The sequence below is a fragment of the Paraburkholderia bannensis NBRC 103871 genome (assembly GCF_000685015.1).
Lineage (GTDB): Bacteria > Pseudomonadota > Gammaproteobacteria > Burkholderiales > Burkholderiaceae > Paraburkholderia > Paraburkholderia bannensis.
Genome location: NZ_BAYA01000013.1, coordinates 1 through 115,343 on the forward strand (window position 1 = coordinate 1; position 115,343 = coordinate 115,343).

A 115,343-nucleotide genomic window follows, 5' to 3' on the forward strand; every position below is an offset into this window, starting at 1 on the left:
CCTTCTAGGTAGTGCGGGTACAACGCCTCGATGAGTCCAGTTGCAAATTCGGGGTAGTCGTTTTCGATATGCTGCGATGCCCGCGCGCCAATCAATGCGCACGATTCGAAGAGCCGTTCGACCGACGGATCCTCGCTCACGCATCCGACTCCGCTCGACATCGACAAGCGGCTCGCCACCTTGGGAAAGCGCTCGACGAACGTTCTTGCCGCCTGTCGAAGCAGCGTCAACTCGCGTTCGTAGAAAGGCAGCAAACCATCCATGGACGACTTTACGTAGTGGTAGAGAACGTTGTGCAGGAACTCCGAGGCGATTAAATTTACTACAATCTTACAGGACAGTCCACGCTACGTACGATCAACTGAAATGATGTGGATACGATTGGCGCTCGAACATTTGTGAAGGCAAAGGGTACGCACTTACCAGAATTCGATCCTAAAAAGTCTTAAGTTGCGCTTCGCCAGAACGCACTCAGAAATCCCGCAACAACTCCGCGAACTCGAACGACACGCCGCATCGAGCGATGCTTCCACCGGACCTGGAGTGAACCGCCTCGCTCGCCGTCCGCGTTCCAGTTGCAAAACGCGGCGCCGCTAGTGACCGCTGGGGACAGGAGAGCTGCTGCTCGCTCCAGGTTCAGCCGGACGGTGAAAGTGGGTCGTCTACGGAGGTTCAAGGCCGGATCGCCACTGAGACTCGGGTGGGCGACCTCCTGGTTCCGGGTTCGGCCACAACCTGACGTTCAGCGAGCGGACGGAACTGACGTAGGAACGACTGCACTACTCCGCTAACAGCCATTGCTCGCGTGCAATGACGAACGGCTGCGATGGGTCGACACCGGTTCGCTGGCGCCAGCGGCTCCAATTGCAATACGCTCGCTATCAGCACGGGCTAGGCTCTGCGCCAAATCCGCTTCGCAACGCGTCGATCAAAACCTCTGGCGAACGCCAGTCACAACAAGCAGTTGGTTGCCAACCCCAGCGGCTCCAGCAACTCCTGCGCAGCGGTGTACTGGCGTCCGAACGTCATTGATCCCCAGCCATCATCTAGAACAAATAGGCCGTAACACGGGTCGCAAAGCTTGCATGTTCCAGTTGACATCGGAATCGGTTTCCCTCTCCTGTTGACGTAAAACTTGCCGTTCGCGGCCGCCGTACCTGTGACGGGCCGCCCGTCGGAATCAGCCCTGATCGGCAGAGTTGTAACTCCAGATCACGAGCCCCCAGTTAGTCGACTTGATGTCGGGAAACGTCTCCCCCCTATTGAAATAGCGACGCCCCTGTTCGCTCCCGAGGGCCGGGCTAACCCACCATCCGCTCTGCGGTACCACGTCGCCGGGCTTGCCCTTCAATTTCAACGAGGCGACCTGCTGGGCGGGTGCGCTCGAACCAGGCACAGCGGGACACCATTCGACGGCATGCTGATTTTCCGTACTGCATGCGGCTACTGCTCGGCGGGCCTCCGGCGTATCGTCGAACCGCGTCCGGTATGTCGTCTCACCCTGCAGCACATCACCGAATGTCCCGCCGAGAAAGCGCACCCCCGTCAAATCCGCGCCCCTGAAGTCGACTCCGCTCAAATCACAATTCTCGAACGCGGCATCGATCAACCGCGCGCCATCGAACCGGGTTGCCGTCAGTCTGCACTCGACGAAACGGGCCGCCACGAAATCGCATCGCGTCGTCGTGTTCCAGCGCCATTTATTCCGCTCTGCCAGCAAGCCTGAAAAATTGCACGCAGTCATTTCCGACGAATTCACGTCTCCGTCTGACATCGTTACACCAGAAAAATCGGAGTTACTCAACTGCGCATACCCAATGAATGATTTCCGGAATCGCGCATGGCGGAAATCGGCACCATCGCCATAGACTGGAATCATCTGTGCCAGATAGAACTCGCATCCCCTGAAAAATGTGCCATCAAGGATTGCGTCCTGAAACCCGACCTCATCGAACTGCGTGGCGTCGAACACCCCAAAGCCGAGATGGCTGCCGGCCAGCTCCAGGTTTTTGAGCTTTCCGCCTCGCAGCTCCGCGCCGCGTAGGTCGAGCGTCGGCGATCCATCCACAGGATGAGTCAGGGAGTCGCACAAGGGCACCCATGCGTCGTCAGGCGACGCGTCTTTGATCGCGTCGAGCATGCTCTTGTACTTCCCGGCCCTCCATCGATCGCGCAATTCCCGCACATCGGCGTCGTTCATCTGCATGCGATTTCTCCGAACATATCTGCTATTACCTTGGCAGCTCACGCGCCCTCAATTTCCCTCTGATCATCACCACTTCGTACACCTGCTCCACCTGTTCCGGCTTGATTCTTCCTGGCACTGCGATCTCCACCTCACCGTGCACGGCGTTGCCGCCGAAGCTGCCGTCGGGCTTACGTACGCGCCCCTCAAGTGCAGCATTCACGTCGTAGCCCTTCACGTTCTTCAACTCGATCACAAAACCGTCTTCGTCGGCCCACAAGATCGCTCCGGCCTGACCATCGGGCGTCGCCATCATGACCGTTGTACCGCGAAACGCGCGATCGGATGCACCGCCCGCGTGTTCAACCAGATCAATATTGTCACCCCGTCCGGGCAGACCTTCTGAGTAGATCTTTGCCGCGACCTCCCGGGCCGGCATCTGCGCATCGACGCCGAGCGTGGCTCGGTCGGCCCCGTGATACAACTTGTGGTAGAGCAGCGGCTTGATCTTAGCGCCGTTCACCAGCGCATACTCCTCGCCCGGCGTATGCACCTCCTCTATTTTCACGTTCGGCTGAGCGGAGGGCGGCGGCGGTACGTCCGGCTTGTCCTTTAGAGCCGGCGCGGAACCCGTCCTCGCGGTTCCACCAGTGCGGTCGGCACTATGCGCCGCCGGATCGCGAAGCGTCGCACCGGGCGTGTCGTGGATCTCCTGCTTGAGCGGTGCGACGGGTTGCGGCTTCGTCGCCGTCACCCCTGCGGAAACCACGTGGCTATCCTTTGGGGCCTCCTGCGCCAGCAGCCGGTCGAGGCGCTGCTGCAACTCTGCCACGGCCCTCGGAATCTGCTGGATGCCTTCCTGCTGTACCGCGTAGAACCGCTGCTCCCACACCGATAGCTTCTGGATCAGAGTCTGGACCGACTCCAGATGATCCGCGACCCTGACATCAAACACCCGCGCGCCCAGCAGCTTGCCGCGTACTTCCTGCGCGATGCCGATCAGTTTGCCCGTGGTCTGCTGAAGAATTTCGAGCAGCGACTTTTCATAGTTGGCAAACTTCACACCCTTCAGAAACTCGAGGATGTTACCTTTGATGAATTTGTTGAGAAAGCGGACCATTTCAGCCAGCTTCCCCGACTCATCGATCAGCATCAGCATCACAGCGCGCAGCGCCGCCGCGAGCTCGTCGCCCACGATGCCCGTGACCACCGCGCCGACACCTGCGGCAACCGCACCGGCAGCGGCCATCACCAGCGGCAACGCCAGAGCGATCAGACACGCACACAGCAGAATCCACTCGGACACTTCCTTGCGCCGATCAGGGTGCGTGGAGAGGCGGACGATGACGGCGACCGCATCGCGCGCGCTGGTGACGATGATGACGCCCGGCACGAAGTTCGCGAGCATTTCAGCGACGATCACCGAGAACGGTCGGTCCGGAACGAACTCGCCCAACAGGAAATCCTTCAGCCAGTTGAAGGTGGCGGCCGCGTCGCCGAGCACTTCCCTCCAGATCGCGTCCAACAAGCCGCTGCTTGACGAATCGCTCATGCCGTCGCACCCAGATCAGGATCGTTGCTATTGCCTGCGTCGGCTACGGGCTTGACTGTAACCTTGATCGACTGAAACTGGCTCCAGTCGGAATCGGTCTTGATACCGACCTCCGACCTGGGCGGGTTCTTGTCCGTCAGATATTGGACTTTCGCGCTGGTGCCAGCAGGTACACCACTAATCTTCGCGTAACCATTCGACCCCAACCGTCGCGCCGTATGCACGTAGCCGTTGTGGGGTTGGTACGACTTGTCGGATTGCTGAATCCACAACGTCACGGGCTGTGCGATCAGCGTCTTAAGCTCGATGTCCCCAGAGGTGGAAACCACGTCGACGGTGAACTCGAAGTGACGCCCGAGACGCGAGCGCCCCACCACCCGCTGCGGCACAAGCTTGTTCACGCCTAGTGGCGTGTCGAGTTTTGGCAGGCGGTCACTTTGCGATACGCCGCCGGTGATTGTGCTGACTAAGTCCTGCGTTCCCATGCCGCCCCGCCTTTTCTATTTTGTACCGTACACGCATCCGCGTTAGCGCGGAGATTTTACAAAATAATCCAAAGGGGAATCAATTTAATATCCAATTTAAATAATTAAATCGATGCAAACGCTATCGTGTCGAATAAATATCTTACGCGATCCGGAAAACATTTCTCATTTAGCTGCATTGGCACTGCGCGCATGGCAATATTTGCGCGACCAAAACCGATGGATGACCGCGTTGGGTCACTTATGCCCGTTGCATGTGATGCGGACCGGAGGCGAGCAGGCGTGCTTGGTCGTATGACGTATTGCGGCCGATTCTGTTGAAAAACTCCCCACAACTAGTTGAGCGAGGTTTTCACGGGTCTTCTTACGCCTCATCGATGCTCACGAAAGGCTTGTGGTGCGATCTGTTACGTCGAATTCTCGCGAGGTTGTCCCGCGGCACGTGAGAGTGCGTTTCTCAACAGAATCGGCCAGTTTGGGACATTCAACGCAGGTGCGTAGATCGTTGATAATCGATCCCTGACCGACGGTCACTTTAACAACTCCGGCATCGTCATTCATTTGAATACTGGACACTCGCCTGAAAAATCGTTGAGAGGATTGCACCAATATGCTAAGTGCATGCTCGAATTGCGAAAAAAGGGTGTTAGTGCGCTGCTGATATCAGCTATCTGGCTGATTAATCTGAATGTTTGTAGATCGTACGATAACGGGATGATTCGATCAGTTACCGATAAGAGGCGGCATGGGTACGCAAGATATAATCGGGGCAATAACTGGCGGAGTCGCCCAGAGTGACCGCCTGCTGAAGCTGGATACCTCCATTGACAATAGCACGCTGGTGCCCCAGCGGATTGTTGGTCATTCACGAATTGGCCGTCACTACGAATTCACGGTTGATCTCGTTTCCACATCCGGCACGATTGAGCTCAAGACGCTAATTGCCCAGCCCGTGACACTGTGGATCCAGCAGACCGACAAGTCCTATCACCCTCACCATGGATACGTGCACATCGCTCGTCGCCTCGGATCGGATCGGATCGGATAGCGGACTCACGAGCTACCAGATCGCGTTTGCATCGTGGATGCATTTCTTGCGCTACCGTAAAGACGCGCGAATCTGGCAGGACAAACCCGCCGACGGTATCCTGACAGATGTATTCAACATGCATCCGCAGGCTCAGGGCGCATTTCGCTTTGCATTGACTAAGCCTCTTCCATCGCGCTCGTTCTGCATGCAATACGAGGGCGACTGGAATTTCGTGCACCGGGCCTGTACATCACTTCGTACATGAACTGGCGTCTTGCAGAGCGTCGTGGCGAGAAGGTGCATCGGTTGCCTTTGCGGATCACGACCATTCCGGAGACAGTCTGCGCGGCATTCTGCAAACCAGCGGGCTCTTCAGTCAGGACGGTGATCGACGCAATCAGGCACGTTGATTTTAGGCGTCGCGGTCAGAGTAGTGAACGCGCGGGATGATCCCGGCCCTCCCTTCTTTGTGGAATGACCACTCGCCACCGGATAACGGCCACACCAAGCATCATGCACCGATCGACTGCTCCGGGTCGAGTCGCGCCGGTCAGCTAAACCACTCGCGTGCGCATCGATGCAAACCGCATGCGTCCGTGCCCGGCCACAACCCGCCGTCCAGCGAGCGGACGAACCTGCCGTTGGAGCGACGGCACAACTCCGCTAACGGCCATTGCTCGTGTGCGGCAACGAAGGGCTGGATGGGTCGCACTCGGCCGGTCGCGTCGCTACAAAGCTCGCCCCAGATCCATGCAAAACGCGTAAGTCTGTGGCCACCCAGAAGGGGACAATCGAAGTTCAGGCCAAAATCGCAGGCAATTGAGATCGTGTATCGGCGTCATATGGAGCGCTTGCAGGTGTGTTTTCTGACTGCCATGCACGGTTGCGATAGCAGCAATGGATGCGGCCGGCTGGGATTTAAGTTTGTTCTTTCTGGGACTGGATGATAGGCCAATAACCTGCCCTCTTGAATTCGATGAAATCAATCAAAGTAGTAACCCAATTCAAAGAGCAGACGTCATGAACCAGCCCACCATCCTCATCACCAGCGCACTCCCTGGAATCGGCCGCGCCAACGCCTGGCATTCGCCCGCATCGCGGTCAGCGGACGCCGCGAAGAAAAAGGTCACGCCCTCTCCGCCGAACTCCGCAACCTGGACGCGGAAGCGGAAATCATCCGCGCTGATGCCCGCTACGAAACTGATGTTCGCCACCTCGTCGAGCAGACGATTCAGCGCTTCGGGCGCTTGGCGTCCAAGCAACCGTGGTCCAGCCGGGCTATTTCCGCACCGACTTTCTGGATGCGTCCTCACAGGCGGCGTCGCCCAACGTGATCGACGATTAGGATAAAACCTCGTACACGGTGCGCTGCCAAGCCGCGCAGATGATTCACAACCAGCCTGGCGATCCGAAGAAAGTCGCCGCCGCCATGAAACGAAGAAAGCCCATGTGACGCAGAAAACGCAGGTGTGGACGCATTGTCGGCGTCGATGGATTGCGGCCGGCGTGCCGATCTGACGCTTCACCAGATCCGTACGGACCTCATGTGCGGAGCCACTGGCTTCGAGGACACTACGGCTTGCACTTCGCCTGATTGCATTTGAAAAAAGCTCTCACGGCGCCCGCAGTCTTGTAAGGAAACGTCGTCTCCTGACCTTCCTGATAACCATCCATCCCTGTCATGACGCCGTTATCAACTACGCTCTTATTTTCGATCAAACGACCCTGCCCATCCGCGACATAGGCATACACCTGGTAGTATTTTCCATATGTCCCAACTCCACGAGAATTCACATCCCAATGGACAATCGTGAAAATATTTTGCCTACCTTCGAGATTCAAGAAGAAGACCGAATCAACGTTTGGCGCACCACCTTCAATTGTGTATTTGGCGAAGATTGTTTTCTCGCATCCATCTGAATTTGATCTATATATAGAAAGATTGATCGTTTGATCCGCGTCGTTCTTTTCGATTGAAACTACAGAATTCTTGTAGATTTTATCCGCGGAATAAACTCCTGCCGAGTGAGAAGCTGCGGGGCAGGCAGTAGCATCGCTCGCACTTGCATAGGCAAGCGAGGCCGAGGAAAGCAAAACCCAGCAGGCAAGACATTCGAATAAGCACTTAGGTCGATTCTTGCGGAAGCCCAAGAAGTGCTGCAACTCTGTTGTAAGCAATAAGTCTTTCAGCATGTCCATTTTGTCCTCCGTTGATCGCCTGCGTTCCAGCTTGAACATCACCCGTATCGGCCGCTGGATTCACATTGCGCGTGACGACCCAATAGACGAATGCAGATTCCACTCCATACTCAAGATCCAAGAGAAGAAGGTCTGGGCTATCCACGAAATTCTTTGGATCGTCAGGAAAGCGGCGATTGTGCTCCCTGTTGAATACCTCATAGTTTGCCTTGAATGTCGTCTGGATCAGGCCACGTCCGCGATATTTATAGCCATCTCCACTCGCATCGGAACCATTGTGATATTTGCCCGCGCAAACGAAATTAGCGAGATTCTCAGGGTTGTGCGCTTCAAGATCGCGTGACTCCACACCACCGCAATACTGCTTAGTTAGGTTAGCGGCCACAAATGACCTCATTCAGCGGACTGTTCCGGCAGCCCCATCCGTTGTCGGATAGTACGAATCTGCTCCTTGATCGCCGCGCGCGCGGCGATCACCTTAGGCGTCGTGTGCAGTTGCACCCACCACCCGTTGATCTGGTCTTCGGGCACATCGAAGCGACGCAGCCAGTTTTCGGTGGCGACCTTGGTATTCAGCAACGGCGCGGTGCTGTCCAGCGTTCCATCCTGAAGCGGATCGAGCGCGTCGATCACGATTGGACGCAGCGCCTTGTTGAGCACCACGTAGGCGGCGGCTGGCGCAGGCGGCTTGCCGGGCCCCATCGAAATTCCGGCCTCCGGCGCCGCGCCCGCCTGGATTAGCAGCCCGCCATCACCAAGCGGCTGCTTGATGAACCAGTCGGGCGGCAGGCCCAGCGCCGCCGCGCCGCCAAGATCCTGAACAAGTTCAGCATCCAGCACGTTGAGCCAGTCCACCGTCTTGATCTTCGTGCGCAGCTTCAGGACGTTGGCGCGCATCGGGTCACCAACATCGAAGCCCGGCCCGAACCGGCGCGAGTAGAAAAACTCGCTCGCCTCATTCGGGCAGCGGCCCATCGGCGGCACGTTGACGGCCAGCCCCCCGTGGCCATGCACCGTGGGCAATGCTTCGGCGAACACGTTGAACAGGGCCTCGAAGACGGCGGCCCGCTGAACAAGGAACGCACGCGGTACCGTGAACGAGATTGCGTCGAGTCGCCCCCGGAGTTCCGCGTTGCGCTCGCTCTGGGTGAACACGCTGAAGTCGTAAAACCCGGTTGCGAGTTTGTGGTCGGCGCTGGTCACCGCGACCGACAGCGACTCATCGGCCGACACTGACTGTGCCATCTTGCTGAAGGCCCGCGTCGATGTGTAGGGGGCCGGTTCCTCTCCGTCAGCATAAAACCAGCGTAGTGGCCCTTCCGTGGTCAGCTTCTCGCCACTGGCCACTTCCAGTGCGTGGTGGTATTCCTCGATCGCCAGGAAGTACTGCTCAAAGCAGCGCACGAGAGCCTGGCGGACCTCGGGCGTCGCGCCGTGACGGAAGTAAATGACACCCCGGATCACCAGCGCGGCGCCGGTGATGCCCTTGCGGTGCGGAACTTCGTACAGTCCGTAGGGCATGGTGTCCGCGCGGCGAGGATCCTTCGCCCACGCTTCAATCTGATCGTTCGTCATGGCTTCGCTTAGGGAATTACTGGAATCGGCGGCAGGGGCATAGGCGCCATCGACGGCGTGCCCATCCCGGAACCGCTGCCGCCGTAAAGATCGTCGAGGCCGGTTTGTGGCGCAGCCTGCTTCGCCGAAGAGGTTTTGCTTTCCTTCTTCGGGTCAGGACACCCGCAGTCGGCCAGGCCTAGCGTGACAAACTTGGAGACGTCACCGCCGGCGATGTCGATGTAGGCCAGCTCCTGCGTCCGGTTTATCCGATCCGGCGGAAACTTCATTTCGACGACCGTCTTGTTGTTCGATTGTACGGGCGGCTGCGACGGATCGTTGACGATCACGACGTCGGGCCGACGAACCTCGCAAGACTTGTACTTTGTCGGTTTATCCTTCCAGATCTCCCGGATCCACTGGCGGATGTCCGAGTGTCTCAGCTTCGGCGGGCGGGATATATCCGAGGGGTTCCATCAACCAATGATGATTGAACCAGGCCATCAACCGTTCGACCGTGCAGCGCGCCACCGCGATATGCTCCCGGTTCAGCTGCTTCCAGACTTCATCTGCACCGTAGACCTGCATGTTGGTCTGCCACACACGCTTGATCTCCAGCCGCAGACGTTCATCGCGGATTGCGCGAACCGAGCGCCGCGACGGATCACGAAGCTGCGCGGCATGGCGTCGGTAGCCCGACGGGGCAATCCGTAAGACCTTGCAGATCGGCTCGACCCCGAAGGTGTCGCGATACTGATCAATGAAGGCCTTCAGGACTTGAAACGGCGGTCGAGCTCCGCCTGGGCGAAAAAACGCGCTCGCGGCCTTGAGAAATACGGGCTGAAGCGTAGTGGCACCTGAAAAGCGCTCCAGCGGAACTCAATCTGGCAGCTTCGCCGTCAAGCCGCACCGATCGTCGCGATATAGCTATCGCACACTATTTTTAGCAGTCTGTATCGAGCTTTTACCATTGCATTGCTAGAACGACTCGCGAAGCAAGCTTCCGAGACAATTCGCGTCGCCACCCTCTATTTAGTGGCTATCGTGCATTCCCCGACGAACAACTCTGATCCGGCCAGCCGGATCGCACCATTTTCTTTCACGAAGTCGACGGACAAACTCTGCAGCTTCTGTCCTCGCACGCAGGATCCCGGTGTATTGTTGTAGTAAATCTCTTGTACGCACCCGTGATCAGGAAATCTCGAGGACTCCCGCATGTTATCTACGGAAACAGCACCGTGAATGTACATATAAGTCACCGGGGCAAAGCGAAAACCACGAAAGAGTTCGATATGCTCGTCGACAAACCTTGCTATCCATGCGCTCTTTTCCGGGTTTATGCCAGTCTGCGTCTTGAGCGAGATTCCCTCAGGCACGTTAGTCGAAATGCGAAGATCTTCTGCTCCTGCATAGCGTGTCATTGCTGCAGCGTTTGGAAACTGGTTGACAACGTCTTGCTCTACACGCTTCACGTCGTCACGTGTGAAACATTCGCCGCCATTCACGCCTCCAGCTACCGCTCCACCATGAAAGAGGGCTCCACAAAGCATGACGCACGACACCCCAAGCCGCTTGATACTAACGAGTTCCACTGTCTCTCGGATCCTTAATTTTGTGACGTTTTTCATTTCGCGCCCGTCTGCGTCAGGCAATGTCGCGCCGTGTTGAATTTCCGACTCAGCGAAGTCCAGATAGCTCGCTGCAACATAATATCTGTGAATCCCCATTAGGGCCGCTGCGCAGTCCCGCGCGTTGACCCCAGACTGAACTCCGGGACTTGCCGCGCTATTTGGTCAAAAAGGACTTTTTCGTATCCGGTATAACACGTCGTGACCTTTCCGAGCTCGCCAAACTGTAGAGTCAGCATGTCGACGGCGTGACCAATTCCGCTCACTTGCAGTCCAGCGTGGGACTTTACAACTACATTTTCCGATCCCGTAGGATCCACGATCACAATTCCGTCTGGGTTAGCTCAGCCCCGTCAAAGCGCCGACGTCGAACGTCTGCGCAACGCCGGAATTGGATGCGCGCATCGTCGGCTGGGGCGAGCAACGACATGCGCAGAGACCACCATCGAGCGCAACGCGCTTACCCATCAGGTCCCCTGCCAAACGTGGGCCTGTTGGCACAATGTACCCTGTCGTATTGCAGGCTGGGCACGAAACTGTCGCGCCAAGGAAGGCCAGCGGGACGCCATTGTTGAACGTTCCCTGTATGCCCTGCGTGACCACTCCACCCGCTGACGACTTGTCTCCCTGAAGCAAAACGTTTCGACGCATGCAGTTCCCTTTCGATTCGCAATACTTCGTTCATTTCTCTCGTCAAACGTCCCGCTACGTCAACCAGGATCGCGTTGTCGACTTCATCCAGGACTGCTTTACTTCATATCGGGAACGGGTTTGCCACGCGCGCGCAATTGCCCTTCAAGCCAGTACGGCGGAACCTGCGATAGCCGTTTGCTAGCCCAGGTCAACGTGGCCCAGCTTTTCCCGCCGTCCTCCGAGTACACGAGTTCAGGGTCATCCTGAGTTCCCGCAGCGTCATAGTTCGCCGCAAGCCAGATAGAGTCAGGTGCAACGACATACGCGCTAATCAATCCGGTGATCCTGTCTGGGATATGCATCGTCGCCCATTTTCTTCCATCCTCCGAGCGAAGAAGAGTCCCCTCTTTGGAGCCGGTTATCCACCAATGTCCAGCAGGCGTCCAGCCGATTTCAACCAGCAGATCGGGGTTGCCGAGATCAGTCGACTCAACTCGACAGGTATCGGCCGAAATGCGAACTGCCATATAGCGGGTGTCACCAGCCTCTTTGCCGCCCAGAGTTACAAGTCCGACAAGAGGACCATCTGCATCGACGAAGCGAATCACACCTCTCAGGAGGTCACTTGCTCGCCCATCCGCTGGATTAAGTCCTAACTTCTTGAGCCCGACCGTACACTCCCGACCAGCATGCTGGATCCTCACGGATTGGCGAGCATCGTCAGCCGCTACCGTGTAATTAGCTCCCAGCACAAGCGCGTCTTTTTCCTTGTCTACCCCGATCAGGTCACCGCTGCGACTGTCGAGCGACTTCGTACCGATGTAAAAGCGTCCGTGCTCGTCTGTCGCAACCGGCGGCCAAAGAAATCCCGCCGTATCAGACACATCAACGCGGTGGCCGTCGGCCAGCACAAAGTAAAGATACGCCGTGGACTTCTGGTAGATAGTCAAACGACCTATCCGCAGCTTATGCGTTGGATTATCAGCGTCAATCTGTGCCATTCCTGCAGCGTTCGCCACAGACGTTGCAACGAGGAAAGCTGTTGCGAACAGCGCTCGAACCCAATCAGGGTATCGCGTCATACTCATCCTTTCCAACATGTGACAACCAGAATCGTGAGTGTCCAACGACTGTGCCACGTGTGCCTGACCCACCGGCACGGAAATTATCGTAGACATAGTTCGGATTGGGACCATTTGTCATAAACACCTTGACCGCGTCAATGCATTCCTGCAAATCAGAGAACTCGGCCTGTCCCAGCGCCTTGAACTTCGGGTTACCTGAATCGAGAAACTTGGGTTGAGCCGTAGGCTGTACCGATTCAAACTGACTCGCCGCGTTACAAACCATCGAAAATGTCGAGGCAATATAATCGTTCCTCGGATATCCTTTTCGTTTCAAGCGAAAATAAAAGACGTTGAGCATTGCCTCTTTCTCTGCCTTGCCAATGAATCAAGCAGGAAGGCTGATTTGGCGATGCTGTCTTTCATAGGAAAAATACAAACGTGACGACTTCTACCTCATGGACATGAGCAAACACAATATGATGCGTGTTGCCGCGGCAACGGCTCTCCTACTGAATATCTGCGCTGTCGCGCATGCAACACCATCCAAATTACGGTGCTTCGCCGTGAAAAACACTGTACACCACAGCCTTGACGTCAGCGTCGATGGGGAAAAGTTGACAAACTGGAGCTACTTCGCCGCTACGCCGGCTGGCGACTCCTCGTTGACCTGCTCTCTCGACTCCACGGACGGAAAGGAAACAAGTGCCCAAGCTGGCGTACAGACCTACGTGACCGACGCGGGCAACGTCACCGTGACGAAAAAAGGCAAGTCTTTCGTTTTCGACTTTTCCAGGACGCGCATAACCGACGTATGCGGGCAATCCTCCGCCATGGCGAAGCACATCACCATTACCCCAGGTTCAAAGCGCTGCACGGACGTTACTAATGCGACCTGATGGCCAGTGTCAGCACAAGAGGCTGGCGTGAGGTCAGCTGCCGAGACCGTTGGCGCCGACGACCTGTAATCCCTGTTCGAGGGAGCGCCATAGTTCTCGCGCCAGGCTTCTTCGGCGTAGGCGCCAGAAAACGTTGCCAATCCGGTATAGAAAAGATGACTCACGCCGCGCGAGCATGCTGCTGACCAGGGAGACGACCTCGTCCGGGTCCCACATCAGCCATACCGGTGGTGCCGGCGTCGTGGCGATTCCCCCCAGCGCGGGAGCGACCTCCTCGTACAGCACTCTTTTCAGCATGGACAACGGCATATTGGAGCAGTGTCGGACGAGCTGCTCCGCGACATTGCGGTAGTCGACTTCGTTGTCGACGAACATATCCGACATGATGCGCCAGCATTCACGGCACTCCGCGAGGCTTATGGCTTCTGTCACACCAGATTCCGGCTGCTTCCGCCTAACGGACTCGGCTTAAAACTTCGTGCAAAGTCGACGAGATTCTTGGCCGCGGCCGCAGCACTTTGTGCATAGACGAGCGGACTACACATTGCACCCGGCAAACAAAACAACGTCGGGGATCGCGAGTCACCGGTGGCAAGGGGAATTATGCGCATAGTTTGAAAATTCTCAGCCATCAGTCGTGGATAGCCATCGCGTCCATCATCGACCACGACAACACAAAGGGGCACGAGAAATGTACGTGTGCGATCGAGACTTGAAGTAGCTGGAGATATCGAGCGTATGGAAGACGGCCAACGAAGTGAATTCGAGACAAAACTAGCATGTCAAACGAAAGGATAGTTACTTTGGGCCAGCGTCGCTTATGGCAGCCAGTCGATCAACCGTCGCAAGCCAACGGCAGCGGTCGGGATCGTCCGCCTCACGACAGTCGCTCTCTTTTCTACTTACCCAAATCCGCTCCTCCGTGCGCAACGAAGCCTTCGCTTTGGCTGCGTCATTTCCGTCGAAACTAGAAATGGCATACTGATAAGCGAGATTCAGAGCTCGATCATCACGTTGCAGCAGAAAAGCATACGGGCGACCCGGATTGAATGTAGGAGCGTCCGACAGCACAAACTGGGTATCTGGGTTATCCGAATACCAACCGTTCGCAACACCAACGATAAGCTTGACTGAGCGCTGAACAATTGGCAGTGTGCTCTTGGAATCCCATGTCAGAACCGCATAGTCGCTGGCACCCTGCGCATCAAGTACACGGACCTTCACCTTCTCTACTGGGATGCCAGTGTCCCAAAGTTGCACGGCGAAGCAGGAGCCAACAACGAATTGCACGTCGTCCTTGAACATGGGAGAACAACTGCCCGGCGGAGGCAACGACGTGGTGATCCTGCCTGATCCATCTTTGTCTGGACTATTGTCTGTCACCTTCACGAGCAGGGAGACGCGATGTCCATTCACATCTATACTTGCCGCTTCAACGTCCACGTGCAAGGTAGATTCCGCCAATGCGGCAGTAGATGAAAATCCGAATAAAAATGCAAAAAACGAAACAGCAAGATGGATTATTCGCATGGGACGTCTATATTCTTTTCTAACAGCGTTATTTGTCTGAGTTATCAGTCAGCTTTTCTGAGACAACGAACACGTCAACGCTGCCCATCGAACATTCATAGGATGATGCTTCGCTCGAAGTAATGACTTCAATTGCGCGCCCAGACTTCTTAGTGCCGCGAAGGCTGCGAGCATCTTCATTGCACCAACTCCAGCGTGTGATCACCGCTCTCCCACACCTGACGACGGACCATTAGATTCTGGATAACACAACCGTCCGATGCGTCACCGGGCTGTTCGATACTGTCTCCGTGCATCATGAAACCCGAACGGCCAAACGTGTTCGTGCCAGGCTGCGCTGTTAGACGCATCGTATAAACGCCTGCATGTCGGTGCGTAAAGGGTGCCCCGATGGCATACGTACCTCTTGGAATCGGGCCAATGCCTACCTGGTTCTGCGCCGCTGGGTTGTCCTTCCCATCGTCTTTCCCCGCGTAGCCGATTCCGACAAGGCTACCATCGTGATAGATGCGTCCGTTATGCTGACTGTACGTCCACGGCATTCTTCAAATCCTCGCGTTTGTCTGATGCTCACGACAGATCTGCAATGCAATATGGATATTCGGTTGCGTATGCAGATGAAATATCCAATTCGATCTGACGTGCAGCGCGCCGATTCTAACTTCAATCGTAAATAATCATACAAAAAGTGCCCCGCTGCCGTCCTTGTTTAACGCCAACAACACTCTATGTCCTTCCAGCAGCGGCCGAGGATGTGTAAAAACGCGAAGTCCCTCGGTTTTGGGGTGTCGCTTTACCCCTCCCGAGTCGTCAGCAAGCCAGCGGAGCGCGATCTGAGCGGTCAGCTTCCCGGCTGCGGTCGCCTTCTGGCGTTTTTACACGGCCTCGGCCAAGAGCAGATTAAATTCGGCGGAACTTGGTTGACTCCTTGATTTTCTGAGAACGGTCATTCTGCACCAACGGTCGGCATGGGGATCGGTGGTCACACGCGCGATCGTTATTGCGGAATTGCGGGCAATTAGGCGGTCCACTGCGCAACGTGACGCACGGGGCTCGGGTCGCCGTCGCGAGAGCTGCGCTATCAATCAGCTCGCCCGAATCACGGAGCGCTCCAACTGAACGTTTGTGGCCTGGCCTTGCGCGAGGCTTCATCCGGCGGGCTGATCATCATGATTGTCACGTGCTCTGGGTCGCGAAAATTGACGAGTGCATTCGTCTTGCCATCGCCGTAGCCCATCATGGTCGCAAGCGCAATTTGCACAAAAGTTGAACTAATGCCGGTGTCTGCGCCGATGCGGCGTTGCATGTCAAAACCATCTGCCGCATCGTCCAGATCGATCTTCTGCTTGTTGTCGTGCAGCGATTGCAGGAGCAACGTGCGGTTCGCCGTCGACGCGCCCGTGTCGTAGAACATGCGCTCCGGCTGTGTGCCTGATGGAAACGTGGTCAATGCCTGCTGCCAGACTCTGCGCAGTGACTCGATCCTGTCAGCCTGCTTCGCGGGCCCGCTACGACCTTGCGAAAGATCCACCGTTATTGGGCGGTGCAGATATGCAAGCACCGGCCACTGGTCGTATTCTTTTAGCTGCCAGGTTGTCCATGGCACCGGCACCCACGGGTTGGGCTTGAATCCCTTCGGGAAAGTGAGGGTTTCGGTCCTGTAAAACTCAGGCAGCTTTGACTGCCAGTACTCGACGCCAGGATCATCTACATCAGACGCAGGCTTCGGGTAAGCTCGCTGCTCCTTCCAATAGAAGTTCGACAGCTTGACAACATCATATTGGGTTTTGGTCTTGTCGATGATGCCCCGGGTCTTTGTCGTATACGGTCGGATGGTTCGGTCGACACGATCCGTGCGCGTGACCATCAACGCGACAATCGCGTCGGGGCGTGTTGGTACAAAGTTTCCGTTCTCGTTGTTTCCCGGAACCTGACCACCGGGCATACTGGTAAAGGCGCGTGTATTCGCCCCGTCCTGAACAAGGACGAAGATAGCAGGAAGGTCAGGGTGCTCATCGAAAAACTGAAACAGTTTTCCGACGACTTCTGAGCCATCCGAAGTGTTCAGATCGCTCAGGCGGATGTAAAAGCTATTGCCCACGCCTGAGCCGTTATCGGCGTCTCCAAGAAATCCGTCGAGATGTTCAGCATCCTTGTTAGACACATCCATCGGCGGCCCCACGATTACCGTTGGAATAGGCCAGTAATCAACCCAGTCGAGAACGGTATAACTCACCACGTTGTTTGACCGTCTGCCAAATTGAAGCATGCGGGTCATGACGGACCACTCGTAATCTTTGGGGTCGGTCAACAGCATGGCGCCCTTCGGCCCGACCTCGTCAAGCCGCATCAGCAAAGCGCGCTGGCGGAATCGATCCACTACCACACCGACCCGTTGTATCTCCAGCGTGAACTGCGGGTCGCCCGCAGAAGAGATAGTCGTGCTCAATGCCGACGGGCTCGCCGTAAGTGCGTTATCAGGATCATCGCTCGCGGACGCACTGACCGGACGGCCGGATCCGCAGGAAGTTATTGCGCCAACGGCAGCAATGAGAAGCGGAGCGTAACGAAAGAGCAAACGTCGCGGCATAGACAAGGCATCCGTTGAATACAGTCCCCGAAAAATAGCATTCTATGGATAGTCGCCCATCGCTGCTTGCGCGCTCATTAATGCAATACGCATGCGTCGTTAGTTGGCCGGGACGGGCAGCCAACTGGAATACGTTCATTGACGACAATTTTGAATTCTAAGTACGCTAATGGAACGTTTCCCCATCGCCCAGAGCCCGGATATGTTGCCGACCGTTGATGAATTGCTGGCACTCGACTGGCTGACTTTGCGTACTCACACGGAGCAGGCTGGCGATACATTCGACTTTGACGAGCGTCGGGTAAAGTTACAAAATGCCTTAGCGGTCAACGAAGTATGCACTGTGAGACGGGAAAGCAAGCTCGTAGCCTATGCGTTGCTTCGACCAGAAGCAGGGGCGTGCTGGTTCGTTAGCGCATTTGGCATCCATCCTTCGTCCCGGACGTACACCGTCATAAGTGAGTTACTCGCTAAAATCGCGATTCTTTCGCACGATCGCGGGATTGACGGGTTCAGAAGCCACGTCTATAAGACCAACCGTTTGTCTATCGCCTTCCATCGAAAACTTGGATTCCACGTAACACGCGAGAACGAAAAGGGTTTCGAGTTCTTCGTTACAGTGCATGAATTGACCTTGAGGCCCGCCGCTCGACGTGCCGTTACCGAGATTTCCCGCTTTCAGCCCGGGTCACCTGAGTAAGACCAACAGCCAATCGCAACGTAGTGAAGATCGTCCCGGTACCCCGTCCCCAAGACGGTTACGAGCTCATCCACATCGTGAATTCCGCGGCGCGGTTTGATGACTTCGAGCATTAAAAGCTCGGGCGAGCATTGAAGCCGCTCGCAGCGGTGGGAAATTGTGTCGGGTGACCGTATTGCATCCCGAATCGGCTATTAAGGTGCCACGGAATTCTGCAGCCGCTCTGGGTCAAATACACCTAACACCTCCCCCACACCCCCCTCTCATTGCAACCCACTCATGTTCCACAGCCATATCGCTAACATTCATTAGCGATACAGCTGCGTTTTTCGACAAACCTCAATTCCCCGCCCGAGCCTCCGCAACCTGCACGCCCTGCACTGCCACCACCGGCTGCGGCATCAGCGCTTCCTGCGGCAGCGCCCATTCGAGCCAGCGCGCGCGATGCGCGACCACCAGACCGAACGCGACCGCCGCGAGCCCGCCAAAAGTCGCAAATCCCATCTGATAGCTCCCCGTACTTTCCTTAGCAATCCCCATAATCACCGGCAGATAAAACCCACCGATACCGCCAGCCGCACCCACAATGCCCGACATCAGGCCCGTGCGGCCCTGCCAGCGGCGCGGCACGAGCTGGAACGTCGCGCCATTGCCCAACCCGAAGCACACATAAGTCAGCGCCAGGAGCGCCATACCCGCAGCAAACGGCGGCATCCACGCAGCAAACGCGAAGTCGCACAGCGAGATTGCCGCGAGCAGCAGCACGAGCGCACGCACGCCCGAAATCCGGTCGGCAATCAGCCCGCCGACCGGGCGCACCATCGCCCCCGTGAGCGCGAGCAGCGACATGATCACGCCCGCTTCGAGCTTGGGCACCTGGTAGAGCGACACAAGCAGCGTCGTCACATACGACGACATGCCGACAAAGCCGCCGAAGGTAATGCTGTACACAAGCATCACGACCCACGTATCGCCTTCCGCGAGCACGCCGCGATAGTGGCGCGGCAGCACCGCAATCGCCAGCAGCGCGCCCATCACCGGCAGCAGCAGCACGCCGGTCTTGCCCGCGCCGAACACGCCTTCGTGCACGGCCAGCACAAGTGCAAGCAGTCCGGCCAGCGTGATGAAAAATGCGCGCAGTGCCTTCGGTGCGCTACCCGACTTCTGACCGAGATCGCGCGCCCAGAAACACACCGCCAGCGCCGCAATGCCGAGCAGCGGCAGCGCAGCGCCCGTCGCATGCGCCCAGCCGATATTGTTCGCCAGCCCCGGAAACAGGAATCCGTCGAGCACCGCGCCGATATTGCCCGCCGCGGCGAGACCCAGCACCAGGCCCTGCACCTTCGGCGGATAGTTGCTGCCTGCCATCGGCAGCGCCACGGCGAAGCTCGCGCCGCCCACGCCCAGCAGCACGCCCAGCACCAGCAGCAGCGTGTACGACGGCGCGCCCGGCATCACCAGCAGCACGACAGCGGGAATCGCCGAGAGCGTAATACCCATCAACGCGACCTTGCGGCCGTCGCAGGCCTGGTAGAGATTGCCAAGCGTCACGCGCAGAATGGCCGCGCCCAGCACCGGCACGGCCACCAGCAGGCCGAGTTCGGCCGGCGACATGTGGATGTCCTTCTGGATGAACGGCGCGAGCGGGCCGAACATCACCCAGACCGTGAAGCCGGTGTCGAAATACAGGAAACACGCCAGCAGCGCGCGCCAGTTGCCGCTCTTCAGCGAACTCAAAAGGTCTTTCACGAGGCACTCCCCAGGTAATGGACTCGATGGACTTGGGTACGCGACATGACTCGCGCACCTCGTCCGCATCCCGTCCGTTTAACTTCGCACTCCGATTTATTCAGCGAACCTTCATTCGAACCAGACTCTCGTGCCCTTTTGCATGAGCCATAAACCGCGCCGCAAACAAAAAAGCGTCCCGAAGCGCATCCGCATGGAACCTGTTCGCTCCATGGGAAACCCGCTTCGGGACGCCGTTGCCCCGCGCTGCCTGGTTCGATCGCCCCGCTTGCTGCGCGACGACTTCAATTCGTCGAGACCGTCATTGGCCTCGCTGCTGTTTAAGCAATACGTATGCCAATCGTTGTGCGCAGAGCGCCAAGCACGCCGCAGCCCTTTAAATACAGGGCTTGCGCACGCGGCCCCGTTTTTATCGCGTGGGGTGCCGCCAAAAAGAAAGGGCGCATGCCCGTGCATGCGCCCCACCATTCATGTGCGACTCGTGTCAGCGTCTGGTGCACCGCAACGCCGCGCGCACCAGACGTGGTCACTCAAAGCGCGCTCAGAAGCGGTGACGCAAGCCCACGCCCACCACCGTCTGCTGGTCGCCGGAAGCGGCCGACTGTCCGCTGACATCGGCGGTCAGGCCCGATCCATCGGCGGAAATATGCTGCCAGCTGACCTGCGTGTAGACGTCCGTGCGCTTCGACAGGAAGTAATCGGCCTGCACCGATACTTCGTGCCAGCGCGGGTGATGCTCGCCGCTCGCGGTCGACAGCGCGCCCTGGGTGTAGGTGTATTCGCCCAGCACGCTGAACGACGGCGTGAAGTGATACGAGGCGTTCAGTTCGTAGTTCGAGAAGCTCGCGCCCTGGCCGTTCTGCGTGAGGCCCAGGCTGTTCGCGCCGTTGATCGTGTCGAGGCCGCCCAGCTGCGTGCGCGTCCACACGGCGCCAAAGCGCGCGTTGCCCGCCAGCCAGTTCACGCCCGCGCCATAGGTGCGCTGCTGCGAGGCGATGAAGGTGCGCTCGGTGAGCGTGATCGCACCGCTGGTATTGGTGGCGCTGCCGCCGTTGTTCGCCTGGAGGTAGCCCGCCGCGAAAATCAGCGGCCCGGTTTCGTACGACGCGCCCATGCTGTACACGCGGTTATCGTCGAAACCACCCGCTTCGTTCGAGAACGCGTACAGCGCGCCGAACTTCAGGCCCGCGTAGTTCGTGCTCGCGTACTTGACCGCGTTGTTCACGCGGAACGAGTTGTTGAGGTTGTCGTTGTCGTACGGGTGCGCGCTCAGGTTGTTGCCGCCCGGATGGCGGCCCGTGAAGCTCAGCGGCGCGAGGTAGTCGACCACCGAGTCATACTGGCGACCGAGCGTGAGCGTGCCGTAGTCCTTGTTCGTCAGCCCGACCCACGACTGGAAGCCGAACAGGCGGCCGCCCTGGCGCATCGTGCCATTCATCACCGAAAAGCCGTTTTCGAGCTGGAAGATCGCGGCGGTGCCGCCGCCCAGGTCTTCGCGCCCGATGATGCCCCAGTGGCTGCCCGTCACATTGCCGCTGCCGGCCTGGTACGATTTCGCGCCACCGGCGTTGCTATTAAAGGAAAGGCCTGCGTCGATAAGGCCATACAGCGTCACGCTGTTTTGCGCATGCGCCCCGCACGCCCATGCGGCCGCGCACGCGGCGACCAGGAAAGTCTTCTTCATGGTTCCCTGCTTGATTCGTTTCGTTTCGAGTTGTTTTGGCGTCACGCGGACGAGCGCGGTCGCACGGCGCCGCGCGCGAGGCGCGACGTCGTGTTCCCGGCGCAAGGCCGGAGCGTGACGAAGTGAACGGGCGTGGCTGGGACGCGCTACTGGCGGCTGGCTGGGCCCTTCCGATCGGCGAGACCGTCGATCAGAACCTGATGGAGGCCGCGCGAGCATGGCTCGATGCGCGCGCGCACTCCGAATACTTCGGCAAGACTGGCGGGCGTCACGACTTCGGCGGGGATGCCGAAGTGCGCAATGCGCCCGTCGTGCAGCAGCATCGCGCGATCGCAGGCGCGCAGTGCCGCATTGATGTCGTGCAGCACGACGACGGTGGCGATGCCGCGCTCGCGCGTGACCTCGCGCAGCACCGCCATCACCTGGTACTGGTGATTGAGGTCGAGCGCCGAGAGCGGTTCGTCGAGCAGCAGGATCTGCGGCTCGCGCACCAGCGCCTGGGCAATGCCCACGAGCTGCCGCTGGCCGCCCGAGAGTTCGTCGAGCGAGCGATTCGCCAGCGCTCCGATGTCGAGGCGCTCAAGCGCGTCGTGCGCCGCCGCCAGCACCTGCGCGCTCGTGTGCGAACGCAGCGCCGGATCGCGTCCGGCGCGCGCGGCCACCAGCACCGATTCGAGCACCTGCAGACGCACGCCCGCGGGCAGCGCCTGCGGCAGATAAACGACGCTATGCGAGCGTGCACTTGCCACACCCAGCGCGAGCGGCGCGCCGTCAAGCGTGAGCGAACCCGCGCTGGGTTTCGCCAGGCCCGCGAGCGTGCGCAGCAGCGTGGACTTGCCGCTGCCGTTGGGCCCGAGCAGCGCCGTGATTTCGCCGCGCGGCAGCGGGCCCGCGCTCAGGTCGCGCAGCACGTCGCGACGCCCGTAGCGCACGCCCAGGCCGTGAATCGAGAGCCCGCTCATTGCGGGGTTCAGTGCATTGTTCAGCGCCGGGTTCATTGCGCGCTCCCCTGCGAGCGCACCACGATCGCCAGGAACAGCGGAATGCCCACCAGCGCCGTGACGATCCCCACCGGAATCAGCACGCCCGGCACGATCAGCTTCGACGCAATCGACGCCAGCGACAGCATCAGCGCGCCCAGCAGCAGGCTGCCCGGCAGATAGAAGCGATGGTCTTCGCCGAACAGCGTGCGCGCCAGGTGCGGCGCGATCAGCCCGACAAAGCCGATGGTGCCGACGAACGACACCGCCAGCGCCGAGAGCACTGCCACGCGCAGCAGCGTGGTCAGGCGCAGGCGCTTGATGTCGATGCCGAAGCTCGCCGCGCGGTCTTCGCCCAGGCGCAGCGCCGTGAGCGCCCACGCGTTGCGCATCGACAGCGGCAAGGCAACGGCCAGCGCCGCCGCGAGCACGCCGATCTTCGTCCAGTCGGCGCGGGCAAGCGAGCCGAGCGTCCAGAACACGAGGCCCTGGAGCGCGTCGGCGGACGCGATGAACTGCATCAGCTCGGTCAACGCGTGAAACGAGAACACCAGCGCAATGCCCATCAGCACCACGCCCGCTGTGCTCATGCCGCGCCAGCGCGCGACGAGGTCGAGCGTGAGTGCGGACGCGAACGCGAATACGAACGCGTTGGCCGAGACCACCCACGTCTGCGCCACGCCCGGAATCGCCAGGTCGAGCACGATCGCGAGCGACGCGCCAAACGCCGCCGCCGCCGATACCCCGAGCGTGTACGGGCTTGCGAGCGGGTTGTTGAGGATGGTCTGCATCTCCGCGCCCGACAGGCCGAGCGACGCGCCCACCGCAAGCGCCATCACCGCGTAGGGCAAGCGGATCTGCCAGACGATCACGACGTTGGCCGGATCGGCGTGCGCGCGGTCGAACAGCGTATGCAGCAGCGTCGCGAGCGGCAGGCCCGAGGGGCCCGAACTCGCGTCGACCAGCAGCGACCCGGCGATGAGCAGCGCCACCACCACGAGCAGCAGCGCGCGCCGCCGCGTGAGGCGCGCGTAGGCGCGGATCTGCGCCTGCGCCTGTGCGTGCGTGTCGGCTTGCGCATCGACCGCATCGGCCGCGTCGCCTGCGCGCCAGCCGTGCCCGGCTGGCATACGCATGTCGTTCATCGTGCGGCCTCTTTCTGCGCCTGCGGCAGCGGCGCATCGACCCATTCGGCGCCGCTATCCGGCACGGCCAGGAAGCGTCGATACAGCTCGTCCTGGGTCGCCTGCACGTTCAGCGACTTGAACTGCTGCGGGTAGAACCACTTCGCAAAGGCCTCGATCGCGACGATGTTGTACGGCGAGTCGTAGTAGTTATGCGAGATGCCGTGCACGCGGCCATCGTGGATCGCCTTGATGGTGTCGAAGCCCGGGCGCGCGACCAGTTGCGCGAGGCTCGCCTGCGCGTCGTGCTCGCTCGTGAGCGCGCCCACGCGCAGCGACGCGAGGCCCGGCTTGGTGCGGCTGCCGGTGGCGATATAGACGTCCGGCTGCGAAGCGATCACCTGCTCCATGCTGATGTCGCCCAGCACGCCCGGCAGCAGGCCGGCGGCGATGTTGCGCCCGCCCGCCGCGTCGACGAACTCGCCGAAGTTGCCCTTGCCCGCCGTGTGGCAGCAGCCCGCATCCCAGACGCCCGCGAGCATGTCGACGAACACCTTCGGGCGCTGGTTCTGGGGAATCGTCTTGACGACGTTCTCGACCGCCGCGAGATGCTGCTGATAGAACTGGATGTACGCATCGGCCTGCGGCTCGCGGTGCAGCACTTCGCCCAGCAGCTTGATGCTCGGCAGCGTGTTCTGCAGCGGGTGAACGCGGAAGTCGATGAACACCACCGTCGTGCCGGTCGCTTCCAGTTGCTTCACGAGCGCGTTGTAGCGGCTCGGGCCGTGGCCCGCGACGCTAAAGATCGCGACATCGGGCTTGAGCGCGAGGGCTTTCTCGTCGCTGATGCTGTCTTCCGTCGCCTTGCCGATCAGCGGGATCGTGCGGATCTCCGGGAACTTGCGCGCGTAGGCATCGTAGGTCTGCGGATCCATCGTCGGCAGGTCGCCCTGCCAGCCGACGATGCGCGCGAGCGGCTTCTGCCCTTCGAGCAGCGCGACGGCGGACAGCAGGCGGCTCTCGCCCAGCAGGATGCGGCGCGGGTTGGCCGGAATCCGGACGGTGCGGCCCGCGAGGTCGGTCACGGTGAGCGGCGCTGCTGCCGCCGCTGCTGGCGAACTTGTTGCAGAAACGGCGGACGTGGCAACATTCGCGGCGGCAGTCGTCGTGGCAGGCGCGGCGGCATGGGCCGCCATCGAAGCGGCGGCGAAAACGACCGCGCCCGCAACAGCGGCGGCGCGCGAGAGGCGGAACGAGAAGCGAGCCAGCGGCATGATAGAATTCATAAATGAGAACGATTGCTATTTGCAGCCGACACTTTAGCGGCGCGATGTAATGGCAATGTGTTGAGCAGCGGCCCTTTTGTAATGGAATGTGTTGGACGCATTGCCAGGGCCCGCGACGATCTCGAAAGCAACAGCGAACCCACGATGGATCACATCCTCGTCGTCGACGACGACCCGAATATCCGCCAGCTCCTGCGCGACTATCTGCGCGACATGGGCTACGAGGCGAGCGCCGCCAGCAACGGCGCGCAGATGAAGCAGATCCTGCGGCAGGCGCGCATCGACCTGATCGTGCTCGACCTGATGCTCGACGGCGAGGACGGCCTCGACCTCACGCGCGACCTGCGCCGCGAAAACGCCGTGCCGATCATCATGCTATCCGCGCGCGGCGGCCTGCTCGACCGCATCCTGGGCCTGGAAATGGGCGCCGACGACTATCTGCCCAAGCCCTTCGATCCGCGCGAACTCGTCGCCAAGATCAAGGTGGTGCTGCGGCGCACGCGCGCCGTGCCCGACGCCGCGCCGGGCGCACATGGACTCCATGGACTACATGGAACGAACGGCCGCCACGCCGACGCCAGCGCCTTCGTCACCTTCGCGGGCTGGCGCCTCGACACGCGCATGAAGCAGATGCTCTCGCCTGACGGCGTGGTGGTGTCGCTGGGCGGCTCGGACTACCGCACGCTGCGCACCCTGCTCGACCATCCGAACCGGCCGCTGTCGCGCGAATACCTGCTCGATCAGGTGTTCGACAAGGGGCACACGCCGCTCGACCGCTCCATCGACGTGTGCGTGAGCCGGCTGCGCCATCACCTCAAGGATTCGGCGCGCAATGCCGCACTGATCCGCACCGTGCGCAACGAGGGCTACATGCTCGTCGCCGAAGTCGCGTACGAAGCATGATTGCGAAGCTGCGCCGCGTCGTATGGCCCGATACGCTGTTCGGCCGTCTCGTGCTGATCCTCGCGGCGGGCCTGTTCGCGGGCCAGTTGCTCACCAGCACGATCTGGTTCGACACGCACGACAACCGCACGCTGGAGATTCCCGCGCGCCTGTTCGCGAGCCGCCTGGCCGATACCGTGCGGCTGCTCCAGCACGCGCCCGATGCCGCCACGCGCGACGTGATCCGCGACGAGTTGAGCGACGCGCGTTACTCGCTGCGCTGGATCGCGGGCACGCCAACGGTCATCCCCGCGCCCACCACGCCGCAATCGCTGACGTTGCGCGCGACCAGCGGGTTGATCTCCGGCGTGATCCAGAAGCGCCTGGGCGAACCCATCGAGGTGCGCCTGATCGACGCGCAGATCCGCGACGACGCCGGGCGGCATCGCGGCATCCTGAGCCTGTTCGATTCGCGCATGCCCACGGGCGACTTCCATGTACTCCTGAACGTTCCGGGACAAGGCTGGCTTGACGTGCATTCGAACGAAGGCCAGGCGGGCATGCATTCGGAGCGCGGCGAACTCGTGTTCGACTACCTGCTGCGAATCTACCTGCTGCGCTTTGCCGCCGTGTGCGCGATTGCCTTCGTGGCGGTGCGTTTCGCGCTCGCGCCGCTGCGCCAGCTGACGCGCGCGGCCCAGGCGCTGGGCCGCAATATCCATCGCGCGCCGCTGCCCGAAAGCGGCCCGCAGGAAGTGCGCAGCGCGGCGCAGTCCTTCAATGCGATGCAGCAGCAACTGATCGGTCATATGACGGAGCGTTCGCGCTTTCTGGCGGCCGTCTCGCACGACCTGCGCTCGCCCCTCACGCGGCTGCGCCTGCGCGCCGAGATGCTGCCCGACGCGAGCTGGCGCGAACGCCTGCGCGGCGATCTCGACGAGATGGAGGCGATGGTGCGCGCGACGCTCGACGTCGTGCAGGGCGTGGAGATCACGGAGGCGCGCCAGAAGATCGACCTCGATTCGATGCTCGAAGGACTGGCCGAAGATGCGCGCGAAGCGGGTCACGCGGCGCGCGTCACGGGAACGACGCGCGCGCCGATCAATGGTTTCGCGCGCAACCTCAAGCGCTGCCTGCAGAACCTTGTCGACAACGCGATCCGCTACGGCTCAGCCGCGCGCATCGCCGTGCGCGACGATGGCCGCCAGGTGCGCGTATGCGTGAGCGACGACGGCCCCGGCATTGCCGATGCGGCGCTGCGCGAGCGGGTATTCGAGCCGTATTTCCGCATCGCCGCGCATCGCGATGAGGACAAGGGCGGCGGCACCGGCCTGGGACTCACGATTGCGCGCAGCATCGCCGCTTCGCACGGCGGCACGCTGACGCTGACCAACCGCATCGAGGGCGGTCATATCGCCGGACTCGACGCCGAATTGGTTTTGCCGCGCGACGATTGACGCAACGATTGCGGCGCGCCTGCAACGCGTCACTCACACGTCACTCACACGTCACGCGCGCTTCATCAATCGACGGCGTTGAATGAATCGCGGTGCGCGACCCGGTTCCTGAGCGACGCCAGCAACACCGCGAGACGTTGCGCCTCCGGCACGCTGCGGTGCTCGACGAAAGACTCGAACGGCGCAAGCAATGCAGCGGCTTCATCAGCCGCGCCGTCCTGCGCATGCGACGCCGCCAGATCGAGCGCGGCGCGCAGGGCCAGCAAACGCGCGCCCTGTTCGTGCGCAAGCTGCATCGCTTCATGCAACGCCCGCCGTCCCGCTTCGACGTAACGCGCCGCCCCCGCCTTGCCCGCGCGGCTCACATGAGCGAGCCGTTGCGCGCGCACCAGTTCGACCACGCCGCGCACGCGCTGCAGTTCCGCCGCGAAGCCGCTGTCGCCATGCAGGTCGCCGTGACGCCGCGCGGCTTCGAGCATGTTCAAGGCGTCGTCGATGCGGCCTGCTGCGGCCAGCGCCTGCGCACAGGTCGCCTCCAGCGGCGCGACCAGACGCCGGAAGTCGCGCGAAGCCAGTTGCGCGAGACCGGCTTCCAGACGTGCAAGGCCCTGTTCTTCGCGGCCCGTTTGCAGATCGAGTTGCCCCGCCAGGCATTCGCCATACGCCTGCCAGCCGTCGAACCGATGCAAGGCCGCCTGCGAGCGCAGCAGCGCAAGGTGGCGCTTCGCTTCGGCGAGGTCGCCGCACACGAGCTTGAGCGGCACCACCACGACGGCGAGCAGGTGGCAGAGCGTCGGCTCCAGCATGTCGGCGCGCACGTGGTTGAGCGCGCGCTGGGTCAGTTGCAGCGCCAGCACGGGGTCGCCTTCGAGCCACGCAATGCGCGCAAGCGTGCCGGTGCCGAAGATGCGCGGATCGACGGCAAGGTCGCTGTCCAGGCGCTGCGGCGGGCCGTCCGCGTGCAGCGCGTCGATCGCCGCCAACGTGCGTTCGAGCCGCTCGCGCGCCTGCCCATGCTCGCCGAAGCAATGCAGCGACGCGGCCAGCATCGCGCTCGCGCAGAGCTGTTGCCAGGCGGTGCCCGCGCGCGCGGCGCTCACCTCCAGGCGCGTGGCGAAGCGCAGCGACGCATGAATGTCCCCTGCCGTCATCGCCGCGTTCCAGAGGCCCCAGAGCGCGCGCGCAGCGAAGGCTTCGTCGCCGCTCGCCTGGGCGCGCTTGAGCACGGCGCGCCAGTGCAGCGCGGCATCGGCGGCCAGTCCCCCTGTAAGCAGCACCGTGGCCGCGAAGGCCGCGCGCAGGCGCATTTCGCAGAGCGTATCAACGCTTTTCGCGGCCTCGGGCGGCAGGCTGTCGAGCGCGGCAAGCGCGCGCGCCGCGCGTTCGTGGCACTCGTGCACGAGCCCCGCGTCGAGCAAAGTGCCGACGAGCGAACCCGCCAGCGCCACGCCCAGCACGGCGTCGCCTTCGGGAGAAAAGGCCCAGTCCCACGCGCGCCGCGCATCGTCGAGCGAAGGCCGGGTGCGCGCGAGCGTGCGCGTAGGCGCAAGCAGCGCACGATCTTCGATATGCGGCTGCAAATAGCGTAGATGGCGCTCGCCCACGCGGCGCAGCGCGCCTTCTTCGCGCAGCTTGCCCATCGCATAGGCGCGCGTGGATTCGGTGAGGCGATACAGCGCAATCGCCCCGCGAAACTCCACGGCGAGCAGCGACTTGGCGATCAGTTCGCCGAGCGAGGCAATCATCGCCGCAACGGGCTCGTCCGGTTCGGCGGCGACGGCGCACACGGCTTCGAACGTGAACGCCCCCGCGAAGAACGCAAGGTTGCGCAACAGGGCCTGCGCGTTCGCGTCGAGCAGCGCGTAGCTCCAGTCGAAGGTCGCGCGCAAGGTCTGCTGACGCGGCGAGGCGTCGCGCGGGCCGCCGCTGAGCAGGTCGAGGCGGTCGTCCAGGCTGTCGCGCAGGCGCACCGCCACGCCCTCTATGCCCAGCGTCGCCACGCGCGCCGCCGCGAGTTCGATGGCGAGCGGCAGGCCGTCGAGGCGCCGGCAGATATCGGCGACCAGGCGGATGCTCGCCGCGTCGTTGCCGCACGCGGGCGCGTGGCGGCGCGCGCGTTGCAGGAACAGCGCGACCGCGCCGTGCGCGAGCATCGTCGGCGTGCTCGCGTCCTCGGGCGGCACGGCAAGCGGCTCGACGCGAAAGAGCGTCTCCGCGCGGATCGACAGCGGCTCGCGGCTCGTCACCAGCACGCGCAATGCGCTGCTTGCCGCCAGCGTTTCGGCCAGCGCCGCCACGATGTCGATGACGTGCTCGGCGTTGTCGAGCACCAGTAGCGCGCCCTCGGGCGGCACCGCATCGCGGATCGCGGCCAGCACGCGCGCCTCGTCGCCAAGGGCGGCCGGGCCGATCCGCCAGGCCAGCGCAAGCGCCGCGAGCACGGCCTCGCGCGTGGGCGCCGAAGCCAGCTCGACGAAATGCACCGTGCGCGCCGTGGTTTCGCCCACCGCCTGCGCCACGCGCACCGCGAGCGCCGTCTTGCCGACGCCGCCCGCGCCCGCCAGCGTGAGCACCGCCGCCTGCTCCAGTTGGGCGAGCAGGCGTGCGACTTCGTCGTCGCGGCCAATCAGCGGCGTGGCGTAGAAAGGCAGATCGGCGCCCGCTCGCGGCTCACCCTGCTCACTGTGTTCGCTGGGTGCCGCAGCGGCGCGCTTGACGAGCAGGTAGCCGCGCCCCGTGACGGTCTTGATGAGTTCGCGATCCTCGCCGAACGCCTTGCGCAGCGCGGCGATCTGCACCTGGAGGCGGTTTTCCTCGACGACCTGCCGCGGCCAGACCGCGTCGATGATGTCGTCCTTCGAGACAATGGCGCCATTGGCGCGATACAGCACATCGAGGATATCGAAGGCGCGCGCGCTGATGCGCAGCGCGCGACCGTCGCGGCGCAACTCGCGCTGCTCGAAATGGATCCGCAAAGCGCCGATCTTGACCAATGCCCTCTCCAGTAACCGCCGGGGATGCGACGCGGGCACAGTGCCGCGCGCGGGAATGATGGCGAAGCATAGCCTCGCCGCGAACGATGGAGCGAGCGGATTGTAGGCGTTCAGTCGGCGTGCGTCTTGAACGAAAATGCCCTTTCTAGCGGATTCGAGTACATCTTCAAGACCATTCCACGCGATCCCGGCGGGCTCAGGCCAGCACCGTCCCGCTTTGGCGCGTCCTCGTGCAGCGATAAGCGGCGTACACCACGGCGATCCACACGGGCATGGCGAGCGCGGAGGCGCGAATCGCGGGCGTCAACAGCATCACGATCACGATGAAGACCATGAAGGCGAGGCACGCGTAATTCGTGTACGGCGCGAGCGGCGCGCGAAAACGCGCCTGTACGCCGCGCGCGGCACAGGCCCGCCGAAAGCGCAGGTGCGTCACGATGATCGCCACCCAGGTGATGACGAGCGCCGCCACGATCAGCGACATCAGCATTTCGATCACGCGCGCGGGCGCGACGTAATTGATCACGATGCACAGCGCCGTGAGCACGCCCGGATAGACGATGGCGCGCACCGGCACGCCGCGCCGGTTCACGCGCATCAGCGAGCGCGGCGCGTTGCCCTCGGTGGCCATGCCGTACAGCAGGCGGCTGTTGCAATAGACCATGCTGTTGTAGACCGAGAGCGTCGCCGAGAGAATCACGACGTTGAGCACATTGGCCGCCAGGTTTGCGCCAAGGCCCGCGAACACCAGCACGAACGGGCTATGGCTATAGGTGCCGCCGCCGCTTTGCATCTGCGCGAGCAGACGATCCCAGGGCGCGAGTGCGAGCAGCACCGCCATCGACCCGATGTAAAACACCAGCACGCGAAAGATCAGCTGATTGATCGCCTTGGGAATGACGCGGCGCGGCTCGTCGGCTTCGGCTGCGGTAAAGCCCAGCATTTCCACGCCGCCGAACGAGAACATGATGAAGGACATCGCCATCACGAGACCGGATACGCCGTGCGGAAAGAAGCCGCCGTGCACCCACAGGTTGCTCACCGACTGGCCCGGCCGGTCGGCGCTTGCGATCAGCCAGACGCCCGCGCCGATCATCGCCACCACCGCGACGATCTTGACGAGCGCGAACCAGAATTCCACCTCGCCATAGATCTTCACGTTGATGAAATTGACCGCGTTGATGAGGACAAAGCAGACCAGCGCGCTCAACCATGTGGGGATGCCAGGCCACCAGAACTGCACGAACTTGCCGACTGCCGTGAGTTCGAGCATGCCCACCAGCACATAGAGCGCCACGCAGTTCCAGCCCGATAAAAAGCCTGCGAAACGCGAGCCGTAGCGATGGGCGAAGTGGCTGAAGGAACCGGCGATCGGCTCCTCGACCAGCATCTCGCCGAGAAAACGCATGATGAGAAACGCGACGAGACCGCCCACCGCGTAGCCCAGCAGCATCGACGGGCCGGCGAGTTCGAGGACGCCGGCAGAGCCGAGAAACAGTCCCGTGCCGATCGTGCCGCCGAGCGCGATCAACTGGATGTGGCGGTTCTTGAGCTTGCGCTCAAGGCTTCCTTCATTTCCTTCGGTATGCATAACGTTGTGCTCCCGACCTGTCGGTTTATCGATTCGTTGCTTCGTTGCTTCGTTGGCGAATCAGCGCGTCACGAAAAACAGCTTCGCATGCGTGCCAAAATACCTGACCGTCGCGCCGCGCACGATTTCGATGACGTCGCCCGCGCGGCCTTCGATGCGCGTGCCGTCATCCGACTCGACGCCGAACACGCCCTCCAGCACGAGAATCACTTCGTCGTAGTCGAGCGTTTTCGGCTCGCAGACGGCGTCGTGCCAGCGGCCGAATCCGCACGGCAGCGGCGCGCCCTCGTCGGCGCGGATCGCCCACGCGATCTGCGCCACGCCATCGGCCGCGCCGCCTCGCTCCTGGGTGTGAATCGCCTCGCCTTTGATCAAACGGATCGATTGCATCGTGGTGTCTCCTTCCTGTGTCTCTTGATGTAGTGAAGTTGCGATGTCGTGCTGTTCCTGCGCGGCGGACTACACCTCCATGCGACCCGCCGCCCGCTCGCGCCGGATCGACCAGATCACGCCCAGGTCGCGCAGCGGGCGCGGCGGGATATAGCTGGCCGTGCCCTGGATCAGGAAATCGTCGGCCAGTTCGCTGTGCTCGCCGAGCGCCTGCTCTGCGATCAGCCGCCCCGCCGCGGTATGGCGCACGATCCCCGAGCCGTTGCAGCAGGCCGCCGCATACACGTGCTCGCCGACCTTGCCGAACGCAGGCGCATGGTTGTGCGAAATGCCGAGCCAGCCCATCCAGAAGTGCTCGATCTCCAGCTCGCCCAGATGCGCGAAGCGGGCCGCCAGCAGTTGCGCATGCTGGGCGCGGGCGGCGGCGCGGCGCGCATCGTCGGTGCGCAGCGACGGCGAATATTCGAAGCCCTGGCGGATCAGCAGGCGCTTGTCGGGCGTCAGGCGCAGCGTCGATCCGGCCACGCCGTGCGCGGGCGTGATGCCCCAGCTTGCGTCGACGCCGAGCCTGGCCTGCTGCTCGGGCGTGAGCGGCTTCGTCAAGCTCGCGAACAGCAGCATCGGAATCTGGCGGCTCCCGAACACGCCGAACGACTGCGCGAACGGATTGACCGCGAGGATCAGCGTGCCGAAGCGGATCCGGCCGCGCGCGGTGCGCACGTAGGGCGCGTTGCCGCCGGTCTCCATCTCGATGACCGCCGAATGCTCGAAGCGCGCCACCGTGGACGGCAGGCTGTCGGCGAGGCCGCGCACGAGCGCGGCGGGATTCATCAGGCAGGTGCCCGGCGTGTAGATCGCCGAGTGGTAATAACGCGTGCCCAGGCGCTGCCCGAGCGCATCGCGCGTCAGCACTTCGTAGCGCTCGCCCCAGGCGTCGAGATTCGCCTTGTAGCCGCCGAGCGCGCTCGCCGCCACGCCTGGCGTCACCGCCGCGTGATAGCGGCCGCGGCGCTCCCAGCCGCAATCGATGCCGTGTTCTTCGATCTGCGCTTCCAGATCGGCCATCACGAAGCGGTTCACCCGGGTCGCGCGACGGCCCTGCTCCACCGAAGTCGCCGAATCGCCGGGCACGTGCGGCAGGTCGATCGCGAAGCCCGAGTTGCGGCCCGAGGCGTTCTCGCCCACCGCGCCGCTGTCGAGCAGCGCGATCGAATCGTACGGGCGCAGTTCGGCCAGCCGCCGCGCGGCCGCAATGCCCGCGTAGCCCGAGCCGACGATCACCCAGTCGAACGAGTGGTCGCCCTCCAGCACCGGCGCGGGCGGGCGTTGGGGCAGTAAGGCGCTCCAGCCGTTGGTGCGGTCGTCGGCGGGCAGGCGCTTGATGAGGCGAGGCATGGCAGATCCAGGGAATACGGGGTTGAGGCAGCATTAAACGGGGCGCGACCAGGCAGAACGATCACGATGACCAGAAGTCCGCCCGCCGTGCGCCATGACCGGCACTATACAACAACAATAATTTATTATTGTTAGTGTTTTACCTGGCGGGCTGCACGGGCAGGATGCGAAGGGGCTTGTCAGAAAGTGGAAGTATTTATTATTGTTTCCGTATGACAGATCACGCGAACAAACGGCCGACGCCCCCGCACCGCGCGCGCACGCGCGTCCCCCAGACCGAACGCATCGAAGCGACGCAACGCAAGATCATCGAATCGGCGCAACGCCTGCTGCGCGAGGAAGGCTTCAAGAGCGCGACGCTGCAGGCGATTGCACGCGGCGCCAAGGTCTCGCTCGGCGCGCTCCAGCATCATTTCGAGAGCCGCGACGCACTGATGGAGCGGCTCGTCGACGAGGCTTTGGCGCCGCTGGGCGGACGCGACGGCGCAGGCAATGTGTGGCCCGATCCTGCACTGCCGCTGCGCGAACGCGCGCAATTTTTCGTCGAGCAGTCGTGGACGCATATCTACGGCGCGACCAGCTATGTGACCGCGTGGAGCCTGTTCTTCGGCTGCAAGGCGACGCCGTCGATCTTCAACCGCATCGACACCAAACGCACGGTCGAGGACGAACGCTTCTTCGGCATGTTCGTCGATGCGTTTCCCGAGTTGCGCGCCCATCATCCGTATCCGAAGGGCTTTGCGGCCTCGGTGTTCGCGACCTTGCGCGGCGCGGGTGTGTTCGAGCTATTCGATATCTCCGTCGCCGAGCGGCATGATGAATTGCAGGCGCTGGTGGAGACGATCGTGCGCGCGTGTTTGCCGATTGAGGGCGAAAGTCTTCGGGCGTCGGCAGAAAAGGCACCGGCATCGCGGCCACGGCGCAAGGCGGGCGCTGCCGCCTGATCGAACCCGCAGACATGGAATCCGCATGAAAAGTGCGGGTTCCATACTTGATTAAACGCAATCTTCTTCCGCAGCACGAAGCATCTCTCCACACACTGTGATACCGCATTCCGCGTGTGATCCAGCGCCGCGCCTGCAAGCTCAAAAATAAACTTCTCTATATCAACGGCTTACGCTGTTGCATCAAATTCCGCATTAATCGCGGCGCTCGTCGCCATCAGAAAAATCCGATTTTCGCGGCGCCTCTCCCCTGATTGACAACACTGAGAGCGATTCCAATAATCGCCCCCGTTTGTTCTCGCGGCTGCATGCACGCCATGCCTCTTTCGTAGCCTTTGGATCGCCGCGACAGCACTTGTAAAAAATATTTAATCAGGAGACCAGATGAAAAACCCAATAAATCGGAAAACCACACGCTTGACCGAGGCCGCGTCAATCGCGGCACTCGTCTCGCTCCACGTTGCATCGTCGCAAGCCGTCACGATTCCCGCCGGAACCGCCCTCGCGCCAAAGCAGGAAATCACGCGCCAGTTGCTGGCCGAAATCGAATCGCTCGACCCCGCGCGGATCGAATCGACCAATGCGAACCTGGTGGGCCTCGATGTCTTCGAAGGTCTCACGCGCATCGACGCCGCAGGCAGCGTCGTGCCAGGCGTGGCCGCCTCGTGGAAGCGCACTGCGCCCGACACCTGGGTCTTCACGCTGCGACGCGATGCGAAATGGAGCGACGGCCATCCGGTCACCGCAACCGATTTCGTCTACGCCTGGCAACGCGTGGCCGATCCCAAGACCGCCTCGCCGTACACCATCACCGTCGAATTCGTGAAGAACGCCAAGGCCGTGATCGCCGGCAAGCAGCCGGTGACGAACCTGGGCGTACGCGCCATCGACCCCTACACGCTCGAAGTCAAAACCGAAGCGCCCACGCCCTTTTTCACCGAACTCACGGCCAACTCGTCGCTCGCGCCCGTGAATCGCGCGAGCGTGACGAAGTACGGCGCAAGCTGGACGCGCCCCGGCAACCTGGTGAGCAACGGCCCCTACATGCTGGCCGACTGGCGGCCGAACGACCGCATCGTGCTGGTGCGCAACCCGCATTACTGGAACAACGCCCATGTGGCCCTCACACAGGTGACGTGGATGCCCGTCGAAAGCGACGAAACGGCCATGCGCATGTTCCAGTCCGGCCAGCTCGACATGACGTACCAGTTGCCGTCGGGCCAGTATCCGCAGCTCGTGAAGACCTTCGGCGCGGAACTCAGGCCGAGCCTGCAGATTGGCACGTACTACTACGCACTCAACAACACCGACCCCGCATTGCGCGATGCGCGCGTGCGTCAGGCGCTGTCGATGGTGCTCGACCGCGACCTGCTGACGTCGAAAATCACGCAGAACGGCGAGCGCCCCGTCTACGGCCTGATCGTCGAGGGCACCAAGGGCGCGCAGCCGTTCACGCCCGAATGGGCTGGCTGGCCGATGGCGAAACGCGTGGAAACCGCACGCGCCTTGCTGAAGGCCGCGGGCTATTCGGACGCGAAGCCGCTCACCTTCACGATGATCTACAACACCAACGAGCAGCACAAGAAAGTCGCGCTGTTCGCGTCAAGCGAGTGGCGCACGAAGCTGGGCGTCAACGCAAAGATCGAGAACCTCGAATTCAAGGTGCTGCTCAAGCAGCGTCACGACGGCGCGTACCAGATCGCTCGCGACGGCTGGTACGCCGACTACAACGACGCGATGTCGTTCTACGCACTCGTCCAGTGCGGCAGCCCTCAGAACGACCAGCGCTCCTGCAACGGCAAGGTCGACGATCAGGTCGCGCAAGCCAACCTTCAGGCCGACGACGGCAAACGCCGCGAAATGCTCACGCAGGCCTTCGCGACGGCGATGCGCGACTACCCGCTCGTGCCGCTGTATCAGTACTCGGCGGCGCGCCTCGTGAAGTCGTACGTGGGCGGTTATACGCTCACGAACAACATCGACCAGCGCGCGTCGCAGGACATGTACATCCTCAAGCACTGACATGTTCGCCTATACCCTGCGCCGCGTGCTCTGGGCCGTGCCCACCGTGCTCGCCGTCGTGACCGCCTGCTTCCTGCTGCTGCACCTGACGCCAGGCGGCCCCTTCGATACCGAACGGGCGATGTCCGCCGCCGCGCTCGCCAACCTCAATGCGCGCTATCACCTTGACGAGCCGCTGTGGCAGCAGTACCTGCGCTACCTGGGCGCGCTGCTGCAGGGCGACCTGGGCGCATCGTTCCGCTACGCCGACTGGAGCGTCGACGACCTCGTCAACAAGGCGCTGCCGGTGAGCCTGGGCATCGGCGGTGTGTCGATTCCGCTCGCCGTGCTGTTCGGCGTCGCGCTGGGCACGCTTGCCGCCGTGCGCCGCAACAGCCTCGTCGATCATGGCGTGATGCTGCTTGGCAACCTCGGCAACGTGGTGCCGCCGTTCGTGCTGGGCCCGGTGCTCGTGCTGGTGTTCGCCGTGCTGCTCAAGACCCGTGACGGCAGCGGCTGGCTGCCTGCGGGCGGCTGGGGCGAAGGCGACTGGCGCCATCGCGTGCTGCCCGTTGCGCTGCTCGTCGTCATCAACATGGCCGCCATCGCGCGCGTGATGCGCGGCAGCCTGATCGAGGTGCTGGCCAGCAACTTTATCCGCACGGCGCGCGCCAAGGGCCTGCCCGGCCGCACGATCGTGTTGCGCCATGCGCTGCGTCCGGCGCTGATGCCGGTGGTCTCGCTGCTCGGCCCCGTGTGCATCTCCTCGATCACGGCGGCCGTGGTGACCGAATCGGTCTTCGCGCTGCCCGGCCTCGGGCAACTGGTCGTCAACGGCGCGGTCAACCGCGATTACACGCTCGTGCTCGGCCTCGTCGTGCTCACCACCGTCTGCGCCGTGCTGTTCAACCTGCTCGTCGATCTCGCCTATGCATGGCTCGATCCGCGGATCCGCTACTGACGCTCCCTGGCATCCATGAAAATCCTTTCTGCCTTGCCGCAGCCCGCCGCACGGCCACGCCGCGCCTCGCCCGCACTTGTACGCTTCACACGCCATCGCGCGGCGCTTGCGAGTTCCGTGATCCTCGTGCTGATTGCGCTCGCCTGCTTCATCGGCCCGTTCCTGCTGCCGAATTCGCCCATCGACAACGACTGGAGCGCCATCAGCCTCGCGCCCACGCTACAGGGCGGCCACTGGTTCGGCACCGACGAACTGGGCCGCGACCTGCTCGCCCGCACGCTGGTCGGCGGGCGCGTTTCGCTCGAAGTCGGCTTGCTCGGCACGCTGGTGTCCACGCTCGTGGGCGTGGTCTACGGCGCGAGCGCGGGCTACCTGGGCGGGCGCACCGACGCTGTCCTCATGCGCATCGTCGACATGATGTACGCGATCCCCTACATGCTGATCGCGATTCTCATGGTGACGCTGTTCGGCCGCGCATTTTCGCTCGTTGTCCTGACGATTAGCGCGTTCTCGTGGCTCGACATGGCGCGCGTGGTGCGCGGCCAGACGCTTGCGCTGCGCACGCGCGAATTCATCGACGCCGCACGCGCCATCGGCGTGCGTCCCGCCGCGATCATCGCGCGCCATATCGTGCCGAACCTCGCGGGCATCGTCGCCATTTACGCGACCGTCACCGTGCCCGGCATCGTGCTCACCGAATCCGTGCTCTCGTTCCTCGGCCTGGGCGTGCAGGAGCCGATGACGAGCTGGGGCGTGCTGATCCAGGACGGCGCGCAGAAACTCGACGCCATGCCGTGGCTGCTGCTCGGGCCCGCCGTGATGCTGTGCGTGACGCTCTACTGCGTGAACTTCGTCGGCGACGGCCTGCGCGACGCGCTCGATCCCAAGGAGCGATGAGATGGCGCTGCTCGAAGTGGAAAACCTGGGCGTGCGCTTCTCGCGCCGCGACGGCCCGGGCGTCGAGGTGGTGCAGGACGTGTCGTTCTCGCTCGAAGCGGGCGGCACGCTGGGCATCGTCGGCGAATCGGGTTCGGGAAAGAGCCAGACGGTGATGGCGCTGCTTGGGCTGCTGGCGTCGAACGGGCAAGCCTCCGGCCACGCACGGCTGCACGGCGAGGATCTGCTCGCCATGAAGCCCGCCGCGCTCAACCGTATTCGCGGCGACCGTATTGCGATGATCTTCCAGGATCCGATGACCTCGCTCAATCCGTTCCTGACGATCGAACGGCAGATGACCGAGACGCTGCAGCACCATCGTCCCGTCACACGGCGCGAAGCTCGCAGGCGGGCGATCGAGGCGCTGGAGCGCGTGCGCATTCCCGATGCTGCGCGCCGCATCGGCATGTATCCGCACGAGTTCTCGGGCGGCATGCGCCAGCGCGTGCTGATCGCCGCGGCGCTGATGATGGAGCCCGACGTGCTGATCGCCGACGAACCCACCACCGCGCTCGACGTCACCGTGCAGGCGCAGATCCTGGCGTTGCTGCGAGAGATGAACCGCGAGCGCGGCACGGCGATCCTGCTCATCACGCACGACATGGGCGTGGTCGCCGAGCTGTGCGACGACGTCATGGTGATGTACGCGGGCCGCGCAGTCGAAAAGGCCCGTGCTGCCGCGTTATTCGCGCAGCCGCAGCATCCGTACACGGCCGGCTTGCTGGGCGCCCTGCCGCGTCTCGACGCGCCCGTCGGCGCGCCGTTGTGCACGATTCCCGGCAACCCTCCGTTGCCTGGCGGCAGCGCAACAGGCTGTGCGTTCGCGCCGCGCTGCGCCTACGCGTTCGAACGTTGCCACACGCAGGCTCCTTCGCTGCGAGACGACGGCGCACGCGCCCGTGCGTGCCACCTGCCCGCCGATATCGCGCTACAAGCCACGCCGGGAGTCCTTGTATGAGCGAAATCACCATGCCGGCTGCTTGCGATCACACCAATACTTCGCAGGCCGAAACGCTTCTCTCCGTGCGTAACCTCGCCGTCCATTTCCGCGTCTCGCATGGCGCGTGGCCGTGGCAGAAGTCGACGCTGCACGCCGTCAACGGCGTCTCGTTCGACGTGCGGCGCGGCGAGACGCTGGGCCTCGTCGGCGAATCCGGCTGCGGCAAGTCCACGCTCGCACGCGCGCTGATTGGCCTGGCGCCGGTCGCCACGGGCAGCGTGTCGTGGCGCGGCGAGGAAACCGTGGTGGGCGCGGGGCGCAAGCTCGGTACGCTGCGGCGCGACGTGCAGATGATTTTCCAGGATCCGCTGGCCTCGCTCGATCCACGCATGTCGATTGGCGAGATCGTCGCGGAACCGTTGCGCACCCACGCGCCGCATCTGGGCCGCACGGAAGTCGAGCGCCGGGTGGCGACGATGCTTGAGCGCGTTGGACTCAATGCGCAGCACGCGGCACGGCGCGCGCATGAATTCTCGGGAGGCCAGTGCCAGCGCGTAGGCATCGCGCGCGCATTGATCGGCGAACCGGGGCTGGTGATCTGCGATGAACCCGTTTCGGCGCTTGACGTGTCGATTCAGGCGCAGATCGTCAATCTGCTGCGCGACCTGCAACGCGAGCGCTCGCTGTCCCTGCTGTTCGTGGCGCACGACCTTGCCGTGGTGAAGACCATCAGCCATCGCGTGATGGTGATGTACCTCGGGCGCGTCATGGAAATCGGCGATTGCCGCGCGGTTTATGACGGCGCGCGCCATCCCTACACGCGCGCGCTGCTCGATGCGGTGCCCGTGCCCGATCCGGCGCTCGCGCGCCTGCGCCGCAGCGCGCCGTTGAGCGGCGAGATCCCTTCGCCGCTCAATCCGCCGTCTGGCTGTGCGTTCCGCACGCGCTGTCCCTACGCCACGGACAGTTGCGCCGCGCGCACGCCGTCGCTCTTGCGCGCCCACTCCGGCCAGCCGCTGGCCGCCTGCTGGCACCCGCGCGAAAGCGGCGCGCCGCCCACCGACTGATGCCTCACCTCGCCCAACGCGAGGGGCGCACAGGACGCCTGGCAATCCTGATCGATTACCTCATTCCAACGACAACATAAAACGAGACCAACGATGAAGAACAGCCCCATCATGAGCAGACACGCCATGGCGCTCGCCGCCCTGGCGCTTGCCGCGTCGCTGGGCGCGGCGGCCGCGCAGGCCGACGAAGCAGGCCCCATGGCCGCCGCGCCCGCCGTCGCAGCGAGCGCAACGGCTCCCGCCGCCACGAAACACCAACGCAAGAAGAAGTCCAAAGCGGCGCGCAAGCAAAGCGCCCAGGCGCCGTCATCGGCGGCCGTGAACAATATGCAGCCGCGGCCGCCCGCGACCAGCGTAGACCGGCTGATCCAGCCCAACGCGGCTGAGGCGCTTTCCTCGGGCATGCCAGACGCCAGCGCCGACGAAACCGTGCGCGCCGACAATCCGCCGCGTTCGCCTTCGACGCCATCGAACCAGGCCGCCAGCAAAGGGTTGATCGGCGATAGTCATCTCATGCTCAACCTGCGCAACTACGCGGACGTGCAGGACGTCACCGGCGGCCCGCATCGCCACGCGTGGACGCAGGGCGCGATGCTCGATTACACCTCGGGGTTCACGCAGGGGCCCATCGGCTTCGGCGTGGATGCGTCGCTCTATGGCGCGTTCAAGTTCGACGGCGGCCAGGGCGCGGGCAACATGGTGCACGTGAGCAAGGGCGGCGGCGGCCAGAACCAGTTCGCGTGGGCCTATCCCGGCATTTACGACGTGAAGGCGCAAGTGTCCGATACGGTCGTCAAATACGGCCTCCAGATGACCGCCGATAACCCGTTCTTCGAGCCGCACGACAACCGCGCGTTGCCGCCGACCTTCCTCGGCGTGTCGCTCGTGAGCAAGGACATCGCCAATACGGTGCTGCAGGGCGGCAGCTTCACCAAGGTCGATCCGCGCGGCCACACGAACCTGGTCGACCTGTCGACGTCCTATGGCGGCGTGACCTTCAAGCGCTTCAGCTACGTGGGCGGCAGCTGGGACTACAGCCCAAGCGGCAATCTCTCGCTGTTCGCGAACCAGGCCGATAGCGTGTGGCGTCAGTACTATGGCTCGTTGCAGCAGAGCATCGGCGATCCGTCGACGCTCAAGTGGACTGGCTTCGCCAACGTCTATTCGACGCATAGTGTGGGCGGCGGCCTCGAAGGCCCGATCAACAACAATGCCTACAGCCTGTCGCTGGCCGCCCAGCACGGCGCGCATTCGCTGCTGGTGGGATATCAGCAGATTCTCGGCGACCAGTTCTTCGATTATGTGAACGAGACCAACGGCATTTATCTCGTGAACTCGATGGACGTCGATTACAACGCACCGCATGAAAAGTCGTTCCAGGTGCGTTATGGCTTCGACGGCAAATATGCGGGGCTGCCGGGCGCGAAGGCGATGCTCTGGTATGCGCTGGGCTGGGGCGCGGACGGCTCTGCGGGCGCGGCGGCAAACGGCCCCGGCAGCCCGCTTTATGGGCTGTACTGGAAGAACGGCCAGCCCGTGCATGGCTCGCATCACGAGTTCGGCTTCATCCCTTCGTACACGCTGCAGAGCGGGCGCTTCAAGGATACGAAGATCGCCTTCACGGCGATGTGGCACCACGGCTCGAAGTATTACTCCGACCCAACCAATATGGAGTACAGATTATTGGTGTCGATGCCACTGAAGCTGTTTTAAGCGGCCCGGATAGCGGGTGAGCAGACCCTGCGCTCACCCCAGCCACGCCGCTGCCCGCTCCTCCAGGAACGCCACGAAGCTGCGGATCTTCGGCAACGGCTGCCTGTCCTGCCGATACAGCGCATGAACCCGCCGCCCCGCCGGCGTCGCCTCTTCCAGCACGCTCACGAGCCGCCCCGCTGCCAGGTCGTCAGCGACCAGAATCGACGGCTGCAACAGCAGCCCCGCGCCGTGCAGCGCGGCCTGGCGCAACGCAAGGCCATCGTTGCAGAGGAACGTCGTGTCCTCGGGCCAGCGGTTTTCGCCCGCCAGCCGCCAGCCATTGCGCCGATCCCACACCGAATGCCCCAGGCACCGATGCCCGGCCAGCTCCTCCAGCGTGCGCGGCGTGCCATGGCGCGCGAGATAGCCAGGCGACGCACAGATCGCCATTCGATACTGCCCGATCGGCCGCGCGACGAGGTTCAGGTCGGCGTCCAGGTCGCCGATGCGCACCGCCACATCGAAACCCTCATCGACGAGATCGACCACGCTGTTGCTCAGGTCGAGGTCGATGCGCACCTGCGGATACGCATTCTGGTATTCGGCCGCGAGCGGTGCGATCACGCAGGCGCCCAGCGTCGTCGCCGCGGTGATACGCAGGCGTCCGCGCGGCTCGGCGCGCAGGCTTTCCACCGAGGCTTCGGCCAGCGCCAGTTGCTCCAGCACCTTGCGGCTTTCCTCGTAAAAGCGCCGCCCCGCGTCAGTGAGGCTCTGCGCGCGCGTGTTGCGCTGGAGCAGTTGCGCGCCCAGATGCGTTTCCAGTTGCCGCACGTACTTGCCGACCATCACCGGGCTCAGGTCGAGCTCGCGCGCGGCGGCGCTGAAGCTGCCGCGCTCCACGGCGCTCACGAACACTTCCATACTGCGCAGCCGATCCATGATTGCAAACCCAGAGTTCCAAGTGAACGAAATTATCGTCCATTTATTCTTTCTGGTGTCAGGCGGATAGTGGGGGTTTTCGTCAACCGTTCAGGGGAAGTCGCACATGAAGATCATCGTGGTGGGCGCCAGCGGCGCCGTCGGCCGGGCCGTGGTCGAAACGCTCAGCGAAGGCCATACGGTCGTGACCGTGGGCCGCAACAGCGGCGATTTTCGCGCCGACATCACACGCGACGATAGCGTCGAGGCGCTGTTCCGCGAGGTCGGCAACGTGGATGCGATCGTGTCGGCTGCGGGGCAGTTGCACTTCGGCCCGTTTGCGTCGATGACGACCGGCCAGTTCAATATCGGCTTGCAGGACAAGTTGCTGGGACAGGTGCGGCTCGCGCTGATCGGCCAGCACTACCTGAACGACGGCGGCTCGATCACGCTGACGAGCGGCATCGTCGGCGAGGAGCCGATCGCGCAGGGCGTGAACGCCACAACCGTCAATGCGGCGCTGGAAGGCTTCGTGCGCGCCGCCGCGACGGAACTGCGGCGCGACCGCCGCATCAACGTGGTCAGCCCGACCGTGCTGACCGAGTCGCTGGACGCCTACGGCCCGTTTTTCCCCGGCTTCGAGAGCGTGAGCGCGAAGCGCGCCGCGCTAGCGTACAAGCGCAGCGTGGAAGGCGTGCAGACGGGCCGCGTTTTCAAGGTGTATTGAGGAGCGGGGCCCCGCGCGGGTTGCCTGCCCGCGCAAGGTCGTTGCGCAGGCAACGTTAAGCCGAAACCCGCACCTCAGCCTGCGCACGTGCGAGCAGGCTGCTGCAACGCCCCGACAGCTGCACGAACGTGACGTGCTTGCCCGCGCGCGCGTAGCGCGCCTGCACGGCTTCGAGCGCGGCAATAGCCGAGTGATCGGCGACATGCAGGTGCGCGCAATCGAAGCGTACGTCCTGCGGGTCGCGCGCCGGATCGAACAGCGCCTGGAACTGCGCCGCCGAGGCAAAGAACAGCGTGCCGCGCAGCGCATACACGCGCTCGCCCGAAGGCTCGTCGCGCATGTCGCAGCGGAACTCGCGCGCGTGCTGCCACGCGAAATTCAGCGAGGCGATCACGATGCCGCACATCACCGCCGTCGCGAGATCGGTGCAGACGGTGATGACCGTCACGGCGACAATCACGAGCGCATCGTTGCGCGGCACCTTGTGCAGCACGCGCAGCGAACCCCACGCGAACGTCTGCCCCGCCACGATGAACATGACGCCCACCAGCGCCGCGAGCGGAATGCGCTCGATCAGCGGCGAGAGGCACAGGATAAACAGCAGGATCATCACGCCGCTCGTCACGCCCGAGACGCGCCCGCGGCCGCCCGAGCCCAGGTTGATGACGGTCTGGCCGATCATCGCGCAACCGCCCATCGCGCCGAACATCCCCGCCGCGATATTGGCCGCGCCCAGCGCCACGCATTCGCGATTGGGCTGGCCGCGCGAGTTGGTCACGTCGTCGGTGAGGTTGAGCGTGAGCAGCGTCTCCAGCAGGCCGACCAGCGACATCAGCACCGCATAGGGCAGCACGATGCGCAGCGTCTCCAGGTTCATCGGCACGGCGGGCAGGCTGAACGCGGGCAGGCCGCCCGCGATGTGCGCCATGTCGCCGAGCGTGCGCGCGGGCAGATGCAGCAGCGCCGCCGCCGCGCCCACGCCCACGATCGCCACCAGCGCGGGCGGCACGGCTTTAGTCAAACGCGGCATGACGAACACAATCGCCATCGTCAGGGCGACGAGGCCGACCATCAGCGCGAGCGCCGGGCCGTGCATCCATTCCATGCCGTTCGCGCCGGGCGTCTTGAAGTGCTCGAACTGGGCGCGCGCAATGATGATCGCAAGGCCATTGACGAAGCCGAGCATCACCGGATGCGGCACCATGCGGATCAGCTTGCCGAGCCTCAGCGCGCCGAACAGGATCATCAGCAGGCCGCCCAGCACGACCGTCGCGAACAGATACTGCGCGCCGTGCTGCACCACGAGCGCGACGATCACCACCGCCATCGAGCCCGCCGCGCCCGAAATCATGCCCGGCCGGCCGCCAAACAGGGCCGTGATGGTGCAGATGAAAAACGCGCCATAGAGGCCCATCAGCGGATTCAGGTGCGCGACAAGCGCAAAGGCGATGCATTCGGGCACGAGCGCGAACGACGATGTGATGCCGGCGAGCAATTCGCTGCGCAGCGTAGAAAGACGGCTCAGGCCGGAACGGGCGGATTCCATGGTGCGAGTCGGTAGGCAGATAGGGAGTCGATGACGCGGATCGCGCGCAGGGGCAACCGCCGCGGCGCTGGTCTTGCAGGGGGACGAACCGGAAACGACAGGGATGAACGGGATAACAGGCCAACGGGCCAGCAGGCGGCGCGGACGGCATCGGCAATGCGGGCGCGGCCTGGACGGACGAAAGCGCGGATTCTACCGGATTAGCGTTTTTTTCGCCTCGCACCTTACAGGGCCAGATAGCCATCCACAAGCGCGCCGTAAGCGCCCAGTCCACGCAAAGTGGTTACCTCAAATACCGCTGGATTGGTCATTGGGTATAGCCGCATCGGCATCTACCATGGTCTCCATCGCGCCACCCACGGCGCACTCACCGCCCAAAGGAACCATCATGCAACAGCGTCTGGACTTCTACCGCGCCAACCCGCCCGCCATCAAGGCCATGCTCGCACTCGAAGAACGCATCGAGAAAAGCAGCATCGAAAAGCCGCTCGCCGAACTCGTGCGCCTGCGCGCCTCGCAGATCAACGGCTGCGCCTACTGCGTCGACATGCACGTCGCTGATGCGCGCAAGGGCGGCGAAACCGAGCGCCGTCTCGCGACCGTGGTGGTCTGGCGCGAAACGCCGTTCTTCACGGAACGCGAGCGTGCGGCACTGGCCTGGACTGAAGCGCTCACGCTGGTCTCGCATGACCATGTGCCCGACGCCGCCTGGGAAGCCGTGCAGCCGCATTTCAGCGAAGCCGAACTGGTCGACCTCACGCTGCTCATCAATGCGATCAATAGCTGGAACCGCTTTGCGATCGCCTTCCGCAAGCTGCCGGCTTGAGGGGCGCGTCATGACCTTACGCTCGACTCTCGTACGCGCCGCCGCGGCGGCGCTTGGCATGGCCGCGTTGTGCGGCGCGGGTTCGGCATTCGCGCACGATACAAACAGCGCGAACAACGCCGCCGAAGAAAAAATCGCCCCCGTGATGAAGCAGGCGATTCCGGAAGCACCCGGCAAGAACGTGCTGATTGCGACCGTCACGTTCGCACCGGGACAGGATTCGCAGCCGCATATGCACCCGGGCTCGATCTTCGCGTATGTGACGCAAGGGCATATCGAATCGCAGATCGAAGGCTCGCCCGCACGCGTCTATGGCCCCGGCGAGGCGTGGTACGAGCCGCCCGGCGCACATCACGTCATCGCGCGCAACGCCAGCAAGACGGAACCGGCGCAGATTCTCGTGTTCGCCATCGCGGGCGAACACGATCCGATCAAGAAGCCGCTGCCGCATTAAGCGCGCAGGCGCTCAGGGCGCGCGCTTCCTGCAGGCGCTCCGCCTCGAACAGCCGGACGCACATGAAATCGACGAAGGCGCGCAGTCGCGGCGACGGATGGCGGCTGGACGGCCAGACAATCGAGAACTGGCCCACGGTCGTTGTGTACGCATCGAGTACGCTGGCGAGCGTACCCGCCGTCAGCGCGTCGCGCACCAGAAAATCCGGCATGTAACCGATACCGAAGCCCGCGACCACCGACTGCATCAGTGCTTCCATGTTGTTGCAGACAAGCGCGCTGCGCAGTGCGGGCAGCGCCTCGCCGTGCGTCGCGAGTTCCCACGGCTGCAACTTGCCCGTGTCCGGAAACCGGTAGCGCACACATGCATGCGCAGCAAGATCGGCGAGCGTGTGCAGCGCGCCCGCGCGCGCGAGGTAATCGGGCGACGCGCACAGCACATGCCGGAACGGGCCGAGCCGCCGCGCGACGAGGCTCGAATCGCTTAGCGTGCCGCTGCGGATCACGGCGTCGAAGCCGCCTTCGATCACGTCGACCATGCGGTCGTTGTAGTCCAGATCAAGCTCGATCTCGGGATAAAGCGCAGCGAAATCCGCAAGCACCGGCAGCAGAAACCGATAGCCGATGGCGGGCAGGCTGACGCGCAGCCGCCCGCGCGGCGTCTGTGCGGACGCCGCGAGCACGGCCTGCGCGTCGCTCAGCTCCGCGAGAATATGGCTGCATCGCTCGTAAAAGAGCCGCCCTTCGTCGGTGAGCGCGATCTTGCGCGTGGTGCGATGAAAGAGCCGCACGCCGAGCGACGCCTCCAGCTTCGCAATGGCCTTGCCGACCGCCGACGCCGATATGCCCAGCGCGCGCCCCGCCGCCACGAAGCTCAGCGCCTGCGCGACGCGCACGAATGCAACGATTGCGTTGAGATTGTCCATATACGCTATTTTCGCTGTCGATCCGGGAATTCGATTCCGCAATGTACGGAGCGCCGCCCTGTTTTTCGGGCGGCGTATCGGCATTATCGTTCGTCGCTCCAGCGGCACGCTTGCGACGTGCCGCCAGAAACCACTTCAGGAGCAACGATGGCGCGCGATCCCATCCACGATATCGACTCACGACGCCGCTTTGCGATTCTCGCGGCGGTTTGCGTGGCGGCGCTGGCGCTCCCGCTCGCGTTTTCCGGCGGCGCGGTGGCCACGCCCGCCATCGGCCGCGCCTTGTCTTCAACCGGCAGATTCGCCGATCCAACCGCGCTCAACTGGATCACCAACGCCTTCATGCTGAGCTTCGGCAGCCTGTTGATGGCGGCGGGCGCGCTCGCCGATCTGTATGGGCGCAAGCGCGTGTTCCTGTGCGGTCTCGCGGGTTTCGTACTGTGCTCGCTCACGCTCGCCTGCGCGCCCTCGCTGCTCGCCGTCGACCTGCTGCGCGGCGCACAAGGCGCGGCAGCCGCAGCGGCGCTTGCAGGCGGCACCGCCGCGCTCGCGCAGGAATTCGAAGGGCACGCGCGCACGCGGGCCTTCGGCGCGCTTGGCGCGACCTTCGGCCTTGGACTGGCATTCGGGCCGCTGATCGCAGGCGTACTGATCGAGTATGCAAGCTGGCGCGCGATCTTCCTGAGCGGCGGCCTCGCGTGCACGCTGTCGCTGCTGTTCGGCACGCGCTATCTGCGCGAATCGCGCGACCCGCACGCACGCGGCATCGACTGGCCCGGTACGCTCACCTTCACGCTCGCGCTGTCGAGCTTCACCTTCGGCGTGATCGAAGCGCCCGTGCTCGGCTGGAGCAGCGCGCCTGTGCTCGCGTTGCTTGCTGCGAGCGCCATGCTGGCCGGTGCCTTCATCGTGGTGGAAACGCGCAGCGCGCGGCCCATGCTCGATCTTTCGCTGTTCCGCTATCCGCGTTTCGTGGGCGTGCAAGTGCTGCCGGTCGCCACCTGCTATTGCTATATCGTGCTGCTCGTGATCCTGCCGCTGCGCCTGATCGGCGTGGACGGGCTGCGCGAGATCAACGCGGGCTTCCTGATGGTCGCGCTTTCAGCACCGATGCTGGTGGTGCCGTTCATCGCCGCCACGCTCACGCGCTGGTTGTCGATGGGCTTGATTTGCGCTGCGGGCCTGCTGATGGCCGCCGCCGGATTGTTGTGGCTTGCGGCGGCGCTGCGCGCGGGGCCCCACGCGGCGGTCGCACCGCTGGCGCTGATCGGCATAGGCGCGGCGCTGCCCTGGGGATTGATGGACGGCTTGTCGGTCAGCGTGGTGCCCAAGGAACGCGCGGGCATGGCCACGGGCATCTTCAGCACGACGCGCGTGGCAGGCGAAGGCGTGGCGCTCGCGACCGTGAATGCGGTGCTGGCTGCGCTCGCCGCCACGCATCTTGCACGGTTCGCGCCCGCCGATCCGGCATCGGTGCACGAAGCCGCCGCGCGGCTCGCAAGCGGCGACCTCGCGCAGGCAGCGACCTGGCTACCGGTTGCGGACGCAACGAACTTGCAGAATGCCTATGCGCTGGCATTCGGCACCCTGCTCGATGGACTCGCGGCGATTACTGTGTTTTGCGCGGTCGTTGTGCTGGTGTTCCTCGGCGCACGTGCCGATGCGCCTGTGCAGACGGACAAGGCACGAAATGAGGCACAAGGTGAAGCGCTCGCACGCGAGCGCCAGCGCACCTGACCCGCGAACGCTCACGCGGCCTGCGCTTCACGCTCCCGCTCGCGCTCCAGCTCGCGCACGAGCGGGAGCACCTTCTTGCCGAAGTACTCGACTTCCTCGATGAAATGCAGGAAGCCCGCCAGCACGAGATCGACGCCAATCGCCTTGAGCGCGACAATGCGCTGCGCAATCTGCAAGGGCGTGCCGATCAGATTGGTGCGGAAGCCATCGTTGTACTGCACGAGATCCTCGAACGTGGATTTCGCCCAGTTGCCCTCGCCTTCCGGCGAGGCCTTGCCCGCTTCCTTCGCGGCGTGGCCGAAGGCCTGCACGGCCTCCACATGCGCGTTGCGAACGATATCGTCGAGCACGGCGCGCGCCTCTTCCTCGGTATCGCGTGCAATCACGAAGGCATTCACGCCGATGCGCACGCTATGGTTGTTCTGCGCCGCCTTCGCGCGGATATCGTCGATCTGCGCCTTGAGGTTCTCGACCGTATTGCCGTTCGTGAAATACCAGTCGGACACGCTCGCGGCATTGTCGCGTGCGGCGCGCGAGCTGCCTCCCTGGAAAATCTCCGGATGCGGCTTCTGCACCGGCTTCGGGCTCAGCGTGTAGTTGTTGAAGCGATAGAAGTCGCCCTTGAAGGTAAAGTCGTCTTCAGTCCAGATACCGCGAATCGCGCGAATAAATTCATTCGAGCGGCGATAACGCTCGTCGTGTTCGAGCCACGGCTCGCCGATCGACGTGAATTCGTCCTTGAACCAGCCGCTCACCACGTTGATGGCAATGCGTCCATTCGAAATATGGTCGATGGTGGCAAGCTGCTTTGCGACCACCGCCGGATGCCACGGCCCCGGCAGGATCGCCGCAATCACCTTGAGTTTTTCGGTAGCGTGCAGCAATGCCTGGCTGAACGAAACAGATTCGTGCTGGTATTGCGCACCGTAACCGGCCGTGAAGCGGATCTGGCTCAGCGCGTATTCGAAGCCCGCGGCCTCTGCCGTGCGCGCGAGCTTCTGGTTGTATTCGAGGCTCCAGTCCGTGCGCTGCTCGATCTTGCTCACGACGAGTCCGCCGCTCACATTGGGCACCCAATAGGCGAACTTGATGTCGGCGGCGGGGGCTTGCTGGCTCATGGTCGTGTTCCGTGAATGGTGACGATCACGTCATCTTTCGGGATTTACACGCCAGGCTGAACGATTTTGTTCTGCTATCGAAAGTCAGATTGTTGCTATTGAAGCGGAAAGTGGCGCTGCAAATGCAGCGCCACTTGCCTTATTCGCAGCCTTCCGGCTTGGCATTCCAGCGGCGAATCGCACGCGTCTCGCGATCGAAACCCAGAATGCTGATCGACGCCGTGTCGAGATACAGATGCGCCCCCAGCGCCGCCGAATCGCCGATCCAGCAGCCCGCCAGCACGCGCAGAAAATGCGCGTGCGAGAACACGGCGATGCGCCCGCCGTCGCCCAGCATCGTCAGCAAGTTGTCGACCACGCCGCGCGCACGCGCTTCGATCTGCGCGAGGTTTTCGCCTTCGGCAATCGCCGAGTGCCACACGCTCCAGTCGGGCTCGGTCTGGCGAATGTCGGTGGTCTTGCGTCCTTCGTAGACGCCGTAATTCCATTCATGCAGGTCGGCGGAGATATGTGCGCGCTCGCCCAGTCCCGCCAGCTTGCAGGTTTCGAGCGCGCGCGACATGGGGCTTGAGAGCACCGCGTCGAAGTGCTGCGCGGCCAGCGGCTTCGCGAGCGCACGCGCCTGTTCGCGGCCATGTTCCGTGAGCCCGATATCCGTGCGCCCCGTATGCTGTCCGCTGCGGCTCCACTCGGTTTCGCCGTGGCGGATCAACCAGACTTCGCGGGAGGCGGGATGCGTTTTCGATTCTGCGGACATGGGTTCACTCCGTGATGTTGCGTCGCCACGCGAAAGCATGACGTAAGGCCCAAAGACCTCAACAAGGGGCACTTATTCTAAGGCAGCAAGGTTCGTGCTGCGCCTGAGCCAGACAATTTCATCGGACGAAAAAAAACCGGCCATAAAGGCCGGTGCGGATTGGTTCCGGGGCCATGCTGCCGGCGCCCGGAACCCGAGAGAATCGTTGTTGTTCTTGATAGCGTGTGGTTTTTAGCTTTTGAACTACAGGGCAACGACGGGGAACAACAAGGGATCCAGTTAACTCACGCGGCCAGCGCCTTGCGGATCGCAGCGGACAATTCAGCCGGCGCAAACTTCGTCACATAGCCATTCGCGCCGGCATTGCGCGCGTGCGTTTCATTCGCCGCGCCCGTGAGCGACGAGTGGATGATGACCGGAATATGCTTCAGGCGCGCGTCAGCCTTGATCTTGCGCGTGAGCATGAAGCCGTCCATTTCCGGCATTTCAAGGTCGGTAATCACGAGCGAAATTTTCTCGCGCACCGGCACGTTCTCATTCGCGGCTTCTTCGGCGACCTTCAGCAGCATCTGCCACGCCTGTTCGCCGTTCGATGCGATCACGTGCGGCGCATCGAGCGCGGTGAGCGCCTGACCAAGCAGCGCGCGGGCGAAGCCCGAATCGTCGGCGGCCAGAATGCGGCCGCCTTCCGTACGCAGCGCGTCGCCCACGGCTTCCGGCTTCACGTCCTCGTGCTGCTCGGGGAATACGTCGCGCATCACCTGCTCGACGTCGAGCACCTGGGCGAGGCGCGTCTTGCCCTCACCCGCATCGATGCGCGCGATCCCCGTCACATAGCCCGAGGTGCCGCTCGATTCCGCGCTCAGCACTTCTTTCCATTCGAGCCGGATGATGTCTTCCACCTCATCCACCGCAAACGCTTGCGTGCCGCGCGAAAATTCGGTGATCAGCAGGATCGGCGGGCGCTTGTCGGAAGGCGAACCGATCAGCGACGCAATGTCGATCACCGGAATGATCTGCCCGCGAATATCCACGGCGCCCACCAGATGCGCGGGGGAACCGGCGATCGGCGTGACTTCGGGCATGGTGACGATCTCGCGGATCTTGAACACGTTGATGCCGTACAGGCCGCGCCCTGCGCCCGGACGCGCTTCGCCCAGACGAAACAGCAGGAGTTCTAAGCGGTTGTTGCTGGTCAGCGTGGTGCGTTCGTCAACGCCTGGTTGAATCGTCTTCATGGATTTTGTCTGAGGAATTGCGTCGTCTTGCGCTGTGGGGCGGCCTGAAAGCAGGCTGATTAACGCCAGCTAGCACTCACTGATACTCGCTAGTACTCGCTAATACTCGCCCGCCTTGCATTCGATCCGTCCCCGTTCAATTCGCCTGCACCGAGTTTTCGCAGCGGGTGCGCTTTCGCGCCGTCCCAATCCTGATATCGGCAGGGACGGGCGAAGCTTGAACGGGGTCAACCCTGGGTGCGTTTAATTCACGCTCAGCCGTAACTCGGTTGCGCTTGCGGGGACGCATGGCCGTGCTGGCCCTGATGGGCGTGAGCACCCGCAAAAGCATGGCGCGCCGCCTGCGCGAAGCTGAACACGCCCACGGCGCGCTTGAGCGTATCCGCCTGCTGTTCGAGCGATTGCGCGGCGGCCGCGGCCTCTTCGACCAGCGCGGCGTTCTGCTGCGTGACCTCGTCCATCTGCGTGACGGCCTGGCTGACCTGTTCGATCCCCTTGCTCTGCTCCTCGGACGCCGACGAGATTTCGGAGACGATGTCCGAAACGCGCTTGATCGCCTCGCGCACCTGCCCCATCGAGTCGCTCACACGCCCGGCCTGCTGCGCGCCGCCTTCGATCATCGTCACCGACGACGTGATCAGTTCCTTGATTTCGCGCGCCGCCGTGGCCGAGCGCTGCGCCAGGCTGCGCACCTCGCTGGCGACCACCGCGAATCCGCGGCCCTGTTCGCCCGCGCGCGCCGCCTCGACGGCCGCGTTGAGCGCGAGGATGTTGGTCTGGAACGCAATGCCTTCGATCACGCCGGTAATTTCAGAAATCTTGTGCGAGCTGCCGCTGATCTGCTGGATCGTGCCGACCATTTCGCGCACGGCCGCGTCGCCGCCGTTGGCCAGGTCGTTCGCGTCGCCTGCCAGGCCGTTGGCAGCGCGGGCGTTGTCGGCGTTCTGCTTCACGGTCTCGGTGATTTCGGTCATGCTCGCCGCCGTCTGCTCAAGCGACGCGGCTTGCTCTTCCGTGCGCGCCGAAAGATCGAGGTTGCCCGCCGCGATTTCGCGCGCGGCCAGCGCCACCGATTCGGTCGAATGCTGGATGCCGCGCACGATGCCCGCCAGTTGCCCGTCCATGCGCTTGAGCGCGCCCAGCAACTCGCCGAACTCACCGCCCACGTTGTCATCGATGTCGCTTTCGAGGCGGCCGCCCGCGATCGTATTGGCCACCGTGATCGCGCCGTTCAGCGGGCGCATGATGACGCGCAGCAGGAACACCGACGCCGCAAACGCCACCGCGAGGCCCGCCAGCACGAGTCCGATCGCGACGATCAGGGCCGTGTGGGCGTGACGCTCCGAATCGGCGGAAAACTCGCGCGCTTCGTCGTCGTTGATCGCGATGTCCTGGTTCACGAGGTCGAGCAGGTTCTGCGCTTGCGACGCGTGCTGGACTTCGAGCTGCTGGCCGCCGTCGAAGTCGCCGGCATTGAAGCGCTGCAGGCTTTGCTCGGCAGAATCGCGGAACGGCCCCATCGCCGCGTCGATCTTGTCGGCGACGGCGCGCTCGGTGGGATTGCTCACGCGCGCCGGGTAGTAATCGGCCCATGTTTTGGCCAGTTGCGCGAGGTCTTGATCGGCCAGTTGCGCCGCCGCGCGTGTCTTCTGCGCATCGCGGCCCAGCGCGATGCGGCTCAATTGCAGCCGCGAATCGATCGCCGAGGCGCGCAGGTCACCCAGGTCGCGAATCGGCACGACCGTGCCGGAATATTCGTCGAGCACGGTCTGGTTCAGACCTGAAATCGTCGATGCGCTATATGCGCCGACAAGCGCGATGATGACGACGCAAATCGCCATCGCCGCGATGATCTTGAAGCGTACCGTCTGCAGCAAACCGTTCATGTTCCTCGCCCTTATTCCGGCCACGATGCGCCGGTTGTCGACGCATTCCCTCGTTTTATCGACACTTTTCGAGGAACAATTAGGCTTCTTTCGCAATTTTTTATTCTGACTATCTGCTGATGATTACATCGCTTTCATATCGATAACAAAATATTTTTGAAAGGATTTATTAAGCTTTTCTCACGCTTCGTCTATTGCATTGACTGCGTGCAATCACACCTTTTATTTAGCATGCCAAAGTATCAAGCGGATAAAAAAACGCCATCCCGAAGGATGGCGTTGCGAGCAAGCGATGCTTATACGGCCAGCGCGTTTTCCTGTACGGGCGCGCTCATGGTGGTGCCCGCCTGCGCGGCGCTCACCAGGCGGCGATAACGCGAAAGTGCCCAAAGCGGGAAATACGCGGTATAGCCGTGGTACTTGAGGTAGTAAATGCGCGGGAAACCCGGCGCATTGTGCGAGCGGTGCCACCAGAAGCCTTCGTTGTCCTGCACCGAAAGCAGGTACGCAATGCCGCGCTGCACGGATTCCGATTCGAAATCGCCAAAAGCCATCTGCGCGAGCAGCGCCCATGCCGTGAAGTTCGACACGCTCTCGCCGCCGTTCGTGCCGGCGAGTTTCGGGTCGATATAGCTGTCGTTGGTCTCGCCCCAGCCGCCGTCCGCATGCTGGCGCGCACGCAGCCAGGCAAGCGCGCGCGCGATATACGGCTGCGACGGATCTTCACCGGCCAGCGCGAGGCCCGCCAGCACGCTCCACGTGCCGTAAATGTAGTTGGTGCCCCAGCGGCCCCACCAGCTGCCGTCCGGACGCTGCGTCGTCTTGATGTAGTCGATGCAGCGCGCGAGCGAGGCCTTGTCCTCTTCGCGGCCCGTCACGCCGAAGCACAGCAGCACGCGGCCCGAAACGTCCTCGGTCGGCGGATCGAGCAGCGCGCCGTGATCGGCGAACGGGATCGCGTTCAGGTAGAGGCGATCACAGTCCGCGTCGAAGGCCGCGAAGCCGCCATTGCGCGATTGCAGCCCGCGCATCCAGTCGAGCGCGAGCGTCACGCGCGCCGCATACGGGTCGGCGCCGGTGACGCGTTTCTGCAAGCGGCCGCGCCGGTGCAGCATCGCCACCACAACGGCGCTGTCGTCGATATCCGGGTAATACGGGTTCTCGTACTGGAACGCCCAGCCGCCGGCCGGCACGTCGGGCTTGACGTTCTCGATCCAGTCGCCCTTGAGGTCGTCCACCTGGCGCGCGGCCATCCAGTCATACGCGAGCGCGATCTTGTGCTCCAGTTCGGCGCGCGGGATGTTCGCTTCGGTGGCTTCAGTGGCTTCGTTCGCGGGCACATCGGGCACGGTCAGCGACTGCTCCATCGCCATCGTGCTCCACGCCGTATCCCACACCGGCGACAGGCACGGCTGGCAGTACACGCTGCCGTCCGGGCGCTCGACCAGCAGCTTTTCCAGTGCGTTTTCGCAATCGCGACGCAGCGGGTGATCTTCAGGATACCCAAGCACATCCATCATCTGGTAGCTATAGACGATAGGCGGGAAAATGCCGCCCATGCCGTCTTCGCCATTCATGCGCTCGGCGCACCAGGCTTCCGCGTGCTTGACCGCGCGCTTGCGCAGCGCAGCCGGAATCAGCGGATCGACATGGCGCAAAAGGCGATCGGCGGCCAGGAACAGGCGCCGCACGCCCTTGCCGCGCGCGAAATACTCGCGCTCCTGCTCGGGCGGCGTGACGAACAGTTCGGCGATCGACACGTCATGCGGGTTCTTCGCGCGCGCCTTGAGCGAGCACAGCACCAGCAGCGGCACCATCGTCGTGCGCGCCCAGTAGGCGACCTTGTACATCGAGATCGGCACCCACTTGGGGAACAGCACGAACTCGACCGGCATGAACGGCGTGGCGCGCCACGGCACCTGGCCGAAGGTCGCCAGCAGGATACGTGTGAACACGTTGGACTTCGCCGCGCCGCCCAGTTTCAGGATGGCTTCGCGCGCACGCACCATATGCGGCGCGCTTTCCTTGTCGCCTGCGGCCTTGAGCGCGAAATAAGCCTTCACGCTGGCCGAAACATCGGGTGCGCCGTCGACATACAGATCCCATGCGCCGTGGGTGGCGAGGCGCTGGATGTCGCGCAGATAGCGCGCCATTTTTTCCTGGCGCACGGTGTCGATCTTCGCCATGAAATGCATCATGAGGATGTATTCGGCGGTGATCGTTGCATCGGATTCAAGCTCGAAACACCAGCTCCCTTCGGGCTGTTGCCGGCGCGCAAGCGCGTTGCGTCCCCGGACGATGGCGGCGTCGAGCAGCGCCGCGAATGGCAGGTCGGATTTCTTCATGGCGCGAATAATACCATCCGGACGGAATGTTTAGCGTTGACGCCCGCAATGGTAAGATCCGGTCATGAAGAACACTTCCGCCAAAGCCCCAGCCGACGCGGCTGGCCACGCCGAGGCCACGCCGCCGAGCGCGCCCAGCCCAGCCAGCGCGCCGGAAATCGGGGCGGCATCTCCTGCTCCCGCTTCAGGGACTCGCCGCAAGAAAGCGCCCATGCAGGTGCGCGCGCAACTGTTGCAGGCCGCGTCCGAAATCGCCACGGATCACGGCGTCCCCTCCGTCACGCTCGACGCCGTGGCCGAACGCGCGGGCGTGACCAAGGGCGCGCTGCAATATCACTTCGCCAACAAGCAAGGACTCCTTGACGCCCTGTTCGAGCAGACGCTCGAACGCTTCGAGCGCCAGATGGAAGCACGCCTCGCCGCAGAGCCGGACAATGCGGGCGGCGCGCGGGCGCGTGCCTACCTGCATTCGAGCATCGACGAAATGAGCCCTGCCGCCAGCACCAACGTGCTGCGCGTGCTGGTGGCCGCGATGATGACCGATCCGGAAATTCGCGAGCGTTACGCCGCGCCCATGCGCAAATGGACGCGCCCCGATCCGCTGCCGCTCGAAGAAGCCGCGCGCCTCATGATCTGCCGCCTCGCCGCCGACGGACTGTGGATTTCCGATCTGCTCGGCTACCAGGAAATGTCGCCTGAAATGCGCGAGGAAGTCGTGCGCCAGATCGAGAAAATGACGTTTGATGCGGCTTAAAGCGCTGCTAATGCATTAGCAAGAAACCGGCGCAGTCGATGCGCGCACAACGAGATGCGGTGCGGAAGCGATACAGACTTTCGCTTCGCGCTCGCCCTGCCCGCCCGACTTTCCGGCGTTCGCAATCAATTCGCGCAACAACGTCACGCCCAGTTCCGCCGCTTCGACCGTTGGCACCGCAACGGTCGTCAACGCAGGCCGCGATTCACTCGCCAGCTGAATATCGGTAATGCCCACCACCGACAGCCGCTTCGGCACATCGAAGCCAAGATCGGCGGCGGCCTGCATCGCGCCCAATGCGGGTAAATCGTTGGTCGTGAACAACGCGGTGAGATCGGGATGGCGTGTGAGCAGTTCGCGCGCCGCTGCGTAACCGCCCTGCGTCGTGTCGATGGCATGCACCAGCGGCGCCGCCTGCGCATCGAGTCCCGCCGCCTCCATCGCCGCGACAAAGCCTTCATAGCGCGCCGCGTGAATGCCATAAGCCTTGCTGCCGACAATCGCGCCAATGCGCCGATGCCCCAGTTCGATCAGGTGCCGCGCCGCGAGCTCGCCCGCAAGGCGAAAGTCCACGGCCACGCACGGCAAGCCCGGCGGTTCGAATGGCCTTTCCCACATGCACAGCACCACAGGCGCGCCACGCAGCTCGGTGAGCCGCAGGTCGTCGAAATCGAGGTTGGCGTTCATTACGAGCACGCCTGCGGACAGCGTGCCCGCGATCTGTTCGAGGTAGGCACGGCCCGTATGCGGATCGCCGTCCGTGTTGCAGATGATGAGGAACTGGCCGCTGCTGCGCAGCGCATTTTCCACGGCCAGCGCGAACTCGGGATAAAACGGATTGGCGATGCTCGCGACCATCAGCGCGATGGTGGGCGCGCGCCCCTCTGCCAGCGCGCGTGCGGGTAAATGCGGACGATAGCCAAGCGCGGCAATGGCCGCGAGCACGCGCTGGCGCGTGGCCTCGCCAACGCGGCCGCGGCTGCGCAGCACGTTCGAAACCGTCGCGGGCGTGACGCCCGCGTGGCGGGCGACTTCGGCCAGCGTCGGGGCCGATGTGGACACCAACGATGGCGTGGGGGATTGGGGCTTTGCGGGCGTTGTGGGCATCGCGTCTTTACATCTCAATATTTGGGAATGCATTTCAACATTTGCCTGATTGGCTCAGGCAGCGGCACCATTGACCTCGCATTCCAGCGTTGCACTCGCCCACGAGGTAACGCAATTAATCCAACAAAATCGGAGACACCGCGTCTGGCAACCAACGATCGCGCCCACGATCGATTTTTTTAGGTTGCCTGATTAAGCGCTTAATCTCAAGCGTCGCGCCGATTAGAACACGGAGACGGGACGAATGGCGAGCATTTCCTTGCGAGGCGTGCAGAAGGCCTACGGCGACAATGCGCCTGTGATACGCAATGTCGATCTGGAGATCGGCAAGAACGAGTTCTGCGTATTTCTCGGGCCTTCTGGTTGCGGCAAGTCCACCCTGCTGCGCATGATCGCAGGCCTCGAAGACGTGACGGACGGCGACGTGTCGATCGGCGGCAAGCTCGTGAACGACGTGAGCGCCGCGCAGCGCGGCGTGGCGATGGTTTTCCAGAGCTATGCGCTCTTTCCGCACATGACGGTGTACGAGAACATGGCCTTCGGCCTGAAACTCGCGAAGACGCCCAAGGCCGATATCGACCGCAAAGTGCGCGAAGCCGCGCGCATCCTCCAGCTCGAAGCGCTGCTGGAGCGTCACCCCAAGGCGCTTTCAGGCGGCCAGCGTCAGCGCGTGGCAATTGGACGGGCGATCGTGCGCGAACCGGGCGTGTTCCTGTTCGACGAGCCGCTGTCGAATCTGGACGCGACGTTGCGCGGCCAGACGCGTATCGAGATTGCCCGCCTGCATAAGCAGTTTGCCGAAGCGAGCGTGGTCTACGTGACCCACGACCAGATCGAGGCCATGACGCTTGCCGACAAGATCGTCCTGCTGCATAGCGGTAAGGATACCGAACTGTACGGCAGCATCGCGCAGGTTGGCGCGCCGCTCGAACTCTATCACCGGCCTGCCAGCCGTTTCGTGGCGGGCTTCATTGGCTCGCCGCGCATGAACTTCCTGCCCGCGACGGTGAATAGCGCCGATGCGCAAGGCGTGAGCATCACGCTCGACGGCAGCGGCGAAAGCGTGCGCCTGCCGTTGCAGGGCAGTGCCATGGCTGCGGGCGCGCCGGTCACCTTCGGCGTGCGGCCCGAGCATCTGGAACTGATCGCGTCGGACAGCGGCAACGCGACACGTCCCGGCGAAACGCTCACGCTCGCGCGCAAGGTCACGCTCGTGGAAGCGCTTGGCGAGCATAGCTATGTGCATCTCGACCAACCCGGCGGCACCGTGCTGATCGCCAAGGCGCCCGGCGACGCGCAGTTCTCGCCCGGAGACACGGCGAAGTTCCGCGCGCACGCCGCGCAATGTCATCTGTTCGCGCAGGACGGCTTCGCACTCGCGCCGCTCGATGCGCAGCACCCCCTTGAAACCGCCGCGCAACGCGCGTAACCCATCGACGAGGACACAGGCATGCGTCTTGGAGTCTGCTATTACCCGGAGCACTGGCCGGAAGCCATGTGGAAAGATGACGCCGCGCGCATGAAAGCGCTGGGCATCGATCAGGTTCGCATTGCTGAATTTGCATGGAGCCGCATCGAGCCGTCGCCCGGCGAATACGATTGGGGCTGGCTCGATCGCGCCATCGATACGCTCGGCGAGGCCGGCCTCAAGGTGGTGATGTGCACGCCCACGGCGACGCCGCCGAAATGGCTCATCGACCGCCATCCAGAGATCCTGCCCGTGGGCGCCGATGGCCGTGCGCGTGCGTTCGGCTCGCGGCGTCATTATGATTTTTCGTCGCCCGCATGGTACGAGGCATCGCAGCGCATCTGCGAAGCCGTTGCGCAACGCTACGGCCAGCATCCCGCCGTCGCTTACTGGCAGACCGATAACGAATACGGCTGCCACAACACGGTGGTGAGTTATTCGGCAGCCGCAGTCAAGCGCTTCCGTGCATGGCTCGCGGATCGCTACGGCAGCATCGGCGCACTCAATACCGCGTGGGGCACAGTGTTCTGGAGCATGGAGTACCGCAGCTTCGACGAGATCGATGCGCCCAACGCCACCGTGACGGAAGCGCATCCCTCGCATCGGCTCGACTACCGGCGCTTTGCTTCGGACGAAGTGCGCCGCTATAACCTGATGCAGGTCGAAATCATCCGCGCGCATTCGCCGGGCCGCCCGATCGCGCACAACTTCATGCAGCTGTTCACGGAATTCGATCACTACAAGGTCGCCGCCGACCTGGACGTGGCGACGTGGGACAGCTATCCGCTCGGCGCGCTTGAAGAACAGTGGTACGCCCCGGAAATCAAGGCGCGTTATCTGCGCACCGGCCATCCCGATTTCGCCTCGTTCAATCACGACGTCTATCGCGGCATGTCGAAGCTGCCGTTCTGGGTCATGGAGCAGCAGCCCGGCCCCGTCAACTGGGCGCAGTGGAATCCCGCGCCGCTGCCCGGCATGGTGCGGCTGTGGAGCTGGGAAGCCTTCGCGCATGGCGCGGGCTGCGTGTCGTATTTCCGCTGGCGTCAGGCGCCGTTCGCGCAGGAGCAGATGCACGCGGGCCTCAACACGCCGGACAACCGGCTCGATATCGGCGGCAGCGAAGCCGCACGCGTGGCCGAGGAAATCCGCACGGTGCTGGCCGATCCACAGGCCGATGCGAATGCGCACGTCGACACGCGCGTCGCGCTAGTTTTTGATTACGAAGCGAAGTGGCTTTTCGAAGTGCATCCGCAAGGCGCCGACTTTCACTATCCGCGCTTTGCCGTCGAATATTATTCGGCGCTGCGCTCGCTGGGATTCGATGTGGATATCGTGCCGGTGAACGCGCCGCTCGACGGCTATCAGTTGATCGTCGTGCCGCCGCTGCCCGTCGTCCCCGACGATTTCGCACAACGGCTCGCCGAATCCGGCGCGCAGGTCATTCTCGGGCCGCGCACCGGCTCGAAGACCGTCGACCTGCAGATCCCCGCCAATCTGCCGCCTGGCCCGCTGGCCGCACTGCTACCGCTGCGCGTGTGGCGCGTGGAATCGATGCGGCCCAACGTGACCGAAGCCGTCACATTTGCGGGCGATGCGCTGCCGCAAGGCCAGGCGCGCCACTGGCGCGATCTCGTCGATATCGATGCGGGCGCAACGGAAGTTCGCGCGAGTTTCAGCGACGGCCATCCTGCCTGGCTCACGCACGGCAAGATCCATTATCTGGCGAGCCTCTTCGACGATGCGACCACGGCGGCGCTGTTCGCGCAGGTCGCGCGCACGGCGGGCCTCGCGCCCACGCCGCTTGGCGATTCGCTGCGCGTGAGCCGTCGCGGCGGTCTCACGTGGGTATTCAATTACGGCCCCGGCATTGAACGCATCGACGCCGCCGTTCCCGATTCGGCCATCGTGATCGGCCAGCGCGAAATCGACGCGCAGGGCGTCACCGCCTACCGCACGCAGCACAAATAACGACGTAAAACACAGGAGACAGGCCATGACGATGAAACCCCGCACCCTGCTTGCCGCCGTTGCGCTCGCGACGGCCACGCTCACGGGCGCACTCGCGACGACGGCTCAGGCCGGCACGCTGGAAGTCAATATCGCGTTCAAGGGCGCAAGCCAGCGCGCGGTGTGGACGCAGGTGATCGACCAGTTCAAGAAGACCCATCCCGGCACCGACGTGAAGGTGTCGTTCGTCGATGAAGAAGCCTACAAGGTGCAGTTGCCGAACTGGCTCACGACCGCGCCGCCCGATATCGTGAACTGGCACGACGGCGAGCGCATGGCCTACTACGCGCAGCGCGGCCTGTTCGAAGACCTGTCGCCCGAGTGGCAGAAGAACAACTGGGACAGCATGTACGCATCGACGAAGGAAGCTTCGTCGTACAAGGGCAAGCAGTATGCGGCGCCCACGGTCTATTACTCGTGGGGCATGTTCTATCGCAAGGATCTTTTCCAGAAGGTTGGCATTACGAACGAACCGAAGACCTGGAACGAGTTCCTGGAGGACTGCAAGAAGCTCAAGGCTGCGGGCATTGCGCCGATCACCGTGGGCGGGCGCGATGCGTGGACGCTTGCGGGCTGGTTCGACTATCTCGACTTGCGCCTGAACGGCAACAAGTTCCATCAGCAGTTGATGGCTGGCGAAGTGCCGTACACCGATCCGCGCGTGAAGAAGGTGTACACCACGTGGAAGCAACTGATCGATTCCGGCTATTTCATCGACAATGCGCTGTCCTACGATCTCGACGCCGCGCAGCCCTTCCTGTTCCAGGGCAAGGCCGCGATGATGCTGATGGGCACCTTCATCACGGGCGGCTTCAGCCCGACCGTGAAGCAGCAGATGGGCTACTTCCAGTTCCCGATCATCGACCCGAATGTGCCGACCGCCGAAGACGGCCCGGTCGAGTCGCTGCATATTCCGGCCAAGGCGAAGAACAAGGCCGATGCGCGCGCGTTCCTCGCGTTCACGCAGACGCCGGACATTGGCGCGCAACTGGCCAAGGGGCTCGGCTCGCTGTCGGCCAACAGCAAGTCGCCGGAACCGGACGATCCCATTTCGAAGATCGGCTTCCAGATCCTCGCGAATACGAAGGGCGGCATCGCGCAGTTCTATGATCGCGACATGACCAAGGAAATGGCCGATGAAGGCATGAAGGGCATGCAGCAGTTCATCGCCGATCCGACGAAGATCGATTCGATCCTCGCTCAGCTGGAAGAGACGCGCAAGCGCATCTACAAGAAGTAAATTGCGGGTGGCGCGGCGTTTGCGAACGCTGCGCCACCGCGCGGATTGCTCTGGAGGCAGGCAGTGTCAACGACTCATCCATCGACCGGTCGCGGCGCAGCGCTCGCGGCCCAGAACGTGGCGCAAACCGTGGCCCACCGTGCGGACGGCGTGCCGGGCAGCCATCCTGGTTCCGCTGGCGACGGCCGCACGCCCATGCCGCGCGCCACGCAACCGCACGGCAAGCCGCGCCGCCGCGTCTCGCCCACCGCACGCCGCCAGCGCCGCGCGGCCGCCCTCTTTCTCGCGCCCGCCTGCATCATGGTGGCGATTTACGTAGTGTGGCCGATTCTCTCGACGATCCGCATTTCGTTCTACAACTGGGACGGCATGAGCGATCCGAGCTTTATCGGGCTCGCCAACTACGTCGAGCTGTTTCATGCGGCCACGTTCTACACCGCGCTCAAGAACAACGTCATCTGGCTGCTGCTGTTTTTGCTCGCGCCGCCGATGGGGCTCGCCATCGCGCTATACCTGAACCAGGCAGTGGCGGGCATCCGACTCGTGAAGTCCCTGTTTTTCGCGCCTTTTGTGCTTTCGGGCGTGGTGGTCGGGCTGATTTATTCGTGGTTTTACGACCCGACTTTTGGCTTGCTCGCCGTGCTTCTCGGTCACGGCGTTCCGGTGCTGGGCGATCCGCATTACGCCACGCCGGGCATTATCTTCGCCGCGCTGTGGCCGCAGACCGCCTATTGCATGATCCTGTATCTCACCGGCCTCACGACGCTCAACAGCGAACAGATCGAAGCCGCGCGCATGGAAGGCGCAAAAGGCTGGACGCTGCTCTGGCACGTGATCCTGCCGCAACTGCGTCCCGTGACGTTCATGGCGGTGGTCGTGACCGTGATTGGCGCGCTGCGCAGTTTCGACCTGATTTCGGTGATGACGGGCGGCGGCCCGTTCGAAAGCTCGACCGTACTCGCTTATTACATGTATGACCAGGCGATCAAGTATTACCGGCTTGGTTATTCGGCGGCAATTGCGGTCGTGCTGTTCGCGATCATGCTGCTGTATATCGTTTATCACCTGCGTCGCCTGCTCAAAAACGAGCATTGAGGTCATCGATATGTTTCCCATCCCCATCGACAAATGGAAGCCCGCGCCGCGGCGGCTCTACAAGCTCTCGCTGCCGATTGCCCTGCTGATCTGGCTGCTGCCGATGATCGCGGTCATGGTGACATCGATACGTTCGACCGACGAACTCAGCGAAGGCAACTACTGGGGCTGGCCGAAGCACTTCGCGCTCGTGGAGAACTATCGCGAGGCGCTGACCACTTCGCCGATGCTGCATTACTTCTGGAACAGCGTGCTGATTACGTTGCCTTCGGTGGCGTGCGCCATTGCGCTGGCGGCAATGGCGGGTTTTGCGCTGGCGATTTATCGGTTCCCGGGTAATTCGGCGCTATTTGCGGCTTTTGTCGCGGGCAACTTTGTGCCGATCCAGGTGCTGATGATTCCGGTGCGGGATCTCACGCTGAAGCTCGGGCTGTATAACTCGGTGGGCGGGCTGATTCTGTTTCACCTGTCGTTTCAGACCGGGTTCTGCGCGTTGTTTTTGCGTAATTTCATCAAGCAGTTGCCGTTTGAACTGGTTGAGGCTGCGCGTATCGAGGGCGCGAATGAGTGGACGGTGTTCTTCCGCATCATCCTGCCGTTGATCCGGCCCGCGCTCGCGGCGCTCGCGATTCTGGTGTTTACGTTCGTCTGGAACGATTACTTCTGGGCGCTTTGCCTCACGCAAGGCGACGATGCTGCGCCGATTACGGTGGGCGTGGCGGCGCTTAAAGGGCAATGGACGACGGCGTGGAATCTGGTGTCGGCGGGATCGATTCTCGCGGCGCTGCCATCGGTCGCCATGTTCTTTGCGATGCAGAAACACTTCGTCGCGGGGTTGACGTTTGGGGCGACGAAGGGGTGAGGAAAGTTTTTACACTACGCTGATTCTCTCGACACAAAGAACCCGCCTTGAGCGGGTTCTTTGTTTTCTGCTGGCTATCCATACGTTTGTTCATCTCTCCCTGCGCTCAACGGCGTTGGCCGATTCCGGTGCGCGTCATCATTGCCCTCGATAGCCGCTGCCTTCGCGCGTCAATTCAGACGTTTCTTATGTTGTCGCTCCCTTAAACGACGAACTATCTGGTCGGCGAGCGCGAAAGCGCTTGTGCGCCGCACCGACGCATTTGTGCCGTGCATTTTCGTCTACTTCCTGGGGCTCAACATGCTGATTCAGCCGGAACGTAACGCAATACCAGGCGGGCGTGCTATTAGCGCCGCTTCGCAATCGGAATTTTTCGATCCAATCTTATCCAGCCACTCGGGTCAACAAGACATCGCACTGTCAAAACCCCGCCAGGGGAGCCAGTCATGATGCGTCGAATCGCCGTTGTCGGCGATGAACTCTCTACGGGCGGACGAATTGTGAGCTACGAAGGCCCTATGTGCATATGGGGCGATAGTGGGCGCCAAGCCGCGTTAATCGGCGGTGAAGCCTGGTGCGAGAAGTGCAAAGGCGCCGGTCGCATTGCAAAGGCGGGAGGCCCACGCCGAATTCAGTTCATGGGCGAGATCGCATTAGGCGGAGATATTGTTCTATGTAACTGCCCGACGCCACCACACATCGTCGCTGAATTAGCGGGCGAATCATGGTGCGATGACGAAGCCGAAAAGTATGCGGCGCGCAAGACAACCGAGGCCGCAATAGCCTTTGCAAGTTCAAGCAGTGCGGCGGCTGTGCACCATGACGAGCAATACACACTCATGGACAGCGACGGCCGGGCACTGGCAAGCGTGCGCTATCGGATCGTCGCGAGTTCAGGGCGGGTTAGCGAGGGAACGACTAATAGCAGCGGACAGACGGAACGTATCCCTACGGACGGATCCGAAAGGCTCAAACTCTACTCAACCGGAGGCAGCGCGCATGAATGAATTTTTTAACGATAATAAGTATGGGCTCAAGCGAGACGAGGACGAAGAGTGGTTTCTCGTCCACGACAGTGCAGTAACGAATACGAACCCTAATTCGATGGTAGAGGTAAAGATTAATACTAGACCGATATGTGAAAACATGACAAACCGGGAATTCAGGGAAATCATCAGGGACATTCTGAATCGTGCTATTCCACTGGTAGATGGCCGGATTTCAGCTTTGCAAATGTGGCGTCCTGATGAGCGTTCTCGAGTGGCACGCTGGTTTGGCAGAAGTGACGAATCGGCTCGCAGGATCCTCTTGAATGGCTTGCCACGAGTTGCCATTGTACTTCGCTCCCTGACGCCCGGAAACTTTGTTCGCGCGAGTCCAGAGCAAGACAAGATGTTAGGCTGTACACCCAATCCAGTCAGCGCAGAACAGGAAGCCGCTCACGTTTGCGGCCCGGATACTGCGACACATACAATCAGTATCAGCCCCAAGTTTTGTACTATGCGTCATTGGTCAGCAGATTCAGATTCACGCGTTTCGACCGTCATTCATGAGGTGACGCATTTTTTTGACACGATGGCGACAAAAGATTCTAAATACACAATCGCATATACATTGCGCGACTGGGCACGAGACAACTCAAGCCTCGCACTCAACAACGCCGATAGTATTGCCGGCTATATTGTTGAAGGAGATTGAATTGAAGAATCTTATATCTCTTGCCTTCCCCTTCCTTTTCTTATCACACGCACTTGCTTGCACAGGCCAACCCGGTCAGACTCGAGATATTAATTTTGAGTTCAACTCAGGCGCGCTCAGTAACTCGGAAATTCTTTCACTAGCCAATTGGATTGTAGATACAGGCGGCACACGGTCTACCCTCGAAGGCATTTCAGTTATCGGTCTTGCGGATACGCGAGAACGAAATCCACAACGCATTGCAGAAGAACGAGCAAAAAACGCCAAGGACGCCCTGTTAGTACTCGGCGTCCGATCCGCAACGACGGAAGTCGCAGCACACGTTTATAAGCCCGCGAAGCCAGGCAGCAAATATGAACCAACCGGCACGAGAGCAGAAGTAACACTCATCCCAGCGTGCTTGAGCAACTAGATCTGCAGTTCGCCAGGGCAGGATGCCCAGCGAAAAGTTGCTCGGTGCGTACGGATGCTTCGAGCAACTCTAAAGGTATCGCCTACGTGCTTTCACCTTGTGAAGCATCGAAGTGATCGGCAATACGCACGCTTCCCTTCAGCGCACCAAAGCGTCGATTGGCCTTCACCGACTCAACAGGCACTAGACACACCACGGGTTTTCCCGCCCTTGCAATCACGACGTCCTCACCGGCCAGTGCACGATCGATCAAGCCCGAGAGGCATTGCGCCGCATCATCAATATCGACAATTGGCATGGCTGCTTCCAAAGAGGAAATGACCAAATTAGGGCACCTGCCCCGACCAGACAACCCATCCCGATCAACCTTCCTCCGCCCCACCCCAGCCCTTCCCCCGCTAGCTCCCCGCCCCCGCCCCACTTAAAATCCCCCGCCTTCGGACGCAAAAGCGCGATTCAAGGCGCTGCGCCGTGTAAACTGCTGCCTTTTTTATCTCGTGTGGTATGGCTCATCCCCCGCCGCGGACGGCCCTTTCGGGCCCGGCCCTCGTTCGTCTGCTTGCCCGCATCGGCGAAACCGACGTGCAAGCCTCCCAGCAGCCGCTCGCCGACCGGCTGAGCCAGTGGCTCGGCTGGACGGACGCGATCGGGCTCTCGACGGTGCTCAGCGCCCCTGCGCCCGCCGTGGCGACGGGTGTGCGCGCCGACGGGGAGGACGAGGCGCAGCGCTGCCTGAACCTGCGCTCGGCGCTGTCGAAGGCCATCGTCACGGACGCCGTGCTCGCCCCGCCGCGCCCGCAGCCTGGCCACGCCCGTCATGCGCGCGTGCAGCAGGTGCAGGAAGCGCCGGACATGCCGGCTGATTACGCGATGTTCCGCCAGAGCTATCTGGCGCTCCAGCAGAAGATGGAGGCCGATATCGGCGACCTGCGCACCCGCCTGCGCAACCGGCTCGCGGCCCAGTCGTCGGCGATGGCGAAGCTTGCTGCGCTCGACGCGGTGATGGAGCGCTCGCTGTCGGTGCGCGAGCGCACGCTGCTGGGCACGGTGCCCGGCCTGCTGGGCAAGTATTTCGAGCGCCTGCGCAAGGCCGATCAGGCCGCCGGAGCAGCCCAAGCTGCCGAAGCCGCCAAAGCCACCGAAGCAGAAACTGACGCCGAAGCCGAAGCTCCGGCCGAAACCCAGCCACAAAACACCAGCGGCGCGTGGCTCGCCACGTTCCGCAAAGATATGCAGAGCCTGTTGCTCGCCGAACTGGATGTTCGGTTTCAACCGGTCGAAGGGCTGCTCGCCGCCCTTCGCGCCCGCTAAAACAAACACTATGTCCAGACTTCGCATCGATCTCGTTGTTTTCCTCGCCGGCCTGCTCGCCGTTTGCTGGATCGCCGCCGCTTACGTCGGCTCCAGTCCGCTCGCGCTCGCCGTCACGCTCCTGATCGGCGCCTGTTATGTGGGCGGCGCGCTCGAACTGCGCCGCTACCGCCAGGCCACCGGCAGCCTCGCCCAGGCCGTCGACGCGCTGGCCGCCCCGGCGGCGGCCACACCCGCCACGCTCAACGGCTGGATCGAGCGCCTGCACCCCAGCCTGCGCAGCGCCGTGCGCGCACGCGTGGAAGGCGAGCGCGCGGCCTTGCCCGGCCCCGCGCTCACGCCCTACCTGGTCGGCATGCTGGTGCTGCTCGGCATGCTCGGCACGCTGCTCGGCATGGTGGCGACGTTGCGCGGCACCGGCATCGCGCTGGACGGCGCGAGCGACCTGGACGGCATTCGCAGCGCGCTCGCCGGCCCGATCCGGGGCCTGGGCTTCGCGTTCGGCACCTCGATTGCGGGCGTCGCCAGTTCGGCGATGCTGGGCCTGCTTTCGGCGCTGTGCCGCCGCGAGCGCATCGAGGCCGCCCAGCGTCTCGACGCGCAGATCGCCAGCACGCTGCGTCCGTTCTCGCACGCCCATCAGCGCGAGGCGAGCTTCGCGCTGATGCAGCGCCAGGCCGAAGCGCTGCCGCTGCTGGCCGAGCGTCTCCAGTCGATGATGACGGCCATCGAACGCCAGAACACCACGCTCGGCGAGCGTCATATCGCCAGCCAGGAAGCGTTCCTGGGCAATGCGGAAGCGACTTACGCGCGCCTCGCGTCGACCGTGGGCGACTCGCTCAAGGCCAGCGCCGCCGAAAGCGCACGCGCCGCGGGCGCGGCGTTCGCGCCGGTCGTCGAAGCGACGATGGCGGGTCTCGCGCGCGAAAGCGCCGCGCTGCACGGCACGCTGACCCAGGCGGTGGAGCGTCAGCTCGACGGTCTCACGTCGGGTTTCGAGGCCAACGCCACGCGCGTCGCGGGCATCTGGAACGCCGCGCTCGACGAGCAGCGCCGCGCAGGCGAGGCGCTTGCGGACGATCTGCAAGGTGCGCTGGAGCGCTTCAGCGCCACCTTCGAAACGCGTTCGGCCCATCTGGTGCGCGATGTCGATGCGCGCCTCGCGGCTTCGGCGGCGGGGGTTTCGCAGTCCTGGCAGGACGCGCTGGCGCGTCAGGAACAGGCCGGCCAGAAGCTTGCGGGCGACAACCAGCAGGCGCTCGCCGCTGCGGCCGCGACCTTCGAGCAGCACGCCGCCGCGCTCGTGCGCGCCGTGGGCGAGGCGCAGACGGATCTGCAGACGCAGCTCGCTGCAGGCGACGAGGCGCGTCTGGCGACCTGGCGCGCTACGCTCGACGCGATGAGCACCTCGCTGCGCGACGAATGGCGCGCGGCGGGCACGCAGGCGGCCGACCAGCAGCAGGCGATCTGCACGACGCTCGCGCAAACCGCCGACGAGATCGTCGCGCGCACCGAGGCGCACACCAACAGCACGCTCGCCGAAATCGCCCGCGCCACCGAAACGGCAGCCGCCGCATGGCAGGCGGCCAGCACGGAAGCGGCGCAGCGCCAGCAGGACGTCTGCGAAACCCTGGCGACCACGGCGGGCACGATGGCCGCGCAGGCCGAAGCGCAGACGAACAGCACCATCGCCGAAATCACGCGCGTCGCCGAGGCTTCGTCGTCGGCATGGCAGGCCGCCAGCACGCACGCCGAGCAACGCCAGCAGGCGATCTGCGAGTCGCTCGCGCAAACGGCGTCGGCTATCGCGACAAGCACCGGGACGCACGCCAGCGGCACGATCGCGGAAATCGCGCGCGCAGCGGAGGCGAATGCGGCAGCATGGCAAGCGGCAAGCACGCAAGCGGAGCAACGCCAGCAAGCGATTGCCGATGCACTGGCGCAAACCGCCGACGCCATCTCGACGCAAACCGAAGCGCACGCCAAGGGCACGATTGCTGAAATCGCGCGCGCGGCTGAGGCGAACGCGGCAGCATGGCAAGTGGCAAGCACTCATGCCGCAGAACGCCAGCAAGCGATCTGCGATGCCCTCACGCAAACGGCCAACGCGATCTCGACGCAAACCGCCACGCACGCCAGCGGCACGATCACCGAGATCGCGCGCGCGGCTGAAGTCAATGCGACGGCGTGGCAGGCCGCAAGCACTGAGGCCGCCGAGCGCCAGCAAGCCATCTGCGACGCCCTCGCGCAAACGGCCAACGCGATCTCGACGCAAACCGCCACGCACGCCAGCGGCACGATCGCCGAGATCGCCCGCGCAGCCGAAGCCAACGCGACCGCCTGGCAGGCCGCAAGCACTGAGGCCGCCGAGCGCCAGCAAGCCATCTGCGACGCCCTCGCGCAAACGGCCAACGCCATCTCGGCGCAAACCGAAGCGCACGCCAAGGGCACGGTCGAAGAAATCGCCCGCGCTGCTCAAGCCAACGCCAGCGCCTGGCAAGCCGCCAGCACGCACGCCGCGGAGCGCCAGCAAGCGATTGCCGACGCCCTCGCGCAAACGGCCAACGCGATCTCGGTGCAAACCGAAGCGCACGCCAAGGGCACGATCGAAGAAATCGCGCGCGCTGCTCAAGCCAACGCGACCGCCTGGCAAGCCGCAAGCGCCGAGGCCGCCGAGCGCCAGCAAGCGATCAGCGAAGCACTCGCGCAAACCGCCAGCGCCATTTCGGCGCAAACCGAAGCCCACGCGAGCGGCACCATCGCCGAAATCGCCCGCGCCGCCGAAGCCAACGCGACCGCCTGGCAAGCCGCCAGCGCGCAAGCCGCCGAACACCAGCAGACGATCACCGAAGCGCTCAAGCAAACCGCCAGCGCCATCTCCGCGCAAACCGAAGCGCACGCGAGCGGCACCATCGCCGAAATCGCACGCCTCGTCGAAGCCGCGTCGGAAGCGCCGCGCGTGGCCGCCGAGGTCGTCGCCGAGCTGCGCCAGAAGCTCCACGAGAGCATGGTGCAGGACACCGCGATGCTCGAAGAGCGCGGCCGCCTGCTCGCCACCGTCACCACGCTGCTCGACGCCGTGAACCACGCGAGCACCGAACAGCGCGCGGCCATCGGCGCGCTCGTCGATACGTCGGCGGGCCTGCTCGAACGCGTGGGTGCGCGCTTCGACCAGCAGGTCGAAGCCGGCGCGCAGACGCTCGAAGGCGTCGCGGCCCAGGTCACGGGCAGCGCCGTCGAAGTGGCGAGCCTTGGCGACGCGTTCGGCGTGGCCGTGCAGCACTTCGGCGCGTCGAACGACAAGCTCACGGCGCAGCTCGAACGCATCGAAGCCGCGCTCGACAAGTCGCTCGCGCGCAGCGACGACCAGCTCGCCTACTACGTCGCCCAGGCGCGCGAAGTGGTCGATTTGAGCCTGCTGTCGCAGAAGCAGATCATCGATAGCCTGCAACGTCTGGCCGGAAGCGAAGCCGCATGAACGACGAAATCGACGGCGGCGTAGAGCCCACCGCGCCCGTCTGGGCCGCGTTCGGCGACCTGATGGCGGCGCTGCTGGGCGCGTTCGTGCTGATCCTCGTCGGCGTGATCGGCATGCAGATGGAAGCGTCCTCGCGCCTCGCGCACGAGGTCAAGGCGCGCCAGCAGGAAGCGCAGCGGCGCCAGACGCTCGAACAGGCGCTGGCCGGCCCGCTCGCGGCGGGGCGCGTGACGCTCGTGAACGGGCGCATCGGCATCAGCGGCAGCGTGCTGTTCGCGCTGAACTCCGACCAGTTGCAGCCGCAAGGTCGCGACCTGCTCAAGAGCCTCGCGGGGCCGCTCACGGCGTACCTGCACGATCGCGACGAAATCCTCATGGTGAGCGGCTTCGCCGACGACCAGCAGGTTCACGCGGGCAATCGCCGTTTCGCCGACAACTGGGAGCTGTCCGCCGAGCGCGCGCTGACGGTCACGCGCGCTTTCATCGATGCGGGCGTACCGGCTTCGTCCGTGTTTGCGGCGGCGTTCGGGTCGGAGCAGCCCGTGAGTTCGAACGCCGATGAAGCGGGCCGCGCGAAGAATCGCCGCGTGGAAATCGCACCCGTGCCGCGTTCGTCGAGCATGAGCAACGCAGCCGCGAAGCCGCAGGACGCCCATGAATGATCGCGTGCAAAACGTTGTGCAGGCATCGAATCCGGCACACGAAAGCACCGCGCGCGTGACGCTTGAGGCATGGCGCGCGCAGGGCGCGGATCGTGTCGATCCGGTAGCGTTTGCGACGCTCGACGCCATGGAAAAGCGCGCGCAGGCGCTTGAAGGCGCGGTGCGCGATGTACTCGATGCACGCATCGACACGCGCCTTGCGGCCTATGCGCAGCAAATCGAAGCGGGCAGCCCTGCACCGAAGCCTGCAGACAACGCGCCTGCAAACGATGCCTTCGCATCATTGATCGATGCAATGTCGCGCGAAACACGCGACGGCGCGCCCACTGCGCTGCTCGATTATTTCCGCGACGTCTGGCAAAAGGTCAGCGCCGATCAGCAAGTGCAACAATCGCGCGACCAGGTACCGAAAAACGCAGGCCCGCTCAATTCGAGCCACCTCGTGCACCGCGCGCTCTTTCTCATGCGCGATCTCTCGCCGCGCTACCTGCGCCAGTTCCTGGCCTACGCCGACGGTCTTGCCTGGTTCGAAGACCTGCACGCGGGCATGGCGCCGCCCGCCGCGCAGACCGCGCAAACGGGCGCCGCGAAAAAGCCCCGCCGCACGCGCGCGCGTCAATGACACGTCAATAACGCGTCGCTAGCACGTCGATAGCACCTCAATCGCGCGCGGCCATTCCCGCGCCGTCCCTTGCGCCTTCCGTGGCATGATCGCAGCGTCCTGCTGCATCCCTCTCGCCATCGGTCTTCCGGCCCGCCGGTTGTACGTCCAACGGAGTGCGCAACATGTCACGATCCCTGTCCCGCTTCGCCGGTCTCTGCGCGGGCGTCCTTGCCTGCGCCGCGCTGCTCACGGCCTCCGTGGCGTTCTCCTGCACGCGCGCGCTCTATGTGGGCGACAGCGGCCTCGTCATCACGGGCCGCAACATGGACTGGTCGGAGGACATGCTCTCGAACCTCTGGGTCTTTCCCGCAGGGATCGAGCGCGACGGCAACGCCGGGCCGAAGTCGCCGCGCTGGCGTGCGAAATACGGCAGCGTGGTGGTGTCGGGCTACGACATCGGCAGCGTGGACGGCATGAACGAACGCGGCCTCGTCGCCAACGCGCTCTATCTTTCGGAGACCGATTACGGCAAGCCCGACCCGGCCCGCAAGCCCATGTCGATCAGCCTGTGGGCGCAGTACGTGCTGGACAACTATGCGAGCGTGAGCGAAGCCGTGCAGGCGCTCGGCAAGGAGCCGTTCCAGATCATCGCGCCGCCGCTGCCCAACGGTAAGCCCATCACGATTCACCTTTCGCTATCGGATGCGAGCGGCGACTCCGCGATCCTCGAATATCTCGACGGCAAGCTCGTGATCCACCACGGCAAGGCGTATCGCATCATGACGAATTCGCCGATCTATAGCGAACAGCTCGCGCTCGATACCTACTGGAAGGGCATTGGCGGCTTGAGCTTCCTGCCGGGCACCAATCGCGCCGCCGACCGCTTCGTGCGCGCGTCGTTCCTGCTCGACGCGATTCCGAAAAGCCCCGATCCGAACTACATGGCCGGCGTGCCACAACAGAACGGCGCGTACCAGCAGGTCGCGAGCGTGATGAGCCTGATGCGTTCGGTCAGCGTGCCGCTTGGGATCCGCACGCCAGAGACGCCCAATCTCTCTTCGACGATCTGGCGCACGGTGGCCGACCAGACCGACCTCGTCTATTACTTCGATTCGGCCACGCGGCCCGACACGTTCTGGGTCTCGCTGCGCAAGCTCGATCTCAAACCCGGCGCGCCGGTGCTCAAGCTCACGATCGCAGCGGGACAGATGTTCTCGGGCGAGACCGCCGACAAGTTCGTGCCGACGCCCTCGTTCAAGTTCATGCCTGCGCCCGCTCCGTGATATCGCCGCGCGCGGCGGCCACGGGCTTCGCCACGTAATACGGGTCTTTCACGCTGCGCGCGTACTGCTTGGGCGCCATGCCCGACCAGCGCCGGAACGCGCGGATAAAGGCCTTTTCCGACGCGTAACCCACGCTCGTCGCAATCTCGATCAGGCGCCGCCGCGAATCGCGCAGCGCCCCGCTCGCGACATACATGCGATACGCGGTGAGATGGCCGATAGGCGTCTCCTCGACCAGTTCGACAAAGCGCGCACTGAAGCGCGAGCGCGACATGCCCGCGGTAGCCGCCAGCGACTCGACCGTCCATTCGCGCTCCGGGTAGCGATGCAACTGCGCGATCGCACGGCCGATCTGCGGATCCATGAGGCCGCGCAGCCAGCCCGTATGGCTGATCGCCGACGATAGATGCGCGCGCAACAACTGCACGAACAGCACATCGGCAAGACGCGCGGCGGCCACGGCCCAGCCCGGCTGGCACGCCATCGATTCGCGGATAAACGCCATCAGCGTGTCCGCCAGCCAGGGGCCGACCGCCGGGTCGTTGGCGCGCACGTGGATGAGCGGCGGCAGCACGGAAAAGAGCGGATTGCGCACCGCTTCGCGGTAAAAAATGATGCCGGTGTACAGCTCGCTCGCGGGGCCGCCTTCGCCCAGGCTCAGGCGCAAGGGCGTGTCGAAGCGCGGACTGATGCCCGCGCTCGCGACGATATCGTCGAACGGCACCGGCTCGACGCCGGGCGCCGAACTCAGCACATGTGCGTGGCCGTGCGGCAGCAGCACGAAATCGCCGACTTCGACGCGCAGCGGCTCGCTCCCCTCCACGGCGACATAAAACGGGCCGCCAAAGCCCGTCCTGAACGCCGCGCCCTCCACCGCCGGTTTCGCGATGGCCCAGGGCGCGTTGAGCGAAAAATGCCCTGTTACCACGGCGTCGGCGCGCAGGTCGGCGAGCGCGGCGCTCAAGAGATCCATCGCCATCGTGTCGTCTCCGTCATGTTTTTGTGGGCGTGGCGTGCGGGTTGAAAGCCGCTTTAAAAGCGTTGCTGAATGCCCATCATCGCGCCGAACTGGTTCGCGCCCGTCGCGACCGTGCCCGCCGCCGCCACGGCGTTCGCGGCCAGCGCGCTATTCATCATGTAGCCAAGCGAAGCATAAAGCGTGGTGCGCTTGGAGACGAAATAATTCGCGCGCCCAATTACGAGGGTCGAATTCGAATGCTCGCGCAGGATGTAGCGCACGGCCTGTGCGTCGAGGGAGAAAGTCGGCACCACATACCAGGTCGCGCCCAGGAAGAAGATATCGGACTGGGCGTGCTCTGCCGCCGAGGTATCGCGGCGGATCCAGCCGCCGCCGAGCTTCGCGGGGCCGTATTTCACATAGGCGTCGACGATGGTGCGCTTGTCGACGTCCGCGCTGCTCACGAGCGGCGCCGACGCGCCGGTGCCGCCGTACATCACGTCATAGGACGCCGCCGCGCCGCCCCACGCACTGTCGTAGGCCAGCATCATCGTGTACTGGCGGCAGGCCACGGCGTCGCCCGGCACCTGGCCCGCGCAGTTGGTCGCCGATGGGCCGGCCGGGCCCGCCGCATCGCGTCCGAAGCTATACGTGCCGCCCAGCGTGACGCCGTGGAACTTGCCCATGTAGCCCACGGCATTGTCGCTGCGCGCATTGGGCAAATAGCTGTCGAAACTCGCCATCGAATGAATCGACGGGCCGATCACGTCCGCATTGAACAACGCGTACATCGACATATTCATCTGCCGGCCCAGTGTGAGCGCGCCGTACTGGCTGCTCACGCCCACATTCGCCTGGCGCCCGAACAGGCGGCCGCCGTAATTGAGCGAGCCGCTGCCCGGCGCGAAGCCGCTTTCCAGCACGAAGAAAGTCTTGTAGCCGCCGCCCAGGTCTTCTTCGCCGCGCAGACCGAAGCGCGACGGCACCTCGCCCGTCAGCGTGGGCATGCCCACGAACGAACCGCCCTTGGCGGCGTTGTTGTAGTACTCGATGCCCGTATCGACGATACCGTAGAGCGTCACGCTGCTCTGCCCCCACACGAAAGCCGATGCCGCTGCGAGCGATGCTGCCACGAGAGTCTTCTTCATTGCGATCTCCGAACCATTATTCAGTCATGCTGATTTATTGGAATGCGTGCCGGGCCAGATAAACGGCCCGGCACGGTACTGCGGGTGTGCGCCCTAGTCGGTCTTGCTGCCGGCCAGGATCCACTGCACGACGGTTTGCGCATCGGTTGCGCTGATTGCATTGGCGGGCATGGGCACCGCGCCCCAGACGCCCGAGCTGCCATTCTGGATATGCGCCACCAGCGTCGACACGGCGTTCGGCTTGCCGTTGTATCGCGTGGCCACGTCGCGATAGGCCGGGCCCACAAGCTTTTTATCGATGGCATGGCAGCCGAAGCACGCATGCTGAGTGGCGATCTGGCGGGCGCGCGCGGCGTCCACGGCGGGTTCGGCAAACGCCGTGGTGACGCTGGCAAGCGCAGCGAAGGAGACCAGCAAATGACGCAATGGGATCACGTTCGATTCCTGTTTTTGTGGGGGTTTAAAGCGGTTCAGGCCAGTTCCTGTTCGAGCGGCATGGTGCGCAGGCGCGTACCCGTCGCCTCGAACAGCGCAGCGGCCACGGCGGGGGCAACGGGCGGCAGCGATACCTCTCCGCAGCCTTGCGGCGCACGCTCGCTTTCGACGATCTCGACTTCGATCTTCGGCATCTGCGCGAGATAGAGCAGCGGATAATCGGCGAAATTCTGCTGCTCCACCGCGCCGTCCTTGAAGGTGATGTCGCTCTTGAACGTATTGGTGAGCGCGAAGCCAATGCCGCCCTCCACCATTTCGCGAATCAACATCGGATTCACGGCGCGCCCGCAGTCGATGCCGCACACGATGCGTTCGAGCTTCGCGCGGCCGTCCACCATGCGCAGCTCGACGATGGTCGCGACGTACGTGGTGAACGCGCCGCCGCGCCCCGTGTAGAGGCAATAAGCGAGACCGCGATGCAAACCGGCAGCAGGCTTGCGCGCCCAGCCCGCGCGCGCCGCTGTGCGTTCGAGCACGCGCACCGCCAGCGGATCGCCGCGCAGCAGCGTGCGCCGGTAGTCGAGCGCGTCGATACGCGCCGCGTGCGCGAGTTCGTTCACGAAGCTTTCGAGAAAAAACACACTCGACGTGCTGCCCACGCTGCGCATGAAGCTCACGGGAACGTGCTGGTCGACGCTCACCGAATCGACCAGCAGGTTGGGCACCGAATACCCCAGGTCGTAGAGACCGTCGAGCATGGTTTCGTCCCAGCCGCCCGCCTTCTCGAAGTAATCGCGCTTGATGGCCCAGTAGAGCGACTGGCCGACCACACGCAGATGCATCGCGGTGGGATAACCGTCCGCGCCCAGCACCGCGCGCATGCGCGCCGATGCAGCAGGCCGATAGAAGCCGTGGCGAATATCGTCTTCGCGCGAGCGGATCACCTTGACCGGACGGCCCACGGCTTTCGAAGCCACGGCTGCGTGAATCACGAAATCGGGCACATACTTGCGTCCGAAGCTGCCGCCCAGGAACGTTGTGTTCACAATGATTTTGTCGGGCGGCAGCTTGAAGATGCTGCCAAGCGTCCAGCGCACCTTGTCCTGCCCCTGGATCGGCCCCCACACTTCGATTTCATGCTCGCGCACGTGCACGCACGCATTCACCGGCTCCATCGTCGCGTGGACGATATAGGGCGTGTGGTAATCCGCTTCGATCGTTTTCGGCGCGTTCGGCGCCTCCGGTGCACTGGCGAACTGCGCGGCAGCATCGCCGATCTGCGTGGCCACCACCGCCTTCTGCGCCATCAGCGCGGCCTTGTTCTGCGCGCGAATCGTCGCGCTGTCCGCAGGCGGCGCATCGTCCTGCCACTGCACGTCGAGCGTGTCCGCGGCCTTCTTGGCCTGCCAGTAGGTATCGGCGACGACGATCACGGCGTCCTTCGCCTGCACCACGTCGACCACGCCCGCGAGCGCGCGCACGGCGTCGCGGTTGCGCACCGCCACGGGCTTGCCGTTCAGCGTGGGCGCCATCTTCACGAAACCGGCGAGCATGCCCGGCACCTTCACATCGATGCCGAACACAGCGCTGCCGTTCACCTTCGCGGGCACGTCGAGCTTGTGCAGCGGCTGGCCGATCAGCGCGCGCGCCGATTCGGGCTTCAAGCGCGGCTGCGGATCGAGCGGCAGCTTCGCCGCATCGGCAAGCAGCTCGCCGTAGCCGAACGAGCGGCCCGTCTGCATGTGAATCACGCGCCCGCTCTTTGTCGTGCATTGCGTGGGCCGCACGCCAAGCCGCCGCGCGCCCGCTTCCAGAAACACCTGACGCGCCTGCGCACCGGCCACACGCAAGCGCGCGTGGAACATCGTCACCGACATCGACGCGCCCACGAACTGCTGCGGATGCTCGTTGGCCGCGCTGATGCGATAGGCGTCGCGGCCCGTGACGAACGCCACGCTCACGAGACGCCAGTCGGCGTCCATCTCGTCGGCGAGAATCTGCGGCAGGCCCGTGTAGACGCCCTGCCCGACCTCGGCCTGCGACAGCCCGATGACCGTGCGGCCGTCCGCGTCCACGCGCACCCAGTCGTTGATCTCGCGATAGCGCGCGCCGTCCTGCGCGGCCTCCACAGGCTCGCTCAGCGAGAGCGGCAGGACAAGGCTGCCCGCCAGCGCAAGACCCGCCTTCAGAAAATCGCGGCGCCCCGCGCGCTCAGTGGTCTGCAGCAGCATGCACGGCCTCGCGGATACGGTGATAGGTCGCACAGCGGCACAGGTTCGTCACGCCCTGGTCGATCTGCGCATCGGTGGGATGCGGATGCTGCCTGAGCAGCGCGGCCACGGCCATCACCATGCCCGACTGGCAATAGCCGCATTGCGGCACGTCTTTCGCGATCCACGCGCGCTGCACCGGATGGGTCGTGTCGGGCGACAGGCCTTCAATGGTCGTGATGCGCCGGCCCGCCACCGCCGACACCGGCAACACGCACGAGCGCGTGGCCTCGCCCTCCAGGTGCACGGTGCAGGCGCCACACGCGCCGATGCCGCAGCCGTATTTCGTGCCGCACAGCCCCGCCGTCTCGCGGATCACCCACAGCAGCGGCGTGTCCGGGTCGCCGTCGAAATCGAATGGCTGGCCATTCAGTGTGAATTGCATGCGTTGTCTCCTCTCGATTCGCCTGGCCGGCCGGTGCGAAAACCGTCGGCTATGGATGGCATTTTTCGCCTGGACAAAAAGCCCGGCAATGGCGCGGAGACCCAAAAAAGTAGCCGATCGTCTCTTTCGATTTCTGGCTTTTTTGAGCGACAAGGGCGACTCTTATTCTCTATAAGCTCATGTATTTAATGATTATTGCTCGCTTACAGGCAATCAGACGGGGCCGCATAATCGTTCAAATACGATTCTGCGTTCCATCTGCGAAACAAAATGAGGAGCTACGATGACGCCGAGATCGACCCAGACGACTTCCGGCGCAACTCTGGCGCGCCATCACTAGACTTAACTCTTATATAAGACATAAGACATTTGACGCTGGAGTCGCTTGTCAATTAGAATCGTGGCTGCAGTAGTCCATGGAAAGCCTTCCCCTGAAACGCAATACCAGCAGGTCCCCCCATGCTTGAAAATTACCGTGCTCATGTAGCCCAGCGCGCCGCGCTCGGCATTCCCCCCCTGCCGCTGACGGCCCAACAGACCGCCGAGCTGGTTGAACTGCTGACGAACCCGCCCGCCGGTGAAGAGCAGACCCTCGTCGACCTGATCACCAACCGCGTGCCGGCTGGCGTGGACGAAGCCGCTCGCGTGAAGGCCGGCTTCCTGGCCGCTGTGGCCAAGGGCGAAACCGCCTGCGCGCTGATCTCGCGCGCTCGCGCCACCGAACTCCTCGGCACGATGCTGGGCGGCTACAACATCGCCCCGCTGATCGAACTGCTGGCTGACGCCGAAGTCGGCACGGTCGCCGCAGAGTCGCTCAAGAAAACCCTGCTGATGTTCGACCAGTTCCACGACGTCAAGGAACTCGCCGACCAGGGCAACGCCAACGCCAAGGCCGTGCTGCAAAGCTGGGCCGACGCAGAATGGTTCACGAGCCGTCCGGAAGTCCCGGAAAGCCTGACCATCACGGTCTTCAAGGTCACGGGCGAAACCAACACCGACGACCTCTCGCCGGCACCGGACGCAACCACCCGCCCGGACATCCCGCTGCACGCACTGGCGATGCTCAAGAACGCACGCCCCGGCATCACGCCGGAAGAAGACGGCAAGCGCGGCCCGGTCAAGTTCATCGAATCGCTGAAGGAAAAGGGTCACCTGGTCGCCTACGTGGGCGACGTGGTCGGCACGGGCTCCTCGCGCAAGTCGGCCACCAACTCGGTGCTGTGGTTCACGGGCGAAGACATCCCCTTCATCCCGAACAAGCGCTTTGGCGGCGTGTGCCTGGGCAGCAAGATCGCTCCGATCTTCTACAACACGATGGAAGACGCCGGCGCACTGCCGATCGAACTCGACGTGTCGCAGATGGAAATGGGCGACGTCGTTGAACTGCGCCCGTACGAAGGCAAGGCCATCAAGAACGGCGCAGTCATCGCCGAATTCACGGTGAAGTCCGACGTGCTGTTCGACGAAGTGCGCGCCGGCGGCCGCATTCCGCTGATCATCGGCCGTGGCCTGACCGCGAAGGCGCGTGAAGCGCTGGGTCTCGCACCGTCGACGCTGTTCCGCCTGCCGCAACAACCGGTCGACAGCGGCAAGGGTTTCTCGCTCGCGCAGAAGATGGTTGGCCGTGCATGCGGCCTGCCGGAAGGCCAGGGCGTGCGCCCGGGCACGTACTGCGAACCGAAGATGACCTCGGTTGGCTCGCAGGACACCACGGGCCCGATGACCCGCGACGAACTGAAGGACCTGGCGTGCCTGGGCTTCTCGTCGGATCTCGTGATGCAGTCGTTCTGCCACACGGCAGCGTATCCGAAGCCGGTCGACGTCAAGACGCACCAGACGCTGCCTAACTTCATCAGCACGCGCGGCGGTATCGCACTGCGTCCGGGCGACGGCGTGATCCACTCGTGGCTCAACCGCATGCTGCTGCCCGACACCGTCGGCACCGGCGGCGACTCGCACACGCGCTTCCCGATCGGCATCAGCTTCCCGGCAGGTTCGGGCCTGGTCGCGTTCGCGGCCGCCACCGGCACGATGCCGCTGGACATGCCGGAATCGGTGCTCGTGCGCTTCAAGGGCACGATGCAGCCGGGCGTCACGCTGCGTGACCTCGTCAACGCGATCCCGCTGTGGGCCATCAAGCAAGGCACGCTGACGGTCGCCAAGCAAGGCAAGAAGAACATTTTCTCGGGCCGTATCCTCGAAATCGAAGGTCTGCCCGACCTGAAGGTCGAGCAGGCGTTCGAACTGTCGGATGCATCGGCAGAGCGCTCGGCAGCCGGTTGCACGGTGCACCTGAACAAGGAACCGATCATCGAGTACCTCAACAGCAACATCACGCTGCTGAAGTGGATGATCGCCCAGGGCTACCAGGACCCGCGCAGCCTGCAACGCCGTATCAAGGCGATGGAAGCCTGGCTGGCCGACCCGCAACTGCTGCAACCGGATGCGGACGCAGACTACGCTGCCGTCATCGAAATCGACCTGGCCGACATTCACGAGCCGATCGTGGCCTGCCCGAACGACCCGGACGACGTGAAGACGCTGTCGGACGTCGCTGGCGCCAAGATCGACGAAGTGTTCATCGGTTCGTGCATGACCAACATCGGTCACTTCCGCGCGGCTTCGAAGCTGCTCGAAGGCAAGCGTGACATCCCCGTGAAGCTGTGGGTCGCTCCGCCGACCAAGATGGACCAGAAGCAGCTGACCGAAGAAGGCCACTATGGCGTGTTCGGCACGGCTGGCGCGCGTACCGAAATGCCGGGCTGCTCGCTGTGCATGGGTAACCAGGCACAGGTGCGCGAAGGTGCGACGGTCATGTCGACGTCGACGCGTAACTTCCCGAACCGTCTGGGCAAGAACACGAACGTGTACCTGGGCTCGGCGGAACTGGCGGCGATCTGCTCGCGTCTGGGCAAGATCCCGACCAAGGAAGAGTACATGGCCGATATGGGCGTGCTGAACGCCAACGGCGACAAGATCTATCAGTACATGAACTTCGACAAGATCGAAGACTTCAAGGAAGTCGCTGATACGGTGCAGATGTAAGTTGCACGATTAAGCGGGGCGATGGCGTGAGGTTCGCGCATCGCGCTGCTTGATAAAAACGCCGCAGGGGTCATGCCCTGCGGCGTTTTTTTTGGGCCACGCCTTACGCCTGCCTGACATGCGCCTGACGCTCGCCCTCAAATCTGTCCAATAGTAACCATCTGGTCAACTTCGACTCCAGAAAATGCGCAACAGGTCGTAAACGAGGAATGACCTCTCATTCGCGCACTCATGCGCGGTTGCGCCCTGAATAATGCTCGATTTTCTGATTCAATATTGGGGCACCATACGCAATCGTTCCGAAGCGGACGATAGCGCGGCTTTGAAGCTCGCGCAGTTGCGCATCATGATCTATCAGCTGCCCATGATGTATGGACTACTGATCGTCAATACATGGGGCATGGTATTGCCACATGAAAGCAATTTCCCGCAATGGCAAGGCTACACGTGCCCGCTGGTTCTCACGGCGTTCTGCCTCGTGCGCATCGTGTCGTGGCTGCGCCTTGCGACCACCAGGGTAAGCGAAGCGCAGGCGGCGTCGGTCTTGCGAAGCACGCGCAGGCTCGCGTGGGTGTTTGCGATCGTCTTCACGACGTGGTCGCTCTCGCTGATGCCGCACGGTGACGAAGCCTTCAAGCTGCACGTCGCGTTTTACATGGCGATCACGGTCATCGGCGTGATTTTCTGCCTGATGCACGTGCTCTCTGCCGCCTTCACGGTGACGGCCATTGTCAACGGTGCGCTCGTCACGACGTTCCTGGTGTCGGGCAATGACGTGTTCCAGGCGGTGGCAATCGATACGTCGCTCGTGTCGATTGCCATGCTGGTCGTCTCGTTCACGCACTTCCGCAATTTCGCCGCTCTCGTCGCCACGCAAAGCGAGAACCGCCGTCTCGCGAATATCGACAGCCTCACCAACCTGCCCAACCGCCGCGCCTTTTTCGACGCACTCGACGTGCACTTCGAGAGCGCCAGCGCGCGCGGCGAGCGGCTCGCGGTGGGACTCGTCGATCTCGACGGCTTCAAGTCGGTCAACGACATTCACGGCCACTCGGCGGGCGACCAGGTGCTTGCGGAGGCGTCGTTGCGCCTTGCAGCGGCATGCCTGGGCGCGACCGTGCTGGCGCGGCTCGGCGGCGACGAGTTCGGCCTGATCGTGACGGGCGACTGCTCGGACAGGCGCCTTGCGCTCTTCGGGCGCGATATTGCCGATGTTTTCTGCGATCCGGTGATCGTCGGCGACAGTTCGGTGCGGCTGGGCGCGACTCTCGGCTTTTCGACCTATCCGCAAAGTTCGCGCAACAAGGCTGATCTTTTCGAAGCCGCCGACTACGCGCTCTATGAGGGCAAGCGCCGCGCCCGCGGATCGGCGACCATCTTTTCGCAGGCGCACCGCAACGCGATCATCCGCGAGTCGCAGATCGCCCAGGCGCTGCGCTCGCCTGATCTGGACAACGAACTATCGGTTGCGTTCCAGCCGATCGTTTCGCTGGACGAGGCGCGCACCGTCGGCTTCGAGGCCCTTGCGCGCTGGCATAGCGCGTCGCTCGGCAATGTATCGCCGGGGGAGTTCATTCCGGCGGCCGAGCGCAGCGGCATCATCAACGACATGACGCTCGCGCTGTTCAGCAAGGCGCTGGCGTGCGCGGCGCAGTGGCCTTCGCGCATCGGCCTGTCGTTCAATCTCTCGGCGCACGATTTCGCCGATGAGCGGGTCGTGGACGGCCTCGCGCAACGCATCGTCGAAAGCGGCATCGATCCGGCGCGGATCGACTTCGAGATCACCGAAACGGCGATGGCCCAGGACTTCGAGCAGGTTCGCCACGCCGCCGAGGAATTCCGCAGTCTCGGCTGCGGCCTGTCAGTGGACGATTTCGGCACCGGCTATTCGAGCCTGTCCTATCTCTGCAAGCTGCCGCTGAGCCGCCTGAAGATCGACCGGACATTCGTCACCGGTCTTCAGGAGGGCACCACGGCCTTCACCGTCGTGCGAACCCTGCTCAGCCTCAGCCGCCAGATGATGCTCGAATGCGTGATCGAGGGCGTCGAAACGGCAGCGGAACTGGAGACGGTCGCCGGACTCGGCGCAACGCTCGTGCAGGGCTACTATTGCTCGCGCCCGATGGACGCCAGCGCGATTGCGTCCTATCTGGCGAGCGAGCGCACCGCGCTGTCCGCCTGACGCCAGCGGGTCGGTCACAAAGCTCACAAAGCTCACGAAGCCGCGCCCGCGTGCGCCGGATCCGGCACGAACCGGTAGCCCTCGCCGCGCACCGTGCGGATCCAGTGCGGTTGCGCCGCGTTGCACGGCAGCATCTCGCGCAGCCGCGCAATCGCCACGTTGACGCTGCTTTCGAGGATGCCGCCTTGCAGCAGGACTGCGAGGCGGTTGCGCGACAACGTCTGCATCGGCCGCTGAGCGAATACCGAGAGCAACGCAAACTGGCTTTCCGTGAGACACAGCGGCACGCCGTCGCGCAACACCGTGCGCGACGCGTACACCATGCGATACGGGCCAAAACAGACGTCGGGCTGCTTGTATTGCGCGTAACCCGATGAGATCGGCCCATCGGGCTGCGTGCCGGCCAGCGTGCGCCGCAGCACCGCGCGGATACGCGCAAGCAGCTCCGAGGGGACGAAGGGCTTGGCCAGATAATCGTCCGCGCCGAGTTCCAGGCCGATCACGCGATCGATCGCATCGGCCAGCGACGACATCACGATCACCGGCGTGGGGTCGCCGTGCCCGCGCAATGCCTTGAGCGCGGTGAAGCCGTCCAGGTCGGGAAAGCGGCGCTCCATCACCACCAGATCGGGCAAGGTCGCGCGCATGTCGACCGGCAGTTGCGCGGCCCGGTGCAGCACCGAAACGCGATACCCCGCGTCGCCCAGGAAGCGCGTGAGCAGTTCGCAGAGCGCCTCGTCGGCATCGACCAGCAGAATGCGCTGCGAGAGCGACTTCATCATCGCAGCCGGGTTCGTGCGCAACGGCACGTGTTGCATGTCGACTCTCAACGCTGCGCCTGCTTCGTGTCTTGCAACTGCGTGGCGTTCCAGCCGCCGCCCAGTGCCTTGATGAGGCTCGCGCTCGCGATCAGGCGATTCGAGCGCACCTGCAATGCCGTCTGCTCGTTCGAGAGCGCCGTCGCCTGCGCGGTCACGACGGTCGTATAGGTGACCGTGCCCGCCTGGTATTCGTCGAGGGCGATCTGCACCGACTGGCGCGCCAGCTTCACAGCCTCTTCCTCGGCCACGGCCTGCTCGCCCAGCACGCGCAGGTTCGACAATTCGTCTTCGACGTCATGGAAGGCGGAAAGCACCGTCTGGCGATAGTTGGCGACGCTCTGGTCGAACGTCGCGCGCGCCGAATCGACCGCCGCCGAACGCGATCCGCCGTCGATCAGCGTTTCGCTGCCGCTTGCCGCGAGCGACCAGAGCGCATTGGCCGCGCTCAGGAGCGGCGCGGCGCCCGAGAAGCCCGCCGCGCCGGACAGCGAAATCGTCGGATAGTACGCGGCCACGGCCACGCCGATCAGCGCATTTTCCTGCGCCATCGTGCGCTCGGCTTCGGCGATATCGGGGCGGCGTTCAAGCAGCGCCGACGGCACCACGAGCGGCACGTCGGGCACGCTCTGCGCGAGCTCGTCGGGCGCAATCGTCAGTTCCGACGGCGGGCGGCCGATCAGCAGCGCAATCGCGTGTTCGTACTGGTCGCGCAGTTCCTCGGCGGCAATGGCCGATGCCTTCGTCGTCGCAAGCGTCGTCTGCGCGCTCACCACGTCCGAGCGCGACGCCACGCCCGCTTCATACTGGTTGCGCGTGATATCGAGGCTGCGCTGATAGGCCTTCACTGTGTCGTTCAGGAGCCGCGTGAGCGAGTCCTGGTAGCGCATCGAAAAGTAATCCGATACCAGTTCTTCCTGCGCGGACAGCGTGAGATCCGCCAGCTGCGCGGCGCTCGCCTGGGCACTCGCCTTGTCGCTTTCGATCTGGCGGCGCACCTTGCCCCAGAGATCGAGATCCCACGACGCAGTGGCTTCCAGCGAGCCCGTGGTCGCCGTCGCGCCGCTGCTGCGCGCGCGCGTGACGCCTGGCGCGACGGACACGGTCGGCGAGAGATTCGCGCGCGCCTCGCGCACGACTGCAAGCGCCTGGCGATACGCCGCTTCGTAAGCCTTCAGGTTCTGGTTGTTGATCGCCACTTGTGGCACGAGCGAGTCCAGCACCGGATCGTGATAGACGTTCCACCAGTCGCCGCGAGCGGCGCCATCGGCGGGCGCGGCGCTTTTCCAGCCTTTTGGCGCTTCCTTGAACGCGACGGGCGTCACGACATCGGGACGGCGATATTCGGGGCCGACCGTGCAGCCCTGCAAGGCGAGCAGCGTCGCGCCCAGCGCGATCGTCGTGCACAGCGTGGTGCTGATTCGAACAGGATAAAGCTTCATAGTTAGGAATCCGTCATTGCGCCGCTGGACGCGCCAGGCAGCACGCGGCGCCACAGGGCGCGCGCGCGATGGCGCAGGCGATCGAGATAGAGGTAGACAACCGGCGTCGTATAGAGCGTGAGCAACTGGCTCACGACCAGGCCGCCGATGATGGCAATGCCCAGCGGGCGGCGCAGCTCCGCGCCCATGCCCTGATCGAGCACGAGCGGCACCGCGCCGAACAGCGCGGCGCACGTCGTCATCATGATCGGGCGAAAGCGCATCACGCAGGCGGCGCGAATGGCCTCGGCGGGTGCAAGGTTCTGGGTGCGCTGGGCGTCGAGCGCGAAGTCGACCATCATGATCGCGTTCTTCTTGACGATGCCGATCAACAGGAACACGCCGATCAGCGCGATCACGGAGAACTCCGTGTTGGTCGCCAGCAGCGCGATCACCGCGCCCACACCCGCCGACGGCAGCGTCGACAGGATCGTGAGCGGATGCACATAGCTTTCGTACAGGATGCCGAGCACCGCATAGACCGCCAGCAGCGCCGCGCCGATCAGCAAGGGCATGGCGGACGCCGCCGCGAGCGCACTGCCCGCCGTGCCCGCGAAACCGCCGTGCACCGAGTTCGGCATATTGAGGTCTTTCACGGCCTGATCGACGGCGGCGGTGGCGTCGGCAAGCTGATAGCCCTGCGCGAGGTTGAACGAGATCGTCGCGGCCACGGCCTGGCCCTGGTGATTGACCGAGACCGGCGTGTGCGCCTCGACGAGCTTCGAGAACGCCGAAAGCGGCACCATCGTGCTGCTCGACGTGCTCACCGCCTGCCCCGTCGATACGCTGCCGCCCGTGCTGGTGGCAATCGAATTGGTCGCGGCATTCGTGCTCGCGCTGGAACTGCTGCCCGACGATGACGAAGACGACGATGAGGATGACGAAGTAACAGTACCCGAAACCGCATTGGTCGACGACGTGCCGCTAGCCGACGCCCCCGACGTGCTCACATAGATCTCGCCCAGTGACGAAGGATCCTGCAGCCACTTCGGCGCGATTTCCATGACCACGTGATACTGGTTCTGCTCCTTGTAGATCGTCGAGACCTCGCGCTCGCCGAACGCATCGTACAGCGTGGCGTCGATGGTATCGGGCGTGAGGCCGAAGCGCATCGCCGTCGCGCGGTCGACCACGACCTTCGCGGAAAGCCCGCCATTCTGCTGATCGGAGCTGACATCGGCGAGCGCCGGCACGCGCTTGAGCGCATCGGTCAGGCGCGTCGCCCAGAGCTGAACCTGCGCCGTGTCGTCGCCCTGCAAGGTGTACTGGAACTGCGCGAAGCTCTGCCGCCCGCCCACCATCAAGTCCTGGCGCGGGAACATCATCAGTTGCGCACCCGGAATCGCGGCGAGCTTCTGGCGCAGGCGCGCCATCACCACGAACGCCGAATCCTTGCGTTCGTCGAGCGGCTTGAGCGTGACGCTCGTGAACGCCTGGTTGGTGCCGTGGCCGCCCGTGAAGCCCACCACCGTCTGCACGGCGGGATCGGCCTTCACGATGGCGAGCGCCTGCTTCACCTTCCCGCTCATCGCCTGGAACGAGATGCTTTGATCGGCCATCATGCCGCCGCCCATCAGGCCGCTGTCCTGCTGCGGGAAAAGGCTCTTGGGCACGACCGCGTACAACACGACGTTGAGCGCAACCGTGGCGACCAGGGTGGCCAGCACCAGCGCCGGATGGCGCAATGCCGCGCCCAGCGAGCGCGCATATAGCTGCTCCGCCGCATCGAAGCCGCGGCCGAGCGCATCGCTCGCACGGGCGCAAAGACGCGTGAAGCGATTGTCCTTGCGCGGCTTCGACCCATCGTCATGCCCACCGCGCAGCAGCAACGCGCAGAGCGTGGGCGTGGTCGTGAGCGCGAGCACCATCGACACCGCAATCGAGATCGACAGCACGATCGCGAATTCGCGGAAGATCCGCCCGACGAGTCCGCCCATCAGCAGGATCGGCAGGAACACGGCAATCAGCGACACGCTCATCGATATGACCGTGAAGCTCACCTCTTTTGCCCCTGCAAATGCGGCCTCGAAACGCGATGCGCCGCGCTCGCGATGGCGCTGGATGTTCTCCAGCACGACGATCGCATCGTCGACGACGAAGCCGGTCGCAATCGTCAGCGCCATTAGCGAGAGATTGTCGAGGCTGTAGCCGAACAGTTTCATCGCGCCGAAGGTGCCGAGGATGGACACCGGCACCGTCACCGCGGGAATCAGCGTCGCGCGCACGTTGCGCAGGAACGCCAGCACCACGAGCACGACCAGCACCACCGCGATGATGAGCGTGCGCTCGGTGTGCGAGAGCGAGGCGCGGATCGTGCTGCTGCGGTCGTCGGAAAGCGTGACTTCGGTGCCGGGCGGCAGTGCGGCCTCCAGTTGCGGCAGCACGGACTTCACGCGGTCGACCACGTCGACGATATTGCCGCCCGGCTGCTTGAAGATCCACAGCATGACAGCGGGCTTGCCGTTGACATAGCCCACGTTGCGCAGGCTCTCGACCGAGTCGTTCACCTGCGCGACATCGCGCAGGAACACCGGGCGATTGTTGCGCCACGCGACCACCAGATTGCGATATTCGTCGGCGCGTTCGGCCTGGTCGTTGGCGTAAAGCTGCCAGCGCAGCGCGCCGTCGCTGACCATGCCCTTCGCGCTGTCCGCGTTCGCGGCCGAGAGCGCGGCGCGCACGTCCTCAAGGCCAATGCCGTATTTGAAGAGCGCGCCCGCATTCAGTTCGACGCGCACAGCGGGCAGCGAGCTGCCGTTGAGGTCGACGTTGCCGATGCCGTCGATCTGCATGAGCCGCTGCTGCAGCACGGTCGCCGCGCTGTCGTAAAGCTGGCCCGGCGTGAGCGTCTTCGAGGTGAGCGAGACGATCAGGATGGGCGCGTCCGCGGGATTGAACTTGCGATAGGTCGGGTTCGACTTGAGCGCGCTTGGCAGGTCGGCGCGCGCGGCGTTGATCGCCGCCTGCACGTCGCGCGCGGCGCCGTCGATATCGCGGTCGAGGCCGAATTGCAGGATCACGTCAGTGGAGCCGACGCTGCTCTGCGAGGTCATTTCCGTGACGTCGGCGATCTGGCCCAGGTGGCGTTCGAGCGGCGCGGCCACGGTCGCGGCCATCGTCTCGGGGCTGGCGCCCGACATCTGCGCCTGCACGCGAATAGTCGGAAAGTCCACGGCAGGCAGCGGCGCGACCGGCAGGTGGCCGAACGCCAGCGCACCGGCCACGGCGATCGCCATCGTCATCAGAATCGTCGCGACGGGCCGGCGAATGAAGATCGCGCTCAGGTTCATGATGCGCCCCGCTGCGCGTCGTTCAGCGTCCAGCCGCGCGCGCGCAGCCACGCCGCCATGCGCTCCATCGCCAGATAGACGGCGGGCGTGGTGAACAGCGTGAGCGCCTGGCTAAAGACCAGGCCGCCGATCATCGCGATCCCCAGCGGATGGCGCAGCTCCGACCCGCTGCCGGTGCCGAGCGCCAGCGGCACGGCGGCGATCAGCGCGGCCATCGTCGTCATGAGGATCGGGCGCAGGCGCAGCAGGCACGCGCGATGGATCGCCTCGCGCGGCGTGAGGCCTTCGTCGCGTTCGGCGGCGAGCGCGAAGTCGATCATCATGATCGCGTTCTTCTTCACGATACCGATGAGCAGCACAATGCCGATCACGCCGATGATGTCGAGATCCGCGCCCGTGAGCACCATCGCCAGCAGCGCCCCGACGCCCGCGGAAGGCAGCGTCGACAGAATCGTGAGCGGATGCACGAAGCTCTCATAGAGCACGCCCAGCACCACGTACATCACGAGCACGGCCGCGAGCACCAGGTACAGCTCGCTCGACAGCGACGACTGGAAGGCTTCAGTTGCGCCCTGGAAGCGCGTCTCGAAGCTGTCCGGCAACGCGACCGTCGCCTCCGCGCGCTTGACGGCCTGCACCGCTGCGCCGAGCGACGCGCCCTTCGCCAGGTTGAACGAGATCGTCGTGGCCGGGAACTGGCCCAGATGCGAAATCTGGATCGGCTTCTTGCTGGTGACGATGCGCGCGATGGCCGACAGCGGCACCTGGCCGTTGGTCGCCGTGGACGACGGCAGGTAGATCGAATCGAACGCGTTCAGGCCGCGCGCGAGCTTCGGATCGATCTCCATGATCACGCGCTTCTGGTCGGACTGCGTGAAGATCGTGCTGACGATCCGTTGTCCGAAGTTATCGTAGAGCGCATTGTCGATGGTCGCGAGCGTGATGCCGAAACGCGCCGCCGTCGCGCGGTCGACCTGCACCGTGGCCGCCAGGCCCGCGTCCTGAAGGTCGCTCGTGACATCGGCGAGTTCGGGTTGCTTGCGCAGCTCGGCGACGAGCTTCGGCGTCCACGTGCTGAGCGTATCCATCGACGGGTTGTCGAGCATGAACTGATACTGCGTCGCGCTCACCTGCGTGTCCACGCTCAGGTCTTGCACCGGCTGCATATGCAGCGCAATGCCCGCGACGTCGGCGGTTTCGCTTTGCAGGCGGCGGATGATCTCGCTGGCCGAGGCGCTGCGTTCGTCCTTCGGCTTCAGGTTGATCTGCATGCGGCCCATGTTGAGCGTCATGTTGCTGCCGTCCACGCCCACCGACGACGACAGGCTCACCACATCGGGATCCTTCAAGACCGCATCGGCAAGCTGCGTCTGCAATGCGCTCATGCGCTCGAACGAGATCGATTGCGAGGCTTCGGTAATGCCCTGGATCACGCCCGTGTCCTGGGTCGGGAAGAAGCCCTTGGGGATCAGCACGTAAAGCGCCGCCGTGAGCGCGAACGTGCCCACCGCCACGGCAAGCGTGGCCTTTTCGTGGTCGAGCGCGAACGTCAGCGCGCGGTCGTAGTGCTTCATGACCGGTGCGAACCAGTCGCGGCCCTTCTTTTCAGGCTTGTTTTCGCTTTCATGCGAGACCGGGCGCAGCAGGCGCGCGCACAGCATCGGCACGAGCGTGAGCGACACGAGCGCGGAAATCACGATGGCGACCGCCAGCGTCACCGCGAACTCGTAAAAGAGCCGCCCGATCACGTCGCCCATGAACAGCAGCGGAATCAGCACGGCCAGCAGCGAGACCGTGAGCGAGATGATCGTGAAGCCGATCTCGCGCGAGCCCTTGAGCGCGGCGTCCAGCGGCTTCATGCCCGCTTCCACGTGGCGGCTGATGTTTTCGATCACGACAATGGCGTCGTCGACGACGAAGCCCGTCGCAATCGTCAGCGCCATCAGCGACAGGTTGTCGAGGCTGAAACCCCACAGGTACATCGCCGCGAACGTGCCCACCAGCGAGAGCGGCACGGACAGGCTCGGGATCAGCGTCGCGGGCACATTGCGCAGGAACACGAAAATCACCATCACCACCAGCGCGACCGCAAGCGCCAGCTCGAACTGCACGTCTTTCACCGAGGCGCGGATCGTGGTCGTGCGGTCGGTCAGCAGCGCGACGTGCACCGACGAAGGCAGGTCGCGCGTGAGCGCGGGCAGCATCGCCTTGATCGCGTCCGCGACCTTGATGACGTTCGCGCCGGGCTGGCGCTGCACGTTCAGCAGGATCGCGGGCGTGTCGTTGCTCCACGCGGCCAGTTGCGAATTCTCCGCGCCCGCCACCACGTCGGCGACATCGCGCAGGCGCACGGGGCGGCCGCTGCGATACGCGATCACGGTGTCCAGGTACTGCTGCGGATCCTCGATCTGGTCGTTCGAGTCGATCGTCCACGCGCGATGCGGGCCGTCGAGCGAACCCTTGGGCGCGTTCGTGTTGACGTTCGTGAGCGTGGTGCGCAGGTCGTCGACGTTCAGGCCATAGGCCGCGAGCGCGCGGATGTTCGGCCGCACGCGCACCGCGGGCTTGTGGCCGCCCGACAGCGTGACGAGACCCACGCCCGCCATCTGCGAGATCTTCTGCGCGATGCGCGTGTTGGTGAGCGCCTGCACGTCGGTGAGCGGCATCGTCGGCGACGTGATGGCGAGCGTGAGGATGGGCGAGTCGGCGGGATTGACCTTGGCGTAGACGGGCGGCGCGGGCAGGTCGCTCGGCAGCAGGCTGTCGGCGGCGTTGATGGCCGCCTGGACTTCCTGCTCGGCCACGTCCATCGACACGGCCAGGTCGAACTGCAGCGTGATGACCGATGCGCCCGCCGACGAATGCGAGGCCATCTGCTTGAGGCCCGCCATTTCGCCAAGCTGCTGTTCGAGCGGCGCGGTCACGGCGGACGTCATCACGTCGGGGCTCGCGCCCGGATAGAAGGTCTGCACCTGTATCGTCGTGTACTCGACCGAAGGCAGCGCGGAAAGCGGCAGGAAGCGCCACGCCACCAGGCCGACGACGAGCAGCGCCGCCATCAGCAGGGTCGTGGCGACGGGCCGCAGGATGAAGAGACGCGACGGATTCATGACTGCGGGCGGGCCTTCGTATCGGCGGCGGTTTTGGCCGTGTCCTTATCGGCGCTCTTATCGGCACCCTGCTTCGGCAGGCGGATCTTCGCGCCGTCGCTCAGATGATCGGCGCCATCGACGACCACGCGATCGCCCACCGCCAGCCCCGCCAGCACGGCGATACGGCCATCGGACGACGCGCCCGTGCGCACCTTGCGCAGCGACACGGTCTGGTTGTCGTTGACGCGATAGACGAAGGTGCCGGGCGTGCCCGTCTGCACCGCCTCGGACGGAATCGTCACCGCATCGTGCAGCGTATCGAGCAGCAGCGAGATATTGACGAACTGGTTCGGGAACAGTGCACCATCGGCGTTCTTGAACAGCGCGCGCAGCTTCACGGTGCCCGTGGTGGTGTCGATCTGGTTGTCGACCGTGTCGAGCTCGCCGTCCGCGAGCTTTTCGTCGCCCGCGCGGTCGTAGGCAGCCACCTGCAGGCGCGCGCCGCTCGCGAGGCGCTGGTTCAGGCGGCGCAGGTCGTCTTCGGGCAGCGTGAACACCACCGAGATCGGATCGGTTTCGGTCACGACGACCACGCCGTCCGTATCGGACGCCGTCACGTAGTTGCCGACATCGACCTGGCGCAGCCCCACGCGCCCGTCCACCGGCGACACGATGCGGCAGTAGACGAGGTTGAGCTGCTGCGCGTCCACCTGCGCCTGATCCGTGAGCACGGTGCCTTCGTATTCGCGCACGGTGGCTTCAGCGGTGTCGAGCGTCTGCTGCGCGACCGAATCGGTTTTCGCGAGGCGCTGGTAGCGCGCGAGGTCGAGGCGCGCGTTATCGAGCAGCGCCTTGTCCTTCACCACCTGGCCCTGATACTGCTTGAGCGCGACCTGGTACTGGCGCGGATCGACCTGCGCGAGCACATCGCCCTTCTTGACGTGCTGGCCTTCGCGGAAGTTGATCGATTGCAGGTAGCCGCTGATCTGCGACTTCACGGTCACGGTCGCGAGCGACGTGACCGTGCCGAGCGAGCTCAGGCGCACCGGCACGTCGCCGGTCGCGGCGGCGGCCACGCCGACCGCTTGCGCCTGGCCGCCCATCGCAGCGCCCGGGGCGCCCGGAGGGCCACCCGGGCCGCCGGGGAAGCCCCCAGCACTGCCAGAAGGCGCGCCATGCGGGCGCAGCGCGAACAGCGCGATCGCGCCCACGGCAGCGGCCAGCAGCACCCAGGGCAGGACGCGGCGACGCCGCGCGCGGCCCGGTTCGTTGGGCGCGTGCGGCTCGCGCACACCGGTTTCATCAGGAGTTTTGGGAGGCTCTACGCGCTTGTCCATGCCGTTCGCGATACGTGAATGAAGCCGCGAACGATACGGCATGGGCCGCATATCCTGTTGATTCTTAATGGAATCAACACAATATATCCAGATTGACACACGATATGCAGCCCGGCTGTTAATGAATTGTCGGACAATGTTTGCTGCTTTCAGGCGGCCTTCGCCGCGCCGTTTTTGCCATCCATCTGTCTGCCTTGAACAACGCCCCCATTCTCATCGTCGAAGACGACCCGGACATCAGCGCACCGCTCGCCCAGTTTCTGGGCGGCAAGGGTTACCGCACGCGCGTGGCCGGCAGCGCCGAGCAGGCGCTCGCGCTGCTCGCGCAGGAGAGCGCGGAACTCGTGCTGCTCGACGTGATGCTGCCGGGCATGGACGGGCTGGAGCTGTGCCGCCGCCTGCGCGCCTCGGGTGGCCCGCGCATCATCATGCTGACCGCGCTGATGGAGACGACCGACAAGGTGATCGGGCTGGAGCTGGGCGCGGACGACTACGTCGCCAAGCCCTTCGACCTGCGCGAACTGCTGGCGCGCATCCGCTCCGCGTTGCGGCGTCCGCCCAGCGGCGCGCCCGAGGCGGCCGCCTCGCCTGCCGCGCCTGCCGATAGCGCGCGCGACCCCGGCGCGGAACTCGTGATCGCGTTCAGCGGCTACACGTTCTATCCGTACCGCCGCTTCGTGCGCTCGCCCGCGGGGCTGCGCATTCCGCTCACCGGCGCGGAAACCGATCTGCTGCTGGTGTTCTGCCGCCAGCCCCGCCAGGTGCTGTCGCGCGAGGAGCTGATTGCGCTCACGCGCGGCAAGAATTTCCCGATCGCCACGCGCTCGATCGACCTGCTGGTGAGCCGCCTGCGCCGCAAGCTGAGCGGCGACGATCCGCTGGAAGAAACCATTCGCACCGTGCGCACGGACGGCTATGCCTTCCAGCCCGATGTCGTCTTCGAGTGATGCACGCCTGATGCGCCGTTTCCTCTCCGACCTCTTCTCCACCACGCTCGGGCAGATTCTCGCCATCATCGCGTGCTCGTCGGCGATCACGCTCGGCCTGTTCATCTTGCTGCTGTTCTACCCCGGCGGGCCGCCTACGCCGCCCTGGCCGTGGCCCGCAACCTATCGCATCGCCAATGCCGCGCGCCTGCTAGCGCAGACGCCCGTCGACGCCCGCGCGAAGACCGCGCTCACGTTGCAGTCGCCTGCCGTCTCGCTCGACGTGACTGCCCTGCCCGCGCGCTGCACGGTCAATACGCTCGACAACGGCGACCTCCAGCGCGCGCTGCAAGCCGAGTTGCACGACATCGGCGCGACCGTCAGCGTGCATTCGTGCGATTCGCGCAATCCGAACGCGACGATCCAGGTGCTGGTGCGCCTGCACGACGACGACGCGACCGTGCTGGAAGCGCGCACGCAGCGCAGCGGCCCCGAACCGCCGCGCCTCACGTTTCCCGTCATCGGCGCGCTGATCTTTCTGTGCGTGGGCGTGGCCGCCATGTCGGCCTGGGCCGTGTCGCGCGTGATCCGTCCGCTACGCCGTCTCGCCGATAAAGCCGAAGCCTTCGGCCGCGAGATCGCGCTCGCGCCCATCGAGGAGGAAGGCCCGGTCGAGATCCGCCGCGCCGCGCACGCGTTCAACCTCATGCAGGAACGCATCACGCATTCGCTGCACAACCGCACGCGCATGCTCGCGGCGGTGAGCCACGACCTGCGCACGCCGCTCACGCGCATGCGCCTGCAACTGGACACCAACGAGAGCGAGACCGTGCGCGACAAGCTGCGCAAGGACATCGACCTGATGCAGACGATGGTGTCGTCGGCGCTGGCGTTCCTGAGGACGGGCAACGATGACGAGAGCAAGGAATGGCTCGACCTGAGCGCGCTGATCGCGACGATCTGCGACGAGTACGAAGAGGCGGGCGCGGCGATCCGTTATGAAGGCCCGCGCCAGATCCGCTGTTTCTGCCGTCCCGACGGCATGCAGCGGGTGCTTGCGAACCTGATCGACAACGCGCTGCGCTTTGGCGAGACCGTGGTGGTGGTGGCCTCGGTGCGCGCCGAGACCATCCTGATCGACGTGAGCGACGACGGGCCGGGCATTCCCGAAACGCGGCTGCGCGACGTGCTCGAACCGTTCGTGCGGCTCGACCCCTCGCGCCGCGGGCAGCCCGGCAGCGTCGGCCTGGGCCTTGCGATCGTGCGCGATATCGTGCGCGCGCATGGCGGCGAACTGACACTGATTAACCGCCGCCCCGTTGGCTTGACGGCGCGCGTCGTCCTGCAGCAATCGGCGCACGACCGGCTCGCCGAAGGCTAGGCGCGATTGCGCCACGGCGGCGTCCAAGCCACACCAGGGCCGCCCGGCGCTGCGGCGAAACGCCTCGCCTGCCAGGCGTTGCCACCGTCGTCTTTGCCTGACGTTTTGCCGCTCATGCGTTACGATGCGCGCATGTCTTTGTCCGCCACCGCCCGTCGACGCTTCTCCGTATGGCTTGCCCTGCTTGCCATGTGGCTCGTCGTGATCGTGCCGGTGGCGAGCCAGCTGAGGGTCGCCGCCCAGGCCGCGACGCCCGATACCGCGAGCATTCTGTGCTCGGCGACGGCGGCGCACGACGCCACGTCCGTATCACACCTTCACGCCGACCGTCTCGCGGCTTGCGGCTATTGCACCCTGCTGGCGCATCAGCCCGCCATGCCCGCCCCGCCTGCCGCTGCGCTCGCGCTTGCCGCGCTCACGATGACGCCGGCAGCCGCACTGCCCACGACACAGCACATCCCCGCCGCCGCCTTCCCTTCGGGTCGGCCGCGCGCCCCACCTGCCAGCTCCCCTCTCTACGCCTGACATTGCGCGCTGCGTCGCGGTGCTTTCCTGTGCGCCGATTACGTGACGGTTGCGCACTCACCGTGCGCCGCCTGGTTTTGCCTGGTTACGCCTGCGTCGATGCGCCATGTCAGCTTCGTCACCCCACACGCTTTCCACTTCGATCAGGAGAACGATGATGTCTCGCAGCTTCCGCCAATTCGCCCTTGCCATGCCGCTCGCTATCGCGGCGCTTCCCGTTTTTGCCGCGCCGCCCGCCGCCGTGAAAGTGTCCGACTGCTGGGTTCGCTCGATGCCGGGCAGCGTGCCGTCGGGCGGCTATTTCAAGCTCACGAACACGAGCGCCAAGCCGGTCGACCTGACCGAAGTCAGCGCCGACGCCTTCGGCATGGCGATGCTGCACCAGTCGCAAAGCAACGGCAGCGCGTCGAAGATGGTCATGGTCGACAAGGCGACTGTGCCCGCCAACGGCACGCTCGCGTTCGCGCCGGGCGGCTATCACGTGATGTTCGAGGAAGCGAAAAAGCCGCTGACCGTCGGATCGACGATCCCGGTCGTCTTCGATTTCAGCGACGGCGCGAAGGTCACGGCGCAGTGCGCCGTCAAGAACGCAGCAGGCCAGTAACGCCCAGGCGCGACGCAGGCGCATCGGTCACGATCGAACGCAACGCGTCTGCGCCGTCCACGGCCGCGCTGCGTAGACGCGCCAGATCCGGCACGGGCCGCGCCAGCGCCAGATCGCGCGCAAACGCGGCTTCAAGCGTCTGCGCGATATCGAGCAGACGCGCGTCGCCGCGCATCGGGCCGATCATCTGGAGCCCGAACGGCATGCCCGCAGAATCGACGCCACACGGCAGCGACAGCGACGGATTCGTCAGCACGGTCACGATGTAGGTGAGCGCGACCCAGCGATAGTAGTTTTCGAGCCGCGTGCCGTCGATCGCCTCGCAATGCGGCGTCGTCCACTCAAACGGCGTCACGGGCGATACCGGCGACACGATCACGTCATAACGCGCGAAGTGCGCCTGAAACTGCCGATACAGCGCGGTGCGCTGCGTGTCGGCGCGTGCGACGTCGGCGAGCGTCAGTGCGCTGCCCATTTCATAGTTCGCGCGCGTATTCGCGCCCAGCGACGACGGATCGCGCTCGTAGGTCTCGCGCAGGCTGCCGACGAACTCCTGCGCACGCACCACGTCGAAGACGCGATGCGCCTCGCGCATGTCGAGCGCGATCGGTTCGCAATGGCCCACCAGCCGCGACAGCCGCGCGATCTTGTCCCTGAACGCCGCGCGAATCGAAGGATCGACCGCGCACGCGCCAAAGTCCTCCGTATAGCCGACGCGCAATGTCGCCGGATCGATGCGCGGCGCGGCGGCGAATGCATCGATACGCGCGCTGTAGCTGAGCGGATCGGCGGCGTCATGCCCGGCGAGCGCGGCCAGTTGCAGGCGCACATCGGCGATGCTGCGCCCCATCGGCCCGCTGACCCAGTTCGGCGCCCAGCCCAGCACGCGGCGTTCGGACGGCACAAGGCCTGGCGACGCCCTGAATCCCACCACGCCGCACAACGCTGCGGGAATACGCAGCGAGCCGCCCAGGTCTGAGCCCGTGGCAAGCGGCAGCATGCCAGTCGCCAGCGCAACCGCCGAGCCACCCGATGAACCGCCTGCGTTCAGGCGCGGGTCGAATGGATTGCCCGTCGCGCCCCAGACGGCGTTGCGCGTGTTCGCGCCCGCGCCCATTTCCGGCACGTTGGTTTTTGCAGCGACGATGGCCCCGGCCGCACGAAGCCTGGCGACGAAGAGGTTATCGGCGGCAGGCACATGGTCGCGATAAAGCGGCGAACCATACGTCGTCAGCAGCCCGGCCGTCTCTTCCAGATCCTTCACGCCGATCGGCAAACCGTGCAGCAAGCCGGTCGCCTCGCCGCGCGCGACGGCCTGTTCCGCGCGTTGCGCCTCGCTGCGTGCGCGCTCGAACGCGGTGGCCGCGAGCGCGTTGACGGCGGGCTCGATGGCTTCGATGCGCGCAAGGCACGCATCGAGCAATTCGACCGGCGACAACTCGCCCTGACCGATCAAGCGGCGCGCCTCGACGGCGGATAAATCAGGCAGCGCAGCGGACATGCGGATCCTTGAAGACAGCGCGTCGCACGCGTGCGCCGGCCATCACGCCGCCAGCGCGCGCGCAGATTGATCGACGCACGCGACGATGGCATCGCGCGTATTGAGCAGGTGCACGCGCGTCTGCTCATGCACGGCGGCGGTGTCGCGCGCGCGCCAGGCCGTGAGCAGTTGCGCGTGCTCGTCGTTGTTGCTCGCCATGATGTCGGGCTGCACGTAGAGCGACAGCGACACATAAGGGCGCGCCAGCAGCGAAAGCCCGCGCACCACCTCGAACAGACGCGTTTCGCTTTCGCATTGCATCAGGTGCTGATGGAAGTCCTCGTTGAGCAAGGCCCACTGTCCCGACCCAGGCGTCACCGCGCTCATGGCTTCGTGGCTCGCCTGCGCGGCGTCGATCTGTTCGGCGCTCGCATGCAGACACGCGCGTGCGGCCAGCATCGGCTCCAGCATCATGCGCAACTCGTAGATCTCGCTGACGTCGCCCGCCGTCAGGCCGCGCACTTCGACGCCCTTGTTCGGGTCGATCGCGACGAGCCCCTCGGCGCGCAGATCGCGGAATGCCTCGCGCACCGGCGTCGTGCTCACGCCCAGGCGCTTCGCTACCTCCTCCTGACGCAGCCGCGTGCCCGCCGCGTACACACCCTGCAATATCTCCGCGCGCAGCGTGCCGAGGACATATTCCTGAATCGTGCGATACGGTCTGGCCATGATGTGTCGTCTCCCGGATTGATTTTCTGTGCGGCGTTCCCGCTATGCCGTAGCTTCCGCGCTGGCTGGCGGCGCTAGCTCGCGACGTGCGCCGATTACCTGCTCGATCCAAGCGGCCACACGCAGTGTCGCGAGGTCTTCGCCGAACGCGCCGATCGTCTGGAAACCGAGCGGCAGGCCGCTTGCGCTCCAACCCGACGGCACCGTCACCGCAGGCACGCCCAGCAGGCTCCACGGCGCGCAGAAAGTAGGGTCGCCGGTATCGTCGAGCCCTTCGGGCGCTGTGCCCGTAGCCGGCACGCTCACGAGCGCATCGCAGCCCGCCATCAGTTCGGCCGAGCGCGCACGTAGTTGCGCCTGCAACGAAAGTGCAGCCTCATAGCGCGCTTGCGGCATGGCGGCTCCTTCGTCGATCAGCGAACGCATATGAGCGCTGAGCTGGTCGCGATGATCGCGCGCTTCGGCCGCCACCGCATGGCCTGCTTCCACACGCAGAATGACCTGCAAGGCATCGACAATCTGCGCAAGGTCGGCGTCGAATTCGATCTCCGTCACGACGGCGCCCGCAGCACGCAAACGCGCGAGTGACGTTTCGAAATTCGCTTTCTGCTCGTCCTGCAAGCGTTCATCGAACGGCGTGCGCACGACGCCCAGACGCGGTGGCGCGCCCAGCGGCGCGAACCACGTGCGCCACGCCTGGACGCTGTCGACGGCGTCGGCACGCTTCGCCACGAATAGCGCATGGGCCAGCGCGGCCACTTCCACGTCGCGGGCAAAGAAACCGATGTGATCGAGCGACGCCGCGAGTGCATGCACGCCTTCGCGCGAAATCGTGCCGTAGCTCGGCTTGTAGCCCACCGCGCCGCAATAGGCGGCGGGCCGGATCACCGAGCCCACCGTCTGCGTGCCGAGCGCAAGCGCCACAATGCCCGCCCCCACCGACGCCGCCGAGCCGCTCGACGAGCCGCCTGGCGTGTGGCCCTCGCGCCAGGGATTCACCGTCGGCCCAGGCTGCCGCCACGCGAATTCGGTCGTCACCGTCTTGCCGAACACGAGCGCGCCCAGTGCGCGCAACTGCGCGACGACCGGCGCGTCGGCCTGCGGGCGATGGCTACGCCAGATCGGCGAACCGTACGACGTGGGCATGTCCGCCGTATCGATCAGGTCTTTCACGCCGACGGGCAAGCCCGCAAGCGGCGCGCAGGCGTCGGGCTCGACATACGAATCCGGCCGGTACGTGAAAGCGCGCAACGACGGTTCGAGCACCTCGGCACGCGCTACCGCGGCGTCGATGCGTGCGCGGGTCGCGGCCACGTTGCCGCGCTGCTCGATCAGCGTCGTTACGAACGACGGTCTGGCTTCGTTCATCCTGTTCGTTCCATTCGAGGCGTCCGCGCAAAACGCGGACGCGATGTTTGCTTCGCCATGCTTACTTCTTCGCCGCCGACGCTGCAAACGAATTGTCGACGGCGCTCGCATACGTCACGCTGCCCGGCTTGATATTGCCGATCGACTCCTGCAAGTCCAGCGCGTTGCGAAACGCCTGCTCGGAAATCTCGGGCGTCGGCGCGTAGATGTTCTGGTCGATCAAACGCCCCACCGCCGCATCGACGATCTTCGCGTCGAGCGAGGGAAACTCGGACTTCGCCACCGCCTTGGCCGTTTCCGGCGACTGATGGATGAGCGCCTCCGCTTCGCCAATCGACTTCACGAAAGCGGCCACCATCTGCGGCTTGTCCTTGATGGTCGACGCCAGCGTGTCGATGGTCGAGAACGCATAGCCGCCGGGATACGCCTTCGGGAAGCCATACACGACCTTGTAGCCCTGCGCGATGCCGGTATCGGCCTGCGGCTCATAGACCGCGGCCGCCTGGCTGCGGCCCGCGCTCACGGGTGCAAGCTCGGTGCCAAGCTGCACCGTATTGAGCGACACCTTCTCGATCTTCTGATCCTTGATGAGGCGTTGCAGCAGGTACGTGCTGGTCGATGGCGGCAACGCCGTGGCCACGCTCTTGCTCGACATGTCGCCGGGCTGATGCACGCCCGCATCGGGCGGCGCGATCACCCACACCGGCACGCCCGCGACCACGTTCGCCACGGCCATCACGTTCGCGCCCTTGAGGTTGGCGAGCACGGCCGTCATCGGATCCTGCAGCGAAAAGTCCGCATGGCCGCCGATCACCGCCGCCACGCCCGCCGCGCCGCTGCCCGCCGTCACCTTCTTCACGTCCAGGCCGTTCTTCGCGAAGATGCCCTTGTCGATCGCCACGTAGAGCGGCAAATACTGGATCGACTGGAACGCCTGATAGACCGTCACTGGCTCCGCCGCCTGCGCGCCAGCCTGCACGCTCAAACCCGTCACTGCTGCCGCCAATGCAATCGCGCTTACTCGTTTCATCGTGATGCCTTCCATGAAATGACCTTTGCTTCCGTGAATTGAACGATCCAGCCCAGCAGCGTCGCCATCAGCGTGAGCACGATAATGCCGAGCCACACCGTATTCAGGTCGAACAGCGACCCCGCGACGAACACCTCGTGACCGAGCCCGGCCTGCGAAGCGATGTACTCGCCCACCACCGCACCGATCAACGCAAAGCCGATATTCACGCGCAGCGTCGAGAACACCCACGGCAACGCGCCGGGCACGATCAGCTTCGTGAAGATCATCCAGGGCTTCGCATTGAAGGAGCGGAACAGATTGAGCAGATCCTTGTCGACTTCGCGCGCGGCGGCGCACGAGGAAATCATCGCCACGGCAAACGTGGAAATGCCCGCGAGCCAGACCTTCGACGTCATGTCCGAACCGAACCAGATCACGATGAGCGGCCCGAGCGCGATCTTCGGAATACTGTTCAGGATCACTGACAACCCTTCAGCCACGCCTGAAACACGCGGCACGAACCAGAGCAGCAACCCGAGCCCGATGCCCAGGCCGCTGCCCACCACGAGGCCCACGACGGTCTCATAGAGCGTCACGAGCGTATCGGGCACCAGCGTGCCGCCGTTGAAACCTTGCTGCGCGGCCAGCCAGATGCCGGCGGGCGAGCCGAGCAGCTTGCCGTTGATCCAGCCCGCCGACACCGCCACCTGCCAGAGCGCGATCAGCGCAATGACGATGAGCGCCACAGCGCCCGTGGTGCCGAGACTGACCGCGCGACGCGGCTTCGCGCGCCGGCGCTGCGGCGCTGGAGAGGAAATCGCGACGTCGCTCATGCTGGGGCTCCCGCGTGCTGGATGGTGTGGCTGCGCAGTCCGTTCCAGACGCGCGAATGGAAAGTGCGAAACTCGGGCGCTTCGCGCGCGGACACCGCCGTGCGCGGGCCGTGGGTGGTGAGGCGCACGTCGATATCGTCTTCGATGCGCGCCGGGCGGCCGCCCAGCAGGATCACGCGGTCGCTCATGGCGATCGCTTCCTCGATATCGTGCGTGACGAGCACGACGCTCGTGCCGCTCTGCTCGCGCAACGCCATGACATCGTCTTCCAGCGCGAGGCGCGTTTCGTAGTCGAGCGCGGAAAACGGCTCGTCGAGCAGCACGAGCGTGGGATCGACCAGCAGCGTGCGGGTGAGCGCCACGCGCTGGCGCATGCCGCCGGAAAGCGAATGCGGATAGGCGTCAGCGACCGCAGCGAGGCCGTAGCGCGACAGCATCTGGCGCGCACGTTCGTAATCGGCGGGCTTGACCTTGCGATACAGCTCGATGCCGAGCACCGCATTTTGCAGCACCGTGCGCCAGGGCATCAGCAGGTCTTTCTGCAACATATAGGCAATGCGCCCGGCGCTGCCGTCTGCGCGTGCGCCTGCGCTGATGTGGCCCGACTGCGGCTTGATCAGGCCGGAAACGAGATTGAAAAGCGTACTCTTGCCCGCGCCGCTGCGGCCGACGATCGATACGATCTCGCCGCTGCGCACGCTGAAATCGAGGCGCTCGAAGATCGGCACGTCGACACCATCGGCAGTACGAAACGAATGGCTGAGCTGCTGAACCTTCAGGCGGTCCGTTCCCGACGTATACGTCGATGCATTTTCCCCTGCGACAGGGGATGCAATGGCAGAGACACTCATGGGCATCCTCATCGGTACGTGGCGTACATTTGCGCTGTGCACAACGCATAATGCACAGTCAAAAAAACGCGACGCAAGGGAAAAAATAATTCCCGCGCAATCGGGAATTACCTGCACGGTGATGGTGCGGTGAGTGTCTGTTCGGGGTGCGCGGGCGCGATGGAGGTGCGGGTTGGGGTGGGTTTTGGTGCGGACGGGGGTGGTGTTGCGTAGGGGCTATCTGGATTGTTGCGCTTCGCGTTTGTTTTTGCGCATTTCGGGTGTGAGGTAGGGATAGTCTCGGGATAAATAGATACTCTCCAGCCGCTGCACTGTGCCGGGAGGATCAGTCCTCGACCACCTGAGATAGGTCACAACGACGTCAACGGGAAAGCGGCTATGTTGCGTCTCCTTGGCACGATACCTGTATGAAATGACCGTTCCTGTTGGCGTAAGCTGGATTCCATCCGCAGGCAATCTGTTTTTCTTCCCAGCTGTATCGACCCAGAAGTCCTCGACCTGAATAGTTTGTTTGATTTCGTCAATTGAGATCCCTTCAACGGATTTTCTGAAGAACAGGTCAAAACTGTAGGGAACAGCGGATACATTGAGTCTGTCGTCCGCCAGATCGAGCGGATCGTCTCTTTTTTCTATTTCAATATCTGAATTTGGTATCTCTTTATTTGAGAATATAAATTTCTCACATATCATTGATTCACACAAATTTCTTCTATCAATAAATTTACCAAACGCTACGTTTCCTTCGAATCCATGTGCGTCATCCCGGAGTGTTTTCATAGCCTCATCTATTGCATTCAACACTGCGACCTTCCCTGACCGCGTGAGTTTTCTATCCATTGCCGTTGACTCCAATCCGCCTGATATTTTGCTCGCAGTAACTTGTGCAAACGCCGGGATTGAGGACAAAAGTATGGTCAGGGTCGTGCCAGAATTGATCAACTGCATTCTTAGTCGCATAGAATTCACACGTGTACGCATAGTCTTAATACGATTGAATACTTCAATTAAAATCAGATAACATCACCTCCAAAGCATTCTGCGCCGGGATTATCTGTATTACTCTTACGAATTTTCGGCGAAACCGCAGGAGCTACCCGCCGGACTATCACCTCATCCAATTTTTGTCCGACGCGCCCTAGTTCGTTGTCTGGTGGATCAATCAGATACAATTCAACATCGACGGGAAACCGACTTGCATCATGTGTATTTGCCCGATACCTGTAAGCATGAACTCGCGTATTCGGGGGAATTCTCGGCAAAAGTTCATTTCCTTCGTATTTCCCTCCATTTGAGTCAACCCAAAACGTTGCGAGATCAAGCCTTCGCTCGATCGTAACTCGATCAATTCCAGAGACCGAGGGATCAAAGCGGATACTGAAGTATTGAGGCACAACAACGGCGTTCAATTCCTTGCACGATTTCTCCCGCGATGCGGACGTGATGAATGCCGTCACATGCGCGACCGAAAGAGCCATCACCTGAAATTTGTACTCGACTCCCTGTCCTCCCTGCTGCTTTCCGGTACTTCGAAGCGTCCCAAATTTTCCATCATCTGGGTCAAAGCGTGCATCGTCTCGCATCACTGCCATTGCCTGATCGAATATTTCGAATAGCGCCTCTCTCTGCTGACTGGAAATAGAGTCAGCCATTCCGAAGTTCTCCGATGAACTGGATGGTATTCCTGTCGTCTCCTGTGCACGGAGCTGCGTCAGACCGAAATCGACGGCCATCCCAATAATCGTCAACCGTGAAACCACATTAGCAAGCATCTTCTTCATGCAATTGATTTTTTATCCGACTTCCATACTCGGCGCCACTCCCCAATTTTTTCGATCTGGGAAATCATGATCAAACGATAATTCACATATCCGTACCGACCATACTACCTGGATATTTCTTCCCGCCTCTTCTTTCGCATTTCGGTTGTCAGGTACGGATAGACGCGGCTTAGATAGATGCTTTCCAGTCGTCGCGCGGAGCCGGGCGGCGCCGTCCTGGACGGCCCGAGGTAGGTCACGACGACATCGACCGGGAATCGGCTATGTGGCGTTTCTTTAGCTCGATACCTGTACGAGAACACAGACCCTGTTGGCGAAAGTGAAATCCCATCCGGAGGGGATGGCTCTTTCTCGCCGCGTGTTGTGACCCAGTAGTCCTCAACCTGAATCGTTTGCTTGATTTCATCTATCGAGATACCCGAGAAAGAGGATACGAAACGTAGAACGAATTCATAGGGAACTGGGGGAACACTAACCCTATCCTCTGATAGGTTCAGCGGATCATTTCTTGTTTCCATCCAGATATCCGAATCCGGAATAGCTGTGTTCTTGAATACAAAATACTCGCAATTTTCAGGATCACACCTGTTCCTCCTTCTCGTCAGCACCCCAAATGCCGAATTTGACTCGTATTCACCCTCATCTTCACGGAGAATTTTCATGGCTTCTTCGATCGCATTCGTCAACGAATTCTTCTCTGACTGATTGAGTGCCCTATCCATTTCCACTAACTCCGATCCGCCTGAGGTTTTGCTCATAGTATCGTGTGCAGACACCTGGATTGAGAACAAAAGAGTGCTCAGGATCATGCCAATATTGATCCACTGCATTCTCAGTCGCATAGGCATCTTCTTCATGATAGTGTGTGTAATAGCCCGACTCATGAATTGCCATCTGCCTCACCTGCTCATGAGTCGCCCCGCGCATCTCGCATATTTCCTGTTGAATCTTTTCGAAATCAGCTTTAAGCAGCTCTAATCCGGGCGAGTCCTTTAGATATACGACGCGCCACCAGTAATAAAAGATCAACATTCGATGCATTCCCACCTTGACCCGGAAGTCGTCGGGAAACGGAGTAACCTGGGCGATCTGCCATTTATTTGCAGCGATTACGAGCTCGAACATCGTTTCCATTCCGCCATACTGCGAATAGTCACCTGGATAGCTACAGTAAAGGGAGGCCATCCAGAAAGTCTGCTGACAATGACGACCCTCGTGATAGAGGGTCATGGCGAGACCGCACAAAGTGTCTTGCATTGCATTGGCTGGGAATTCAGCTATACGTTTCTTGTCAGCCTCTAATTTTCTCTTTGCAATCAACAGAATTCTTTCTAGATAGGGTCGTGCGATCAGCATTGCCCATTGATCCGCACTGAATACTGCGAGTGTGGTTTTCGGATGCAGATTTAGCTCCACCAGCTTATCTTCACTTGCGATCAAGACTTGTGGTAATGCAGTTTTTTTCAATCCGAACGGGCCTGTCTCGAGCGCGATTTCCAGAGCCGCCGACACCGCATCCACGATTACTGCAAAGGACTGGTCGAACGGCAAGTCCACCACCGCGCCCCAGTCAATCGCCATCAACTTCTCCTTCACCGCTGCCGTATAAGGCTTGGCGACAAAGTATTCGACGTCGTTACGCGTGTGGATGCTGACCGGCTCCTCCTTTGAATTCCCCAAGTACCGATAGCTCCGCAAACCGAAGTTATCTGCGTCACAGCTAAGGTAATCCGGCACCTTACCCTCAGAAGTAGCACCGTTTACAGGCGTTTTAACCGTCTGTCCACTGACTTGCGTCTGCCGCGCTGGCACGTCTACCGCCGCAGGTGGCGGCAATGCCGCATCGCGCGAAATCGTTAAATTTGTCACGGCAATCACGTTGTCGGGTTCGCTTTGAGCCATAAGCTCAATCGTTCCAAACACGACCGCGTTACTCGTGACGGGTTGCAATTCGCCTAGATGGTTTGTGACACCGGAAATAACTTGCCCATCATCCAGCGTGAGTCGATAAGGCTGTTCGGGGAGCGCAAACCCGCCCCCCTCCTCCACCAGCACATGATGCGCAGCAAACTTACCGGGGTTCTCAGGCGTCACAGGAAAATCCACCGGCATCGCCTGCGGATCGTTCGTTCCATGATTCGCCGCATGCAGCAGAAAATTGCCGCCCGTGTAGCCCGTCAGCCCTTCCGGCCGAAGCCGCAGCAGCGTACCGCCGCAAACAATATCGACACCATCCCTCCCCGCTATCCTCACAATACCGTTCGTGCTACTAATAGACAGATCATCCCGCGCCGCCAGCGTCATCGATTCGTTACGCGACTCAATACGCAACGGCCCCGGCGAGATCACCGTCACGGCCTTTTGCGCATAGAACGCGATCTTCTCGCGCACCGACGCAAACAACGACTTTCCCGCCGCAATCGAAACATGACTGCCCGTTGTCAAAGCGGTATGTCGTTCGCTCGCAATATGCGTGCTCGCCGCCGCTGCCATATGCAGATTGGCCGCGCTAGATAGCGCGATATCGGGTTGCTCGAACTCCGGAAACGCATCGGCACTTTGGGTCGGCTTGCCTTTGAGACGCGCAATGGCCTCCTTGATCTCACCGGTCACTTCAGACTGTTCGGCTAGCGCCTGTTGCGCACCGTGCCGTTGCGCCTGCGCTGCGAGTCCCTCGTGCAGATCGCGCGCGGCAGTCAATTGGCCGATGGTCTCGCCCATCTCCTTGACCTTACCCGCCGCCCGTTGCCGCCCCCACGTCGTCAGCAGCAGCCCAAGCGCGGCACGAATTGCGCCCTGCCTGTCGGTGCGCAATTCAAAACCTTCGCCACGCGCATCCTGCCGTCCTTCATGATCGTCAATACGCGTGATGTAGCCGATGCTCAAGCTCGACTTGCCGTGATCGCTGGCCAGTTGTGTCTGCATGCGGTCTTGCGTGTCGTCCAGCGCCAGATGATTGCTTTGCGAGCCGAGGCCCAGACTTTTGCTCACGATCCCGCTCAACGCCTGATTGGCAGGCATTTTCCACGGCGGACGATTGTTCTCGTCGACCGCGAAGCCGGCAATGACGGGCCTGTCCGGATCGCCGTGTATGTAGCCCACCAGCACCGCCTGGCCGCATCGCGCGTGCGTGACGGTGCCCATTCCGTTGCCCTGCCACTGCGTCGCCAGCCTCACCCAGATGGCCGATTTACCGTCGTATTCGCCTTGACGATCCCAATCGAATTGCACCAGCGCACGGTTATATTCGTCGACGAACATTTCCGCGTTTTCGGGGCCGACGATCACCGCGTATTCATATCCGCCGATAGTCGGGCGCGGCGTCACCTGCGGCATACGATAAGGCTCGTGCAGCGGCTGCATATCGAATGACGTCGCAATTGCGTACTCGCGCGTCGAACTGGAAGTGGTGCCCGTCGCGCAGATGTCCATCTCGCAGCCAAGCACCAGATAAGCCCCGTTGGCCGGTCGATGCGGATAGTGCGCGAGCGTCAGCGTCTTGCCTGCCTCGATTCCACGCAGCGCGCCATGCGCCCGCGCACGCAGTCCGCTCGCGCGTAGCGCCTCCAGTTTGATACGGGCAAATTCGCGCGCGTCGGCTTCCCAGTTGCTTTCGTCATAGGGTGCATCGCGACGCGTTTTCGGCAGCGCGAAATCGGCCAGCGCATAGACTTCCTGTTCCGCGTTTGCTGTGTTTCTGGGCCGATAATGTTGCGCGCGAAACGGTGTTGAAAACCGGTTTGAACGCGGCTGAACATAACTATGGTCTTGAACCGTGACAACGCCCGGCGTGACCGCACTACATAGCGTGAGTTTGCTGATGTGCTCTTCGTCGATATGGCCGCCGCCCGCGTGATAGCGCAGCGTTTTGTAGGCCCGCTCATGTTTGCGATAGGCGTTGGCGTTGTCCGCGATCACAAGCACATGCTCGCGCTCGCGATGTTCAAACCAGACAACGAAGCCCCATTCTTCGCAGAGCCGCAAAAAGAAGTGCCAGTCCGATTCCCAGGCCTGCCGGATATAGTCGCGCTGCGGATAAGCCGCCGAATTGATCCGCCATTCAATCTGGCCGTATGACCCAATGACGTCGTGCAGAATATCGACGATGGCGCCGCTGAAGAAACGCGAATCCTGCTTCAACGCGGCGAGCCAGAACGATGGCCGCACCACGAATTCGTAGACGACATCGTGTCCGTCGCCGCCCAGCACGCACGCTGAAGCAACGATCCCGTTGATGTGCCGCGTCCCGGCGCCGGTGCGGGTGGTCATGACGCCGCGGCGACCGCGCACCAGGCCGTCCCGGCCCACGCTGTCCACACGCTCCAGGTCGATCGTCAGCCAGACCGGCGTGCCCGCGATCCGGTCGAGGTCGATCCTCGTACGCTCGTCGTCGTCGAAGAACCCCGGCGCGAGACTCGCGCGGGCGCACGCTTGCACGCGGTATTCAAAGAGTTGCCCGATCCCTTCGCGGCCAACGATACGGCGCGGCGCGAGCGCGAGCTGTTCGGGCAACGCGGGGCCGCGCATGCCCAGCATCTGCCATTGCGCGCCCGTCATGACGCGGCCTCAACCGGCGCGACGTCGCACGCGCGCTTTGCTTCTCGCATCGCTCACTCCAGCGTTTCGGGGCGTCAACGACTGTCGCCCATCTCCGCCAGAATGGTCTTGTACGAGATAAATTCACATCCGAAAATTCCGAATTTTCGTCACTCGCCGATCCACGACCCGCGCAGGTCGCTGTCGTGCAGCAGTTGCAGCAGGGTTTGCGCCGGACGGCTCAGGCGCTTCGCCGCGAGCGCGATGAATTCGACGTCGGGCAGCACTGGCAGGCTCGCCACGTTGACGGGCGGCGCCAGACCGCGCGCCGCCAGGTACTGCGGGCGCACCGTAATGCCCAGCCCGCCGCGCGCCGCCGCCACGCAGCCCGAATGGCTGCTGCTCGTGCACACCACCTGCCAGCGAAAGTCGGTCTGCGCAAGCGCGTCGAGCACGACCGCCCGCGTGACGCTCGGTTCGGCCACGAGGATCAGCGGCAGCGGCTGCGTGAGATCAACCGCCGTGCCCGCGCGCGCGAGCCATTCCAGCCGGCCCGCAAACAGCGCCGTGCCGCGCTTGTCGCCCAGTCGCCGCTTGCCCACCATCAGCTCGATTGCGCCCGCGTCCAGCAACTCGTAAAGCTGCCCGGTCATGCCGATGGTGATTTCCAGCTCCACGTCGGGATGCGCGTTGCGAAACGCCGTGAGCACCGTGGGAAGCGGCCCGAGCGCGATGTCGTCGGAGCAGCCCAGGCGCACGCGCCCGCGCAGTCGCGGCGCACGGAACTGCGATTCGGCGCGATTGATGGCCTGAAGGATCGCGCCCGCGTGCGCGAGCATCGCCTCTCCGTCGGGCGTAATCGCGAGCGAATGCGTGTCGCGCACGAACAGCCGTCGCCCGATTTCCTCTTCGAGGCGGCGTACGTGCTCGCTGACGCTCGACTGCGTGAGGTCGAGCTGGCGCGCCGCCTCGGTGAAGCTATGGCAGGCGGCGACCGTCGCGAAGGATTTGAGCCAGATGGGATTGAGCATGCCCCATTGTGCCACTGTTATCGGCAACGCCGATAACAGTCAGCGCCCTTAGTGGGGTTCCCGATTGCGGGCGATGACAATATCATGACGGCATTGCAGATCATTGCGCCGTGGGCCCGTGCTTTACAAGCGGCTTCACAGTCCGCTCGTCAGCCTCACCCAAACCCGCGCGCGCCCAAGAAGTCCCCGATGAACAAGGATTCAAGCCAGACGGCCCTGCTGTGGATCGTCGCCGCAGGCTTTTTCATGCAGGCGCTCGACACCACCATCGTCAACACCGCCCTGCCCGCGATGGCGCAAAGCCTGGGCGTCAAGCCGCTCGCGATGCAGCCGGTGATCGTCGCCTACACGCTCACCATGGCGATGCTCACGCCCGCTTCGGGCTGGCTCGCCGATCGCTTCGGCACGCGCCGCGTCTACTTCACCGCGATCCTTATTTTCGTGCTCGGTTCGCTGTGCTGCGCGAGTGCGCACACGCTCGGCCAGCTCGTGATCGCGCGCGTGCTGCAAGGCATTGGCGGATCGATGCTGATGCCGATTGGCCGCCTCGCTGTATTGCGTGCCGTGAGCGGCGAGCAATACGTGTCCGCGCTCGCGCTGATTTCCGTTGCAGGCCAGGTCGGCCCGATCGTCGGCCCGACGCTTGGCGGCTGGTTCGTGCAGGCGATTACCTGGCACTGGATCTTTCTCATCAATGTGCCGATCGGCCTTGCGGGCATGTTCGCCGTGCAGCGCTATTTGCCGCGCGCGTCGGCCAGCGCCGCGCCGCCTTTCGACATCGTGGGCTGCGCACTGGTGTCGCTGTGCATGATCGCGTTTTCGCTCGCTTTCGATGCGCCGGTGCACACGCATCGCGCGGCGTGGTCGGCGGGACTGTTCGCGCTCGGCCTTGCTTCCGCCCTGGTCTATGTGCCCTATGCCCGCAAGCGCCGCGAGCCGCTGTTCAAGCTTGCGCTCTTTGGCGAGCCTAACTTCAGTGTCGGGCTGATCGGCAACCTGGTCTGCCGGGTCGGTTCGAGCGCGGTGCCATTTCTCGTGCCGCTGCTCATGCAGCTCGAACTCGGTTATTCGCCGCTGCATTCGGGCCTCATGATGCTGCCCGCCGCGCTAGCGGGCACGGTGGCCAAGCGCTGGATCGCGCCGTTGATCCGCCGCTATGGCTACGACACGTTCCTGCTCGTCAACACGTCGATCGTGGGAGCGTCGATCGTTGCGTTCGCACTCATTTCGCAGGGTACGCCCGTCGCCGTCGAGATCATCGTGCTGGCCATCTTCGGTGCGGCCAATTCGATGCAGTTCGCGGCGATGAACAGCGTCACGCTCAAGGGCCTCTCGCACGAGGACGCGGGCAGCGGCAACAGCCTGTTTTCGATGGTGCAGATGCTGGCGATGGGACTGGGCGTGACGATCGGCGGAGCAATCGTGAGCCTCGTATCCGAGCACGGCGGCACGGTGGCGATGGGCTTTCGCGTGAGTTTCGCAGCCGTGGGCGTGATTACGCTGGTCTCCGCGCTGATTTTCCGGCGCATCGATTCGCCTGCGCCAGTCGCGGCTGCGGCACCTGCCGTACCGGTGGCGTCGGGGCGCCGCTGATCGGCGCCCGGCTGGTTTTACTGCGGATTTACTAAGGTTTTACTGCGGCTTGACGCGTTCGAATCGCGTCAGCTTCAGGAAGCGGTAGTACACGGTTTCGGCGTTATACACGGCGATAATCAGCCCCGCGCGGCCATCCAGAAACCCGCGCCGCAGCACATAGGTGCGAATGAAAGCCCACGCGCCGCGCCCAAGCGCCTTGCGCACGCTGCTCTTCTTGCCAACCGCGCGCCGCTGCTCCGCACCCAGCGTCGAATACGCATCCATCTTGCGCAACACGGCTTCGTAGCTGTCGTACGAGTAATGCAGCAGCTTGCCTTCGAGTCGTTTGCACGGCACGTCGTAGACGAGGCGTTCGTGCACAAGATCGTTTGAAAAGCGTGCGAGTTCACGCGGAAACAGGCGCGGAATCCAGTCCGGATACCAGCCCGAGTGATAGATCCATTCGCCGCAGAAGCTGGACAGGCGATCGACCGCATAGGCCGACAGCTCCGGCTGCGCAATCGCCACGCGGATCGATTGCGCGAGTTCGGGCGAGACGATTTCGTCGGCGTCGAGAGAAAGAATCCACGGCGTCGAAAGCTCGGCAATCGCGCGGTTTTTCTGCACGCCAAAGCCCGGCCAGTCGGCGGTTTCAATGACGCGAGCGCCATGCTGACGCGCAATCTCGACGGTATTGTCGGTGCTGCCGCTATCGAGCACGACGATCTCGCCCGCAAAGCGCACGGACTGCAGGCACTCCGCCAGATGCTGCGCGGCGTTCATCGTGATGATCGCGACGCCTAGCTGCGCTACTTTCAAGTCGCCCTCGCTTTTACTTTCTTACCAGACACTACAAGGCATTACCAGGCACTACCAGGCATTGCTGCGCGACCAGGGCCGCACGGCAGGAGACGGCTGCGGCGGCTCAAAGCCAGCCGCAGCGCGTCAGGTGGATCAGGCCAGCGTGGACGTATGCGGAACGCTCACAGCGCCTTGCGGGCCGCCAGGGCCGCCACCGCCGCCGGGGCCACCACCAGGGCCGCCAGGGCCACCGTGGCCGCCGCCACCCGGGCCCCAACCAGGGCCACAGAACGGCATCAGACAGCAACCACCCAGCGCCGTCGCCAGCGCAAGGACACCCGCGAGGGCAATCAATTTCTTCATGTTCAAACTCGTCATCAAATTGTGTTTCTCATGCCAACGCGGCACAGCGGGTCGTTCCTCGCGCTATTCGCTCGCGTCGTAGTGGGCCGTATGCTTGCAGAATCCAGACAGCCCGTGTTTACGCAGCGTTACGCTCCCTTTCCTTGCCTTGCCTGCTTTCCCGGCGCATCGACGCTATTTGCACGGTGGCGCCGGCATTTGCGGCATCAAGCGCTTAGCAATGCAGAGCTTTCCAGCTCACAATCCATTACCTGATCGTTTTGTGACGCGGCGCCGGAAAGATTCATGAAGGCGTCGTCGGGACAAAAGACATAACCGTCGCGATAACGCGTCTGGATGTACTGGCGCCCGCACGGCGACAGGCCCAGCAGCTTGCGCAAGCGGAACACCACGACGTCCAGGCTGCGCGCGTGCAGTTTCGAATTGCGGTCAAGCAGGCTCAGGATGCGTTCGCGCGAGAGCGGGCGCATGCGGTTGGCGGCAAACACGGTCAGCACCGCAAGCGCCAGCGGCGGGGCCGAAACACG

93 protein-coding genes, 5 pseudogenes and 1 other annotated feature (1 of these 99 running past the window's edge) are annotated in these 115,343 nt (G+C 63.5%); of the genes and pseudogenes, 37 read left to right on the forward strand and 61 right to left on the reverse strand.

Annotated elements, in window-relative coordinates; genetic code table 11:
- The 4 genes and pseudogenes from BBA01S_RS41855 to BBA01S_RS47795 all read right to left on the reverse strand — a co-directional run.
- Positions 1–263: type VI secretion system baseplate subunit TssF (locus BBA01S_RS41855; RefSeq protein ID WP_042297570.1), on the reverse strand; the 263-nt coding region annotated here is incomplete at its 3' end.
- 917 nt (positions 264–1,180) lie between these two features.
- On the reverse strand, positions 1,181–2,206 hold the full coding sequence (locus BBA01S_RS45955; protein ID WP_084162356.1) for a pentapeptide repeat-containing protein: 1,026 nt from the start codon (positions 2,204–2,206) through the stop codon (positions 1,181–1,183).
- A 25-nt stretch (positions 2,207–2,231) separates the two neighbouring features.
- On the reverse strand, positions 2,232–3,737 hold the full coding sequence (locus tag BBA01S_RS45220) for a hypothetical protein (protein WP_052391805.1): 1,506 nt from the start codon (positions 3,735–3,737) through the stop codon (positions 2,232–2,234).
- A 191-nt stretch (positions 3,738–3,928) separates the two neighbouring features.
- Positions 3,929–4,222: pseudogene (locus BBA01S_RS47795) on the reverse strand (contractile injection system protein, VgrG/Pvc8 family); the annotation flags it as partial.
- A 745-nt stretch (positions 4,223–4,967) separates the two neighbouring features.
- On the opposite strand from BBA01S_RS47795, the pseudogene BBA01S_RS45960 reads away from it, so the two are divergent.
- A pseudogene (locus BBA01S_RS45960) lies at positions 4,968–5,505 on the forward strand (contractile injection system protein, VgrG/Pvc8 family); the annotation flags it as partial.
- 751 nt (positions 5,506–6,256) lie between these two features.
- On the opposite strand, the gene BBA01S_RS19995 reads toward BBA01S_RS45960, so the two are convergent.
- Positions 6,257–6,514, reverse strand: a complete 258-nt coding sequence (locus tag BBA01S_RS19995) for a hypothetical protein (protein WP_042297571.1) — start codon at positions 6,512–6,514, stop codon at positions 6,257–6,259.
- Here BBA01S_RS19995 and BBA01S_RS48660 point away from each other — a divergent pair.
- Positions 6,490–6,684 (forward strand): annotated as a pseudogene (locus BBA01S_RS48660) (short-chain dehydrogenase/reductase); the annotation flags it as partial. The gene BBA01S_RS19995 and the pseudogene BBA01S_RS48660 sit on opposite strands and share 25 nt — an antisense overlap.
- 140 nt (positions 6,685–6,824) lie before the next feature.
- On the opposite strand, the gene BBA01S_RS46875 reads toward BBA01S_RS48660, so the two are convergent.
- The 9 genes and pseudogenes from BBA01S_RS46875 to BBA01S_RS46885 all read right to left on the reverse strand — a co-directional run bounded on the left by BBA01S_RS46875 (position 6,825) and on the right by BBA01S_RS46885 (position 12,691).
- The gene (locus BBA01S_RS46875; protein ID WP_167336026.1) at positions 6,825–7,451 is read right to left on the reverse strand and encodes a hypothetical protein; all 627 of its coding nucleotides are present in this window, start codon (positions 7,449–7,451) and stop codon (positions 6,825–6,827) included.
- Entirely contained in the window at positions 7,378–7,836 is a 459-nt protein-coding gene (locus BBA01S_RS46880) for a hypothetical protein (protein ID WP_156966001.1), read from the reverse strand. The genes BBA01S_RS46875 and BBA01S_RS46880 overlap by 74 nt, the downstream gene beginning before the upstream one ends.
- Before the next feature lie 8 nt (positions 7,837–7,844).
- Positions 7,845–9,026: a DUF3396 domain-containing protein gene (locus BBA01S_RS20010; protein WP_027818016.1), complete on the reverse strand. Its 1,182-nt coding sequence runs from the start codon at positions 9,024–9,026 to the stop codon at positions 7,845–7,847.
- A gap of 8 nt (positions 9,027–9,034) precedes the next feature.
- Complete coding sequence (locus BBA01S_RS41875; protein WP_084162358.1) at positions 9,035–9,466, reverse strand: VRR-NUC domain-containing protein; 432 nt, start codon at positions 9,464–9,466, stop codon at positions 9,035–9,037.
- 40 nt (positions 9,467–9,506) lie between these two features.
- Positions 9,507–9,836: pseudogene (locus BBA01S_RS45965) on the reverse strand (IS3 family transposase); the annotation flags it as partial.
- Positions 9,705–9,822 (reverse strand) — a sequence feature (AL1L pseudoknot). It overlaps the preceding pseudogene by 118 nt.
- 197 nt (positions 9,837–10,033) lie before the next feature.
- Positions 10,034–10,732, reverse strand: coding sequence for a hypothetical protein (locus BBA01S_RS20025; protein ID WP_027818017.1), 699 nt, complete (start codon positions 10,730–10,732; stop codon positions 10,034–10,036).
- Between the two features lie 240 nt (positions 10,733–10,972).
- Positions 10,973–11,284 (reverse strand): PAAR domain-containing protein, encoded by a 312-nt coding sequence (locus BBA01S_RS45970; RefSeq protein ID WP_084162360.1) that lies wholly within the window; start codon positions 11,282–11,284, stop codon positions 10,973–10,975.
- A gap of 98 nt (positions 11,285–11,382) precedes the next feature.
- A complete protein-coding gene (locus tag BBA01S_RS20035; protein WP_027818019.1) occupies positions 11,383–12,267 on the reverse strand; it encodes a beta propeller repeat protein in 885 nt (294 codons plus the stop codon).
- Positions 12,268–12,331: 64 nt separating this feature from the next.
- Complete coding sequence (locus BBA01S_RS46885; RefSeq protein ID WP_156966002.1) at positions 12,332–12,691, reverse strand: hypothetical protein; 360 nt, start codon at positions 12,689–12,691, stop codon at positions 12,332–12,334.
- A gap of 97 nt (positions 12,692–12,788) precedes the next feature.
- On the opposite strand from BBA01S_RS46885, the gene BBA01S_RS20040 reads away from it, so the two are divergent.
- Positions 12,789–13,229 carry a hypothetical protein gene (locus tag BBA01S_RS20040; protein WP_027818020.1) on the forward strand — a complete coding sequence of 147 codons (441 nt, stop codon included), beginning with the start codon at positions 12,789–12,791 and terminating at the stop codon, positions 13,227–13,229.
- A 33-nt stretch (positions 13,230–13,262) separates the two neighbouring features.
- Here BBA01S_RS20040 and BBA01S_RS20045 read toward each other — a convergent pair whose 3' ends face one another.
- From BBA01S_RS20045 to BBA01S_RS20060, 4 genes are all read right to left on the reverse strand, one after another.
- Positions 13,263–13,661 (reverse strand): DUF7079 family protein, encoded by a 399-nt coding sequence (locus BBA01S_RS20045; RefSeq protein ID WP_156966003.1) that lies wholly within the window; start codon positions 13,659–13,661, stop codon positions 13,263–13,265.
- Positions 13,662–14,027: 366 nt separating this feature from the next.
- Positions 14,028–14,759 carry a lysozyme inhibitor LprI family protein gene (locus BBA01S_RS20050; protein WP_156966004.1) on the reverse strand — a complete coding sequence of 244 codons (732 nt, stop codon included), beginning with the start codon at positions 14,757–14,759 and terminating at the stop codon, positions 14,028–14,030.
- Between the two features lie 176 nt (positions 14,760–14,935).
- Positions 14,936–15,301, reverse strand: a complete 366-nt coding sequence (locus BBA01S_RS20055; protein ID WP_027818023.1) for a tlde1 domain-containing protein — start codon at positions 15,299–15,301, stop codon at positions 14,936–14,938.
- A gap of 557 nt (positions 15,302–15,858) precedes the next feature.
- Positions 15,859–17,208: a type VI lipase adapter Tla3 domain-containing protein gene (locus tag BBA01S_RS20060; protein ID WP_167336027.1), complete on the reverse strand. Its 1,350-nt coding sequence runs from the start codon at positions 17,206–17,208 to the stop codon at positions 15,859–15,861.
- Positions 17,209–17,518: 310 nt separating this feature from the next.
- Between BBA01S_RS20060 and BBA01S_RS41885 the strand changes: the two genes are divergently transcribed.
- Complete coding sequence (locus tag BBA01S_RS41885; protein ID WP_042297573.1) at positions 17,519–18,049, forward strand: GNAT family N-acetyltransferase; 531 nt, start codon at positions 17,519–17,521, stop codon at positions 18,047–18,049.
- Between the two features lie 339 nt (positions 18,050–18,388).
- Here BBA01S_RS41885 and BBA01S_RS20070 read toward each other — a convergent pair whose 3' ends face one another.
- From BBA01S_RS20070 to BBA01S_RS20095, 5 genes are all read right to left on the reverse strand, one after another.
- Positions 18,389–19,798, reverse strand: coding sequence for an MFS transporter (locus BBA01S_RS20070; RefSeq protein ID WP_027818025.1), 1,410 nt, complete (start codon positions 19,796–19,798; stop codon positions 18,389–18,391).
- Between the two features lie 541 nt (positions 19,799–20,339).
- Positions 20,340–21,482, reverse strand: a complete 1,143-nt coding sequence (locus tag BBA01S_RS20075) for a porin (RefSeq protein ID WP_027818026.1) — start codon at positions 21,480–21,482, stop codon at positions 20,340–20,342.
- 146 nt (positions 21,483–21,628) lie between these two features.
- A complete protein-coding gene (locus BBA01S_RS20085) occupies positions 21,629–22,444 on the reverse strand; it encodes an ABC transporter ATP-binding protein (protein ID WP_027818027.1) in 816 nt (271 codons plus the stop codon).
- A 32-nt stretch (positions 22,445–22,476) separates the two neighbouring features.
- Positions 22,477–23,607: a FecCD family ABC transporter permease gene (locus BBA01S_RS20090; RefSeq protein ID WP_245641535.1), complete on the reverse strand. Its 1,131-nt coding sequence runs from the start codon at positions 23,605–23,607 to the stop codon at positions 22,477–22,479.
- Positions 23,604–24,854, reverse strand: coding sequence for an ABC transporter substrate-binding protein (locus BBA01S_RS20095; protein WP_407668327.1), 1,251 nt, complete (start codon positions 24,852–24,854; stop codon positions 23,604–23,606). Before BBA01S_RS20095 ends, BBA01S_RS20090 begins: the two co-directional genes overlap by 4 nt.
- 162 nt (positions 24,855–25,016) lie before the next feature.
- Between BBA01S_RS20095 and BBA01S_RS20100 the strand changes: the two genes are divergently transcribed.
- Both BBA01S_RS20100 and BBA01S_RS20105 read left to right on the forward strand, forming a co-directional pair.
- The gene (locus tag BBA01S_RS20100; RefSeq protein ID WP_027818030.1) at positions 25,017–25,775 is read left to right on the forward strand and encodes a response regulator; all 759 of its coding nucleotides are present in this window, start codon (positions 25,017–25,019) and stop codon (positions 25,773–25,775) included.
- Positions 25,772–27,211, forward strand: a complete 1,440-nt coding sequence (locus tag BBA01S_RS20105) for an ATP-binding protein (protein ID WP_042297574.1) — start codon at positions 25,772–25,774, stop codon at positions 27,209–27,211. The genes BBA01S_RS20100 and BBA01S_RS20105 overlap by 4 nt, the downstream gene beginning before the upstream one ends.
- A gap of 65 nt (positions 27,212–27,276) precedes the next feature.
- On the opposite strand, the gene BBA01S_RS20110 is transcribed toward BBA01S_RS20105, so the two are convergent.
- From BBA01S_RS20110 to BBA01S_RS20125, 4 genes are all read right to left on the reverse strand, one after another.
- Positions 27,277–30,204 carry an ATP-binding protein gene (locus tag BBA01S_RS20110; protein ID WP_027818032.1) on the reverse strand — a complete coding sequence of 976 codons (2,928 nt, stop codon included), beginning with the start codon at positions 30,202–30,204 and terminating at the stop codon, positions 27,277–27,279.
- Positions 30,205–30,400: 196 nt separating this feature from the next.
- A complete protein-coding gene (locus BBA01S_RS20115; protein ID WP_027818033.1) occupies positions 30,401–31,795 on the reverse strand; it encodes an amino acid permease in 1,395 nt (464 codons plus the stop codon).
- Between the two features lie 60 nt (positions 31,796–31,855).
- The gene (locus tag BBA01S_RS20120) at positions 31,856–32,230 is read right to left on the reverse strand and encodes a cupin domain-containing protein (protein WP_281176981.1); all 375 of its coding nucleotides are present in this window, start codon (positions 32,228–32,230) and stop codon (positions 31,856–31,858) included.
- A gap of 24 nt (positions 32,231–32,254) precedes the next feature.
- Positions 32,255–33,580 (reverse strand): NAD(P)/FAD-dependent oxidoreductase, encoded by a 1,326-nt coding sequence (locus BBA01S_RS20125; protein ID WP_027818035.1) that lies wholly within the window; start codon positions 33,578–33,580, stop codon positions 32,255–32,257.
- Positions 33,581–33,792: 212 nt separating this feature from the next.
- Here BBA01S_RS20125 and BBA01S_RS41890 point away from each other — a divergent pair, with 212 nt between their 5' ends.
- The 7 genes from BBA01S_RS41890 (at position 33,793) to BBA01S_RS20160 (ending at position 42,142) form a co-directional block, all read left to right on the forward strand.
- On the forward strand, positions 33,793–34,524 hold the full coding sequence (locus BBA01S_RS41890; RefSeq protein WP_063750555.1) for a TetR/AcrR family transcriptional regulator: 732 nt from the start codon (positions 33,793–33,795) through the stop codon (positions 34,522–34,524).
- A gap of 384 nt (positions 34,525–34,908) precedes the next feature.
- A complete protein-coding gene (locus BBA01S_RS20135) occupies positions 34,909–36,546 on the forward strand; it encodes a peptide ABC transporter substrate-binding protein (RefSeq protein WP_042297575.1) in 1,638 nt (545 codons plus the stop codon).
- A 1-nt stretch (position 36,547) separates the two neighbouring features.
- On the forward strand, positions 36,548–37,486 hold the full coding sequence (locus BBA01S_RS20140; protein WP_027818037.1) for an ABC transporter permease subunit: 939 nt from the start codon (positions 36,548–36,550) through the stop codon (positions 37,484–37,486).
- 15 nt (positions 37,487–37,501) lie between these two features.
- Positions 37,502–38,383, forward strand: a complete 882-nt coding sequence (locus BBA01S_RS20145) for an ABC transporter permease (RefSeq protein ID WP_084162362.1) — start codon at positions 37,502–37,504, stop codon at positions 38,381–38,383.
- 1 nt (position 38,384) lies between these two features.
- Entirely contained in the window at positions 38,385–39,380 is a 996-nt protein-coding gene (locus tag BBA01S_RS20150; RefSeq protein ID WP_027818039.1) for an ABC transporter ATP-binding protein, read from the forward strand.
- The gene (locus BBA01S_RS41895; protein WP_245641536.1) at positions 39,377–40,429 is read left to right on the forward strand and encodes an ABC transporter ATP-binding protein; all 1,053 of its coding nucleotides are present in this window, start codon (positions 39,377–39,379) and stop codon (positions 40,427–40,429) included. The genes BBA01S_RS20150 and BBA01S_RS41895 overlap by 4 nt, the downstream gene beginning before the upstream one ends.
- 93 nt (positions 40,430–40,522) lie before the next feature.
- A complete protein-coding gene (locus tag BBA01S_RS20160) occupies positions 40,523–42,142 on the forward strand; it encodes an OprD family outer membrane porin (RefSeq protein ID WP_042297576.1) in 1,620 nt (539 codons plus the stop codon).
- A gap of 33 nt (positions 42,143–42,175) precedes the next feature.
- Here BBA01S_RS20160 and BBA01S_RS20165 read toward each other — a convergent pair whose 3' ends face one another.
- Positions 42,176–43,063 carry a LysR family transcriptional regulator gene (locus BBA01S_RS20165; RefSeq protein WP_027818041.1) on the reverse strand — a complete coding sequence of 296 codons (888 nt, stop codon included), beginning with the start codon at positions 43,061–43,063 and terminating at the stop codon, positions 42,176–42,178.
- Between the two features lie 106 nt (positions 43,064–43,169).
- Between BBA01S_RS20165 and BBA01S_RS20170 the strand changes: the two genes are divergently transcribed.
- The gene (locus BBA01S_RS20170) at positions 43,170–43,769 is read left to right on the forward strand and encodes a short chain dehydrogenase (RefSeq protein WP_027818042.1); all 600 of its coding nucleotides are present in this window, start codon (positions 43,170–43,172) and stop codon (positions 43,767–43,769) included.
- 55 nt (positions 43,770–43,824) lie between these two features.
- Here BBA01S_RS20170 and BBA01S_RS20175 read toward each other — a convergent pair whose 3' ends face one another.
- Positions 43,825–45,315: a SulP family inorganic anion transporter gene (locus BBA01S_RS20175; protein WP_027818043.1), complete on the reverse strand. Its 1,491-nt coding sequence runs from the start codon at positions 45,313–45,315 to the stop codon at positions 43,825–43,827.
- A 388-nt stretch (positions 45,316–45,703) separates the two neighbouring features.
- Between BBA01S_RS20175 and BBA01S_RS20180 the strand changes: the two genes are divergently transcribed.
- Entirely contained in the window at positions 45,704–46,141 is a 438-nt protein-coding gene (locus BBA01S_RS20180; protein WP_027818044.1) for a carboxymuconolactone decarboxylase family protein, read from the forward strand.
- Between the two features lie 10 nt (positions 46,142–46,151).
- Positions 46,152–46,595 carry a cupin domain-containing protein gene (locus BBA01S_RS20185; RefSeq protein ID WP_027818045.1) on the forward strand — a complete coding sequence of 148 codons (444 nt, stop codon included), beginning with the start codon at positions 46,152–46,154 and terminating at the stop codon, positions 46,593–46,595.
- Positions 46,596–46,641: 46 nt separating this feature from the next.
- On the opposite strand, the pseudogene BBA01S_RS41900 reads toward BBA01S_RS20185, so the two are convergent.
- Positions 46,642–47,520, reverse strand: a pseudogene (locus BBA01S_RS41900) (LysR family transcriptional regulator); the annotation flags it as partial.
- A 147-nt stretch (positions 47,521–47,667) separates the two neighbouring features.
- Here BBA01S_RS41900 and BBA01S_RS20195 point away from each other — a divergent pair.
- On the forward strand, positions 47,668–49,257 hold the full coding sequence (locus tag BBA01S_RS20195) for an MFS transporter (protein ID WP_042297577.1): 1,590 nt from the start codon (positions 47,668–47,670) through the stop codon (positions 49,255–49,257).
- 11 nt (positions 49,258–49,268) lie between these two features.
- Here the strand turns inward: BBA01S_RS20195 and sfnG are convergent, their stop codons facing one another.
- The 5 genes from sfnG to shc form a co-directional block, all read right to left on the reverse strand.
- Positions 49,269–50,375: a dimethylsulfone monooxygenase SfnG gene (sfnG, locus tag BBA01S_RS20200; RefSeq protein ID WP_027818047.1), complete on the reverse strand. Its 1,107-nt coding sequence runs from the start codon at positions 50,373–50,375 to the stop codon at positions 49,269–49,271.
- Between the two features lie 139 nt (positions 50,376–50,514).
- Positions 50,515–51,132 carry a histidine phosphatase family protein gene (locus BBA01S_RS20205; RefSeq protein WP_042297578.1) on the reverse strand — a complete coding sequence of 206 codons (618 nt, stop codon included), beginning with the start codon at positions 51,130–51,132 and terminating at the stop codon, positions 50,515–50,517.
- A gap of 284 nt (positions 51,133–51,416) precedes the next feature.
- Entirely contained in the window at positions 51,417–52,370 is a 954-nt protein-coding gene (locus tag BBA01S_RS20210; protein WP_027818049.1) for a chemotaxis protein, read from the reverse strand.
- 254 nt (positions 52,371–52,624) lie between these two features.
- Positions 52,625–54,256 (reverse strand): methyl-accepting chemotaxis protein, encoded by a 1,632-nt coding sequence (locus BBA01S_RS41905; protein ID WP_063750556.1) that lies wholly within the window; start codon positions 54,254–54,256, stop codon positions 52,625–52,627.
- A 296-nt stretch (positions 54,257–54,552) separates the two neighbouring features.
- The gene (shc, locus tag BBA01S_RS20220; RefSeq protein ID WP_027818050.1) at positions 54,553–56,613 is read right to left on the reverse strand and encodes a squalene--hopene cyclase; all 2,061 of its coding nucleotides are present in this window, start codon (positions 56,611–56,613) and stop codon (positions 54,553–54,555) included.
- 52 nt (positions 56,614–56,665) lie between these two features.
- Here shc and BBA01S_RS20225 point away from each other — a divergent pair, with 52 nt between their 5' ends.
- The gene (locus tag BBA01S_RS20225; protein ID WP_027818051.1) at positions 56,666–57,355 is read left to right on the forward strand and encodes a TetR/AcrR family transcriptional regulator; all 690 of its coding nucleotides are present in this window, start codon (positions 56,666–56,668) and stop codon (positions 57,353–57,355) included.
- A 15-nt stretch (positions 57,356–57,370) separates the two neighbouring features.
- Here BBA01S_RS20225 and BBA01S_RS20230 read toward each other — a convergent pair whose 3' ends face one another.
- Positions 57,371–58,417 carry a LacI family DNA-binding transcriptional regulator gene (locus BBA01S_RS20230; protein ID WP_245641537.1) on the reverse strand — a complete coding sequence of 349 codons (1,047 nt, stop codon included), beginning with the start codon at positions 58,415–58,417 and terminating at the stop codon, positions 57,371–57,373.
- A gap of 289 nt (positions 58,418–58,706) precedes the next feature.
- Here BBA01S_RS20230 and BBA01S_RS20235 point away from each other — a divergent pair, with 289 nt between their 5' ends.
- From BBA01S_RS20235 to BBA01S_RS45980, 7 genes are all read left to right on the forward strand, one after another.
- Entirely contained in the window at positions 58,707–59,891 is a 1,185-nt protein-coding gene (locus tag BBA01S_RS20235; RefSeq protein ID WP_027818053.1) for an ABC transporter ATP-binding protein, read from the forward strand.
- 21 nt (positions 59,892–59,912) lie between these two features.
- The gene (locus BBA01S_RS20240) at positions 59,913–61,898 is read left to right on the forward strand and encodes a beta-galactosidase (RefSeq protein ID WP_027818054.1); all 1,986 of its coding nucleotides are present in this window, start codon (positions 59,913–59,915) and stop codon (positions 61,896–61,898) included.
- 25 nt (positions 61,899–61,923) lie between these two features.
- Positions 61,924–63,177 (forward strand): ABC transporter substrate-binding protein, encoded by a 1,254-nt coding sequence (locus BBA01S_RS20245; protein WP_027818055.1) that lies wholly within the window; start codon positions 61,924–61,926, stop codon positions 63,175–63,177.
- 195 nt (positions 63,178–63,372) lie between these two features.
- Complete coding sequence (locus BBA01S_RS20250) at positions 63,373–64,272, forward strand: carbohydrate ABC transporter permease (protein WP_084162406.1); 900 nt, start codon at positions 63,373–63,375, stop codon at positions 64,270–64,272.
- Between the two features lie 10 nt (positions 64,273–64,282).
- Positions 64,283–65,134: a carbohydrate ABC transporter permease gene (locus tag BBA01S_RS20255; RefSeq protein WP_027818057.1), complete on the forward strand. Its 852-nt coding sequence runs from the start codon at positions 64,283–64,285 to the stop codon at positions 65,132–65,134.
- Positions 65,135–65,580: 446 nt separating this feature from the next.
- Complete coding sequence (locus BBA01S_RS45975) at positions 65,581–66,141, forward strand: PAAR domain-containing protein (protein ID WP_084162366.1); 561 nt, start codon at positions 65,581–65,583, stop codon at positions 66,139–66,141.
- The gene (locus BBA01S_RS45980; RefSeq protein WP_084162368.1) at positions 66,134–66,832 is read left to right on the forward strand and encodes a M35 family metallo-endopeptidase; all 699 of its coding nucleotides are present in this window, start codon (positions 66,134–66,136) and stop codon (positions 66,830–66,832) included. Before BBA01S_RS45975 ends, BBA01S_RS45980 begins: the two co-directional genes overlap by 8 nt.
- A 494-nt stretch (positions 66,833–67,326) precedes the next feature.
- On the opposite strand, the gene BBA01S_RS45985 is transcribed toward BBA01S_RS45980, so the two are convergent.
- Positions 67,327–67,542 carry a type II toxin-antitoxin system Phd/YefM family antitoxin gene (locus BBA01S_RS45985; RefSeq protein ID WP_084162370.1) on the reverse strand — a complete coding sequence of 72 codons (216 nt, stop codon included), beginning with the start codon at positions 67,540–67,542 and terminating at the stop codon, positions 67,327–67,329.
- 206 nt (positions 67,543–67,748) lie between these two features.
- Between BBA01S_RS45985 and BBA01S_RS20260 the strand changes: the two genes are divergently transcribed.
- The 5 genes from BBA01S_RS20260 to BBA01S_RS20280 all read left to right on the forward strand — a co-directional run bounded on the left by BBA01S_RS20260 (position 67,749) and on the right by BBA01S_RS20280 (position 74,582).
- A complete protein-coding gene (locus tag BBA01S_RS20260) occupies positions 67,749–68,555 on the forward strand; it encodes a DUF3348 domain-containing protein (protein ID WP_027818058.1) in 807 nt (268 codons plus the stop codon).
- Between the two features lie 10 nt (positions 68,556–68,565).
- The gene (locus BBA01S_RS20265; RefSeq protein ID WP_027818059.1) at positions 68,566–72,033 is read left to right on the forward strand and encodes a DUF802 domain-containing protein; all 3,468 of its coding nucleotides are present in this window, start codon (positions 68,566–68,568) and stop codon (positions 72,031–72,033) included.
- Entirely contained in the window at positions 72,030–72,695 is a 666-nt protein-coding gene (locus BBA01S_RS20270) for an OmpA family protein (RefSeq protein ID WP_027818060.1), read from the forward strand. The genes BBA01S_RS20265 and BBA01S_RS20270 overlap by 4 nt, the downstream gene beginning before the upstream one ends.
- Positions 72,688–73,317 (forward strand): DUF2894 domain-containing protein, encoded by a 630-nt coding sequence (locus tag BBA01S_RS20275; protein ID WP_042297580.1) that lies wholly within the window; start codon positions 72,688–72,690, stop codon positions 73,315–73,317. Before BBA01S_RS20270 ends, BBA01S_RS20275 begins: the two co-directional genes overlap by 8 nt.
- Before the next feature lie 164 nt (positions 73,318–73,481).
- Positions 73,482–74,582 carry a linear amide C-N hydrolase gene (locus BBA01S_RS20280; RefSeq protein ID WP_027818062.1) on the forward strand — a complete coding sequence of 367 codons (1,101 nt, stop codon included), beginning with the start codon at positions 73,482–73,484 and terminating at the stop codon, positions 74,580–74,582.
- Here the strand turns inward: BBA01S_RS20280 and BBA01S_RS41910 are convergent.
- The 5 genes from BBA01S_RS41910 to BBA01S_RS20305 all read right to left on the reverse strand — a co-directional run bounded on the left by BBA01S_RS41910 (position 74,560) and on the right by BBA01S_RS20305 (position 79,778).
- Positions 74,560–75,561 (reverse strand): AraC family transcriptional regulator, encoded by a 1,002-nt coding sequence (locus tag BBA01S_RS41910; RefSeq protein WP_042297581.1) that lies wholly within the window; start codon positions 75,559–75,561, stop codon positions 74,560–74,562. The genes BBA01S_RS20280 and BBA01S_RS41910 overlap by 23 nt on opposite strands.
- Positions 75,562–75,614: 53 nt before the next feature.
- The gene (locus BBA01S_RS20290; RefSeq protein ID WP_027818063.1) at positions 75,615–76,688 is read right to left on the reverse strand and encodes a porin; all 1,074 of its coding nucleotides are present in this window, start codon (positions 76,686–76,688) and stop codon (positions 75,615–75,617) included.
- Positions 76,689–76,781: 93 nt separating this feature from the next.
- Positions 76,782–77,114 carry a c-type cytochrome gene (locus BBA01S_RS20295; RefSeq protein ID WP_027818064.1) on the reverse strand — a complete coding sequence of 111 codons (333 nt, stop codon included), beginning with the start codon at positions 77,112–77,114 and terminating at the stop codon, positions 76,782–76,784.
- A gap of 44 nt (positions 77,115–77,158) precedes the next feature.
- A complete protein-coding gene (locus BBA01S_RS20300; RefSeq protein ID WP_027818065.1) occupies positions 77,159–79,354 on the reverse strand; it encodes a xanthine dehydrogenase family protein molybdopterin-binding subunit in 2,196 nt (731 codons plus the stop codon).
- Positions 79,335–79,778, reverse strand: coding sequence for a (2Fe-2S)-binding protein (locus BBA01S_RS20305; protein ID WP_027818066.1), 444 nt, complete (start codon positions 79,776–79,778; stop codon positions 79,335–79,337). Before BBA01S_RS20305 ends, BBA01S_RS20300 begins: the two co-directional genes overlap by 20 nt.
- Positions 79,779–80,237: 459 nt before the next feature.
- Between BBA01S_RS20305 and acnB the strand changes: the two genes are divergently transcribed.
- Positions 80,238–82,823 (forward strand): bifunctional aconitate hydratase 2/2-methylisocitrate dehydratase, encoded by a 2,586-nt coding sequence (gene acnB / locus BBA01S_RS20310; RefSeq protein WP_027818067.1) that lies wholly within the window; start codon positions 80,238–80,240, stop codon positions 82,821–82,823.
- A 253-nt stretch (positions 82,824–83,076) separates the two neighbouring features.
- On the forward strand, positions 83,077–85,005 hold the full coding sequence (locus tag BBA01S_RS20315; RefSeq protein WP_042297582.1) for a putative bifunctional diguanylate cyclase/phosphodiesterase: 1,929 nt from the start codon (positions 83,077–83,079) through the stop codon (positions 85,003–85,005).
- A gap of 32 nt (positions 85,006–85,037) precedes the next feature.
- Here BBA01S_RS20315 and BBA01S_RS20320 read toward each other — a convergent pair whose 3' ends face one another.
- Genes BBA01S_RS20320 through BBA01S_RS41920 form a run of 5 tightly spaced genes read right to left on the reverse strand, consistent with a single transcriptional unit; the run spans position 85,038 to position 95,023 of the window.
- A complete protein-coding gene (locus tag BBA01S_RS20320; protein WP_052391810.1) occupies positions 85,038–85,823 on the reverse strand; it encodes a response regulator in 786 nt (261 codons plus the stop codon).
- An 8-nt stretch (positions 85,824–85,831) separates the two neighbouring features.
- Complete coding sequence (locus BBA01S_RS41915) at positions 85,832–87,265, reverse strand: efflux transporter outer membrane subunit (RefSeq protein ID WP_084162372.1); 1,434 nt, start codon at positions 87,263–87,265, stop codon at positions 85,832–85,834.
- A gap of 2 nt (positions 87,266–87,267) precedes the next feature.
- Entirely contained in the window at positions 87,268–90,594 is a 3,327-nt protein-coding gene (locus tag BBA01S_RS20330) for an efflux RND transporter permease subunit (protein WP_027818070.1), read from the reverse strand.
- Complete coding sequence (locus BBA01S_RS20335; protein ID WP_027818071.1) at positions 90,591–93,704, reverse strand: MdtB/MuxB family multidrug efflux RND transporter permease subunit; 3,114 nt, start codon at positions 93,702–93,704, stop codon at positions 90,591–90,593. Before BBA01S_RS20335 ends, BBA01S_RS20330 begins: the two co-directional genes overlap by 4 nt.
- Positions 93,701–95,023 carry an MdtA/MuxA family multidrug efflux RND transporter periplasmic adaptor subunit gene (locus BBA01S_RS41920; protein ID WP_042297624.1) on the reverse strand — a complete coding sequence of 441 codons (1,323 nt, stop codon included), beginning with the start codon at positions 95,021–95,023 and terminating at the stop codon, positions 93,701–93,703. Before BBA01S_RS41920 ends, BBA01S_RS20335 begins: the two co-directional genes overlap by 4 nt.
- A 194-nt stretch (positions 95,024–95,217) precedes the next feature.
- On the opposite strand from BBA01S_RS41920, the gene BBA01S_RS20345 reads away from it, so the two are divergent.
- The 4 genes from BBA01S_RS20345 (at position 95,218) to BBA01S_RS20365 (ending at position 98,459) form a co-directional block, all read left to right on the forward strand.
- Positions 95,218–95,970 (forward strand): response regulator transcription factor, encoded by a 753-nt coding sequence (locus BBA01S_RS20345; protein ID WP_027818072.1) that lies wholly within the window; start codon positions 95,218–95,220, stop codon positions 95,968–95,970.
- Positions 95,954–97,330, forward strand: coding sequence for an ATP-binding protein (locus BBA01S_RS41925; protein ID WP_245641538.1), 1,377 nt, complete (start codon positions 95,954–95,956; stop codon positions 97,328–97,330). The genes BBA01S_RS20345 and BBA01S_RS41925 overlap by 17 nt, the downstream gene beginning before the upstream one ends.
- Before the next feature lie 132 nt (positions 97,331–97,462).
- A complete protein-coding gene (locus BBA01S_RS20360) occupies positions 97,463–97,855 on the forward strand; it encodes a DUF2946 domain-containing protein (protein ID WP_084162374.1) in 393 nt (130 codons plus the stop codon).
- Between the two features lie 154 nt (positions 97,856–98,009).
- On the forward strand, positions 98,010–98,459 hold the full coding sequence (locus BBA01S_RS20365; protein ID WP_245641539.1) for a copper chaperone PCu(A)C: 450 nt from the start codon (positions 98,010–98,012) through the stop codon (positions 98,457–98,459).
- On the opposite strand, the gene BBA01S_RS20370 is transcribed toward BBA01S_RS20365, so the two are convergent.
- From BBA01S_RS20370 to BBA01S_RS20420, 11 genes are all read right to left on the reverse strand, one after another.
- A complete protein-coding gene (locus BBA01S_RS20370; protein ID WP_042297584.1) occupies positions 98,437–99,960 on the reverse strand; it encodes an amidase in 1,524 nt (507 codons plus the stop codon). The genes BBA01S_RS20365 and BBA01S_RS20370 overlap by 23 nt on opposite strands.
- A 42-nt stretch (positions 99,961–100,002) precedes the next feature.
- Complete coding sequence (locus tag BBA01S_RS20375) at positions 100,003–100,668, reverse strand: GntR family transcriptional regulator (protein ID WP_027818076.1); 666 nt, start codon at positions 100,666–100,668, stop codon at positions 100,003–100,005.
- Between the two features lie 42 nt (positions 100,669–100,710).
- Complete coding sequence (locus BBA01S_RS41930) at positions 100,711–102,036, reverse strand: amidase (protein WP_052391812.1); 1,326 nt, start codon at positions 102,034–102,036, stop codon at positions 100,711–100,713.
- 61 nt (positions 102,037–102,097) lie between these two features.
- On the reverse strand, positions 102,098–103,066 hold the full coding sequence (locus tag BBA01S_RS20385; protein ID WP_042297627.1) for an ABC transporter substrate-binding protein: 969 nt from the start codon (positions 103,064–103,066) through the stop codon (positions 102,098–102,100).
- Entirely contained in the window at positions 103,063–103,881 is an 819-nt protein-coding gene (locus BBA01S_RS20390; protein WP_027818078.1) for an ABC transporter permease, read from the reverse strand. The genes BBA01S_RS20385 and BBA01S_RS20390 overlap by 4 nt, the downstream gene beginning before the upstream one ends.
- Entirely contained in the window at positions 103,878–104,732 is an 855-nt protein-coding gene (locus BBA01S_RS20395) for an ABC transporter ATP-binding protein (protein ID WP_027818079.1), read from the reverse strand. Before BBA01S_RS20395 ends, BBA01S_RS20390 begins: the two co-directional genes overlap by 4 nt.
- A 216-nt stretch (positions 104,733–104,948) precedes the next feature.
- Positions 104,949–105,677, reverse strand: a complete 729-nt coding sequence (locus BBA01S_RS46890; protein WP_156966005.1) for a CBS domain-containing protein — start codon at positions 105,675–105,677, stop codon at positions 104,949–104,951.
- 65 nt (positions 105,678–105,742) lie between these two features.
- Positions 105,743–106,510 carry a hypothetical protein gene (locus BBA01S_RS46895; RefSeq protein WP_156966006.1) on the reverse strand — a complete coding sequence of 256 codons (768 nt, stop codon included), beginning with the start codon at positions 106,508–106,510 and terminating at the stop codon, positions 105,743–105,745.
- Positions 106,511–106,614: 104 nt separating this feature from the next.
- Positions 106,615–107,232, reverse strand: coding sequence for a hypothetical protein (locus tag BBA01S_RS45990; protein WP_084162376.1), 618 nt, complete (start codon positions 107,230–107,232; stop codon positions 106,615–106,617).
- The gene (locus BBA01S_RS20415; protein ID WP_027818082.1) at positions 107,225–111,067 is read right to left on the reverse strand and encodes a type VI secretion system Vgr family protein; all 3,843 of its coding nucleotides are present in this window, start codon (positions 111,065–111,067) and stop codon (positions 107,225–107,227) included. The genes BBA01S_RS45990 and BBA01S_RS20415 overlap by 8 nt, the downstream gene beginning before the upstream one ends.
- A gap of 149 nt (positions 111,068–111,216) precedes the next feature.
- Positions 111,217–112,077 carry a LysR family transcriptional regulator gene (locus tag BBA01S_RS20420; RefSeq protein ID WP_027818083.1) on the reverse strand — a complete coding sequence of 287 codons (861 nt, stop codon included), beginning with the start codon at positions 112,075–112,077 and terminating at the stop codon, positions 111,217–111,219.
- An 84-nt stretch (positions 112,078–112,161) separates the two neighbouring features.
- Here BBA01S_RS20420 and BBA01S_RS20425 point away from each other — a divergent pair, with 84 nt between their 5' ends.
- Positions 112,162–113,670, forward strand: a complete 1,509-nt coding sequence (locus tag BBA01S_RS20425) for a DHA2 family efflux MFS transporter permease subunit (RefSeq protein WP_156966007.1) — start codon at positions 112,162–112,164, stop codon at positions 113,668–113,670.
- A gap of 39 nt (positions 113,671–113,709) precedes the next feature.
- Here the strand turns inward: BBA01S_RS20425 and BBA01S_RS20430 are convergent, their stop codons facing one another.
- The 3 genes from BBA01S_RS20430 to BBA01S_RS41940 form a co-directional block, all read right to left on the reverse strand.
- Positions 113,710–114,471 (reverse strand): glycosyltransferase family 2 protein, encoded by a 762-nt coding sequence (locus BBA01S_RS20430; RefSeq protein ID WP_027818085.1) that lies wholly within the window; start codon positions 114,469–114,471, stop codon positions 113,710–113,712.
- 135 nt (positions 114,472–114,606) lie between these two features.
- Positions 114,607–114,816, reverse strand: coding sequence for a hypothetical protein (locus BBA01S_RS45995; protein WP_084162408.1), 210 nt, complete (start codon positions 114,814–114,816; stop codon positions 114,607–114,609).
- Positions 114,817–115,022: 206 nt separating this feature from the next.
- A protein-coding gene (locus BBA01S_RS41940; protein ID WP_042297587.1) for a response regulator crosses the window boundary here: on the reverse strand, positions 115,023–115,343 show its 3' end. It continues 459 nt past the right edge of the window; the window shows 321 of its 780 coding nt (coding positions 460–780); its start codon lies off the right edge, out of view — the gene reads right to left on this strand; it ends in the stop codon at positions 115,023–115,025.

Excerpts from the sequence above, each read along its gene's own strand:
- BBA01S_RS45955 (WP_084162356.1), bottom strand. The coding sequence starts at position 2,206 with ATGCAGATGAACGACGCCGATGTGCGGGAATTGCGCGATCGATGGAGG.
- BBA01S_RS45220 (WP_052391805.1), bottom strand. The coding sequence starts at position 3,737 with ATGAGCGATTCGTCAAGCAGCGGCTTGTTGGACGCGATCTGGAGGGAA.
- BBA01S_RS46875 (WP_167336026.1), bottom strand. The coding sequence starts at position 7,451 with ATGGACATGCTGAAAGACTTATTGCTTACAACAGAGTTGCAGCACTTC.
- BBA01S_RS20010 (WP_027818016.1), bottom strand. The coding sequence starts at position 9,026 with ATGACGAACGATCAGATTGAAGCGTGGGCGAAGGATCCTCGCCGCGCG.
- BBA01S_RS20025 (WP_027818017.1), bottom strand. The coding sequence starts at position 10,732 with ATGGGGATTCACAGATATTATGTTGCAGCGAGCTATCTGGACTTCGCT.
- BBA01S_RS45970 (WP_084162360.1), bottom strand. The coding sequence starts at position 11,284 with ATGCGTCGAAACGTTTTGCTTCAGGGAGACAAGTCGTCAGCGGGTGGA.
- BBA01S_RS20035 (WP_027818019.1), bottom strand. The coding sequence starts at position 12,267 with ATGGCACAGATTGACGCTGATAATCCAACGCATAAGCTGCGGATAGGT.
- BBA01S_RS46885 (WP_156966002.1), bottom strand. The coding sequence starts at position 12,691 with ATGCTCAACGTCTTTTATTTTCGCTTGAAACGAAAAGGATATCCGAGG.
- BBA01S_RS20040 (WP_027818020.1), top strand. The coding sequence starts at position 12,789 with ATGGACATGAGCAAACACAATATGATGCGTGTTGCCGCGGCAACGGCT.
- BBA01S_RS20050 (WP_156966004.1), bottom strand. The coding sequence starts at position 14,759 with ATGCGAATAATCCATCTTGCTGTTTCGTTTTTTGCATTTTTATTCGGA.
- BBA01S_RS20055 (WP_027818023.1), bottom strand. The coding sequence starts at position 15,301 with ATGCCGTGGACGTACAGTCAGCATAACGGACGCATCTATCACGATGGT.
- BBA01S_RS41885 (WP_042297573.1), top strand. The coding sequence starts at position 17,519 with ATGGAACGTTTCCCCATCGCCCAGAGCCCGGATATGTTGCCGACCGTT.
- BBA01S_RS20075 (WP_027818026.1), bottom strand. The coding sequence starts at position 21,482 with ATGAAGAAGACTTTCCTGGTCGCCGCGTGCGCGGCCGCATGGGCGTGC.
- BBA01S_RS20085 (WP_027818027.1), bottom strand. The coding sequence starts at position 22,444 with ATGAGCGGGCTCTCGATTCACGGCCTGGGCGTGCGCTACGGGCGTCGC.
- BBA01S_RS20090 (WP_245641535.1), bottom strand. The coding sequence starts at position 23,607 with ATGAACGACATGCGTATGCCAGCCGGGCACGGCTGGCGCGCAGGCGAC.
- BBA01S_RS20100 (WP_027818030.1), top strand. The coding sequence starts at position 25,017 with ATGGATCACATCCTCGTCGTCGACGACGACCCGAATATCCGCCAGCTC.
- BBA01S_RS20105 (WP_042297574.1), top strand. The coding sequence starts at position 25,772 with ATGATTGCGAAGCTGCGCCGCGTCGTATGGCCCGATACGCTGTTCGGC.
- BBA01S_RS20115 (WP_027818033.1), bottom strand. The coding sequence starts at position 31,795 with ATGCATACCGAAGGAAATGAAGGAAGCCTTGAGCGCAAGCTCAAGAAC.
- BBA01S_RS20125 (WP_027818035.1), bottom strand. The coding sequence starts at position 33,580 with ATGCCTCGCCTCATCAAGCGCCTGCCCGCCGACGACCGCACCAACGGC.
- BBA01S_RS41890 (WP_063750555.1), top strand. The coding sequence starts at position 33,793 with ATGACAGATCACGCGAACAAACGGCCGACGCCCCCGCACCGCGCGCGC.
- BBA01S_RS20135 (WP_042297575.1), top strand. The coding sequence starts at position 34,909 with ATGAAAAACCCAATAAATCGGAAAACCACACGCTTGACCGAGGCCGCG.
- BBA01S_RS20140 (WP_027818037.1), top strand. The coding sequence starts at position 36,548 with ATGTTCGCCTATACCCTGCGCCGCGTGCTCTGGGCCGTGCCCACCGTG.
- BBA01S_RS20145 (WP_084162362.1), top strand. The coding sequence starts at position 37,502 with ATGAAAATCCTTTCTGCCTTGCCGCAGCCCGCCGCACGGCCACGCCGC.
- BBA01S_RS20150 (WP_027818039.1), top strand. The coding sequence starts at position 38,385 with ATGGCGCTGCTCGAAGTGGAAAACCTGGGCGTGCGCTTCTCGCGCCGC.
- BBA01S_RS41895 (WP_245641536.1), top strand. The coding sequence starts at position 39,377 with ATGAGCGAAATCACCATGCCGGCTGCTTGCGATCACACCAATACTTCG.
- BBA01S_RS20160 (WP_042297576.1), top strand. The coding sequence starts at position 40,523 with ATGAAGAACAGCCCCATCATGAGCAGACACGCCATGGCGCTCGCCGCC.
- BBA01S_RS20165 (WP_027818041.1), bottom strand. The coding sequence starts at position 43,063 with ATGGATCGGCTGCGCAGTATGGAAGTGTTCGTGAGCGCCGTGGAGCGC.
- BBA01S_RS20170 (WP_027818042.1), top strand. The coding sequence starts at position 43,170 with ATGAAGATCATCGTGGTGGGCGCCAGCGGCGCCGTCGGCCGGGCCGTG.
- BBA01S_RS20175 (WP_027818043.1), bottom strand. The coding sequence starts at position 45,315 with ATGGAATCCGCCCGTTCCGGCCTGAGCCGTCTTTCTACGCTGCGCAGC.
- BBA01S_RS20180 (WP_027818044.1), top strand. The coding sequence starts at position 45,704 with ATGCAACAGCGTCTGGACTTCTACCGCGCCAACCCGCCCGCCATCAAG.
- BBA01S_RS20185 (WP_027818045.1), top strand. The coding sequence starts at position 46,152 with ATGACCTTACGCTCGACTCTCGTACGCGCCGCCGCGGCGGCGCTTGGC.
- BBA01S_RS20195 (WP_042297577.1), top strand. The coding sequence starts at position 47,668 with ATGGCGCGCGATCCCATCCACGATATCGACTCACGACGCCGCTTTGCG.
- sfnG (WP_027818047.1), bottom strand. The coding sequence starts at position 50,375 with ATGAGCCAGCAAGCCCCCGCCGCCGACATCAAGTTCGCCTATTGGGTG.
- BBA01S_RS20205 (WP_042297578.1), bottom strand. The coding sequence starts at position 51,132 with ATGTCCGCAGAATCGAAAACGCATCCCGCCTCCCGCGAAGTCTGGTTG.
- BBA01S_RS20210 (WP_027818049.1), bottom strand. The coding sequence starts at position 52,370 with ATGAAGACGATTCAACCAGGCGTTGACGAACGCACCACGCTGACCAGC.
- BBA01S_RS41905 (WP_063750556.1), bottom strand. The coding sequence starts at position 54,256 with ATGAACGGTTTGCTGCAGACGGTACGCTTCAAGATCATCGCGGCGATG.
- BBA01S_RS20225 (WP_027818051.1), top strand. The coding sequence starts at position 56,666 with ATGAAGAACACTTCCGCCAAAGCCCCAGCCGACGCGGCTGGCCACGCC.
- BBA01S_RS20235 (WP_027818053.1), top strand. The coding sequence starts at position 58,707 with ATGGCGAGCATTTCCTTGCGAGGCGTGCAGAAGGCCTACGGCGACAAT.
- BBA01S_RS20240 (WP_027818054.1), top strand. The coding sequence starts at position 59,913 with ATGCGTCTTGGAGTCTGCTATTACCCGGAGCACTGGCCGGAAGCCATG.
- BBA01S_RS20245 (WP_027818055.1), top strand. The coding sequence starts at position 61,924 with ATGACGATGAAACCCCGCACCCTGCTTGCCGCCGTTGCGCTCGCGACG.
- BBA01S_RS20250 (WP_084162406.1), top strand. The coding sequence starts at position 63,373 with ATGCCGCGCGCCACGCAACCGCACGGCAAGCCGCGCCGCCGCGTCTCG.
- BBA01S_RS20255 (WP_027818057.1), top strand. The coding sequence starts at position 64,283 with ATGTTTCCCATCCCCATCGACAAATGGAAGCCCGCGCCGCGGCGGCTC.
- BBA01S_RS45975 (WP_084162366.1), top strand. The coding sequence starts at position 65,581 with ATGATGCGTCGAATCGCCGTTGTCGGCGATGAACTCTCTACGGGCGGA.
- BBA01S_RS45980 (WP_084162368.1), top strand. The coding sequence starts at position 66,134 with ATGAATGAATTTTTTAACGATAATAAGTATGGGCTCAAGCGAGACGAG.
- BBA01S_RS45985 (WP_084162370.1), bottom strand. The coding sequence starts at position 67,542 with ATGCCAATTGTCGATATTGATGATGCGGCGCAATGCCTCTCGGGCTTG.
- BBA01S_RS20260 (WP_027818058.1), top strand. The coding sequence starts at position 67,749 with ATGGCTCATCCCCCGCCGCGGACGGCCCTTTCGGGCCCGGCCCTCGTT.
- BBA01S_RS20265 (WP_027818059.1), top strand. The coding sequence starts at position 68,566 with ATGTCCAGACTTCGCATCGATCTCGTTGTTTTCCTCGCCGGCCTGCTC.
- BBA01S_RS20270 (WP_027818060.1), top strand. The coding sequence starts at position 72,030 with ATGAACGACGAAATCGACGGCGGCGTAGAGCCCACCGCGCCCGTCTGG.
- BBA01S_RS20275 (WP_042297580.1), top strand. The coding sequence starts at position 72,688 with ATGAATGATCGCGTGCAAAACGTTGTGCAGGCATCGAATCCGGCACAC.
- BBA01S_RS20280 (WP_027818062.1), top strand. The coding sequence starts at position 73,482 with ATGTCACGATCCCTGTCCCGCTTCGCCGGTCTCTGCGCGGGCGTCCTT.
- BBA01S_RS41910 (WP_042297581.1), bottom strand. The coding sequence starts at position 75,561 with ATGGCGATGGATCTCTTGAGCGCCGCGCTCGCCGACCTGCGCGCCGAC.
- BBA01S_RS20290 (WP_027818063.1), bottom strand. The coding sequence starts at position 76,688 with ATGAAGAAGACTCTCGTGGCAGCATCGCTCGCAGCGGCATCGGCTTTC.
- BBA01S_RS20300 (WP_027818065.1), bottom strand. The coding sequence starts at position 79,354 with ATGCTGCTGCAGACCACTGAGCGCGCGGGGCGCCGCGATTTTCTGAAG.
- BBA01S_RS20305 (WP_027818066.1), bottom strand. The coding sequence starts at position 79,778 with ATGCAATTCACACTGAATGGCCAGCCATTCGATTTCGACGGCGACCCG.
- acnB (WP_027818067.1), top strand. The coding sequence starts at position 80,238 with ATGCTTGAAAATTACCGTGCTCATGTAGCCCAGCGCGCCGCGCTCGGC.
- BBA01S_RS20315 (WP_042297582.1), top strand. The coding sequence starts at position 83,077 with ATGCTCGATTTTCTGATTCAATATTGGGGCACCATACGCAATCGTTCC.
- BBA01S_RS20320 (WP_052391810.1), bottom strand. The coding sequence starts at position 85,823 with ATGCAACACGTGCCGTTGCGCACGAACCCGGCTGCGATGATGAAGTCG.
- BBA01S_RS41915 (WP_084162372.1), bottom strand. The coding sequence starts at position 87,265 with ATGAAGCTTTATCCTGTTCGAATCAGCACCACGCTGTGCACGACGATC.
- BBA01S_RS20330 (WP_027818070.1), bottom strand. The coding sequence starts at position 90,594 with ATGAACCTGAGCGCGATCTTCATTCGCCGGCCCGTCGCGACGATTCTG.
- BBA01S_RS20335 (WP_027818071.1), bottom strand. The coding sequence starts at position 93,704 with ATGAATCCGTCGCGTCTCTTCATCCTGCGGCCCGTCGCCACGACCCTG.
- BBA01S_RS41920 (WP_042297624.1), bottom strand. The coding sequence starts at position 95,023 with ATGGACAAGCGCGTAGAGCCTCCCAAAACTCCTGATGAAACCGGTGTG.
- BBA01S_RS41925 (WP_245641538.1), top strand. The coding sequence starts at position 95,954 with ATGTCGTCTTCGAGTGATGCACGCCTGATGCGCCGTTTCCTCTCCGAC.
- BBA01S_RS20360 (WP_084162374.1), top strand. The coding sequence starts at position 97,463 with ATGTCTTTGTCCGCCACCGCCCGTCGACGCTTCTCCGTATGGCTTGCC.
- BBA01S_RS20365 (WP_245641539.1), top strand. The coding sequence starts at position 98,010 with ATGATGTCTCGCAGCTTCCGCCAATTCGCCCTTGCCATGCCGCTCGCT.
- BBA01S_RS20370 (WP_042297584.1), bottom strand. The coding sequence starts at position 99,960 with ATGTCCGCTGCGCTGCCTGATTTATCCGCCGTCGAGGCGCGCCGCTTG.
- BBA01S_RS20375 (WP_027818076.1), bottom strand. The coding sequence starts at position 100,668 with ATGGCCAGACCGTATCGCACGATTCAGGAATATGTCCTCGGCACGCTG.
- BBA01S_RS41930 (WP_052391812.1), bottom strand. The coding sequence starts at position 102,036 with ATGAACGAAGCCAGACCGTCGTTCGTAACGACGCTGATCGAGCAGCGC.
- BBA01S_RS20385 (WP_042297627.1), bottom strand. The coding sequence starts at position 103,066 with ATGAAACGAGTAAGCGCGATTGCATTGGCGGCAGCAGTGACGGGTTTG.
- BBA01S_RS20390 (WP_027818078.1), bottom strand. The coding sequence starts at position 103,881 with ATGAGCGACGTCGCGATTTCCTCTCCAGCGCCGCAGCGCCGGCGCGCG.
- BBA01S_RS20395 (WP_027818079.1), bottom strand. The coding sequence starts at position 104,732 with ATGAGTGTCTCTGCCATTGCATCCCCTGTCGCAGGGGAAAATGCATCG.
- BBA01S_RS46890 (WP_156966005.1), bottom strand. The coding sequence starts at position 105,677 with ATGCAGTTGATCAATTCTGGCACGACCCTGACCATACTTTTGTCCTCA.
- BBA01S_RS46895 (WP_156966006.1), bottom strand. The coding sequence starts at position 106,510 with ATGAAGAAGATGCTTGCTAATGTGGTTTCACGGTTGACGATTATTGGG.
- BBA01S_RS45990 (WP_084162376.1), bottom strand. The coding sequence starts at position 107,232 with ATGGATAGGGCACTCAATCAGTCAGAGAAGAATTCGTTGACGAATGCG.
- BBA01S_RS20415 (WP_027818082.1), bottom strand. The coding sequence starts at position 111,067 with ATGACGGGCGCGCAATGGCAGATGCTGGGCATGCGCGGCCCCGCGTTG.
- BBA01S_RS20420 (WP_027818083.1), bottom strand. The coding sequence starts at position 112,077 with ATGCTCAATCCCATCTGGCTCAAATCCTTCGCGACGGTCGCCGCCTGC.
- BBA01S_RS20425 (WP_156966007.1), top strand. The coding sequence starts at position 112,162 with ATGACGGCATTGCAGATCATTGCGCCGTGGGCCCGTGCTTTACAAGCG.
- BBA01S_RS45995 (WP_084162408.1), bottom strand. The coding sequence starts at position 114,816 with ATGAAGAAATTGATTGCCCTCGCGGGTGTCCTTGCGCTGGCGACGGCG.